This is a genomic window from Vibrio sp. B7, from assembly GCF_963888765.1.
Lineage (GTDB): Bacteria > Pseudomonadota > Gammaproteobacteria > Enterobacterales > Vibrionaceae > Vibrio > Vibrio anguillarum.
In genome coordinates, this window is sequence record NZ_CAWPKR010000038.1 from 1 (window position 1) to 115343 (window position 115343).

General features: G+C 44.0%; 101 protein-coding genes, 1 tRNA gene and 5 pseudogenes (1 of these 107 running past the window's edge). 49 read left to right on the top strand and 58 right to left on the bottom strand.

Features of this window, described 5'->3' with window-relative positions; genetic code table 11:
* Window positions 1–123: 123 nt before the first annotated feature.
* Together AACV32_RS14950 and AACV32_RS14955 are read right to left on the bottom strand one after the other, a co-directional pair.
* A pseudogene (locus tag AACV32_RS14950) lies at window positions 124–498 on the bottom strand (helix-turn-helix domain-containing protein); the annotation flags it as partial.
* Window positions 499–611: 113 nt separating this feature from the next.
* On the bottom strand, window positions 612–2972 hold the full coding sequence (locus AACV32_RS14955; protein WP_115339076.1) for a DNA polymerase II: 2361 nt from the start codon (window positions 2970–2972) through the stop codon (window positions 612–614).
* Between the two features lie 211 nt (window positions 2973–3183).
* Between AACV32_RS14955 and AACV32_RS14960 the strand changes: the two genes are divergently transcribed.
* On the top strand, window positions 3184–3483 hold the full coding sequence (locus tag AACV32_RS14960; RefSeq protein WP_110166868.1) for a hypothetical protein: 300 nt from the start codon (window positions 3184–3186) through the stop codon (window positions 3481–3483).
* Between the two features lie 640 nt (window positions 3484–4123).
* On the opposite strand, the gene AACV32_RS14965 is transcribed toward AACV32_RS14960, so the two are convergent.
* Complete coding sequence (locus AACV32_RS14965) at window positions 4124–5032, bottom strand: IS5 family transposase (protein WP_170895436.1); 909 nt, start codon at window positions 5030–5032, stop codon at window positions 4124–4126.
* An 80-nt stretch (window positions 5033–5112) separates the two neighbouring features.
* On the opposite strand from AACV32_RS14965, the pseudogene AACV32_RS14970 reads away from it, so the two are divergent.
* The 3 genes and pseudogenes from AACV32_RS14970 to AACV32_RS14980 all read left to right on the top strand — a co-directional run.
* A pseudogene (locus AACV32_RS14970) lies at window positions 5113–5670 on the top strand (DUF2913 family protein); the annotation flags it as partial.
* Between the two features lie 478 nt (window positions 5671–6148).
* A complete protein-coding gene (locus AACV32_RS14975) occupies window positions 6149–6622 on the top strand; it encodes an Hcp family type VI secretion system effector (protein ID WP_088732586.1) in 474 nt (157 codons plus the stop codon).
* Entirely contained in the window at window positions 6619–7395 is a 777-nt protein-coding gene (locus AACV32_RS14980; protein ID WP_088732587.1) for a DUF4225 domain-containing protein, read from the top strand. The genes AACV32_RS14975 and AACV32_RS14980 overlap by 4 nt, the downstream gene beginning before the upstream one ends.
* 408 nt (window positions 7396–7803) lie before the next feature.
* Here AACV32_RS14980 and AACV32_RS14985 read toward each other — a convergent pair.
* The 7 genes from AACV32_RS14985 to AACV32_RS15015 all read right to left on the bottom strand — a co-directional run bounded on the left by AACV32_RS14985 (window position 7804) and on the right by AACV32_RS15015 (window position 14577).
* A protein-coding gene (locus AACV32_RS14985) for an IS3 family transposase (protein ID WP_170895432.1) occupies window positions 7804–8954 on the bottom strand; the annotation gives its coding sequence in 2 pieces (ribosomal slippage) (window positions 7804–8711 and window positions 8711–8954; 1152 coding nt in all).
* Window positions 8955–9120: 166 nt separating this feature from the next.
* The gene (locus AACV32_RS14990) at window positions 9121–10008 is read right to left on the bottom strand and encodes a hypothetical protein (RefSeq protein ID WP_170895435.1); all 888 of its coding nucleotides are present in this window, start codon (window positions 10006–10008) and stop codon (window positions 9121–9123) included.
* 37 nt (window positions 10009–10045) lie between these two features.
* Window positions 10046–10426 (bottom strand): hypothetical protein, encoded by a 381-nt coding sequence (locus tag AACV32_RS14995; RefSeq protein WP_170895434.1) that lies wholly within the window; start codon window positions 10424–10426, stop codon window positions 10046–10048.
* Window positions 10427–10456: 30 nt separating this feature from the next.
* On the bottom strand, window positions 10457–10849 hold the full coding sequence (locus AACV32_RS15000; RefSeq protein WP_170895433.1) for a hypothetical protein: 393 nt from the start codon (window positions 10847–10849) through the stop codon (window positions 10457–10459).
* Between the two features lie 478 nt (window positions 10850–11327).
* A protein-coding gene (locus AACV32_RS15005) for an IS3 family transposase (protein ID WP_170895432.1) occupies window positions 11328–12478 on the bottom strand; the annotation gives its coding sequence in 2 pieces (ribosomal slippage) (window positions 11328–12235 and window positions 12235–12478; 1152 coding nt in all).
* 228 nt (window positions 12479–12706) lie between these two features.
* Window positions 12707–13543, bottom strand: a complete 837-nt coding sequence (locus AACV32_RS15010; protein ID WP_170895431.1) for a hypothetical protein — start codon at window positions 13541–13543, stop codon at window positions 12707–12709.
* 86 nt (window positions 13544–13629) lie between these two features.
* Window positions 13630–14577 (bottom strand): hypothetical protein, encoded by a 948-nt coding sequence (locus AACV32_RS15015; RefSeq protein WP_170895430.1) that lies wholly within the window; start codon window positions 14575–14577, stop codon window positions 13630–13632.
* A gap of 322 nt (window positions 14578–14899) precedes the next feature.
* Here AACV32_RS15015 and AACV32_RS15020 point away from each other — a divergent pair.
* From AACV32_RS15020 to tnpA (AACV32_RS15040), 5 genes and pseudogenes are all read left to right on the top strand, one after another.
* Window positions 14900–15031 (top strand): annotated as a pseudogene (locus AACV32_RS15020) (IS5/IS1182 family transposase); the annotation flags it as partial.
* 524 nt (window positions 15032–15555) lie between these two features.
* Window positions 15556–16779 (top strand): IS91 family transposase, encoded by a 1224-nt coding sequence (locus AACV32_RS15025; RefSeq protein WP_170895429.1) that lies wholly within the window; start codon window positions 15556–15558, stop codon window positions 16777–16779.
* 120 nt (window positions 16780–16899) lie between these two features.
* Window positions 16900–17508, top strand: coding sequence for a cytolethal distending toxin subunit B family protein (locus AACV32_RS15030; RefSeq protein WP_170895428.1), 609 nt, complete (start codon window positions 16900–16902; stop codon window positions 17506–17508).
* A gap of 122 nt (window positions 17509–17630) precedes the next feature.
* Window positions 17631–17786: pseudogene (locus tag AACV32_RS15035) on the top strand (transposase domain-containing protein); the annotation flags it as partial.
* Window positions 17787–17860: 74 nt separating this feature from the next.
* Entirely contained in the window at window positions 17861–18028 is a 168-nt protein-coding gene (gene tnpA / locus AACV32_RS15040; RefSeq protein ID WP_170895427.1) for an IS66 family insertion sequence element accessory protein TnpA, read from the top strand.
* A 367-nt stretch (window positions 18029–18395) separates the two neighbouring features.
* On the opposite strand, the gene AACV32_RS15045 is transcribed toward tnpA (AACV32_RS15040), so the two are convergent.
* Both AACV32_RS15045 and AACV32_RS15050 read right to left on the bottom strand, forming a co-directional pair.
* Window positions 18396–19598, bottom strand: a complete 1203-nt coding sequence (locus tag AACV32_RS15045; RefSeq protein ID WP_170895426.1) for an IS256 family transposase — start codon at window positions 19596–19598, stop codon at window positions 18396–18398.
* Window positions 19599–20016: 418 nt separating this feature from the next.
* Window positions 20017–20310, bottom strand: a complete 294-nt coding sequence (locus tag AACV32_RS15050) for a cyclic-phosphate processing receiver domain-containing protein (RefSeq protein ID WP_088732592.1) — start codon at window positions 20308–20310, stop codon at window positions 20017–20019.
* A 398-nt stretch (window positions 20311–20708) separates the two neighbouring features.
* Here AACV32_RS15050 and AACV32_RS15055 point away from each other — a divergent pair.
* Window positions 20709–22400: pseudogene (locus tag AACV32_RS15055) on the top strand (DNA polymerase II); the annotation flags it as partial.
* A 24-nt stretch (window positions 22401–22424) separates the two neighbouring features.
* On the opposite strand, the gene AACV32_RS15060 reads toward AACV32_RS15055, so the two are convergent.
* Window positions 22425–23192, bottom strand: a complete 768-nt coding sequence (locus tag AACV32_RS15060) for a nucleotidyltransferase (RefSeq protein ID WP_017050356.1) — start codon at window positions 23190–23192, stop codon at window positions 22425–22427.
* 134 nt (window positions 23193–23326) lie between these two features.
* Here AACV32_RS15060 and yeiP point away from each other — a divergent pair, with 134 nt between their 5' ends.
* Both yeiP and AACV32_RS15070 read left to right on the top strand, forming a co-directional pair.
* The gene (gene yeiP / locus AACV32_RS15065) at window positions 23327–23893 is read left to right on the top strand and encodes an elongation factor P-like protein YeiP (protein ID WP_013856610.1); all 567 of its coding nucleotides are present in this window, start codon (window positions 23327–23329) and stop codon (window positions 23891–23893) included.
* A gap of 2 nt (window positions 23894–23895) precedes the next feature.
* Window positions 23896–24216 carry an HI1450 family dsDNA-mimic protein gene (locus AACV32_RS15070; RefSeq protein ID WP_017050357.1) on the top strand — a complete coding sequence of 107 codons (321 nt, stop codon included), beginning with the start codon at window positions 23896–23898 and terminating at the stop codon, window positions 24214–24216.
* Between the two features lie 98 nt (window positions 24217–24314).
* Here AACV32_RS15070 and yqfB read toward each other — a convergent pair whose 3' ends face one another.
* Window positions 24315–24659, bottom strand: a complete 345-nt coding sequence (gene yqfB / locus AACV32_RS15075) for a N(4)-acetylcytidine aminohydrolase (RefSeq protein ID WP_010319023.1) — start codon at window positions 24657–24659, stop codon at window positions 24315–24317.
* A 229-nt stretch (window positions 24660–24888) separates the two neighbouring features.
* Between yqfB and hutC the strand changes: the two genes are divergently transcribed.
* The 6 genes from hutC to AACV32_RS15105 all read left to right on the top strand — a co-directional run bounded on the left by hutC (window position 24889) and on the right by AACV32_RS15105 (window position 32105).
* The gene (gene hutC / locus AACV32_RS15080; RefSeq protein ID WP_038172111.1) at window positions 24889–25602 is read left to right on the top strand and encodes a histidine utilization repressor; all 714 of its coding nucleotides are present in this window, start codon (window positions 24889–24891) and stop codon (window positions 25600–25602) included.
* Window positions 25603–25729: 127 nt separating this feature from the next.
* Window positions 25730–26944 (top strand): imidazolonepropionase, encoded by a 1215-nt coding sequence (gene hutI / locus AACV32_RS15085; RefSeq protein WP_026028673.1) that lies wholly within the window; start codon window positions 25730–25732, stop codon window positions 26942–26944.
* Window positions 26937–27950 carry a formimidoylglutamase gene (gene hutG / locus AACV32_RS15090; protein WP_170895425.1) on the top strand — a complete coding sequence of 338 codons (1014 nt, stop codon included), beginning with the start codon at window positions 26937–26939 and terminating at the stop codon, window positions 27948–27950. The genes hutI and hutG overlap by 8 nt, the downstream gene beginning before the upstream one ends.
* A 77-nt stretch (window positions 27951–28027) precedes the next feature.
* On the top strand, window positions 28028–29725 hold the full coding sequence (hutU, locus tag AACV32_RS15095; RefSeq protein WP_017050360.1) for a urocanate hydratase: 1698 nt from the start codon (window positions 28028–28030) through the stop codon (window positions 29723–29725).
* 12 nt (window positions 29726–29737) lie between these two features.
* Entirely contained in the window at window positions 29738–31270 is a 1533-nt protein-coding gene (gene hutH / locus AACV32_RS15100; protein WP_017048047.1) for a histidine ammonia-lyase, read from the top strand.
* Window positions 31271–31379: 109 nt separating this feature from the next.
* Window positions 31380–32105, top strand: coding sequence for a DUF3581 domain-containing protein (locus AACV32_RS15105; protein WP_026027168.1), 726 nt, complete (start codon window positions 31380–31382; stop codon window positions 32103–32105).
* Between the two features lie 141 nt (window positions 32106–32246).
* Here AACV32_RS15105 and AACV32_RS15110 read toward each other — a convergent pair whose 3' ends face one another.
* On the bottom strand, window positions 32247–32738 hold the full coding sequence (locus AACV32_RS15110; RefSeq protein WP_013856601.1) for a methyltransferase family protein: 492 nt from the start codon (window positions 32736–32738) through the stop codon (window positions 32247–32249).
* Between the two features lie 50 nt (window positions 32739–32788).
* On the bottom strand, window positions 32789–35824 hold the full coding sequence (gene ydiJ / locus AACV32_RS15115) for a D-2-hydroxyglutarate dehydrogenase YdiJ (protein WP_170895424.1): 3036 nt from the start codon (window positions 35822–35824) through the stop codon (window positions 32789–32791).
* A gap of 275 nt (window positions 35825–36099) precedes the next feature.
* Between ydiJ and AACV32_RS15120 the strand changes: the two genes are divergently transcribed.
* The 5 genes from AACV32_RS15120 (at window position 36100) to AACV32_RS15140 (ending at window position 39766) form a co-directional block, all read left to right on the top strand.
* Window positions 36100–36789, top strand: coding sequence for a DUF3334 family protein (locus AACV32_RS15120; RefSeq protein WP_026028133.1), 690 nt, complete (start codon window positions 36100–36102; stop codon window positions 36787–36789).
* 127 nt (window positions 36790–36916) lie between these two features.
* The gene (locus tag AACV32_RS15125; RefSeq protein WP_017042255.1) at window positions 36917–37600 is read left to right on the top strand and encodes a DUF2786 domain-containing protein; all 684 of its coding nucleotides are present in this window, start codon (window positions 36917–36919) and stop codon (window positions 37598–37600) included.
* A 105-nt stretch (window positions 37601–37705) separates the two neighbouring features.
* Window positions 37706–38683 carry a J domain-containing protein gene (locus tag AACV32_RS15130; protein WP_170895440.1) on the top strand — a complete coding sequence of 326 codons (978 nt, stop codon included), beginning with the start codon at window positions 37706–37708 and terminating at the stop codon, window positions 38681–38683.
* 172 nt (window positions 38684–38855) lie between these two features.
* Window positions 38856–39038 (top strand): hypothetical protein, encoded by a 183-nt coding sequence (locus tag AACV32_RS15135; protein WP_010319035.1) that lies wholly within the window; start codon window positions 38856–38858, stop codon window positions 39036–39038.
* A gap of 329 nt (window positions 39039–39367) precedes the next feature.
* A complete protein-coding gene (locus AACV32_RS15140; protein ID WP_017045220.1) occupies window positions 39368–39766 on the top strand; it encodes a hypothetical protein in 399 nt (132 codons plus the stop codon).
* Window positions 39767–39887: 121 nt separating this feature from the next.
* Here AACV32_RS15140 and fabV read toward each other — a convergent pair whose 3' ends face one another.
* The 3 genes from fabV to AACV32_RS15155 all read right to left on the bottom strand — a co-directional run bounded on the left by fabV (window position 39888) and on the right by AACV32_RS15155 (window position 44232).
* On the bottom strand, window positions 39888–41090 hold the full coding sequence (fabV, locus tag AACV32_RS15145) for an enoyl-ACP reductase FabV (RefSeq protein ID WP_170895423.1): 1203 nt from the start codon (window positions 41088–41090) through the stop codon (window positions 39888–39890).
* Between the two features lie 177 nt (window positions 41091–41267).
* Window positions 41268–43550, bottom strand: a complete 2283-nt coding sequence (locus AACV32_RS15150) for an acyl-CoA dehydrogenase (RefSeq protein WP_026028135.1) — start codon at window positions 43548–43550, stop codon at window positions 41268–41270.
* A gap of 55 nt (window positions 43551–43605) precedes the next feature.
* On the bottom strand, window positions 43606–44232 hold the full coding sequence (locus AACV32_RS15155) for a TetR/AcrR family transcriptional regulator (RefSeq protein WP_038198255.1): 627 nt from the start codon (window positions 44230–44232) through the stop codon (window positions 43606–43608).
* Window positions 44233–44679: 447 nt separating this feature from the next.
* Between AACV32_RS15155 and AACV32_RS15160 the strand changes: the two genes are divergently transcribed.
* Window positions 44680–45573: a pyridoxal-phosphate dependent enzyme gene (locus AACV32_RS15160; RefSeq protein WP_170895421.1), complete on the top strand. Its 894-nt coding sequence runs from the start codon at window positions 44680–44682 to the stop codon at window positions 45571–45573.
* Between the two features lie 29 nt (window positions 45574–45602).
* Window positions 45603–45857, top strand: a complete 255-nt coding sequence (locus tag AACV32_RS15165) for a DUF1496 domain-containing protein (RefSeq protein ID WP_010319042.1) — start codon at window positions 45603–45605, stop codon at window positions 45855–45857.
* Window positions 45858–45868: 11 nt separating this feature from the next.
* Here the strand turns inward: AACV32_RS15165 and AACV32_RS15170 are convergent, their stop codons facing one another.
* From AACV32_RS15170 to AACV32_RS15195, 6 genes are all read right to left on the bottom strand, one after another.
* Window positions 45869–47320: an NAD-dependent succinate-semialdehyde dehydrogenase gene (locus tag AACV32_RS15170; protein ID WP_373568412.1), complete on the bottom strand. Its 1452-nt coding sequence runs from the start codon at window positions 47318–47320 to the stop codon at window positions 45869–45871.
* 151 nt (window positions 47321–47471) lie between these two features.
* Entirely contained in the window at window positions 47472–48812 is a 1341-nt protein-coding gene (locus tag AACV32_RS15175) for a diguanylate cyclase domain-containing protein (RefSeq protein WP_017050369.1), read from the bottom strand.
* Window positions 48809–49843: an ABC transporter substrate-binding protein gene (locus AACV32_RS15180; protein ID WP_017050370.1), complete on the bottom strand. Its 1035-nt coding sequence runs from the start codon at window positions 49841–49843 to the stop codon at window positions 48809–48811. Before AACV32_RS15180 ends, AACV32_RS15175 begins: the two co-directional genes overlap by 4 nt.
* Before the next feature lie 189 nt (window positions 49844–50032).
* Window positions 50033–50120: transfer RNA gene (locus AACV32_RS15185), tRNA-Ser, on the bottom strand.
* A gap of 168 nt (window positions 50121–50288) precedes the next feature.
* Complete coding sequence (locus AACV32_RS15190; protein WP_017042265.1) at window positions 50289–50738, bottom strand: L-alanine exporter AlaE; 450 nt, start codon at window positions 50736–50738, stop codon at window positions 50289–50291.
* Window positions 50739–50975: 237 nt separating this feature from the next.
* Window positions 50976–53399 carry a hybrid sensor histidine kinase/response regulator gene (locus tag AACV32_RS15195; RefSeq protein WP_212752751.1) on the bottom strand — a complete coding sequence of 808 codons (2424 nt, stop codon included), beginning with the start codon at window positions 53397–53399 and terminating at the stop codon, window positions 50976–50978.
* Between the two features lie 161 nt (window positions 53400–53560).
* Here AACV32_RS15195 and AACV32_RS15200 point away from each other — a divergent pair, with 161 nt between their 5' ends.
* The gene (locus AACV32_RS15200) at window positions 53561–54142 is read left to right on the top strand and encodes a UPF0149 family protein (RefSeq protein WP_013856580.1); all 582 of its coding nucleotides are present in this window, start codon (window positions 53561–53563) and stop codon (window positions 54140–54142) included.
* A gap of 112 nt (window positions 54143–54254) precedes the next feature.
* On the opposite strand, the gene nadA is transcribed toward AACV32_RS15200, so the two are convergent.
* The 16 genes from nadA to cysS form a co-directional block, all read right to left on the bottom strand.
* Window positions 54255–55316: a quinolinate synthase NadA gene (gene nadA / locus AACV32_RS15205; RefSeq protein ID WP_026028138.1), complete on the bottom strand. Its 1062-nt coding sequence runs from the start codon at window positions 55314–55316 to the stop codon at window positions 54255–54257.
* Between the two features lie 134 nt (window positions 55317–55450).
* On the bottom strand, window positions 55451–56227 hold the full coding sequence (gene ybgF / locus AACV32_RS15210; RefSeq protein ID WP_019280925.1) for a tol-pal system protein YbgF: 777 nt from the start codon (window positions 56225–56227) through the stop codon (window positions 55451–55453).
* A 15-nt stretch (window positions 56228–56242) separates the two neighbouring features.
* Window positions 56243–56782 (bottom strand): peptidoglycan-associated lipoprotein Pal, encoded by a 540-nt coding sequence (gene pal, locus AACV32_RS15215; protein WP_013856577.1) that lies wholly within the window; start codon window positions 56780–56782, stop codon window positions 56243–56245.
* A 30-nt stretch (window positions 56783–56812) separates the two neighbouring features.
* Complete coding sequence (gene tolB, locus AACV32_RS15220; RefSeq protein WP_094146918.1) at window positions 56813–58150, bottom strand: Tol-Pal system beta propeller repeat protein TolB; 1338 nt, start codon at window positions 58148–58150, stop codon at window positions 56813–56815.
* A 27-nt stretch (window positions 58151–58177) separates the two neighbouring features.
* Window positions 58178–59248, bottom strand: coding sequence for a cell envelope integrity protein TolA (tolA, locus tag AACV32_RS15225; RefSeq protein ID WP_170895418.1), 1071 nt, complete (start codon window positions 59246–59248; stop codon window positions 58178–58180).
* Between the two features lie 12 nt (window positions 59249–59260).
* On the bottom strand, window positions 59261–59704 hold the full coding sequence (gene tolR / locus AACV32_RS15230; protein ID WP_170895417.1) for a protein TolR: 444 nt from the start codon (window positions 59702–59704) through the stop codon (window positions 59261–59263).
* A gap of 3 nt (window positions 59705–59707) precedes the next feature.
* Window positions 59708–60391 (bottom strand): protein TolQ, encoded by a 684-nt coding sequence (tolQ, locus tag AACV32_RS15235; protein ID WP_013856573.1) that lies wholly within the window; start codon window positions 60389–60391, stop codon window positions 59708–59710.
* Entirely contained in the window at window positions 60381–60800 is a 420-nt protein-coding gene (gene ybgC / locus AACV32_RS15240) for a tol-pal system-associated acyl-CoA thioesterase (RefSeq protein ID WP_017042272.1), read from the bottom strand. The genes tolQ and ybgC overlap by 11 nt, the downstream gene beginning before the upstream one ends.
* Window positions 60801–60979: 179 nt before the next feature.
* Complete coding sequence (ybgE, locus tag AACV32_RS15245) at window positions 60980–61282, bottom strand: cyd operon protein YbgE (RefSeq protein WP_013856571.1); 303 nt, start codon at window positions 61280–61282, stop codon at window positions 60980–60982.
* Window positions 61275–61382 carry a cytochrome bd-I oxidase subunit CydX gene (gene cydX / locus AACV32_RS15250; RefSeq protein ID WP_000270284.1) on the bottom strand — a complete coding sequence of 36 codons (108 nt, stop codon included), beginning with the start codon at window positions 61380–61382 and terminating at the stop codon, window positions 61275–61277. The genes ybgE and cydX overlap by 8 nt, the downstream gene beginning before the upstream one ends.
* 11 nt (window positions 61383–61393) lie before the next feature.
* Entirely contained in the window at window positions 61394–62530 is a 1137-nt protein-coding gene (gene cydB / locus AACV32_RS15255; RefSeq protein ID WP_013856570.1) for a cytochrome d ubiquinol oxidase subunit II, read from the bottom strand.
* A 17-nt stretch (window positions 62531–62547) separates the two neighbouring features.
* Window positions 62548–64134 (bottom strand): cytochrome ubiquinol oxidase subunit I, encoded by a 1587-nt coding sequence (cydA, locus tag AACV32_RS15260; protein ID WP_029189795.1) that lies wholly within the window; start codon window positions 64132–64134, stop codon window positions 62548–62550.
* 472 nt (window positions 64135–64606) lie between these two features.
* Entirely contained in the window at window positions 64607–65611 is a 1005-nt protein-coding gene (gene ruvB, locus AACV32_RS15265) for a Holliday junction branch migration DNA helicase RuvB (protein WP_017042275.1), read from the bottom strand.
* Window positions 65608–66228, bottom strand: coding sequence for a Holliday junction branch migration protein RuvA (gene ruvA / locus AACV32_RS15270; RefSeq protein WP_013856566.1), 621 nt, complete (start codon window positions 66226–66228; stop codon window positions 65608–65610). Before ruvA ends, ruvB begins: the two co-directional genes overlap by 4 nt.
* A 100-nt stretch (window positions 66229–66328) precedes the next feature.
* On the bottom strand, window positions 66329–66850 hold the full coding sequence (ruvC, locus tag AACV32_RS15275; protein ID WP_013856565.1) for a crossover junction endodeoxyribonuclease RuvC: 522 nt from the start codon (window positions 66848–66850) through the stop codon (window positions 66329–66331).
* An 81-nt stretch (window positions 66851–66931) separates the two neighbouring features.
* Entirely contained in the window at window positions 66932–68314 is a 1383-nt protein-coding gene (cysS, locus tag AACV32_RS15280; RefSeq protein ID WP_017045202.1) for a cysteine--tRNA ligase, read from the bottom strand.
* A 179-nt stretch (window positions 68315–68493) separates the two neighbouring features.
* On the opposite strand from cysS, the gene AACV32_RS15285 reads away from it, so the two are divergent.
* From AACV32_RS15285 to AACV32_RS15300, 4 genes are all read left to right on the top strand, one after another.
* Window positions 68494–68988: a peptidylprolyl isomerase gene (locus AACV32_RS15285; protein ID WP_010319203.1), complete on the top strand. Its 495-nt coding sequence runs from the start codon at window positions 68494–68496 to the stop codon at window positions 68986–68988.
* A 36-nt stretch (window positions 68989–69024) separates the two neighbouring features.
* On the top strand, window positions 69025–69759 hold the full coding sequence (gene lpxH, locus AACV32_RS15290) for a UDP-2,3-diacylglucosamine diphosphatase (protein WP_170895416.1): 735 nt from the start codon (window positions 69025–69027) through the stop codon (window positions 69757–69759).
* A 97-nt stretch (window positions 69760–69856) separates the two neighbouring features.
* Entirely contained in the window at window positions 69857–71071 is a 1215-nt protein-coding gene (locus AACV32_RS15295) for an EAL and HDOD domain-containing protein (protein ID WP_017045200.1), read from the top strand.
* A gap of 67 nt (window positions 71072–71138) precedes the next feature.
* Window positions 71139–71606 carry a YchJ family metal-binding protein gene (locus tag AACV32_RS15300; RefSeq protein ID WP_038220156.1) on the top strand — a complete coding sequence of 156 codons (468 nt, stop codon included), beginning with the start codon at window positions 71139–71141 and terminating at the stop codon, window positions 71604–71606.
* Window positions 71607–71672: 66 nt separating this feature from the next.
* Here the strand turns inward: AACV32_RS15300 and AACV32_RS15305 are convergent, their stop codons facing one another.
* Window positions 71673–72317: a DUF2057 family protein gene (locus tag AACV32_RS15305; protein ID WP_170895415.1), complete on the bottom strand. Its 645-nt coding sequence runs from the start codon at window positions 72315–72317 to the stop codon at window positions 71673–71675.
* A gap of 71 nt (window positions 72318–72388) precedes the next feature.
* The gene (locus AACV32_RS15310) at window positions 72389–73411 is read right to left on the bottom strand and encodes a porin (RefSeq protein WP_094165356.1); all 1023 of its coding nucleotides are present in this window, start codon (window positions 73409–73411) and stop codon (window positions 72389–72391) included.
* A 512-nt stretch (window positions 73412–73923) separates the two neighbouring features.
* On the opposite strand from AACV32_RS15310, the gene dinG reads away from it, so the two are divergent.
* From dinG to rsmS, 4 genes are read left to right on the top strand one after another with little or no spacing between them, the layout of a single operon-like run.
* Complete coding sequence (gene dinG / locus AACV32_RS15315) at window positions 73924–75999, top strand: ATP-dependent DNA helicase DinG (protein WP_170895414.1); 2076 nt, start codon at window positions 73924–73926, stop codon at window positions 75997–75999.
* Between the two features lie 53 nt (window positions 76000–76052).
* Window positions 76053–76832, top strand: a complete 780-nt coding sequence (locus tag AACV32_RS15320; protein WP_010319210.1) for a sulfite exporter TauE/SafE family protein — start codon at window positions 76053–76055, stop codon at window positions 76830–76832.
* Complete coding sequence (priC, locus tag AACV32_RS15325) at window positions 76829–77377, top strand: primosomal replication protein PriC (RefSeq protein ID WP_170895413.1); 549 nt, start codon at window positions 76829–76831, stop codon at window positions 77375–77377. Before AACV32_RS15320 ends, priC begins: the two co-directional genes overlap by 4 nt.
* 1 nt (window position 77378) lies before the next feature.
* Window positions 77379–77549, top strand: coding sequence for a pleiotropic regulatory protein RsmS (gene rsmS / locus AACV32_RS15330; protein ID WP_013856554.1), 171 nt, complete (start codon window positions 77379–77381; stop codon window positions 77547–77549).
* Between the two features lie 33 nt (window positions 77550–77582).
* Here the strand turns inward: rsmS and AACV32_RS15335 are convergent, their stop codons facing one another.
* The gene (locus tag AACV32_RS15335) at window positions 77583–79700 is read right to left on the bottom strand and encodes a methyl-accepting chemotaxis protein (RefSeq protein ID WP_017050380.1); all 2118 of its coding nucleotides are present in this window, start codon (window positions 79698–79700) and stop codon (window positions 77583–77585) included.
* A gap of 225 nt (window positions 79701–79925) precedes the next feature.
* Here AACV32_RS15335 and xthA point away from each other — a divergent pair, with 225 nt between their 5' ends.
* Complete coding sequence (gene xthA / locus AACV32_RS15340; RefSeq protein ID WP_094164439.1) at window positions 79926–80735, top strand: exodeoxyribonuclease III; 810 nt, start codon at window positions 79926–79928, stop codon at window positions 80733–80735.
* 109 nt (window positions 80736–80844) lie between these two features.
* Here the strand turns inward: xthA and AACV32_RS15345 are convergent, their stop codons facing one another.
* From AACV32_RS15345 to AACV32_RS15360, 4 genes are all read right to left on the bottom strand, one after another.
* Window positions 80845–81522: an ABC transporter permease gene (locus tag AACV32_RS15345; RefSeq protein WP_019282050.1), complete on the bottom strand. Its 678-nt coding sequence runs from the start codon at window positions 81520–81522 to the stop codon at window positions 80845–80847.
* A gap of 2 nt (window positions 81523–81524) precedes the next feature.
* Complete coding sequence (locus tag AACV32_RS15350) at window positions 81525–82265, bottom strand: ABC transporter permease (protein ID WP_013856550.1); 741 nt, start codon at window positions 82263–82265, stop codon at window positions 81525–81527.
* A gap of 207 nt (window positions 82266–82472) precedes the next feature.
* Window positions 82473–83249, bottom strand: coding sequence for an ABC transporter substrate-binding protein (locus AACV32_RS15355; protein ID WP_026028680.1), 777 nt, complete (start codon window positions 83247–83249; stop codon window positions 82473–82475).
* A 104-nt stretch (window positions 83250–83353) separates the two neighbouring features.
* Complete coding sequence (locus AACV32_RS15360; protein WP_013856548.1) at window positions 83354–84124, bottom strand: ABC transporter ATP-binding protein; 771 nt, start codon at window positions 84122–84124, stop codon at window positions 83354–83356.
* Window positions 84125–84738: 614 nt separating this feature from the next.
* Here AACV32_RS15360 and AACV32_RS15365 point away from each other — a divergent pair.
* The 3 genes from AACV32_RS15365 (at window position 84739) to AACV32_RS15375 (ending at window position 90012) form a co-directional block, all read left to right on the top strand.
* The gene (locus tag AACV32_RS15365; RefSeq protein ID WP_017042289.1) at window positions 84739–86280 is read left to right on the top strand and encodes a DUF3360 family protein; all 1542 of its coding nucleotides are present in this window, start codon (window positions 84739–84741) and stop codon (window positions 86278–86280) included.
* A gap of 268 nt (window positions 86281–86548) precedes the next feature.
* Complete coding sequence (gene pflB, locus AACV32_RS15370) at window positions 86549–88825, top strand: formate C-acetyltransferase (RefSeq protein ID WP_017050385.1); 2277 nt, start codon at window positions 86549–86551, stop codon at window positions 88823–88825.
* Window positions 88826–89025: 200 nt separating this feature from the next.
* Window positions 89026–90012, top strand: a complete 987-nt coding sequence (locus tag AACV32_RS15375; RefSeq protein WP_170895412.1) for a lipid A deacylase LpxR family protein — start codon at window positions 89026–89028, stop codon at window positions 90010–90012.
* 17 nt (window positions 90013–90029) lie between these two features.
* On the opposite strand, the gene AACV32_RS15380 is transcribed toward AACV32_RS15375, so the two are convergent.
* Window positions 90030–91907 (bottom strand): methyl-accepting chemotaxis protein, encoded by a 1878-nt coding sequence (locus AACV32_RS15380; protein WP_017048071.1) that lies wholly within the window; start codon window positions 91905–91907, stop codon window positions 90030–90032.
* A gap of 201 nt (window positions 91908–92108) precedes the next feature.
* On the opposite strand from AACV32_RS15380, the gene pflA reads away from it, so the two are divergent.
* The 3 genes from pflA (at window position 92109) to AACV32_RS15395 (ending at window position 94203) form a co-directional block, all read left to right on the top strand.
* Complete coding sequence (gene pflA / locus AACV32_RS15385; RefSeq protein WP_013856543.1) at window positions 92109–92849, top strand: pyruvate formate lyase 1-activating protein; 741 nt, start codon at window positions 92109–92111, stop codon at window positions 92847–92849.
* 64 nt (window positions 92850–92913) lie between these two features.
* Window positions 92914–93579 (top strand): energy-coupling factor ABC transporter permease, encoded by a 666-nt coding sequence (locus AACV32_RS15390; protein ID WP_170888758.1) that lies wholly within the window; start codon window positions 92914–92916, stop codon window positions 93577–93579.
* 123 nt (window positions 93580–93702) lie between these two features.
* The gene (locus tag AACV32_RS15395) at window positions 93703–94203 is read left to right on the top strand and encodes a YfbU family protein (RefSeq protein ID WP_013856541.1); all 501 of its coding nucleotides are present in this window, start codon (window positions 93703–93705) and stop codon (window positions 94201–94203) included.
* Window positions 94204–94304: 101 nt separating this feature from the next.
* Here the strand turns inward: AACV32_RS15395 and tnpA (AACV32_RS15400) are convergent, their stop codons facing one another.
* Window positions 94305–94742 carry an IS200/IS605 family transposase gene (gene tnpA / locus AACV32_RS15400; protein WP_026028341.1) on the bottom strand — a complete coding sequence of 146 codons (438 nt, stop codon included), beginning with the start codon at window positions 94740–94742 and terminating at the stop codon, window positions 94305–94307.
* 374 nt (window positions 94743–95116) lie between these two features.
* Here tnpA (AACV32_RS15400) and AACV32_RS15405 point away from each other — a divergent pair, with 374 nt between their 5' ends.
* The 4 genes from AACV32_RS15405 to AACV32_RS15420 all read left to right on the top strand — a co-directional run bounded on the left by AACV32_RS15405 (window position 95117) and on the right by AACV32_RS15420 (window position 100641).
* Window positions 95117–97051, top strand: a complete 1935-nt coding sequence (locus AACV32_RS15405; RefSeq protein ID WP_013856540.1) for a PrkA family serine protein kinase — start codon at window positions 95117–95119, stop codon at window positions 97049–97051.
* 82 nt (window positions 97052–97133) lie between these two features.
* Window positions 97134–98405, top strand: coding sequence for a YeaH/YhbH family protein (locus AACV32_RS15410; RefSeq protein ID WP_170895411.1), 1272 nt, complete (start codon window positions 97134–97136; stop codon window positions 98403–98405).
* Window positions 98406–98417: 12 nt separating this feature from the next.
* Window positions 98418–99956: a SpoVR family protein gene (locus AACV32_RS15415; RefSeq protein WP_013856538.1), complete on the top strand. Its 1539-nt coding sequence runs from the start codon at window positions 98418–98420 to the stop codon at window positions 99954–99956.
* Between the two features lie 166 nt (window positions 99957–100122).
* Window positions 100123–100641, top strand: coding sequence for a cytochrome b (locus tag AACV32_RS15420; protein ID WP_017045183.1), 519 nt, complete (start codon window positions 100123–100125; stop codon window positions 100639–100641).
* A gap of 42 nt (window positions 100642–100683) precedes the next feature.
* Here the strand turns inward: AACV32_RS15420 and kdsB are convergent, their stop codons facing one another.
* Genes kdsB through AACV32_RS15445 form a run of 5 tightly spaced genes read right to left on the bottom strand, consistent with a single transcriptional unit; the run spans window position 100684 to window position 106643 of the window.
* Complete coding sequence (gene kdsB, locus AACV32_RS15425) at window positions 100684–101436, bottom strand: 3-deoxy-manno-octulosonate cytidylyltransferase (protein WP_170895410.1); 753 nt, start codon at window positions 101434–101436, stop codon at window positions 100684–100686.
* The gene (locus AACV32_RS15430; RefSeq protein ID WP_013856535.1) at window positions 101436–101615 is read right to left on the bottom strand and encodes a Trm112 family protein; all 180 of its coding nucleotides are present in this window, start codon (window positions 101613–101615) and stop codon (window positions 101436–101438) included. The genes kdsB and AACV32_RS15430 overlap by 1 nt, the downstream gene beginning before the upstream one ends.
* On the bottom strand, window positions 101596–102615 hold the full coding sequence (gene lpxK / locus AACV32_RS15435) for a tetraacyldisaccharide 4'-kinase (protein WP_170895409.1): 1020 nt from the start codon (window positions 102613–102615) through the stop codon (window positions 101596–101598). The genes AACV32_RS15430 and lpxK overlap by 20 nt, the downstream gene beginning before the upstream one ends.
* A 3-nt stretch (window positions 102616–102618) precedes the next feature.
* On the bottom strand, window positions 102619–104367 hold the full coding sequence (gene msbA / locus AACV32_RS15440) for a lipid A ABC transporter ATP-binding protein/permease MsbA (RefSeq protein WP_013856533.1): 1749 nt from the start codon (window positions 104365–104367) through the stop codon (window positions 102619–102621).
* A 32-nt stretch (window positions 104368–104399) separates the two neighbouring features.
* The gene (locus AACV32_RS15445) at window positions 104400–106643 is read right to left on the bottom strand and encodes a DNA internalization-related competence protein ComEC/Rec2 (protein ID WP_249339517.1); all 2244 of its coding nucleotides are present in this window, start codon (window positions 106641–106643) and stop codon (window positions 104400–104402) included.
* A gap of 6 nt (window positions 106644–106649) precedes the next feature.
* Here AACV32_RS15445 and AACV32_RS15450 point away from each other — a divergent pair, with 6 nt between their 5' ends.
* The gene (locus AACV32_RS15450) at window positions 106650–107159 is read left to right on the top strand and encodes a DUF2062 domain-containing protein (protein WP_010319231.1); all 510 of its coding nucleotides are present in this window, start codon (window positions 106650–106652) and stop codon (window positions 107157–107159) included.
* Window positions 107160–107297: 138 nt separating this feature from the next.
* Here the strand turns inward: AACV32_RS15450 and lolE are convergent, their stop codons facing one another.
* From lolE to lolC, 3 genes are read right to left on the bottom strand one after another with little or no spacing between them, the layout of a single operon-like run.
* Window positions 107298–108542, bottom strand: a complete 1245-nt coding sequence (gene lolE, locus AACV32_RS15455) for a lipoprotein-releasing ABC transporter permease subunit LolE (protein ID WP_013856531.1) — start codon at window positions 108540–108542, stop codon at window positions 107298–107300.
* Window positions 108543–109229, bottom strand: a complete 687-nt coding sequence (gene lolD, locus AACV32_RS15460; RefSeq protein ID WP_017042302.1) for a lipoprotein-releasing ABC transporter ATP-binding protein LolD — start codon at window positions 109227–109229, stop codon at window positions 108543–108545.
* Window positions 109222–110430 (bottom strand): lipoprotein-releasing ABC transporter permease subunit LolC, encoded by a 1209-nt coding sequence (lolC, locus tag AACV32_RS15465; protein WP_170895408.1) that lies wholly within the window; start codon window positions 110428–110430, stop codon window positions 109222–109224. Before lolC ends, lolD begins: the two co-directional genes overlap by 8 nt.
* Window positions 110431–110595: 165 nt before the next feature.
* Between lolC and AACV32_RS15470 the strand changes: the two genes are divergently transcribed.
* The 3 genes in view from AACV32_RS15470 to AACV32_RS15480 are tightly spaced (at most 28 nt apart) and all read left to right on the top strand, a layout consistent with a single transcriptional unit that may run on beyond the window.
* Complete coding sequence (locus AACV32_RS15470) at window positions 110596–111165, top strand: hypothetical protein (RefSeq protein ID WP_017048079.1); 570 nt, start codon at window positions 110596–110598, stop codon at window positions 111163–111165.
* Window positions 111166–111173: 8 nt separating this feature from the next.
* Window positions 111174–114635 carry a transcription-repair coupling factor gene (gene mfd / locus AACV32_RS15475; protein WP_170895407.1) on the top strand — a complete coding sequence of 1154 codons (3462 nt, stop codon included), beginning with the start codon at window positions 111174–111176 and terminating at the stop codon, window positions 114633–114635.
* Window positions 114636–114663: 28 nt separating this feature from the next.
* A protein-coding gene (locus AACV32_RS15480) for a peptidoglycan binding protein CsiV (protein WP_047687968.1) crosses the window boundary here: on the top strand, window positions 114664–115343 show its 5' portion. The gene runs 91 nt beyond the window's last position; only the first 680 of its 771 coding nucleotides appear in the window; the start codon lies at window positions 114664–114666; its stop codon lies beyond the right edge, outside the window.

Consider the following 115343-nt stretch of genomic DNA (forward strand, 5'->3'; position numbering starts at 1 on the left):
TTCCGAACGCTGATTTCGGAGTTCGCTTAAAAGTGTTCGGATAATCGCGGAATGTACGTTCGGATTAAACCGAAATAGGTGTTCGGGTCATACCGAAATGGCTGTTCGGAATGCTCCGAAATACGCAATAAGGCGCTTTTTGAAGTTTTCTAAGTCATTACGAAGCCAGATTGAGCGAACGCCACTTGGAGAGATAAAGACACCGAGTTTACGTAGCTCGTTGCTTGTTCTCACTTGCCCGTGAGCAGGGAAATCGATGGCGTATTTGATAACGGCCTGTTCAGTTTCACTATCGACTCGGTTCTTCATGTTTGGTGTTCTGCGGCTCCGATTAATCAGAGCATCGATACCACCAGTTTCAACCAACTCCTGATAACGATAGAAGGTGTCTCTTGAAACGCCCATAACCTTACAGGCTCTAGAGACATTGCCAAGTTCTTCTGCAAGATTGAGAAGGCCAGCTTTGTGTTTAATGAGTGGATTGCTAGTATGAAGCATGAGAGTTACCTCTTATTGTTTTTGATTACGGTTTAAGCACCTTTAATCAAAGTGGGTAACTCTCTTCTTTTCAAATTGAAGTGTCAGATCTAGTCTGAACTAATACATTTGACTTAAAACAGCCCTAATTGGGGTCCGCTTAGTTGCTTAAAGTCGTACCCTACGAAAGGTAAGATTGCTTCTGCAACCGGCTTTATCTGTTTTTCGATGTAGTGTTGATAGTCAATCGCACTTTCCAAATACTCTTTAGGCTCTGGGCCACTGACTGTCATTAAATACTCAATATACCCACGGTTTTGGTACTGCAACGGTCGTCCTAGGCGGGCGTTTTTCTCATCAGCTATACGCGCAGCTCGAACCTGTGGGGGAATATTCTTCTCGTATTCGTGGAGTCGTCGGTGCAATCGCTTTCGATAAATCAACATATTATCAAACTCACCAGCTTCGATTTGTTCAACCGTATTTTTCACGTAATCAGATGGGTCTTGGTCATGAAATACCATCATATAAAGTCTTTGCTGAAATTCTTGAGCCAGTTGTGTCCAGTCAGACCGTGCACTCTCAAGACCTTTGAATACAATTTTCTCATCGTTGTCTTTACTCACCAGACCTGCATAGCGTTTCTTCGAACCAGTTTCTGATCCACGAATGGTTGGCATCAAAAACTTGCGGTAGTGGGTTTCATATTCTAGATCCAAGAAAGAGTCGATCCCGAAACGTTGTTTTAGCTCTTGTTTCCACCAAGCATTTATGTACTTCACAAGTTTCTTGCCAATCTCATCAGCTTGTTGCTCTGAATAAGCACTATTAAGCGCAACAAAAGTCGAGTCTGTATCACCATAGATAACTTGATAACCTTGCTCCTCTACCAATTGTTTGGTGGTTTTCATGATTTCATGTCCACGCATTGTGATACTAGAAGCCAGACGTGTATCGAAGAAACGACACCCGGAAGAACCCAGCACACCATAAAACGAGTTCATAATGATTTTTAAGGCTTGAGAAAAGGCAAGATCATTGTTTTTTTTTGCTAGATCGCGCGCTTGCCAAATATCTTGAACCATCTTGGGTAGGACGTGTTTTTCTCGATGGAATTGTCCACCACGGAACCCTTCAATTGCTCTATCCAGCGTATTACCCGTTGGCAATCGTAGTCCTTCTATAAGCCCAAGAGGATCTATAAGATATGAGCGAATGATCGCCGGATAAAGGCTCTTGTAGTCAAGAACAAGGACCGAATCATAGAGACCTGGGAGTGAGTCCATCACATAGCCACCAGGGGAAGCTATCCAGTCTTCAGAGTGCATGTTGGGTGCGACATAACCAGCACGATGCAGTTGGGGCAGGTAAAGGTTAGTGAAGGCCGCAACCGAACCACCTACGCGATCTAGCTCAAGCCCGGTTAGGCATGAGCGTTCAATGGCAAAATCTAATAGATGGGTTTTATCGAAGATTCGATTAACCAAAACGCAGTCTTGCAAGTTATATCTAGCCAAAGAGGGCTTATCCGATCGGAACATCTGATTGATCTCTTCCATTCGGTCATGGACGCTGTGAATGATTTTACCTTCACCTAACAACTCTTGTGATACGGACTCAAGCGACCAAGAGCGGAAATGGTAAGTCGCTGTCTTGAGCATATCAATGCCATCAATCACTACTCGCCCTGGAATCGAAATAAAACCTTGCTGGTTATTACCTGAGCGAAAGAATGCACTGCGACTATTACGACCGATGGCGAGTGGGACTTTATTCAACTGAGCGCGCTTATTCAATAAGCGAAAATCGAAATCGATAATATTCCATCCTACGATGACATCAGGATCGAATTGTTGAAACCACTGATTGAGAGTTAGTAGGAGGGCTTTTTCATCGGAGACCCATTGGATCGGTGTTTCCGCTGGCTCTGGTTGGCCAATCAGAATCACTCGGCTATCTCGCTCGCAATCAAGACCAATAGAATATAGCGCTCCTTTTTCCGAGCATTCAATATCGAGTGATACCACACACAAACTTGGCTTGAACTGGCTAGGACGACACTTGGCCTTCGTTATATAGAAATGATTACGACGTGCGAGTTGATGACCAGTAAACTCGATACTGCCTTTAATGAATCGCTCCATCAAATAACGGTCAGCGAGACGAATATCGCTTTCATAAGCGACAACGTCATTTTGTTTTAGTAGAGTTATTGCCGTATTAGCATCTTCAATAGTAACAAAGTAGCAAGCTACTACATTGTAATTCCGGAACGTCTTGAGTGGTAGAGATTTGAGTTCAAATTTAAGCCCTCGGCTAATGAGCAATGCTCTAGCATTCTTGGCATTGCTGACATCAATGAAAAAAGTTGGTCGCTCACCCTCAATATCCAGCAGTACAGGCCCTTGAGGGGTTGATACCCAAAGTTCGATAACGGTTTTGTTACCTCTGTCTCTTGCTTGTCGGGTTAAAACAAACCCCTGATTGATGTTCAATCGACTTCCTAAATTTTTGTGCTACAAACCACTATCTTAATGATGGTATCAAAAATCGTTGATAGAAAGATATATTGTTTAGAGACAAAGAGGATATGCTGACGCTGCAAATATACAAACTAATTTCAGCCTCATTAAATGACTTAGAACGAAAACTCATTCACACTTTGTTCGTTCGGGTAAATATTTCCATTGTATGTCAGGAGTTAATATGTTCTATGTCGGTGTTTGTCACTATTACGCAACTGGTGAAGGAGTCAAAATTTATGTCGCTAGCGGTAGTGAAGAATCAATCCGTAAAGCTATTCCAGAATACTTTCACCAAAGGCTCACTCTTTTAACCCCATCTGAATGGCTAAAAGCTTCAATTGGAGAGAGTAAATACCATCAATCGGATGTAAAAGTTCTTAAGACCTATTTACCAGTATTATGGAAACAAATTGAGGAAAGAGCCTTAGGAAGAGGATGCCAACTTAATTTTTTTATGGAGTACCATTTTAACTATGCCTAACTATCTATGCTTTTTTTATATCCGAAAACTATCGCTAATACAGGGGTCGATTAAGGCTCCTTTTGTCAGTGTGACTCCACCTGACACGAATCGCTCCCTAAACGTGTTTAGATAATCGTGAAGCCTATCAATTAACTACCGAGGAATTCATCTTTCTAGTAAAAAGCATATAAAATATGAATGAGTTAGTAAATAAACCTTTATTAAGAATGGATTGTAGGTATTGTAAGTTTTTATACATATAAAAAATCAACATATAAAAGCCGACATTTATATTGGCTTCCTCTTTAGATATGAACCGTATCGTTGGTACTGATAGTTTGGGTAAATCGTATAACCAGCAACATACTTATGAGCTGATAGCTTTAATTGAACAGATGAGTTAACCAAGAAGTTAACTCAGTTTGGACAAAAATCCGTTTCAGAAAATATAACATTAGCGATTCTTGAATAACGAAATGTATGGAAAATCGCTTCCTGAGTCATTATTGTGATTGATAAAGCACAGCAAGCCCCCGATTATATTAATAATCGAACCACAACATTATCTTGGCTATGCAAATCAAACGAGACTTTGACTACTACCGGCGTTGTTGATCAAATCAGCTTGAAAATCAACGACGCCATATATGACTAGCTATCAGTTTCTGACAGGCATACCTAGTCCTATGACTTTGTTTATGGCTTTGACATTCGCCATGATTTCGCCCACTTGAGCGTTATAACATCTCATACTCAATGTACCGCTAGTCAGTCCTTTATATCGGGACATTGCCGTCTCAGATATTGAGCGATAGTGATAACCAGACTCGGCTTTCCATTTCGTTATTGACCCATTTTTCAGAGCTGTTACTGCTCCGTTTCTGGGATGGCCATCTTCCCAAAGTGCTGCATTCTTTCGAGGCGGTATCAGCGTGATACAACCCTTCTTTTTCAGAGTATCATGGCAATTTTTGGTGTCATATGCTCCATCGGCAGATACGGCTGTGACCTTTCTGCGTAGCGGGTTGAGCAACGTAGGTAGTACTTCACTATCGCCCACATTGACAAGGCTGACTTCCGCACTTATCGCTTCGTGAGTGTCTACATCAACAGCTAAGTGCAGCTTACGCCATGTTCTGCGCTTTTCTGCACCATGCTTTTTCACTTTCCATTCACCCTCACCAAAGACTTTGAGGCCAGTCGAGTCAATGACAATATGGCGAATAGCCCCTCTAGATTTATTGCGATATTTGACTTGAACTGTCTTTGAACGTTTACTGATACAGGTGTAGTCAGGAGATGTCAGCGGAACATCCAATAGCTCGAAAATCGAGTCGATAAAGCCTTGAAGTGCACGCAATGGCAGAGAGAAGATGCCCTTAATCATCAAAGCAGTTTCAATCGCTGTATCAGAGTACTGGAATCCTCTACCACGCTTACCATGGTGGGTTTTGCATTGCCATGCATCAATGGCTGAGTCATCTATCCAGAATGTAACCAAACCACGTTTGCACAAAGCCTTATTGTACTCCGCCCAGTTAGTTATCTTCTTTTTCGCTTTACCCATGTCACCACCGTTCCAATCCTCTCAAAGGATCAGATCACAGGATTTGGAAAAGGTTCAACTGATTTAGGCAACAACGCCACTACTACCACAACCTACACAATGTCATTACTCACGCCTTACTTCACTTGTTATGTAAAGTGTCAGCATCTCCCCGCTTTGTGCCAGTCGCAACGCGCAATGAAATCTTGATAAAATACCTCAAGCCTAAGCTCAACGATAAGTCTTTAACAAATATTAAAAAAGACATCAAACTGATGCTCAGCGTTGCGAGAAAAAAAGGCGGGAACCTAGAAATGAAACTGCATCAACTCAGCACTGAATCGAATCAAACGAAACTCGTCGGGGCTGAAAAGCTCTATAACCTACTCGTCCACCTTCATGATGAAGAAGGTATTGAGTCTCGGCTGTTTGAAGAAGGTAGCGAAGCGGAGCCTGGCATTCTTTACATGTTAGAAGAGCAAGTCGAACACAGTTTTGACCAAGAACATAACCAAGTGACACCGTTATCGATGCTTATCCAGCTAGAGCGTGCACCAGAGCTCATAAATTCGATTAACGCTCACGGTCTGTTCCTTACCGAAATGAAAGAGTGGAACGCAGAGTTACATCAAGCCCATATTTTAGTGCACCCTATTTAAAACATGACGGCGACGATAACTGTCATATGACACTTCACCAGAAGGTGATACGAGAGTTAATAGAGCGCATCAAAATACGATGGCCGTGGTTTTCTTGCTGGTTTTGGATAAAAACGCGTCAGTGGTTTTTCTAATTTAGTAAATTATCGATAACTGTAGTTATCACAAGCGTGCTGTATCAAGTTCTTCCCTTAAACTTAGGTCACCAGTTGTATCCAATCTTTGAGTCATTAAAACGAAATTCTATCTTCAAAAATACACGCCACTACTCCTTGAGATAAATTGAATTATCTAAGGTCAAATAGAAGTAGCAGAGTTTGACAAACCCAAGGGAGCAAGTCGCAGCATGCGCTTACCATTTTTCTTGCCATGCACATACATTGTGACCTTATGTCAAAATCTAATGTGCATATCTTATCTTTTCAGGTAATTAAAGATACAATATGAGCACTGCACCATAGACAATAACAGGCATAACATGGCTCACACGGCATATCTCTCAGTTATCGGTAAAAAACAAGGTTGTATATCCCTTGGTTGCAACACGAAAGACTCTATAGGAAATAAGGCTCAAGTATCGCATTCAAATGAAATCACCGTTCTGGCGTGTAACTTCACCTTAAACAAACACGGCGGACCTGCCGAAGTCGTCATTACCAAACCCATTGATAAAGCCTCTCCACTTCTTGGTAATGCCTTTTCTAAACAAGAGCATTTACAGTGCACAATCAATTTCTTTCGTACTAATGAGCAAGGCTATAACGAAAACTTCTATACTATTGAGTTGGTTGACGCCTTAATTACCACCCTGTCTTTTGACCAACCTAACGTACTTAACTCTGGCGATGAAGATATGTCAGAAACCCTTCACCTCTCTTACCGAGACATCACTTGGAAACATAAAATAGCTGGCACTGAAGGTTATGAAACGTGGGAAAGAGACTTAGAATGAGAAACCAGACTGCGCCGGACACATGGGACATTCGAGAAGTCGAAAAGGCAGGAAAAGGACTCACTATGCAAGCCGTCACGCTGTCACACCGCTATATTTCGAATGGTGGGCTAAAGATGCAGTTTGTTCGTGACGTTGATCGTTTTGAACAATGCCTTGTTAACGACTTTAAGAACGGTAAAAAAAACAAAGAAACGGTATTCAAAGAACTTCGAAAAGAAAGACAAAACCTGATGGACCAAGGTGCCATAATCACCCAAAAAGGGATAGGTGTTATATCTGGGGTGATGCAGGTCGCAGCTGGCGCGGGGATCTGTTACTACTCTGCGGCTTATCTTTGTTCAATTGGTGCTTCACTGATGGCTCATGGCACAAATAACATGTATGAAAATGGCAAATACTTTTGGGATGGCGATGAGAATGCCACGGGGCTAGTTCGAGAAAGTTATCAGAATATTGCGGAATTTTTCGGCTACTCAAAATCTTATGGGGACATCGCTTACTATGGCGCCGATTTAGCCATGTCAGCTTATGGATTAGTGGCCAAAACCACCACAGCTAAAAATGCCGCAGAGGCGTATCAAATTGCCTCCAAACCTAACCTAAAGCCAATGCTATGGACAAGAACCCCAAAAGCCAAGCAGTTTAAGTTATTTAGGTACAGCTCAGAGGACTACTTAAGGGGATATCAAGCAATGAGTAAATCCGCATTAGGTGTCGAAATGGGAGCAGACTATTACAACATCGATGCCATAAAGGATTCGAGCAATTGAAAGAAGTTCTATTTTTTTTGTTTACACTGATACTGCTAATTATCTTAAAGCGGATTTCTTATTGCTCATTTAGAAATTCTTTATACATTTTCACTTACGTCGTTCTTGTAATTGGATTCGTTGCCGGTAATTATTATTCTATTTTCATGAATGGAACACTATTAATGGGCACACTACCAAGCATATCATTCAAACAAAATGAATTAATCCGGTGGTTTAGCATTGTCGTGTGTTTATATTTAGGGCTATTAATCCCCAAAAGAGGGTGATATGCATAATTTCGGCCATTCAAAATATTATAAGGGTATAGCTTACTATGGCACAGATTTAGCCATGTAGCTTATGAATTAGTGACCAAAATTTCTGTATGAAACCGTTTGATCTGCTCCAGCCAGACTGGACACTTCATTAAGCGACATTTTGCTGTTCAAAGTTAACTGGGCTTAGATACCCAAGAGCACTGTGCCTTCTCGTCCGATTATAATCAACCTCTATGTACTCGAAGACCGTTTGGCGCATCTCATCTCTGGTCATTATTGGTTCGTATTGAATCGCTTCCACTTTCATCGAATGGAAGAAGCTCTCAACACAGGCATTGTCCCAGCAGTTTCCTTTCCTGCTCATACTTTGTTTTAGATTATAAGCAGTTATGAGGTCTCGATAATCTTTCGAGCAATACTGGCTACCACGATCACTATGAACAATAACTTCCTCTGGAAAGCCTCGACGGAACAGAGCCATTGATAATGCATCGCAGACCAGTGTTGCCGTCATCCTCGTATCCATCGACCAACCGATTACTTGTCGTGAGTAAAGGTCAATTATCACAGCCAAATACAGCCAGCCTTCGCTTGTGGCAAGATACGTGATATCTCCCGCCCATTTCTGATTCGGGGCCGTTGCATTAAAGTCCTGAGCTAGCAAGTTTGGAGCTACAGGCATCTTATGCTTGCTGTCCGTTGTACACTTAAACTTGCGTGCCGCTTTCGGCGTCAAATCCTGACGCTTCATGCTGGCTGCAATGGTTTTAACATTATGGCTATCACCGTTCTCAGACAGTTCTTTCTGGATGCGCCTTGAACCATCTCGACCCTTACTGTTGTCAAAAGCATCTTTAACCTTTGCATCAAACTCTTGGCGAGTTGCTTCGCGTTGAATAGCCTTATGGCGATGTTTAATCCAATAATAAAACCCACTTCGAGAAACCCTGAACACCTTAACCATGCGAATAACACTGAAGTACAGCAGGTGTTCGAGCATGAATTCATAGCAATCTACTTTAGATTCTTCGCGAAGTAGGTGGCGGCCTTTTTTACGATATCTAGCTCTTCTGCTTGTTCTGCCAACTGCCTTTTGAGTTTGGCTACTTCAGCGGCTAGCTCTAGTTCTCGTTGACTGGTTGTGGTGTCTTTCTTGGCAGTCTTGCGCCAAGCGTAGATCTGAGATTCATGTAAGGAGAGCTGTCTGGCTGCCGCAGCGACTCCCACTTTCTCTGCTAGCTTCAGAGTTTCGGCTTTAAATTCAGGAGAATGGATAATACGTTTCTTCTTGTTTGTCATGATTCACCTCGTTAGTGATTGTACTCACTTAACTCAGTGTCCAAAACTGCTGGTGCAGATCACCAACACTTTGTCCTCACATCGGGACTTCCTAAGAAAGACGCCTGCAAATTGCTGGCGTCAATAAAAGTATATATTTAAGTTGATTTAAAGCATTGAGGTTTTTTTACAATTCGTCATGGCCTGTTAACCTGGTCGGAAAAGCACTGATATATAAATAATTTATTAGTGATGGTTGTATGTCAACGCACTCTTCAGACAGGGAGTCATTTTCCTCTTGTGGTATGGCTTTTAAAGATACGCTGGGTTTTTTGATATTATATTCCCCATTTTTTAACTCCCAATGTTCACTTTGCAACGAGTAAATGCTTTGTCTTTTAGATACGGTGGTTAAATCAGCAGATATCGAATTTAGTAAGCTTGTATCATTGGTTTGTAAGAATTTCACCATATTCATATATGCACGTAACAATCTATTGTATGTGTCCTCTCCTACGATAGTTCTTGCATTAAGCTCAAAATCGTCACCAGGATCATCAGATCGACTCCTTGGGCCAATGAATAAATTCCCGGGAAGCCATATATAAAATTGTTCAAAAGTATCGAAGCCAAGTGCGTGGTTACTTCCGCTTGCACGTGCAAGACCAAAAGCTTGGGCTTGAGCTAGGTTGCCAGCATCAACCAAGTCATTTCCCAATAAGCCACAGTCGACGCCATTGCTTCCAGCATAAAAACTAAGGCTATTTGAAAATGAATTAAAAAAACCGCTTAAATTAGGTAGCCGATGGAGTTCTGCTACGCGATTATAAAATCTACTTAATGTCAGTCTTGGGATAATATGATGGCGTGAAACGGATACTGTATAGCCCGGTCCAACGCCTGCTTCGGTTAAGCTTGGATTGTAATTATTTAGTTGTTGATATGGGACACCGGGTCTGTCACCCATATTAAGCACGAAATCTCCTTTAAGTTCCTCTAGTGGATTATCATTTGGATTAGCAAATCCAACCCCTGTGTATATCATTAGCATGAAGCAAAAGATGTTTTTTTTCAAAGCAATCACCTTTGAAAGTTGGTGTAAGTAATAACTTTTAGTATATGTTTATTGAGTCAATCGATGGTTTGTCTTTACAATAGCCATTGGTTGTCAATCCTATCACCGGGTACTTAAAAATCATTGCCGTTTTTAGCATGTTATACATTGCCATTCCTTTTTGCCCGTCATCTAAGTTCATTTTATAATGAACATAAGAATGGCCACTAGAATTCATGCCAAGAGCGGTATTATTTTCATACTCAAAGCGAATACAATTTCCACCGTCTGGACATTCACTACCACTTGATTCAACAAAGCCCACTTCAATTGCAGTTATGTTTGCATCAGCCAAGCACAATTCTGCTGCAAATACACTAGCAGAGGGAGGCGAAATGGATAATAGAACAAAGGCAATATATTTTACATTGATTTTCATTTTTTTCCTTAATGAAATGAAGAGTAAATATTAATTCGAGTATAATTTTATTGAATCAATAGACGGGGTCTTTGATTTACAATTATTGATATTGGACGCAGCCTCAAACCTATACCCCATGATCTTTGCAGTTTTTAACATATCATACATTGCCATTCCCTTTTGACCATCGTTTAAGTTCATATTGTACAACACATAAGAATAGCCACTACGGTCCATGTCAGGAGCGGTATTGTTTTCATATTCAAATCTGATGCAGTTCCCATTATCTGGACATTCGTAACCACTTGATTCAATAAAACCTATTTCAACAGCCGTTACTTTTGCGTCTTGCATACACATCTGCTTTGATAATGCACTAGTAGAGAAAATTGAAAATGAGATTGGAAGTAAAAATAGAGCAGTTTTTTTATTAATTAACATAGTTTTACCATATAATTGATAATGTGGATATTATTTATAAATTAAAAGCATATAATATAATAATGATTAGATTTAATGTATTGAACATCTCCTATCGATTGAACTTTGCATGTTTTGAAGGCCATTGTTTATGATATTTATATAGAAAACCTTAATGCGTTATTTACATTATTTATTCCAAAGACAGCAATATAAATAGTGTGGATTTTAAGCAAAGTCACAATAAAAATTGTATGGAAGGTTATATTAGGTTAATAAATGGAATTGGTCTCAAAGTTTATGGTGAAGGTGAATGAAAAGGCTTTGTTGCGTAACAGTGATTTCACAAAGAACCTAAATACGACAGAGTTGAATTGATGAGAGGGTAGCTTATGAATCCCCATTACTGGCAACGCCAAATTGAAGACATTGCTGATCGAGCGAGCAAGGACAGTGGCACATCGTATGATGATCTGCTCCAGCCAGACTGGACACTTCATTAAGCGACATTTTGCTGTTCAAAGTTAACTGGGCTTAGATACCCAAGAGCACTGTGCCTTCTCGTCCGATTATAATCAACCTCTATGTACTCGAAGACCGTTTGGCGCATCTCATCTCTGGTCATTATTGGTTCGTATTGAATCGCTTCCACTTTCATCGAATGGAAGAAGCTCTCAACACAGGCATTGTCCCAGCAGTTTCCTTTCCTGCTCATACTTTGTTTTAGATTATAAGCAGTTATGAGGTCTCGATAATCTTTCGAGCAATACTGGCTACCACGATCACTATGAACAATAACTTCCTCTGGAAAGCCTCGACGGAACAGAGCCATTGATAATGCATCGCAGACCAGTGTTGCCGTCATCCTCGTATCCATCGACCAACCGATTACTTGTCGTGAGTAAAGGTCAATTATCACAGCCAAATACAGCCAGCCTTCGCTTGTGGCAAGATACGTGATATCTCCCGCCCATTTCTGATTCGGGGCCGTTGCATTAAAGTCCTGAGCTAGCAAGTTTGGAGCTACAGGCATCTTATGCTTGCTGTCCGTTGTACACTTAAACTTGCGTGCCGCTTTCGGCGTCAAATCCTGACGCTTCATGCTGGCTGCAATGGTTTTAACATTATGGCTATCACCGTTCTCAGACAGTTCTTTCTGGATGCGCCTTGAACCATCTCGACCCTTACTGTTGTCAAAAGCATCTTTAACCTTTGCATCAAACTCTTGGCGAGTTGCTTCGCGTTGAATAGCCTTATGGCGATGTTTAATCCAATAATAAAACCCACTTCGAGAAACCCTGAACACCTTAACCATGCGAATAACACTGAAGTACAGCAGGTGTTCGAGCATGAATTCATAGCAATCTACTTTAGATTCTTCGCGAAGTAGGTGGCGGCCTTTTTTACGATATCTAGCTCTTCTGCTTGTTCTGCCAACTGCCTTTTGAGTTTGGCTACTTCAGCGGCTAGCTCTAGTTCTCGTTGACTGGTTGTGGTGTCTTTCTTGGCAGTCTTGCGCCAAGCGTAGATCTGAGATTCATGTAAGGAGAGCTGTCTGGCTGCCGCAGCGACTCCCACTTTCTCTGCTAGCTTCAGAGTTTCGGCTTTAAATTCAGGAGAATGGATAATACGTTTCTTCTTGTTTGTCATGATTCACCTCGTTAGTGATTGTACTCACTTAACTCAGTGTCCAAAACTGCTGGTGCAGATCACTCGATGGTTAGGATTGAAAATCCTAACCATCGAGCAAAAAATCACATAACGCGCCCCCAAAAATGGCAGTTCATCTCGGAAGTTGCGCCGGTTGTGGTCGCGGCGATCATGTTGTTGCCGGGTTCACTGAAAATATCAGGTTATTCGAGGTGCCCCCCTATTTCTCTATAACAAATGCACCTTTAGCATGCTTTTATATTCATTATTATTATAGTCTACACCCTGCATTTTTCTTACCTCCGTAAACATGTGACACTCATACTTAAGTCCTTCGGCCTCTGTATTTAACGAGATCAAAAATGCGTTATCTTTAAATATCCATTCATAAGTTATCGTTCCAGGAATATTATAATACTCCATAAAATCTATTTTCTCCGTACTATACAATAAACCCGCATTGTTTATATTCGATATTACCTTGGACAAACCGACCCGACCCGAATTAGTCTTACGATCCCACTCAACGGAGAATAATAAGTGCATAGTAACTATCCGCAGTGAATGATACGGGGTAGTAATTCTGTCGTTTGGCAACAATATGAAATCCAACGAGTAGCTCTTCAGCTCTTGATTAGGCGGAACTTCTACCATGAAATCTGACGGTACCCAATCTACCACGTAGGTGCCTTTTTCCCCAGGTTCAATAAGCGGCGTGGCTTGCAGAGTGCCCCACCCAGGACCTGATGGTGTATGGTCGTTTTTTACCTGCCGTAATCCAGCACGATTCAATAACCAAGTGTGATTTGAATCGTTCTGAAGTTCTATGGTGAGTCGCGGCTCTTCTTTTTTCATGGCCGACAATTGAGTTCCTGAGAGATCAAACGACTTTGCCATCAAATCAAAAATTGTCTTCGCAATGGTTATTTCTTTCGGCGGAGTACTATCTACCGACCCATTGCTAAAACTTTCGTTTTGATTCAGTTTCTGGACATAGCTTCTGTATGATTCATCCCCTTTCTCGTGCAACAACTCGTGCAACAAATAACTATTTTTCAGCTCCATATTTCCTCCCGTTTAATACATGTTTACATATAGTTGGTTCCTGTCGCGCAGGGCGATGGGGCGCTTTTCGCACTGTGCTTCAGCCTCTATTTTCTAATAATATCTTCAGTGATTTCATGCACCTGCACTTCAATTACACTTCCATTCATTGTAATTGAATTACTGGAACTTTGTTTCGTTACTGGTGATATTAATAACGCGTACATCTTTTGAAAAAGATAAAATGGAGTCCCGCCTTGCACCATGGCGTCGCCATCCCATCCTCCGCCCACAACAGGTGAAATGAAAAATAATTCAGGACATAAGGATCCTGCCAAATATTTATAATCTGAAAAACCCTTTGGAACATCAGGCTTAGTTTTATTGTCGTCATTATATGAATAAAACTCTGCTCCCGTTGAAGTATTCGGTGAATCTAATAAAGCATCTATCGATGATACACAGGCTCCATAAGTTTTTTTTCCATCGTAATCAAAATTCATCAATCGCCAAGACAAAAATATATCCCGTAACGGCACCACTGCTCCAATTGACGAATCCCCCTTTCGAGCCAAATTTATCCTAAGTATATTTACCAAAAAAGAATCAGATAAAAATGGGGTGTCTTTGGAAATCGGAACTAGTGTATTTCCATTTACAGGCACTAGAGTTGAAGGAGATACATCCATCTCATATGTATGGCTTTTTACTCCCGACACGAAAAATGCTTGCGTAGTTTTATTTACTATATTAACATAGACTAAATTTTCTTTTTCCAAAAGACCTAACGCTGACTTGGTAAAATTGTATGCCGAAGTAATGAGCCCCATGCCGAGTGCTAATAATTCCAATTGAGGAGTAAGGTTTGGTGAAGATGTCAAGCTGGAAGTTGGAAAGCGTTTTCTGTTTATGGCTTGCACGAAAGTTATAAACGCATCTGCATCTATTTGAGTAGTTGGGTCCGATTCTATTTGGTCTTGAGTGGAGTATAATTTCGACAATTCTGCCTTAATAATTGCCACCTTACCGTTGTGTACTACCTTACCTAATCTCATAATCAGCCTCCTAAAAAAATAACGTCGTTAAATTAAATTATTTCATACAGCTCAAAGTAAATACTCATGGAAATTTGTTCTCGTAATCGCCAAAAAGGTTTGCAGTTTAGGCATCAAAGGTTTCGTGGCTCCAAGTCACAAAGTTACGCCACCGATGCTTGGCTTCAGCCTTTTCTATAGGGCACCTCGAAAAACCTAGACGAGCCCACCTGCTGTTAAAATTACGTTGTCCAGAACCTTGCCGAGCTTGAGCCCGATGAAACAGCGCAACGTCATCAAGAACGACCTGTTCGCCGCCGATCATCACCCCCAGAAGCTCGACCGGCTGGGCGAACCGCTCTCCGTGATCGAGCAGATGGGCGGCAAGTTAATCCGCACGATTGGCCAAGCGCGAGCGACCTGCTTCAACCTGAAGCGATTGGTATTTCTCCGCAAGGCGGGAATCCAAGCCTTCTGGTGCTCGAACTCGCCTGGATTGCCGGGTTCACTGAAAATCTCTGGCTATTCGAGGTACCCTATAAACATAGCCCAAGTCATGGGTTTTACAAGGCGCTTTTGCATAAATCCTGGAGGAGGTATTATGAGCCATAAACTCACCTTCGCCGACAGTGAATTCAGCAAGGCACCGGCCTTGTTGCACAATTCCGAAGCAGTGCGTGCGGACTTTCTCTAAGCGCCGGTTTAGCTCAGTTGACCTGCTGCCGTACAGGCATGCCAAGCCCGGTCATCCTGTTGATGGCCTTCACCCACGCGAACGTAGCGCCCCTGCGGGGCGAGCACGGCAGCACAGCTGCCTCAACCGCCTTTAAGATCCAGCCTCACATCAACGCCGGCGCCGCCTGAGTGCATCAAGACCCTCGCGGTGGGACATGTCCCACTGCCGCGTTGACACCCGCATAAAATGAGCACGCCTGTGGCGTGAGCCGGCTGGCGCCGACGCCCTTTTCCTGCCCGATAACGCCCTGTAGACTCTGCCCCATGTATATTCAGCGACCCGCAAAGCTGCTATTCCAGCACGATGATGGCTGGAGCCGCTATCTCGACAAACACGGCAACGCCCTCAGCGACTGGACCAAACTCGCCGTCGAGCGCATGCTCGCCTGCGGCACCTGCGCCATGGGCGTGCGCCGCTACTGCTGCACCTCACCTAACTGCACCCATTCCCGCTTTTTCTGCCAGAGCTGCAAGTCCAAGGCCTGCAGCAGCTGTGGCCTCAAGGCCACCGAGCAGTGGATCGCCGAGCAGCAGCACATCCTGCCCGACTGCGACTGGCAACATATCACCTTCACCATGCCGCACCTGCTGTGGCCGTTCTTCAACAACAACTGGCCGCTGCTCAACGACCTGTTCCGCTGCGCCACCCGCGCCATGCTCCGCTGGGCACGCCGACAGGGTATCGAAGTCGGTATCTTCTGCGCGCTCCACACCTACGGCCGGCAGCTCAATCAGCATCCACATATCCACGTTTCCGTTACCCGCGGCGGCCTCGACGTCAAACACCACGTCTGGCGACAGCTGTTCTTTAAAAAGAAAGAGGTAGAAGCCATCTGGCGCAACGCCGTCGTTCACCTGCTGCGCGACAACTATGCGCGCATTAATCCCGGCGCCCTGCCGGGTCTCGGCCACATCCGTAACGAGGACCGGTGGCACCGCTACCTGCATGCACAATACCGGCGTTGCTGGAAAGTGCACTTTGCCAAAAAGACTCGTGGCGCCTGGCGCAGCGTGAAATACCTGGGTCGTTATTTGAAGCGTCCGCCGGTGGCCGCTTCTCAGCTGCGCCACTACCGCGGCGGTGCCGTGGTCCATCAGTATTACGACCACCGTACGCAGCAGCACAAACGGCAGAAAATCAGTCAGGAGGAGATGCTGCAACGTTACGTCAGCCATATTCCGGCGCGGCATTTTAAAATGGTGCGTTACTACGGTTTTCTGGCCAACCGCAAACGCGGTTCACTGCTGCCAAAGGTCTACGAAGCGCTGGAGATGACGGTACGGGAGAAACCGAAGCGGCCCGGGTTCGCAGTACTGATGAAGAGCTTCCTCGGTACCGACCCTTACCAGTGCATCCTGTGCAAAGGTCGGTTGCGCTTTGCCGGCGCCGTGGCAGGTGAGCACGCCACAAAAATGCTTTCTGACAGGCTGCAGCGGATGGCGAAAAAACGATGGCTTCAGACCCCTTCTCTGGACAAGTGCGCCTGAAAAACAGGTTTTAGATTAAAAACACATCAAAACGGGTATTTTTGCACATAAATCATCGCTATGCAGCACCATCAGCGGATATAGATCGCTACCGTTCATGGTCAGTCGCTCTCAAAAGATATGATCCAATCTCCTAACCATCAAGAATTTGAATGGAATTTGGGTACTCAAACACGGCCTAATATGCGATATATTTATTATGCGCAATGGGATGTGGGCGCTGGTAGAGTAAATCCTGCTATTGTGACAGATAGACCCGCTGATGAAATAGTTGCTTTGCAGAATCCAGTTATCCAAAACGGCAGACCTGTTTTGGGTGTGGGGTTTAATCGAGCAGCAGTGGCGGGGCGAGATTTTTTCTTTACTTTACATGCTTCGGCAACGGGAGGGGGAGATGCTCGGTCCTTACTTGAATCAATACACAACCACTTTGGAGCGCTTGGAGATAGAAACTCTCAATGGATGGTTATGGGGGACTATAATCAAGATCCTACGGTGTTGCAGCGGAGAATTGATACTAACTCAGCTCTTGCAAGCAATGTTTCTATTGTGACTCAACAACAACGTGCTCCTACTCAACTCAGTGGTGGTAATTTGGATTATTCTGTTCTGGGGCAGTATGACTATCAGGGCCCTTTGTCGGGGCTGTTGGTGGCGTCAATGTTCATTGCACAGCTGCATGGAACCATTAACTCAGACCATGTCCCTGTTAAGTTTTTCCCCAAGTAGCATTTGCTTTTTTAATCAGGCCCGCTTCGGCGTAATGCCGATCAGTTAAGCAAAAAATGATCGGTTGAACGATCCTTAAAGGGTGTCAAAATCCGAGTGTTTCTGCACACTCGGATTTTTTTATGTTCTTAAGACAAGCCCTCGACCGAATACATCAATTCTCTGCTGACCAACTCAATGGTCTATCCGATCTCCTTTGCCCTGAACTCATTAATCAATGTCTTGAGGACACTGGCGTCGCGACGCTTCGTAAGCGTCGACTTCCCATGGAACTAATGTAAGCGTCGATTTAACCCCACCTACTAATATTTCCGCATGCTCGGCATAGTGACTCCATAACTAAGGAGTCACCATGCACCCATCCAATAAACCTCAGTTCTGGGCTGAAATCATTGAACAGCAGAGCCAAAGTGGGTTATCCATTGTCGCGTTCTGCAAAGCAAATCAATTGACGGAACATACTTTTTATTACTGGCGTAAAAAACTTTACGGCGGGGGTCAAGTACTACTTTTTCGCTAGGGTCAAGACAACGAAGCGATATTCAAAATACTATACAGATTGATATGCACTCAGGATATTGCTTAAAGGCTAATATTGGATCATGGAGATGTTTTCGTTTCGTGATAATGATAAGACTTGAGAGCACAGTCGAAGATTAGATAACTTTTGGTAGCACAAAAACGGATTAATAAGATGTGTATGAGTTTTTACTCTATGTGATAAAGGGGCAAAAGTGTGTTGAGCTGAGTCAGCTCTGAGCTTGGGCAATAAACAATATAATCGCTAATAAAACAGCAGATAGATTATAGAAATGACTGTCACAGGTAAAAATATACACAAAGTTAAAAATCGAGGGCGTTCAGAATTCTGTGTCAGCTAATTTTGGCTAAATATCTAAGACGTCATCCAAGCGACCTTCAAAATGAATCGCCAGTTGAGACAATGTCATATTCCAATTCTGTATTGGCATTGTCCATTTCTTAGAAGCATCCAATATCCCAGCATACAGTAGCTTAAGCAAGCTATTTTCATTTGGGAACCCACCCTTAGTTTTGGTCAGTTTACGGAATTGGCGATGTACGGCTTCAATAGCATTTGTCGTGTAAATAGCCTTTCGGACGTATTCTGGATATTTAAAGTAAACCGATAAATTTGCCCATTTGTTCCGCCAGGAACGAATCACTATTGGGTATTGCTGTCCCCATTTGGCTTCCAAACGATCCAACTCCATCTCGGCCGCTTCTTTGCTGACAGCCCGATAGACTGGCTTCAAGTCGGCCATAAACGCCTTCTGATGCTTAGAGGCAACATATTTCATAGAGTTACGGATTTGGTGAATGATGCATTGCTGAACTTCTGTATCAGGATAGATGGTTGCTATCGCTTCTGGGAAGCCTGTTAGCCCATCTACGCAGGCGATCAAGATATCTTCAACGCCGCGGTTATACAGATCTGTTAGCACGGAGAGCCAGTAATTAGCGCCTTCCGACTCTGACAGATAAAGACCGAGTAGCTCCTTTTTCCCCTCAACATCTAAGCCCAATATTGTGTATATCGCTTTGCTAACGTAGCGTCCGTCTTCTTTGATTTTATAGTGGATGGCATCAAGCCAGACAAAGGGATAAAGTGCATCGAGCGGACGTTGCTGCCACTCCTTCAGCTCAGGTATCAAACGGTCGGTAACACCTGTGATGGTGGCCTCAGAGACATCAATGCCATACATATCTTCTACGTGACCACGGATATCACGGTAGCTCATACCGAGCGAGAACATGGATAGGATCTTACGGTCGATCTCATCGGTCAATTTAGTCTGGTTCTTCTTAACTAACTGGGGTTCAAATGTTCCAGAGCGGTCGCGTGGGGTATCCAGTTCAAACGTGCCGACAGAAGACTTAATCGTTTTCTTGCTTGAGCCGTTCTTACGGTTAGGTTGCTCATCACCTTCAAGGTGCTGTTCGAGTTCTGCTTTCAAAGCAGCTTCTGTGATTTGTTTAATGAGCGGAGTTAAGAAGCCATCTTTACCTGTCAGGTCTTGGCCTGACTGAAGGGCTTTAATAGCTTGTTCTAGATCGAAGTCTTTGTTCATGTGTCATTCCTGTTTTGTATATCATACTGAAATGACACAGATTTCTAAACACTACCTAAAAATCTAAGCTCCTTGGTCGATTGCCTTACCTCAGAAATATCCTGCTTGATCTCACTTTCATTGCTGCTACTGCCTTTGGCAAGGTTATTCATGACTAGCACCTTTTTTCAGTAATTTATTCTTACTCATCACATGCACCTAAGGTTCGAAATTTAGATTAGAAGTATTATAGCAAAACTAGTGGTTTAATCCTTCAGATAAGACCCTGCTGGCACGTAAAGGGGCATTTTCGTGTTTGAAAGGTGGTAATCACAAAGGCGGTAACGAGAGTTGTTGGCCGCCAGTTTGGTATGATCCTTTATTACTAAGGATGAGACTTATTACTCTCCTACACAAATGAGAGGGGACTCTTATTGCGCTAACGCCCCACTTTTGAATTTATGTTCTGGATACCAAGTTCCATTTTCATTCTTGCTGATGAGTTTGCAGAATGCACTTTCATGATTGGAGGTACAAATCCACGCGTAATAACGGCCTCTTCAATCCATAAAACCACGTCATATCCAGTGCCATGATCATCATCTCCAAGGTCGTGATCTAAGCTAATCTCAGTTACATTACCGCTTTTAAGCAACTCGATCACTTCTTCAGGCCAATAAGATCTAACCCAACCTTCCGGTGTATCTCTTTCATCATCTAAATATACTTTCATGTAATACCCGTAATTTATAATTGCGACAACACTTTTTGTATCGCTAGGACAAAACCATTTTTAAATAGTGGGCGACCATGTACATCTTTAACAGCACCGTACTTTGATACTGTCCAACCTCTTTGCGCCATCTTAACTTCTTGGTTAACTCATTTGGTCAGACTATAACCCTCTTCAACAAAATGCTCTGTAGTGCAAGCCAAACTCAGGTCAACAAATTTTTAAGCCTTATTTCCTTGTACTTAACTGAAGTAGCAATTAGCATACTCTAATTTAGTCAACGTTGACTCCTTTTTATCAGGGATATTATTTCCCGATTATCGCAGCTAACACAATGTAAATTAAAGTGATTAACTCGATAAGACACTCAAAAGTCAACAAATTTTTCTACTGATAAAAATGTGATTGATTTTGATTTTCGCTTACTCCATAAAAGAGCCGAGTGGCATAAGTTAAAACTTGCGATTGGCCGTGGCAAACAGCACAGTTTTTTTCGTAGTTCAAACCAGAGTCAGCAAGGGTTTATTACCATTCCCGGGCGAGTAGTGTTGGATGGAATTGATACATTAAAAACAGCCACTTACCAATTTCGTTCTTGGTCATTGGAATCAGTATCAAGGGAGCTATTAGGCGAAGGAAAAGCGATTCACAACGCCCATGATCGGATGGATGAAATCAACCGTATGTTTAAAAAAGACAAACCTTCACTGGCGAAATACAACCTGCAAGATTGTGTGTTAGTGAATAAAATCTTTGAACATACCCATTTGCTGGATTTCGCCATTGAACGTTCCCGTCTCACGGGTGTGGAGCTAGATCGCGTCGGCGGTTCTGTCGCCGCCTTTACCAATCTCTACTTACCTCAATTGCATCGCGCGGGTTACATTGCACCTAACTTACACTCCGAAAATTGGGTCGCAAGCCCCGGAGGCTATGTGATGGACTCCATCCCTAACCTCTACGACTCTGTATTACTTCTTGATTTTAAAAGCTTATATCCCTCGATCATTCGTTCATTTTTAATTGACCCACTTGGCTTGATTGAAGGGCTAAAAATTCCACTTGGTAAAGAGGATAACCAAGCAGTAACGGGATTTCGTGGTGGTCAATTTCACCGCACCAAACATTTTCTTCCAGAAATGATCGAGAAATTATGGGCTGCGCGTGATGTGGCGAAAAAGAACAATAACAAAGCCTTTTCACAAGCGATAAAAATCATCATGAACTCTTTCTACGGGGTGCTTGGATCGTCAGGTTGTCGTTTTTTTGATACTCGCTTGGCGTCCAGTATTACCATGCGCGGACACGAGATCATGAAGCAAACTAAAAAGTTAATTGAGGCGCAAGGCTATCAAGTGATTTATGGTGATACCGACTCAACCTTTGTCTCTTTAGGTGGTCAATATTCACAGCAGCAAGCGGATCGCGTAGGAAAACAACTGGTTGAACACATCAATCAATGGTGGACGACCCACTTGCGTGAAGAGTACCGATTGGAATCGATGCTGGAATTGGAATACGAAACCCACTACCGAAAGTTTCTGATGCCAACCATCCGAGGTTCAGAAACAGGGTCAAAAAAACGCTATGCGGGATTGATCGGTGAAGGCGAAAACGAGCGATTAATTTTTAAAGGGCTTGAGAGTGCAAGAACGGACTGGACTCCGCTCGCACAACGCTTTCAGCACCAACTTTATTCGATGATTTTTAATGGTGAAGACCCTGCGGCGTTTATTCGTGAAATCGTTGAGCAAACTCAAACCGGTCAACTCGACCATGAGCTCGTGTACCAAAAACGGTTGCGTCGCAAGCTGCATGAATACCAAAAAAACGTACCGCCACAAGTAAGAGCTGCGCGACTTGCTGATACGATAAACCAGCAGTTAGGCCGACCATTACAATATCAAAATCGAGGTCGTATCGAATACCTCATCACACTGAATGGCCCCGAGCCTAAAGAATATTTAAAAAGTCCTATCGATTATCAGCACTATATCGATAAACAATTGCAGCCAGTCGCAGAAGCCATTTTGCCTTTTGTTGGCTTGAATTTCGAACAGCTCAGCCAGCCACAACTTGGGTTATTTTAAGAAGTACGACGATCTAGCCAGCGGTTAACCAATCCGAAACTCTGTTTTTTGATACTGCTTTGCAAGCCATTGCCCATAACTGTCTAGAATTCCAATCACTGAGCGTTTGGCGATCACTCGTCCAGAGAGCAAAATACCCAATCTCTCAATGTCGATTTTTTTCTCCGGATGATAACGTAAAAACTGCTGCCCGCATTCGATAGGATCATCAAACCAATTTTTGTCACGATACATAATCAAAGAATAACTGGCGCGCAGTAATTTCTTGGCAATGGCTACTTGCGCCTTGCTCTGTTCACTTTCAGAGCTGGTTTTTGCAATTTTATCACGATAAAAAAAGACCCAATCTGCGATGTCCATATTCCAGTGTTTGGCTATTTCCCAACTGGGTTCGAAATCGCCAAAGCATTCCGCCAGATCATCACCCAAGATGCAAACGCAGCAATGGCGCAACATAAATCCCCACGTAAAAATGCTCTCTAAAGTGGCTACCTCGCTCACGAGTGCAGTTTTGATCGAGACTTCGGTGATATGTGGGAAACTTTTCTGAAATCGCCATTTTATCGTATTCAGCAGAGTTGCTCGTTGCTCGGAGAAATCACGGTGCGTGATCAACACTACATCCAAATTGGAGCGCCCATAACGCGCAGTTCTGCGCGCCACACTGCCATAAAGGTAAAGACTATGTAGATTGTCACCTAACCCGGCACGCAGAAACTTGATGAGATCATCGATAGCCGCTTGATATTCAGCCTGAAAGGGTTGTTTTGGGTCAATAACCGATAAATACATAGCAAAAAGCGTTAGTTAATTTAAGAAAAAGTACACGCGGTCATGTTCTACTATGCAAAGCAATCAATCAAGATATTCCTTTTCGAAAACGGCAAGGTATAATGCGCCGAAACTAAGTATGAAGGAAAAATTCCATGCCAAAGGCGAATGAATTAAAAAAAGGGTTTGCTATTATTTCTGGTGGCAAGACGCTATTGATCAAAGACATCGAAGTGACCACTCCTGGTGGCCGCGGTGGTTCTAAAATCTACAAACTACGTTGTACTGATTTGAACACTGGCGCTCGCGTTGATGAGCGTTTAAAAGCCGATGACTTTGTCGACACCGTTGACATGAACCGCCGTGCGGTTTCGTTTTCTTATGTTGATGGTGATGAGTACATCTTCATGGATAACGAAGATTACACTCAATTTACGTTTAAACAGGCGGATATCGAAGATGAGCTACTGTTCATCACTGAAGAAATCCAAGGTATGTATGTGGTTGTCGTTGACGGTGTTGCGGTAGCACTAGATGTCCCTTCATCTGTTGAGCTTGTGATTGAAGAGACTGATCCTTCCATCAAAGGTGCTTCAGCTTCTGCGCGTTCAAAACCAGCACGTTTAAGCACTGGCCTTGTTGTGCAGGTTCCTGAATATGTCGCAACTGGCGACCGTATTATTATCAACACCGCTGAACGCAAATACATGAGCAGAGCATAATAATGTCTGATTTGATTTCTTACGACGATGCCATTGATGCGGCTTACGACATCTTTCTTGAAATGGCACCCGATAATCTAGAACCTGTTGATGTCATCCTGTTTACAGCACAATTTGAAGACCGTGGCGCGGCTGAACTGGTTGACGTTGGTGATGATTGGGTTCAACACGTGGGTTTTGACGTCGATAAGGAAGCTTACGCGGAAGTATTGATCGGTCTTGTCAATGAAGAGGACGACGTACTAGACGATGTGTTTGCAAGAATGCTCGTCAGCCGCGACCCAAACCAAAAGTTCTGCCACATTCTGTGGAAGCGTGACTAACCTCATTACTGTTGCTGCGTTTTATAATGAAATCGTCGTGACACTGTCTTGAGGCAAACAGCAATAACGCCAATCGTGATTGATTGGCGTTATTATTTTTAAGCGTGATCTTTTTCCAGAGCTTTTTCTTCAACCAGTTGATAGTGAATGACATACAACTGTTCAATATTGGGATAAATGTCTTGAATCACCTCTTTCAGTGTCGTGAGTGACATATTTTCTTGCTCTGCATGGTAGTGGCTTAATTCGCTAAATAGGATCGGTTCAACCTTATTGATTAACAAGCGGCAGAACTTTCGTCCCTCTTCCAACGTACTCACCTCGACAATAGAGCCAACTTGGTAGTGCTTTTCGCTCTCATCACGAATGGTGATCACTTTCTTTTTCGCCAAAATATCCGCTTCAAAACGAGCGAAAAAAGTCATTTCTGTTGGAGCTGTCATCGCATTTTCTCTTTATTATTTAAACCACAAGTTACTATTTACAACACAGGTTACTATTTACAACACAAGTTACGGCGCCATCTTACCGTGACACTGACCCTTTGTCGTCGATAGCTGCTTCACCAATTCACAGTTTTGGCCGATGATGATCGCAAAGCCTTATCTAAATATTGCATTTCCCAGCGACTTCGTTAATTATTTGTATATTCAAATAAAACTCATCATGCCCATGTCAAGCTCACCACTTTATAGACAAATAAAACAATTTATTTTAGATAACATTGAATCCGGACACTGGCCTGTCGGCCAACGCATAAGCACCGAGCTAGAACTGACTGAGCAATTTAATGTGAGTCGGATGACGGTGAATAAAGCGATACGGGATCTGGTAGCTGATGGAAAACTGCAACGCCGACCAAGGCTAGGTACTTTTGTTTGCGCTGTAGAAGACAAAGCGGAATCACCGCTACTTGATATTCGTAATATTGCTGACGAGGTCGCTAGCCGAGGGAAGCAATATCGCAGTAAAGTCTTAAAGCAACTTGCGTTAACAGCAGATGAAAGTGTCGCTATCAAACTCGGCGTCATGCTGGGGTCTTCTATTTTTTATAGTGAAATCATTCACTTTGCTAATGACACTCCGATACAACTGGAAGTGCGTTGGGTCAATAGCCGCTACGCGCCCCACTATCTTGAACAAAACTTCTCGTTCATGACGCCCAATCAATATCTTTCACAAAACTGCCCATTAAGTGCCATTGAGCACACTGTTGAAGCCATTATTGCCGAGCATCACATCAAACAATTGTTGCAGTTGGCCGTCAATGAACCCTGTTTACTACTTAATCGCCGTACCTGGAGTGGCGATAAGTTAGTCAGCTCTGCACTGCTTTATCACCCGGGCTCTAAATACAAATTAACCTCTAAAGTGATGCTCGACTAACGCTACACATTTCAACATTCGATCACACTTTTGCAACATTCATCTTGCACCGCGTGCGCTTTTGCCTTATTTATTTGTATATACATTTAAATCAGCAGCGTACTAAGCGATAACGGTGACAATAAAGATGGATCTAATACTGACCAACGCGCGTATCGTCAGCATGGAACAAGGAGAGCTTGGCTATCAACCTAGCTCTCCTAAAACTGTGGTGATAAAAGCGGGCAAAATTGACGCCAGCCTTGATAGCCACATTCCCATAGCTGCCACACCAGAACACAAAGTCATAGATTGCCAAGGCAAGCTTATCACTCCGGGGTTGATAGATTGCCATACTCACCTTATCTATGCCGGTAACCGCGCCAATGAGTTTGAAATGCGCTTGCAAGGTGTTCCCTACCCAGCGATCGCCAAGCAAGGCGGCGGTATTTTATCAACCGTCCACGCCACCCGCACAGCATCCATTGACCAATTGGTTGAGTTGGCACTACCAAGGTTAGAGGGGTTGCTGCGTTCCGGTGTCACATCCGTTGAGATCAAATCGGGCTACGGTTTAACGCTCCATGATGAGATAAAAATGCTCAAAGCGGCTAAGCACCTTGAGGATCATCGCCGCATTAAAGTCGTCACAACACTGCTCGCCGCTCACGCCATTCCACCAGAATATCAACACCGATCAGACGATTATGTTGAGCATATTTGTCAGGAAATCATCCCTCTGGTGGCCGAACAAAAACTCGCTTCGAGCGTCGATGTGTTTTGTGAATCGATTGGTTTTACGCTGGCACAAACAGAAAAAGTGTTCCAAGCCGCAATTGCGCATGGGCTGCAAGTGAAAGGTCATACCGAGCAATTATCAAACCTAGGGGGAAGCGCTTTAACCGCCCATTACCAAGGTTTGTCTGCCGATCATATAGAATATTTAGATGAGCAAGGTGTGTTTGCACTCGCCCGTTCCAATACCGTAGCAACCTTGCTGCCCGGTGCTTTTTATTTCTTACGTGAAACCCAACGCCCACCGATTGATTTACTGCGTCAGCATCATATTCCAATGGCCATCGCAAGTGATTTCAACCCCGGTACATCGCCGTTTGCTGACCTCACTCTTATTATGAATATGGCGTGCACACTGTTTGGCTTAACCCCTCAAGAAGCCTTACGAGGTGTGACTCAACATGCTGCGCAAGCGTTAGGTTTTGCTGATTCTCGCGGCAAAATTGCCACTGGCTACGATGCCGATCTCGCCATTTGGAATATTAGCCACCCAGCCGATTTAAGTTATCAAGTGGGCGTACCGCGTTTGCATGCACGCGTAGTTGACGGAGCATTGACCTATGAATAACCCTACCTTTAGCAACACTCAGCACAGCTTCGAGTGGCAAGGCCGTCACGATGCCGAAGATGGCGAGTTAGGTACACGCGTTCACCATCAAACTCAACGTTGCACCGTCAATACGCTACCCATTCAACAAAACCAAGATGAGAAAGCCATTGCCATTATCGGTTTTGAATGCGATGTAGGGGTGGCCCGCAATAAAGGGCGCATTGGCGCAAAACAGGCCCCCGATGCCATTCGCCAAGCGCTGGCCAACATGGCTTGGCATAAGCACTCTCGCTTTTTTGATCTGGGCAATATTCGCTGTATTGATGATGAACTTGAGCTGGCTCAGCAACAGTGCGCTGATGCGATTGCCCATACGCTTAAACAAACGCCCGTTATCGTACTGGGTGGCGGTCATGAAGTCGCTTGGGCCACGTTTCAAGGCGCAGCGCAATATCTGAGTCAACAAGCCATCAGCCAACCACGAATTGGGATCATCAATTTTGACGCACATTTCGATTTACGTGCTTTTGAGTCAGAGATCGCTTCGGTGCGACCTAGCTCCGGCACTCCCTTTAATCAAATTCATCAATGGTGCGAGCAAAATCAATGGCCATTTCATTACGCTTGCTTAGGTGTAAGCCGAGCAAGTAATACGACTGCACTGTTTCAACGAGCCGATGAACTGGGCGTTTGGTATATGCAAGATAATCAGTTTTCAGCACTGAGCCCGATTGATCATCTGCGTGAACTGCAACACTTCATTGACCAGTGTGACTATCTCTATTTGACGATTGACTTAGATGTCTTTCCAGCTGCAACGGCGCCGGGAGTCAGCGCCCCAGCGGCACGTGGCGTAAGTTATGAAGCGCTTGCCCCTTATTTTGACAAAATTTTCTACCACAAAAATAAGCTGTTAATTGCCGACATTGCCGAATACAACCCGCAATTTGACCAAGACAATCAAACTGCTCGTCTCGCGGCAAGGCTGTGTTGGGATATCGCCAATGCCATGACCGACGATTAATCGCTACACCTCACTTAACCCGATACTGGCACCATAACAACAATAGCGCCACATTGTGAAACACAAGGAGTCTCAACATGACGCAACCCCATACTCAAGAGCAACGTCTTGATACCACGCGCACCATTCGCGCCCCTCACGGTACAACACTTCGAGCCAAATCGTGGTTAACCGAAGCGCCACTGCGCATGCTCATGAACAATCTTGACCCAGACGTTGCAGAGCACCCACATGCACTTGTGGTGTATGGTGGCATTGGTCGCGCGGCGCGAAACTGGCCATGCTTTGATAAAATTGTTGAAGTGCTTGAACGCCTTGAAGAGGATCAAACACTTTTGGTTCAATCAGGCAAACCTGTCGGTGTTTTCCCGACGCACAAAAATGCACCACGTGTACTAATTGCCAACTCAAACCTTGTACCACATTGGGCCAACTGGGAGCACTTTAATGAGCTCGATAAGCAAGGCTTGATGATGTACGGTCAAATGACGGCTGGCTCATGGATCTACATCGGCTCACAAGGCATTGTACAAGGTACTTACGAAACCTTCGTCGCCATCGCTAAACAGCATTTTTCTGGTAGCGCAAAAGGCCGCTGGGTGTTGACTGGCGGCTTAGGTGGCATGGGCGGCGCTCAGCCATTAGCGGCAACCATGGCTGGGTTTTCCATGATTGCGGTCGAGTGTGATGAATCGCGCATCGACTACCGCTTACGCACTGGTTATGTCGATAAAAAAGCCACCAGCTTAGATGAAGCCTTGGCGATGATCGATAGCTCGGAGACACCGATTTCTGTCGGTTTGTTAGGTAATGCCGCTGATATTTTTCCACAGCTAGTTGAGCGTAATATCACCCCCGATGTGGTGACAGACCAAACCTCAGCCCATGACCCACTTAATGGTTATTTACCCTTAAATTGGAGCATGGAACACGCCGCTCAAATGCGCACTCAAGATGAAAGCCAGGTGGTCAAGGCGGCCAAAGCATCGATGGCGGTCCAAGTTCAAGCGATGTTAACGCTGCAAAAACGCGGCGCTGCCACACTCGACTACGGCAACAATATCCGCCAAATGGCTCTCGAAGAAGGAGTGGCAAACGCTTTTGACTTCCCAGGATTCGTACCAGCCTACATTCGCCCACTGTTTTGTGAGGGGATTGGACCTTTTCGCTGGGTCGCCCTGTCTGGCGATCCCGAAGACATTTATAAAACCGACCAAAAAGTGAAAGAGTTAATCCCTGATAACCCCCATCTACATAACTGGCTAGACATGGCGCGCGAACGCATTCAATTCCAAGGCCTACCAGCTCGCATCTGTTGGGTGGGTTTGAAAGATCGCGAACGTTTAGGCCAAGCCTTTAACGCGATGGTGAAAAGTGGCGAGTTAAAAGCGCCAGTCGTGATTGGTCGCGACCATTTAGATTCCGGCTCGGTAGCAAGCCCAAACCGTGAAACTGAAGGTATGCTAGATGGCTCAGACGCTGTTTCCGATTGGCCGCTGCTCAACGCACTGCTCAATACAGCCGGTGGCGCAACTTGGGTGTCACTCCACCACGGCGGTGGCGTAGGTATGGGCTTTTCTCAGCACTCTGGCATGGTGATCTGCTGCGATGGTTCAGATGACGCAGCACAACGTATTGCACGTGTTTTACATAACGACCCAGCCACAGGTGTCATGCGCCATGCTGATGCAGGTTATGACATTGCGAAACGCTGTGCTAAAGAACAAAAGCTCGACCTGCCAATGCTCAACCATGAACTCGCGCAACTGAAGTAAGGACAAAAACACATGTTAAATCTTGTTATTAAACCGGGCCAATTGAGCTTAAAAGCACTGCGTCAAGTAAGCCGAAAACCGGTCACCGTATCACTCGACTCCAGCGCGATAGCGGGTATTGAAGCAAGCACACAAGTCGTTGAACAAGTGATTGCCGAAAATCGTACTGTTTATGGTATCAACACGGGGTTTGGCCTACTTGCCAATACTAAAATTGCCCCTGAAGATTTAGAAACCTTGCAGCGCAGCATCGTGCTTTCACACGCTGCGGGCATTGGTAAATTCATGGCGGATGAAACCGTTCGCTTGATGATGGTACTCAAAATCAATAGCCTTTCCCGTGGATATTCCGGTATTCGGCTTGAGGTGATCAACGCCTTGATGGCGTTAGTTAATCACCAAGTCTACCCCTGTGTTCCGCAAAAGGGATCGGTTGGCGCATCGGGTGATTTAGCGCCTTTAGCACACATGAGTACGGTACTGCTCGGCGAAGGGCAAGCTCGCCACAACGGCGAAATTATCTCTGGACTGGACGCGTTGAAAATCGCAGGGCTAACTCCTATTACTTTAGCGCCAAAAGAGGGGCTCGCGCTACTCAATGGCACACAAGCCTCTACCGCATTTGCCCTAGAGGGGTTATTTGCCGCAGAAGACTTATTTGCCTCCGCCATTGTGTGTGGTTCAATGTCGGTCGAAGCGGCGCTGGGCAGTCGCCGCCCGTTTGATCCGCGCATTCATCGCGTTCGCGGCCATCGCGCGCAAATGGATGCCGCCAGCGCTTATCGCCATGTACTTGACAGCCGCAGCGAGATTGGTGAATCCCACACCGCATGTGAAAAAGTACAAGATCCGTATTCACTGCGTTGCCAACCACAAGTGATGGGCGCGTGCTTACAGCAAATTCGCAATTCGGCTGAAACGCTAGAAGTGGAAGCCAATGCCGTTTCCGACAACCCTCTGGTGTTTGCAGACGATGGCGACATCATCTCTGGCGGTAATTTCCATGCAGAGCCCGTCGCGATGGCTGCGGATAATTTGGCGCTAGCGATTGCCGAAATCGGCAGTTTGTCAGAACGACGCATGGCACTCTTGATTGACAGCGCGCTCAGCAAGCTTCCACCATTTTTAGTGGACAACGGTGGCGTTAACTCTGGCTTTATGATTGCGCAAGTGACGGCGGCAGCGCTAGCCAGTGAAAATAAAACGCTCGCCCATCCGGCTTCGGTTGACAGCTTACCCACTTCGGCCAACCAAGAAGATCACGTGTCGATGGCAACGTTTGCTGGTCGTCGTCTGCGTGATATGAGCGAAAACACGCGTGGTATTTTAGCGGTCGAGTATCTTTCTGCCGCGCAGGGGCTCGATTTCAGAGCGCCCAATAAATCCTCCGCATTAGTCGAAGAAGCAAAACAAATCCTGCGTAAAAAAGTTTCGTTTTACGATAAGGATCGCTACTTCTCGCCAGATATTGAACAAGCTAATACCTTGCTAGAGCTGGCGGTACATAACTCGCTCATGCCGGAAAATCTTCTCCCTAGCTTATAATGTTACGCTATTGAGCCTCGCTCTCTGTGAGGCTCTTTTTACTGATTGGACCATTCATCGAGTGGAGTTGACTTATAATCGCGTCAGTTTTGGCTATACAGCGTACATTATGTCTCTTACATCTTATTTCTCTCATCAAGATCAAAAATTCCAGTTCACTCGCCAACAAGCGAGTCACTTTGCTAAAAAAGTGGCGGGAGATTTCAACCCAATCCACGACGAAGACAGCAAGCGTTTCTGTGTTCCGGGCGATTTGCTCTTTGCAGTATTGCTGCAAAAAGAAGGCATTAGCCAAAAGATGCGTTTTGATTTTTCAGGCATGGTCAGCGATGGCATTGCACTGCACATTGAAAATAAGTGTATGAAAGAGAGCGCTCTTGTCGATACTGCCGGCAAAGAGTATCTACACATGAGCCGTGAAGGCCAAGTAAGCCACAACACCGCATTTATCGAACACGTTGTGACGAACTATGTGCAGTTTTCTGGTATGAACTTCCCGCACATCATGGTGCCATTGATGGAAGAAGCGCAAATGATGATTAACTGCCAGCGCCCATTAGTCATCTATGAAAGCATGGAAGTGGAATTTGAACGTTTAGACCTCACTTCACCTGAAGTTGAGTTTTCTGGTGCGACGTTTGATGTTGACGGTAAACGTGGCATTGTCACGCTTAACTTTGCCTTTAAAGAAAACGGTCAAATCGTAGGGAAAGGGGTAAAGCGCATGGTAGCTAGTGGCCTGAAACCTTATGACCAAGAAGCAGTCGATGACTTAGTTAATCGCTTCAATGAACGTAAAGAGATGTTTTTAGCTCAATTTTCAAAAGCAGCCTAACCGTATTCTTTTCACTATGGCTTGAGCTCTTTTGCTCATCATCTAGAACCATGTTTGTTGTCTAGAACCACGTTCGTTGTATAGATTGCCGCCCCGCTATTCTTGCGGGGCTTTTGATTTCGGATGCCTTACGACATTCAACTATATCCAGCGCCTGACACGCTGCTTGTAATCGACATACTCTTCGCCAAAACGCGCTTCCAGCACTCGCTCTTCTGGATAAATCTGAAAACGATTCATAAACCACACAAATAAAAATGCGACCACAAGGCTCAACCCATTGTGTTGCCAATAGGCCACGCCAAACAACAGAAAAAAGAGCCCCAGATACATCGGATTCCGCGAATAACGGTAGATACCGCTATCCACAATACACGATGTCGTTTCTGGTTTGGTTGGATTGACCGTAGTTTTCTTGCGACGAAATTCGTAAATCCCCAGTAAACCAACGATGCCAGATAAAACAAAGCAAATCGCAAAGACCACTCGAGGCAGAGGTAAAGCGAGGCTTGCAAACTCAAAACTGTATGAGATACGATGCATCAACAGTAGCGCCACAATAAATATCGCCACTGGGGGTATTTTCAGTTCAAATTTTTCCATGCTGCTCCACCTGACTGTGCTTCGCTCCAAACCAATATCGACAGTATAGTAAAAAGCCCAGTAAGGTCTGGGCTTAGGGTTTACAACAATGCCAGTAAAGCTTGTAACGGATGCTTTGGTTTTACCTGTTCAAATCGTTTCACTTGACTACGGCAGGAATACCCTGTGATCAAGCAACGCTCTTTGGGCAGTTTTTCTAAACTTGGCTTCCAGCTTAAACCATAAATATCTTTCGACATCTCCAGCTTATCCTGTTCGTGGCCAAAGGTTCCAGCCATGCCACAACAACCAACTGGCACCGTTTTTAACTGAGAACCAAAATGGCTAAATATCGCGCCCCACTCTTTTTCTGCATTCGGTAGTTTGGTCTTTTCCGTGCAATGAGCAAACAGATACCAAGGCGCGTCACTGTGGTTTTGGTGATGGTTAAATTCCGACAAACGTGGCAACAGCCACTCATGAACGGTCAACACATCAAACTCACCGCGCTTATCGCCAAGAATTTCGTTGTACTCATCGCGGTAGCAAAGCACTAACGCTGGATCGACACCGACCATTGGAATATTGAGATCAGCCACTTGTGACAAAAACGCAGCGGTGTTTTTCGCAGTGGTTGTGAATTGCTTTAAAAATCCTTTGATATGCTGCGCTTTACCATTGGGTTTGAATGGCAACAGTATCGGATTTTTGCCTAATTTGATCAGCAATTGTACGAAATCTTCAACCACCTCAGCATCATAATAACTGGTGAATGGGTCTTGAACGATAATCACATGTTCAGCGCGATCTTGCTGTGACAGACCAGCGAGACGCTGCATATCAAATTTCACCACCTGGCCTGCGACACGCTTTGCCAACGTCGGTACCGAAAGCAAGGGTGCATCAACGTAGCCAACGGTTGAAGCGGTGAGGCTTTGTACCCATTTCTGAGCCAACACCCCGTTCACCACTTGCGGAGCCTTTGCCATGACCGGTAAAAGCGTTTCAATATTCGCGACGAGATAATCCTTAGCCGGACGCTGATAACGTGAGTAGTAGATATTTAAAAAACGAGAGCGAAAACTCGGCACATCCACTTTGATTGGACATTGGCTGGCACACGCTTTACACGCCAAGCAGCCGTTCATCGCTTCATACACTTCATGTGAAAAATCGTACTCACGCGATTTATTGAAAGAGTTACGCACGCGATCAATCATAGTTTTGATGGTTGGGTTTGACTCCAACACTTGCTTCTCTAGGTCAAGAATATCCACACCCTGCTCGGTAAGTTGGCGTAACCATTCACGCACCAAACCGGCACGGCCTTTCGGTGAGTGACGACGATCCGCCGTGACTTTCATCGACGGGCACATCGGCGAACTGGTGTCATAGTTAAAGCATAAACCGTTACCATTACACTCCATCGCCTGCTTGAAACTGTCACGGACCTTCACATCGATTTGACGATCAAAATAGCCGCGTTTGGTGTCCGTGACTTTGACCAATTCAAAATTGGTCTCAAGTGGCGTACATATTTTGCCGGGGTTCATTTTATTGTGCGGGTCAAAGGCGGCTTTAACGCGTCGTAATTCAGTAAATAGCTCCTCACCAAAAAACGCGGGGCCATATTCGGAGCGATAACCTTTGCCATGTTCGCCCCACATTAAACCGCCATATTTTGCCACCAGCTTGACCACCTCATCAGACACTTCATGCATCAGAAGCTCTTGCTGTGGGTCACACAAATCCAAAGCAGGACGCACATGCAACACGCCCGCATCCACGTGACCAAACATGCCATAACTGAGATTTTTACTATCCAACAAGGTACGGAATTCGCTAATAAAATCAGCCAAGTGTTGAGGAGGAACACAAGTATCTTCAGCAAAAGCAACAGGTTTAGCCTTGCCTTTGGCCGCCCCTAATAACCCCACCGCTTTTTTGCGCATGTTGTAAATCAGGTTAATGCTCGCCAAATCACTGCACACTTGATAGCCAATGATGCCCGCTTGTTCTTGCTCAAGCATCTGATCAAGACGCTGCGTCAATGAAGCGACCTGCGCGGCGACCTCTTGCTCGCTTTGGCCTGCGTATTCGACCATGTTGATGCCTTGCATCTCTTTGCCCGGAACATCCGCTAATAACTCGCTGACGCTATGCCAAACAATATCTTGCTTAGCTAGATTTAATACTTTGGAATCGACGGTTTCAACCGATAACGCATTGGCCGCTACCATTAAAGGGGCATTACGCAATGCCGAATCAAAGCTGTTGTACTTCACATTGACTAAGGTGCGAGCTTGGGGGATAGGCGTCAGATTCAAGGTTGCTTCTGTGATGAAGACCAAAGAGCCTTCTGCGCCACAAAGTACCCGAGTGAGATTAAAGTGATCACCTTCTTCATCAAGCGCATTTTTAAGATCGTAGCCCGTCAGAAAGCGGTTAAGAGGTGGAAATTTCGCCACAATTTGTTCGCGCTTTTCACGGCATACCGCTTCGGTCACTTGCAAAGCATTCACAGCAAAAGTACCACTTTCAGGCAAGCCTAATGAGAGATCCGATTCAAGTACCGAGCCATCGGCAAAAACGGCTTGCAGAGACAAGACATGATCCGACGTTTTGCCATATTTTAAAGAGCCCTGCCCTGACGCATCGGTATTGATCATGCCACCAAGTGTGGCTCGGTTACTGGTCGAAAGATCCGGTGAGAAAAAATAACCTAATGGTCTGACCGCATCATTTAATTGGTCTTTCACCACGCCAGCTTGTACTCTTACCCAACCTTCATCAGCATTAATTTCAAGCACTTGGTTCATGTGACGAGATAAATCAACCACAATACCTTTGGTTAACGACTGGCCATTGGTACCAGTGCCACCACCGCGCGGTGAAAAAGTGACTCTCTCAAACTCTGGTTTTGAGCTAATCTTACCAATAAGTGCTACGTCATGAGTTGATTTGGGATGCACAACGGCTTGAGGCAATTGCTGATAGACACTGTTGTCAGTCGCAACAGCAAGTCGGCTAGAGTATTGTGATTCGATATCGCCGCTAAACCCCTCGTTTTCGAGTTGTTGTAAAAAGCTCAAAACGACGGGATCGACGTCCGTTTGGTGATGAAGTCTTGGTAACATTTGCTTCCTGCCCCTACTGCGCTGATCCAATCAGCTGTGGGTTAATGGTTATTTTGATATTAATCTTTGAATTTCGTCACTTTACAACATTTAAAAAGGTGATCAAATCAGAATCTCAATGCAAGAATGAATCTCTCTAAAAAGTCATCAGTACGACATTTTTCCTGTACACAACATTTTAGCTATATATAGTTAATTAACGCTTTATGCTTTATATATTGATATAGAGAGTTAAATACCGCTTTTAAACTGCAATGCACATTACGGATATCAGAATGAAAAAAAACAAGATTGTTACCACTGAAGATATTTTGCTTAAGCTTTGTCAATCAGTGTCAGGAGTGCTCAGTTCTGCAACGGCGACCAACATTGCTTACTCAGCGATGGTACAAAAAATCAACAAAACGTCACTAAAGCCAGATTTCGGCTGTTTCGTTTTGTTTGATGGTGGCTTCTCTGGGCTCGTTGTTATCAACTTTACGGCCAAGGCTGCGCTGGAAATTTACACCAGTTATATGCGCAACATGGGAATGCCAGAAGAAGAGCTGGCCGTGCTGCACACTTCTGACGAGGTGGGCGATGTACTGGGCGAATTGATGAATCAACTCGTAGGCGACTTCACAAATAAAATCCGCAAAGAACTGCAAACCAACATTACCCAAAACCAACCGAAGATGCTGTCACTCAACAAACAGGTAATTTTGTCGGTGGATACTAATTTAGATCGTCCACAAGCACGCCGAGTTACCTTCTCGACAGAAAGTAATAATATTTTCTATCTTGAACTGGCAATGGATAAAACCGAATTCATCCAACTTGAAGAGTTTGAAGTTCAAGAAGATGAAAGCCCTGATTCAATTTTAGAAGCGACTCAGCAAAAACTGTCTGCCAAAGCAAAAAATGACAAGCAAAACAACAGTGATGATGATTTGACTACAGACCTATTGGATGAACTTGGTATTTAAACCACCAACCTCCTCTCGACTCGCTGCCTGATTTTGGGCAGCGATTCTCCACTTCGCTTTCACTTCCCGCATAAAACCGCTAAAATGTCGGACTTTTCTGAAGTTGTAGAATTGTATTTGCGAATTAATGGATAAACAGAAAGCTCTAAAGAAGATCGCTAAATGTCTTGAACTTGGTAATTCCGCGAATGTGAATGAAGCGGCCAATGCCATCAAGATGGCGCATAGCCTGATGCTGAAGTATGGGCTTGATAAAGATGACATCGAATTTATCAAGATGGGCAAAACCCAATCAACCCATTTACTACCCGCATCCATCACCTCATCACTACTGCGAGTGATCCGCGGTATCAATACTAAGTTTGGTGTAGAAGCGGTGCTACTCAATCATAAAGGACTCAAACGTGTTGAGTTTATTGGTGAGGCCGATCGCGCTATTTTTGCCGCATTCGCTTTTGATATCATTTACCGAGAAATGAACGAGCACACAGGCCAATTTCGAAATAGTTTCGCGGGCAGTGGCACTTCCAGCATGGAAGTCACACGGCGCGTCAATTCATTCGTTTCGGGTTGGATTGAAGGGGCATTAGAGAAGCTTCCAGTGATCACCGCCGATGATGAATCCAATAACAAAATCAATAATTACATTGATAAAGAGTTTCAAAATATTGACCGTGAAACCTTCAAGCAGCAGCTGCGTGATGCCATGAAAAATATTACCGCGGATTACGAAACTGGGTTAAAAAAAGGCCGTAAAGTATCTGTAAACCGACCGATTGATGGCGCACCTGCTCCAAAACGTCTTAGATAACCATTAATGCGCTATTCTGCTCTGTGCATTCGATAGAAATGCGCTACTATTTGAACAGAAATTAGCCCCACAAAACATGGTGAAAATTTGAGAGTTGTCCTTAGTTTGTGCCTGTTTTTCTCCTCATTAGTACTGGCTTCTCCTGTTGCTGAGCTAACTGCCCAAGCTCAGCAACAAAACTCAAATGCACAATATCAATTGGCGCTGGCTTATCAGCAAGGGGACAAAGTTGCTGTTAACCTAAACAATGCATTTTATTGGTTTCAGCAAGCGGCGCAGAATGGACACCCCTTAGCCAAATCTAGGCTAGCCAATCTCTATTTAAAGGGACAAGGAACCCCAAAAGACATCCCTCAAGCTCTATTTTGGCTGACAGACTTAGCCACTAGCGGCGATGTGAATGCTCAATTACAACTCGCTAGAACGTACGAAACACTCCCTTCGCCACCCTCAGCGTTAGAATTGTCAGAAATGTGGTATCGCATTACGGCAAGTAAGAGTAGCCAAGCCGAAGAGGGTTATGCCCGTGTATTGCAAGAAAAATTCAATCAACAACGTGCAAAACAAGTCTCCTCCATCAGCCAATTAGACAGCGCTTTTGACAGCAGCGATGAAGCTGACATGGTGGTCAGCACTACACCCGTTGATCGCAACTCGACAAGCTCTATCATGACGGATTACTTATCTCTATTGTTGCTGATCTTACTCCTTTTGATGCTTATCTATCTTTTCCGCTTCTGGAGACGAAAACGCAAGACTCAACAACACGATAAAAATAGTCAACACCAGCAAGAAATCGAATCGCAGGCCTTTATGATCAAGCAGCAAAAAAGGCAGCTTGAAAGCTTATTCAAAGAGATCAAAAGACTGCAAAACAATCATGTGGCTCAATCTCAGGATCAAAAATTACTATTAGCCTGCGCATTATTTGGCTTTAAACCCAGTGAACTTCCCGATGAAAAAAGCATCAAGCTTCGCTACAAGCAACTGTGCAAAATATACCACCCAGATCTTCAAGGCTCACAAGAAGAAATGAAACGACTCAATGGTGCGTTAAAAGTTATCCTGCCTCACGTTAAGTAAATGTTATTTTTAATGCGAAATATTACCGCTCGCGATTAAAACACTCGCTAAAGATAGACAACGCAATCGATCTCCATCTCACTTAAAGTAACAAATAGTTAACTTAATTCTCTTTTATATGGGATAATACGCCGCGAAAATTACACCTAAATCTTCTAGGTGGGGAGAAAACATGTTTACGATTGAAGGTATTTGCGATTGGTGTAAACAACCAAAGCTATTAATAAAACACGAATATATTGATGGGAAATCGCATCACTCATGTGAAAGTTGCAATGAGTTTGCGCGCATGGATGTCAGGCAGTTTAATATTGCAGAGCAAGCATTTCGAGATCGACAGTCACTGTCACATTAGGCATCAATAGCTATACATGAAAAAGCGCCAACACGGCGCTTTTTTACTGCCTATTTTAAAAGCACACCCATTTCAGCGACTATGATAACTTATCTAATTAGTGACGAGACACTGTTACTAGGATACTTACATTGATCACAAAACAGACAACAGCGCTTTATCTTTGAACAATTTGATTGTTTGCTAAAAATATTTATTAATCAATAAATTAAAACAAAATCTAACGAATTCAAGCTTGGTTATGCTGATAAATTCAGCAAAAAAAACTTGATCAGTATCTACAACTCAAATACTGTATACACATACAGCATGTATGAAAGGACAGTGTTATGCTTCAAGTAAATTTCGCTTCTCAACTATCAGCTCAGTACCCTTTGGCTAATGCCCATCGCTCAGTAAATACGATTGAACAAGCCATGATGTCAAAGCTTGCTAAGCTATCCCAGCACCAACAGCAGTGGATCTTATTCACCTCTGAATGTCCTCGACCACAGTATGAACAGTTTGCTTCTTTCAATATACATTGCGACAGAGTGATCCACATGAAACCCTCTCAAACGTTATCGGAATTAGAGATTGTGATTAAAGCTATCCGCTCCGGAAATGCCAGTGCGATAATCGCGTCAAATACTATTGAGCCTATCAACCAACACCTACTCAAGCAATTAGCGGCCGAGCACCACTGTGATGTGTTTTTTGTTGCAGGGAAACAGCAACCGTTCCATTGATCGAGAAAATGCTGTTGAGGGTGAATAATGCTGTATTACCCTCCATAACAGCAAAGGCCTAGCATTGTGGCTAGACCTTTGAGATTAGAACATCTTATTGTGTCACTGTGACATCAATAGATTAGATATCAATTACATCGAATACCACTTCAGTATCGACATCGGCTTCGTAATCAACGCCATCAACACCAAAACCGAATAACTTCAAGAATTCTTCTTTGTATTCAACGTAATCCGTCAGCTCTTTCAGGTTTTCAGTAGTGATCTGTGGCCAAAGCTCACGGCAATGCTTTTGAATATCTTCACGCAGTTCCCAGTCATCCAGACGCAGACGATTTTGCTCATCTACTTCCGGCGCACTACCGTCTTCTTTATAAAGACGTTGGCTAAACATGCGATAGATCTGTTCAATACATCCTTCATGTACACCTTGCTCACGCATTTTCTTAAACACCATTGCGATGTAAAGAGGCATAACAGGAATAGCTGAACTGGCTTGAGTAACAACCGATTTAAGAACGGCCACATTAGCCGTACCGCCTAATACAGAAAGCTGTTCATTCAGTGCCGATGCGGCGCGGTCTAAATCCATCTTCGCTTTACCTAGCGCACCATCCCAATAGATTGGCCAAGTTAGCTCAGTACCGATATAGCTATAAGCCACGGTTTTACACCCTTGAGCCAATACGCCAGCTTCAGCAAGTGCATGGATCCACAGCTCCCAATCTTGACCACCCATAACCGTTACCGTGTCTGCAATTTCCTGCTCAGTTGCAGGTTCAACACTGGCTTCAATGATGATGTCTTTATTGGTATCAACCGCTGTCGCGGTGTATGTTTGGCCAATCGGTTTTAATGATGAGCGAATCAGTTCGCCAGTTTCAGGTAATTTACGCACTGGTGAAGCAAGCGAGTAAACCACCATATCAATTTGACCTAAGTCTTGTTTGATTAGCTCGATCGCTTTCTGTTTTGCTTGGTGAGAAAATGCATCACCATTTAGGCTTTTAGCATACAAACCCGCCTCGTGAGCAAGCTTGTCAAACGCGGCTGCGTTATAAAAACCGGCGGTGCCTGGTTTTTTGTCCGTGCCCGGTTTTTCAAAGAAAACACCGATGGTCGCAGCACCTCCACCAAAAGCGGCGGTAATACGAGACGAAAGGCCGTAGCCACTGGATGAGCCTACAACAAGTACACGTTTCGGTGCATTTTTGATAGGGCCTTGTGCTTTGGTGTAAGCAATTTGTTCTTTTACATTAGCTTCACAACCCACAGGGTGCGTTGTCGTACAGATAAATCCACGAATTTTAGGTTTGATGATCATATTCAACTTCCTTCAAAAATCTCCGCTAGGATAAAAGTTTCGCTCGAAGATCTCACCCTATTTCTTTAAAAACAGGCAGAAATTGCAAGTGGTTGGATCTCTCGTGGCTCAAAAAATCAGGGCACCCGACTAGGATACCCTGATATATGGTCACACTTTTAGTAACGATATTCGCGACTAAGCAACATGATTAAGCTTTGGCTTTCCCGGCTTATTGGTCATCACCTCGCTCAAGTCATGGCTAAAGTGATCAACTTGAATCGCTTTATAACGCAGTTTGTCTGCGGCCAAAATTTGGTCTACTTCAGTTTGAGTCAACACATTTTCGCTTAAGGCTTGAGCCAATCGCTCAGTCAGGGCACCTTTACGCGCAATTTTACCCTCTTTGGCTGCGCGGAACAGCTTGCGCTCAAGTGCACTGATACCATACATCGCCAAAAACGCTTTTTCCATCAAGCCAACGCTATCGTCTTCCTCTGGCCCAATGTAGCAAAGATGAGTGAGACGATCTCGATGTGCTCCAGGAGTCATTAAGCTTTCCGCCAGTTTGACCGACAGCTCATCGCTAGGTTTGTCATAATGATTGCCCAAAGGGAAGACCAACACCTTAAGTAAGCGCCCAACCACTTTGTTGGGGAAGTTGCTGTACGCCTCTTGCAAAGATTTAGCCGCGTGGTACAAACAATATTGCACCGCGTAGTGCACGTAATCTAAATCGGTTTGTTGGCGGCCTTCATCTTCATACTTTTTCAAGGTCGCTGAAGCCATGTACAGATAACTCAAACCATCACCTAAACGCGCTGAGATCATCTCTTTACGTTTAAGATCGCCACCTAACGTCAACATAGCGAAATCGGCACTCACGGCAAGTGCTCGGCTAATGCGCGTTAACTGTTGGTAATACGCTTTTGTTGGGCCGCTCATTTGCGCTTTGACAAAGCGCGAACCCGTTAATGCAGCACCGAGTGCCCCAAAAGTATTTTTGGTCGCGTGGCTAATGTGCTTAAACAACAGCTTATCGAAATCTTTCGCGCCTTGCTCTGTATCAGGATTAGCCGCCGCTTCCATCTCTTTCAAAACATAAGGATGACAACGAGTGGCACCTTGGCCAAAGATCATCAAATTGCGAGTTAGGATATTGGCCCCTTCAACCGTTATTGCGACCGGGATACCGAGATAATGTGTTCCGAGGTAGTTCATTGGCCCATCTTGAATCGCTCGACCAGAGTGAATATCCATCGAATCATTTAAAATTGTGCGCGCAATTTCTGTCATATGATATTTGGCAATGGCAGTCACTATGCCCGGCTTTTCTTTCAAATCGAGCGAGGTTGTGGTTAAGGTTCGTGTCGCTTCAAGCAAATAAGTTAAGCCACCGATACGGCCCAATGCTTCAGCTACCCCTTCAAATTTACCAATCGACATGCCAAATTGCTTGCGCACATAAGCGTATGCACCTGTCGTGCGCGAAGTTAAGTGACCAATCGCCGTACCAAGTGCGGGCAATGAAATACCACGCCCTGCCGACAAACATTCCACCAGCATGCGCCAGCCTTTACCCGCATAGTCAGCACCACCGATGAGCCAATCCATCGGGATGAAAACATCTTGACCACGCGTTGGGCCGTTCATAAACGCAAGGCCGAGTGGATCATGTCGCTCGCCAATTTCCACGCCTTTGTGATTAGCAGGGATCAGCGCGCAGGTAATACCGATATCGAGCTTATCGCCTAGAAGTTTTTCAGGATCACTGAGTTTGAAAGCTAGGCCTAGCACAGTTGCAACCGGAGCCAGCGTGATATAACGCTTATTCCAACTGAGTTTAATCCCAAGGACTTCTTTGCCCTCGTGCTTGCCGTAACACACCACGCCTTGATCAGGAATGCCGCCAGCATCGGAGCCTGCTTCTGGCCCGGTCAGCGCAAAACAAGGGATATCCGTACCGTCAGCTAAGCGAGGAAGCCAGTAGTCTTTCTGTTGTTGTGTACCGTAGTGAGAGAGGAGCTCTCCCGGGCCAAGCGAGTTTGGCACCATCACTGTAACAGCGGTACTGATACTGCGCGTCGCAATCCGTGACACTATGGTGGAGTTGGCGAGTGCGGAAAATTCACGACCACCGTAGGCCTTTGAAATAATCAAAGAGAAAAAACGCTCTTTACGCAGAAACGTCCACACTTCCGCTGGCAAGTCGCGATCTTCTTTCACGATTTTATGGTCATCTAACATGGACAGCAGCGTTTCCAACTCATTATCAATGAAAGATTGCTCTTCATCTGACAAGGTTGGTTTTGGGTAATGATGCAGCTTGGTAAAGTCTGGACGACCTGAAAACAGTTCACCATCCCACCAAACGCTGCCCGCTTCCATCGCCTCTTTTTCTGTCTCCGATAACGGAGGCAAAACTTGCTTAAACAGTTTAAAGGCGGGGTCGCTTATCCATTTTCTTCGTAGAGAGCTCATGATCAGATCCTTTTGTTCGCTTGGATTGTTACTTCTTATAATAGATTTAATTGGGTTAATCAGCCGCAACGCCGGCGGCTAAATAAGGAATAAGTAAGTCGACGACGGCTTTGGCATCCACTTGGTTGCCAAAATCACTTTCGGCAATCTCAGCCAATGCTTGGCTTGACGCCATGGTAAAAACACACGTGCCTAGCGTGAAGTGCAAACGCCAGAATAGAGTTTCAGGCGTCAGTTTTGGGTTCGCCTTCATCACTGACTGAGTAAACAGTGACAATACATCGTTGTAGCGTGTGGTGATAAACCAACGCAAATGACCTTGCACATCGGTATAGCCGCGACCAATCAACAACATAAAACGGCTGGTACCATTGGGCCTAACATCATTCAACGCACGTAATGGTGTACGCAATGACTCAAACACTTCCGACATTTGATATTCATCTTGGGAATTTAACTCCTGCAGCGCTTGTTGAACGGCTGGCATAAATGCTTCTAAATAACGATTCAACACTGCACGCACTAACGTTTTCTTATCACCAAAATGGTAGTTAACCGAGGCTAGATTTACTCCAGCTTTGCTGGTGATAGCTCGTAACGATGTATCGTTGAAGCCATGTTCAGCAAACAATCCCTCTGCAACATCTAGGATTTTTTCTTTGGTACTACTTCTTGGTGCCATTTCAATCACTCGTATCAAACAGGTGTTTGAAATATACTATCGACACAATTGATTAACAAGCAATTAACATCACATTTTTACGAAATGATCGGAGCTGAAGAGTAAAATAGAAGTAAGCTAATGAAAGATAAATATTTTAAAAATAAATTGAAAAAAATGGCTTTAAGATGGAACTGATTGTGAAATGCTCAGTCTCAATAAGTGTAGTTAGCAGAGCATTAAGAATTTTACAGGCCGTCAAATTTTTCTTCTTACTGTAACTACCGATATGCTGCTTTTTCTTATTAACTCCTATGTTTATTTGTATCCGCCCAGCGCCTTTTGCTCTGGGCTTTTTTTTGCCGCATGAGAGGCAAAGCAGTAACTGACGAGCGATAAAATCGGCCAACACTGCAATTTTTACTCAGGTCAGTATATACTACGGCCCTTTTCTGCTCGAAAATCATCATGAAACTGTCTGACACCCCCATAACGCAACATACTTTTTCCAATAACCGCTTCTATTTAAAACGTGATGATCAACTTCACAGCCATTTTTCCGGAAATAAAGCGCGTAAGTTCATGGCGTTATTGGATAGCGATCTCCCCGGCATCAACACTTTAATCAGCTATGGTTCGGCGCAATCGAATGCTCTCTATTCTCTGGCAGCTCTTGCGCGCATTAAAGGGTGGAAATTTGAGTTTTATGTAGACCACATTCCAACGTGGTTACAACAAAGGCCGATTGGCAACTATCGTGGTGCACTCGATTTAGGAGCGCACATCATCGAAGTTAGCCCCATCAATATAATGCCCCCCGAGCAGTATATTGATACGATCCGCCAGCCTGATGCTTCATGCTTAGTCGTACCGGAAGGCGGTCGCTCAAAGGTGGCCGAAACGGGCATTAAGCAGTTGGCTCTAGAAATTCTCAACTGGATGAGAATGGAGACAAAAACGCAATTCGTCGTTGCGTTGCCCTCCGGGACAGGAACCACTGCGATCTACCTGCAAAAATATCTAAAACCGCACGATATTGAGGTTCTGACCTGTGCTTGTGTAGGGGGAAATGACTACCTCATCCAACAATTTGACGAGCTTGAAGAGCGCCAGTACCCTACGATTATATCTACAGAGAAAAAGCATCACTTTGGACGATTGTACGAAGCCGATTATCGGATGTGGCAAAATCTACTTGAGCAGACTCATGTGGAATTTGATCTGTTGTATGATCCTATGATGTGGCAATGTTTGTTACCTTGGATGGAAGCTCATCCAGAAAAAACGGTGATTTATATTCATCAAGGTGGGTTACTGGGTAATGAAAGTATGCTGCCCCGCTATCAGCGGCAATTTGATTAACTACCTCACTATAAATTAGGAGATACACCATGCTGAAGTACTGTGTTTGGTTATTATTGATTGCTCCTAGCTTTGGCTACACGAAAGTAATCAATACCGCTTCGCTACCGGTTGTGGTGGCTACAGAAGGTAAAGCTTTGCAACGTGTTTGCTATTATAAGGACCAAGCTTATTCTATCGGTGCAGTGATTCAAGTCGGTGAGCTGTATATGATCTGCCAAGAGGCCAATGATTTTGAAACCAATGGCCCCTTAAGATGGGTGTTACTGACTCAACAAAAATAGTGAGAGGAGGATTAGTTTAAGCCTCCCATTAGGGTGTATTTCACTTCCAAATATTCGTCTAACCCCTGCTTTGCTCCCTCGCGGCCAAGACCTGACTCTTTGATGCCACCAAACGGTGCGACTGTAGTTGATATCAAACCTTCGTTAATACCAACAATGCCGACTTCCAGTGTCTCACTCAATCGCCAAGCCCGAGCCAATGACTGCGTATAGCAGTATGCAGCTAATCCAGAATCCGTGTGGTTTGCACGTTCAATCACTTCCTCTTCGTGAGAGAAACGGAACAAAGGTGCAAGTGGGCCAAAGGTTTCTTCTTGAGCCACCAACATCTCTTCTGTCATCTCAGTTAATACGTGAGGCTCAAACAAACGGCTACCGGCTTGAGGCAGAGTGCCATATTGCACTAAAGCGCCTTGCGCGGTGGCATCCGCAATATGTAATTTGACTTTAGCCACCGCCGCATCATTGATTAAAGGCCCCATTGTTACGCCCGATTCCAACCCATTTCCCACAATCAGCTTGCTGACTTTATCAACCAATTTTTTAACAAATTTATCGTACACGCCCTCTTGCACATAGATTCGATTGGCACAGACACAAGTTTGACCAGCGTTACGAAACTTCGCCACCATCACACCCTCTACGGCGGCATTAATGTCGGCATCATCAAACACAATAAAAGGGGCATTACCACCCAGCTCGAGCGACAACTTTTTGATGTTGTGCGCGCACTGTGCCATTAATATTTTCCCCACTCCTGTTGAGCCAGTAAATGAGAGTTTCCGTACCACTTTGCTGCTGGTTAATTGTTGCCCGATTGCGATTGCCTCTCCGGTCACCACTTGCAATAAGCCAGCGGGAAGCCCAGCACGATGCGCCAATTCTACCAAAGCAAGAGCCGTAAAAGGCGTATCTGGTGCTGGTTTGAGTACCACTGCGCACCCAGCCGCAATCGCTGGAGCACATTTACGAGTCACCATAGCCGCAGGGAAATTCCAAGGCGTGATCGCAGCAACCACACCAATAGGTTCTTTCGATACCAGTATTCTTGCATCCGATTTATGACTCGGAACAAGCTCACCATAAGCTCGTTTTGCCTCTTCGGCATACCATTCGACAAAGCTGGCAGCATAGCTGATCTCGCCTTTCGCTTCCGCTAAAGGTTTGCCTTGCTCGTTGGTTAAAATCAGTGCCAGATCATCGCTGTGTTCAACAATCAATTCATACCAAGCTCTAAGCACTCTCGCTTTATCCGCCGCTGGCTGTTTTTTCCACAGTTTCTGCGCAAGCTCTGCACCCTCAATCGCTTGTTGGACTTGCGCACTATCTAGCTGCGGAACCGTTCCAATCAGAGTGCCGTCATAAGGGTTGTAAACGGTTGAGGTGAGCGAGTTGGATGCACAAACCCATTGACCATTGAGATAACATTGTTGTTTAAAAAGTTGAGGATCACGAAGCTGCATGACGATGCTCCTAGCGATAATATGGGGGGAGAAGCACAGGGTAAAAGGAAACTGAGTCAGGTTCAATTGATAAACGGTATTATTCAGGGATTGCGACTATCTACTCATGAATCAGCCTCGACCCAGCCGCTTCCTATGCAGAAAAATGGCGTTAACTCACCACGTCTTCCACTGTAAAAACTCCCCTTAAGGGATCAATGTTTTGGCAATAAGTGTTACCAACCACCTCTTTCGCTTGATACATCGCCTCATCAGCTAAGGCCATTAAATGGTGCATACTATTGGTTTGTAAGGGGAAGTAGCTGATACCGACACTAACACCAACGGTTAGGCTTTGCCCTTCAAACTCAATGGGCAGCCCTAAGCATTTGATGATTTGTTTGACTTTCTCTGCGACAAAGTCGTACTCATCAATCAGATCGAGGCACACTACAAATTCATCACCGCCAAGCCTTGCCGCAAAATCAGATTGGCGGATACTGGCCTCTAAGCGAATCGCGATTTGCTTTAAAATTTCATCTCCCGCGCAGTGGCCTTGAGTGTCGTTGATGGTTTTGAAATTGTCCAAATCAATGAAAAGCAGCGCTAACTTCACCTTGGTCCTATTGGCTTTAACGATGGCGTTATCCAACAACTTTTCAAACGCTCGCCGATTAAGTAACCCCGTCAACGAATCATGTTCAGATAGAAACTGAAGCTGATCTTTTTGGATTTTTAACTCTGAGGTTTGTCGCTCAACCTCTAATTGCAATTCATCTTTTGTCACGGTTGTCGTTTTTAGTGAGACCTTCATATGGTTAAAAAAGTCAGCCAAAGCTACAAATTCAATATCCAGATTAACTGGTTCAATCTTGCTTTCAAGGTCACCATACGTCAAAGCTAGGATACCTTGTTTAATTGACGCAAACCCTCTTTTGAAACGTTTCAAAATCAACCACGCAATGCCACTCACTAAGATTGAAAAAAATAATATTTTCAGTGCACTCAACATCAAGGTCATTTGTTGACTCTCAATGCTTTTTGCTAAGACTGATTTTTGTAAGTAAAACAACTCTTCAGTCATATTTTGCACGAGCATATTGTAACGTGAATGTAGCAGCCCTTTCGCACTAATTAAAGAGTTAATTTTTTCTTCATGGTATTGATTAGTAAGCTTTTTTTCTTGTTTCAGTAAGACAGAAAGGCTAGAGTTCATGCGTTGTAAGTTTTCAATATGTTTGCCCATCATCTTATGATTAAGCAGTCTCTTGGAGAGGCTTTGCTGAGCAATATCAACCTGGTCCAAACTTGATACATCAGAATACTGCAGGAAAATCCAAAGTTGGCTACGCAACAAATCCACACTCAATTGGATCTGCATAATATCTTCTAGATCTTTTTTTGTTTGCTCTTGTTCTTTAAGTAAGCCCCACAGAGAAAAAGTGATCAAAAGGATTAGAAATGCCGTGGATGCGAACAATAATGTCAATTTACGCACAATCGAACTGATCATTTTATCGATACCTTAGTACGTAGCACTTCCTCGATCGACTTGGAAGCAAGTACTGTCCGAAAATCCGGCTTGTCGCCCGTAACCATACCAGCCTCAATCGCCCATCTTGCTTGAAGCTGTAAATTAGATAAAAGTGCATTACCTAACGACAAACGAAATACATAATCATTCCAAGACCACTCGAGTTGGGGTAACGGAATATTTAAGGCCTGTGCAATCACCTCTCTCGATTGTTCAGGATTGAGGTTAATCCATTCATTAGCCTCTTTTAATGCACGTAATATTGCCACTATCTCGTCATGCGCCTCTTCGACGGTTGCTTTCATCGAAAGTAAATTAAACGACAAATGATAAATACCAGATAGCCCAAGGTTCAATACATCGGATGGTGCAGAGGTTTCAGTTTTATAACCGTAAGGTTCCCAAACAGAAATAGCATCAACTTGTGAGGAGAATAAAGAGTCATTTAGCGCTTCTGGTGGTAAATAGACTTTTTCAACAGCCATCTCTTTCAGGTCACTGGCAATCAACAATGAATCAAAGTAAAACTCACTGGCACTCGCCTTAACGATGCCTACTTTTTTACCTTCCAAATCACTCAGGTTAACAATGCCTAATCGCTCTAACGTGAGCAGCTTTAAATCGTTATCTGACTCAACAAAACTGGTTAATAGTGCAAAATCATTACGCTGGAAAAGCTTAAACATAACCACCGACTCAGAGGCAGTCGCATAGTCTACATTCCCACTAAACAAAGCTTGAGAACAGGCCACACCTCCAGAACAGGGCACTAGTTCGACATTCACCCCTTGTTGTTCAAAAAAACCCAAACTTTCGGCAATAATAAAGGAGGAAGAGAGTGGCGTTTGCGAAACCGCTATTCTTACTGCTTTACGCTCTTCAACACGGCTAGCATCATAAAAATGACCAAGTTGCCTATTAAAAATAGCAATAGTGACTACCAATACAACAATAGCCACTGCAACTTTATGAAATGTCTGAGCTTTGTGCTTTTTCGTAACCATAGCCAATAAGTGAAATTAGTTTTATATATGACAGTTTAGCTCTGAATTGGAATTATTTTTGAGTGAATGGCTATTTAATAACTTTTTAGCAGGGGATGCATTGAGATTGTTTAGATTAAACAGTGAGTTAAGCTTGAGTTAACATGGTATTTTACGCACAAAAAAACCGTAGACGATCGTCTACGGTTTAGAATATGGCGGTGAGCAAGAGATTCGAACTCTCGATACGTTGCCGTATACACACTTTCCAGGCGTGCTCCTTAAGCCACTCGGACAACTCACCAAATTATATTGTGGTTAGCGCATTTGGCTAACGAGGCGCTAATTTAATGATTCTATAGGATTAGGTCAAGCCAAAATAATAAAAAAGCCCACCACTTTGGTTCGTTTGACTACTTATTGACTTATTTGATGAAATTCAATACAAGCCTTTCTTCAGTGAGTGTCACGGTTAGGCGCTACGATGATAACCAGGGACACGGAACCAACGGCGGCACATATCTAAAAAATAGCCATAGAGAACGCCCATTCCACACGACACAATGGCATTGCTTGATACTGCGGTTATGATCTGCTCTGTAGATGCGCCTACAGCCCATAGAATGGCGGCATAGACCGGAGATTGAAATAGAACGTAAGCAACCAAATCCGAGACATTCTTCATTAAGCCAGTCTCAGACCATTGACGTCCCTGGCGCAGAATAAAGTCACGAAATACGCCATAAGGCCATGCTATTGCGATATTAACTGGGATAGACAGTGTACGTGATGCTAGCGACTGTTCGAAGGTCATTCCAGAGATGAAAATTTCAATGATCATGCCTGATATAAAACAAAAAACAACCATTGCAAATGTGTCCGCCGCAGCATGACGAATACAAAATGGGCCACGAGCTTTCATTACTTCCCTCTACACAATAGATATAACTATTAAATATGCCAATCAGCAATACAGATACCTAGAAAATAACAACAAGCTAGATAATGAGGGAATTAGAACACATATTCTGTAGATTTAGTGACCAATTTTAATTAACTTAGGTAAATTTATAACCAATTTTGAATCGGAAACTAGAATCTAACGCTATTCTTTAAATTCCTGTTACAACGCATTCTTACTAAATCTCAAAATGGTTATTTAATTACAAAAATCGGAAAGCAATACCGTTAGCAAATCGACTTGCTGCTGTGTAGGTAACTGGTGTTTTTCTAAGCTTGTTTGGGTATCGATTAGCACTTGATGAATATGAGTATTTTCAATCTCCGGCAACTGCTGTATCAAACGTTGAATCATGGCTAATGCAAGTTCTATGTTTTGATCTTCCACGGCCATATAAAACGTCACCAATGATTCCTCGGCTGAGCCTATCTTTAGCGGCATAGAGGACTCTGGATGATATTGATACAGTTTTTCGACAAATTGGAAAAGAGCATCATCTAATTCATTGTCATCAATGGGTTTGGTGACAATATAATCAGCGCCGGCCGACAACATTCGCTCACGAGTTTCTTTGAAAACATCAGCAGTACAACCAAAAATGAGCACATTACGTTGCTCCCCAACTAAGATCCGAATCGCAGACACCGCTTCTACGCCATCCATTACGGGCATATGGTTATCCATCAATATCAGGTCATAATTCCCGCCAACAACCGCTTGAATTGCCAATTCACCATTCTCAACACAATCGCATGTAAACCCTTTATTCTTCATAAAGGTTTCGATGATGATAGAGTTGGTCCGGTTATCTTCCACAATGAGAGCTTTCAGTCCTTGGTAATTAAGCTTGCGACGTGGCTTGACTTCAATGGTCCCGGGCGTCGTTGTTTCTATCGCTAGCATAACGTGAAAACTGGTACCAATTCCTAACTCACTGGTTACCGTGACTGTCCCATCCATTAGCTCTACAATTTGTTTTACAATCGCTAAGCCCAACCCCGTTCCACCAAAACGCCTTGTCGTCGATGATTCAGCTTGTTCAAATGGGCGGAATATTTTTTCCTGAGCCTCTTTTGCTATACCTATCCCCGAATCCCGTATCCGAATAGAAAGATACCGTTTATCTTCCATCTGCTGCTCTTTTAGAGTCACTTCGACAAAGCCGTGAGAGGTAAACTTGACCGCATTATTAAGTAAGTTAAACAGAATCTGTCTCAATCGTGCTTTATCTGAGTAATACCAGCGATCGTGAACAATATCGCTGTAAATCCTAAACTGCAGTCCTTTTTCATTGCATAAGGTATGGTAAACACTGTTAATACTACCAATCAGTAAATCCAAGGGGAAACGGGTGTTATCAAGTTCTAATCGCCCTTGTTCAATCTTGGAGAAATCGAGAATTTCGTTAAGCAGCACCATCATGTGCTCGCCAGACTCATACAGACTATTAAGGTGTTGCCTCTGTTCTGGGGAAAGCTCTGTTTTCAATAAGATTTGCGCGGTTCCTAAAACACCATTCATTGGAGTTCTGATTTCGTGTGACAGAGTTGCTAAGAAAGCACTTTTGGCTTGAGTGGAAGCTTGAGCTTTCACTTTTTCCGCTTCAAGATAAACGGTTTTTTGGTTAAATGAATCGATAAGCTGGCGGATCTCATCTTGGCTTCGATACGGCATATCGATAATACCGCCTTGTTTAGAATCACTCACTTTTTTGGCTATGATGGTAATCGGTTTGATCACATATTGATTGATCAAGTAATAACCGATCATAACGCAAACTAAAAGGATTGGAATGATACTCCGTTCGACATTCATCACCAGATCAAACACTTCGTCATTCACTAACCGATGGGCATTAATAACATCAACTCGCCATTCAAAATCACCAAAACCGAAATGACTTACGTTAGCTTCTTCACGTATTATAAAATTATGTTCAGTGATCAGGGAGCCCCCCGAATCACTTAAGGATACGCCAAGGTTATAAAGCTCCGCTTGACTGGCAATAAATGTGGCTAACCCCGCCAATGACAGATCGACTGTTGCTACTCCAGCAAATTCACCGTTAACGTAATAGGGCGATGAAGCCGTGATCATCTGAACGTGCGTATAGGCATCGACATAGACTTCTGACCATACCACACTACCGACAGGCTTCTCTTTTGCTGCGTTGTACCACACTTCGTTATCGTAACCATGCGCTTCTTGATTGTTCCAAGAATGCAATTTGTCGACTTGACCGTCAGCGGCTCGATTATAAAACAGGCTACTGTATCGCTGCGATGCATTAATACTGTAGGGTTTCGGCCATAGCCCACCACTGACGACAACATCATCAAGTATAGTGAACAGCGAAGAGAGCATTCTGTCTTGCTCAGCTTGGTTGGTTGCAGCTTGCCCAAGGCTGACAATGCTTTGGAGCACACCAATAGAACGGTTGAGAGGTTCGCGAATTTGGGCTGATAACACTTCTGCACGAAGATCTAAATTCTGTTTTAATTCAGCTCGTAGTGGCGCTTCGACAATCCAATAAGTGACGGTACCTGTGATCGCAATAAAAAAGCAGAGATAAAAAGAAAGGGCGATAATGCTCTTCTTCTTCAATGAAATAGGTGCTCTCATAAATCCTTTCAATTTTTTCTTTTGTGCAAATTATAGTGAATAATCTTAGCGAGCAATATGTTGATTGTTGTAAAACCTCACTAAAGCCAACAAATTATCAGCAAAATTCGCACATTGTATCGCTTTAACGTTAAAATGGCTGCAAATACACTCGGCAACTGATGGGATCTGCTGTGAATTTACAAGAACTCCTTACCCAACCCGAACTAGAAGATAAATTGCTTAATGAGGCCAAAACTCAAGGTTTTGTCGCATCCATGGCGTCAGCGCCTAACTTGCTCCCGCCAGAGGAATGGCTCCCTTTTCTATGGGGGGGAGAAGAGATCGCGCCATTTAGCGAAGGCAAACAGCTAGAAACCTATTTCCAACTGATCGTTGAAATGTGGAATGACTATCGCCCTGCTTTGCTCGAAAATCAATGGAGCTGGCCTGCAGGTTGCTCACTCGATGAACAAGAAATAGTGACTGAACATGTCCGTGATTTTTGTGAAGGTTTTCTTCAAGGTTGGCAACTTACGCGTGATGATTGGGAAACGTTAATGCCTGAAGATAGCCAAGATAATGCGCTACTTGGGGGCGTGCTCCTTTCGCTGAGTATGCTTTATGATCCGGAGACGTCCTTAGCAACACTTTCCCAACAAGGTATGCAAGGACTCGACCAGTTTGAAGAAATCTATCAGGCCATACCGGTGATGTTGTGTGGCTTAACGCAGCGCGGCGCTCAGTTGGCACTAGAGCAATAACTTTGTTTTTGAATAGTTTTATTTTCGAATAACGTTAATTTCAAATCAATTTGCTTGCGATAAAAAAGGCTCTGAATAAGAGCCTTTTTTCATCCACTACCACCGAAAGGAATTAGGCATTCCCTTTGACTTGCAAATTTAACTGTTCAGCAAAATCCAACATACGGTTTAATGGGATGAGTGATTTCACTCTCACGGCTTCATCGACGAAAATTTCGTGATCTTTACCGCCTTCCATAAGAGCTGACTCAATCGCTCGAAGACCATTCATCGCCATCCAAGGACAATGCGCGCAGCTTCGGCATGTTGCCCCTGCTCCTGCCGTCGGTGCTTCAATCAATTCTTTCTCAGGGACTAACTGCTGCATCTTAAAAAAGATGCCTTTATCGGTCGCCACAATCATTTTCTGTTGAGGTAAGGATTTTGCTGCCTTAATCAACTGGCTTGTAGAGCCTACAGCATCCGCAAGTTCTACCACACTGGCTGGTGATTCTGGATGCACAAGGATGGCTGCATCAGGATACAGTGCTTTCATCTTACGCAATGCATCGGCAGAGAACTCGTCGTGTACTACGCATTCACCTTGCCAGAGCAACATCTTTGCGCCCGTTTTTTTCTCGATGTATGAGCCTAAATGGCGATCTGGCCCCCAAATTATGGGTTTATCTTCCGCATCTAAGTGCTCAACAATATCAAGTGCAATGCTCGATGTAACCACCCAATCGGCACGAGCTTTGACCGCCGCCGATGTGTTTGCATACACAACAACGGTATGATCTGGGTGTGCATCACAAAATTCTGTGAATTTATCGGCAGGACACCCCAGATCCAAGGAGCATTCTGCTTTTAAGGTTGGCATTAAAATGCGTTTTTCAGGGGTTAAGATTTTTGCTGATTCGCCCATAAATCGCACACCAGCGATGATCAATGTACTGGCAGGATGGCGATTACCAAACTTGGCCATCTCTAATGAATCACCAACAAAACCGCCGGTTTCTTCAGCGAGAGCTTGAATTTCAGGATCGGTATAGTAATGCGCAATTAATACTGCATCTTTTTCTTTTAAGAGTTGTTTGATACTTGCTGTATAGGCTTGTTTTTGCTCAACCGTCAGTGGAATGGGCTTTGGCGGAAATGGATAAATAGTTTCAATCGTATCTAATATGTGGCTCATTGCTCTTGCTCTACGCAACTTCCAAGAATCCGAGCATTGTACACCGCACCTAACGAAGGATCAAAAGCGATTCATAAAATAGTGCCGTCGAAGAAAGAGGCCACAAGGCCTCTTTTTATTAACTCAAATTGTTATCAATTCAAATTCTCTTTAGCAACCTTGGCAGACGCACTTGTAGGGTATTCATCCACAACTTGCTGATAATACTTATTTGCTTGCGCAGTATTATTATTGCGCTTGGCAATGTCACCTAACTTAACCAGCGCATCAGCACGTTTATTGGAGTCACTGTAAGTGAGCACGGCGGCAAAACTTTGTGTCGCTTCTTTATCCTGCTTTTTCGCAAAATAGAGCTGCCCTAACCAGTAATGGGCATTAGACGCAAAATTAGAATCTGGATAATCTTTTTGAAACTGTTGAAACGCTGCAATAGCACCACTGTAATCCCTTTTCTTCAGGATTAAATCAACCGCATTCTGATAGGCAGTTTGTTCATCAACATTGCTGCTAAACGTTCCTGCAATATCAGTGTCCGTTGTCGGCTGTGACGAACTTGCGGTTGTATTCTTCATTTCGCCACGTACGCGATCTAACTCGATAAAGAGTTCACGCTGACGCTGCAACATTTGCTGCATATCGTAGCTATTACGCTCTAACTGGCCACGTAGTTCGCTGATTTCAAGTGCCATATCATCGAGCTGCTGCTGCATTTTGAGTTGAACGCTATTACGGTTTTCAAGCAGACGTTCAAGACGTTGTACATTAGATTCAGATGATGATTGTTGAGCACGAGATGTGCTTGCTGAAGAGCTATTGCTAAGATCGGATACTGGAGCTGGTGCAGCGAGTACTTGACCCGCTGCACTTGCCAGTAACGTAAGCGTTACAATTCGCTTTAAGTTACTGAACATGAGGCGATTCCTCGATTAGTATACGAGAACCGCGCGGCGGTTCTTCGCATACACTTCTTCAGATTGACCAAGAAGAAGTGGCTTCTCTTCGCCATAGCTAACGATCGAGATTTGGTCAGCTTGTACACCTAGCGCTTGTAGATATTTCGCTACAGCTTGTGCACGACGCTCACCTAGCGCGATGTTATATTCAGGCGTACCACGTTCGTCAGCATGGCCTTCGATGGTAACTTTCATTGCTGAATTTTTGCTTAGGTAAGCTGCGTGTGCAGCAAGCATATCTTCGTAATCACCAGCAATTGTCGCGTTATCAAATGCGAAATAAATGGTTTGAGTTTCACGAAGAGCTTGTTCCTTTAGCTCTTGTTCAGAGAGTTGGCCATTCGCATCAATTGGAGAAACTACGGTTGTATCAACGCTGTTTGCTGAACCTGAAGTAGACTGGTTAGTTTGAGTACCAGAAGCGTTTGTCGCTTCATCGCTTGAACTACATGCAGTTACTGCAAGTACTGGTAGCGCAATCAGTAGCCCTTTAAGAACTTTATTAAGTTGCATTTTTTTTCCTTACTTTTTGATACTTACTTGCTATAAAAACGGAGACCACGCAGGAGCCCTAACGCGACCATTTGTTGCCGGTAATCTAGCTTTGAAACGCCCATCTATAGACACCATCGAAAGTACATTCGCTTTGTTATAAATAGAACTGTATATGACCATACCACCATTGGGTGCAATACTTGGAGACTCATCGAGCAAAGTCTTTGTTAGAATTTGCACTGAACCAGTTTCCAAATCTTGTTTCGCCAGATTAAAACCCGAATTACTTCGGTTTACCATGACAAGGAATCGACCATCAGGCGTTATTTGTCCACCTAAATTCTGGCTGCCTTGCCATGTCAGACGATTGGTAGAACCGTCTGATAAATTTACTTGATATATCTGTGGTTTACCACCCCGATCCGAAGTAAATATTAGCGATTTACCATCAGGATGCCAGAACGGTTCTGTATTATTTGATCTGCCACTCGTTATTTGTTTCAGCTTCTTGGTTGCCAAGTCCAGAGTATAAACCTGTAAGCTGCCCGTTTTAGACAACACCAAGGCGAGAGTTTTCCCATCTGGCGAGAACCTTGGTGCCCCATTATGACGTGGGTACGAGGTCATTTTCTCTCTTTCGCCAGTATAAATATTCATGATGAATATTTCCGCTTGGCCGTTTTGGAAGCTCACATACGCCAGTTGCTTACCATCAGGTGACCAAGTCGGTGACATCAAAGGCTGTTTTGAACGAAGTACTAAACGTTCATTGTAACCGTCATAGTCAGCAACCCTTAGTTGGTAAGGATATTGTTCATCGTCGTTGACCACCACGTAGGCAATACGAGTGAGAAACGCACCCTTATCACCCGTGAGTTCTTGATAGACCAAATCTGAAATTCGATGCGCATACTCACGCATTCGGTTTGCTGGTACGGTGGCAACTTTATTGAATAAAACATGATCTTTAGAAAGCACCAACTGTCCATCGTTACTTAATGCTTTGCTTTGGCCTTGTGTCAGTTGACCACGCACTACATCTACCAATTGGTAGTTGATGACATAGTTACCTTCTGCATTTTGCGTAATGCTACCAGTGAGCAAAGCATCAACACCAATACTGGTCCAAGCATCAAACTTCACATCGGTTTCATTGTAAGGCGTTTGTGGCATTTTGCTGGTCGCAATCGGGCTGAATTTACCACTACGTTGCAAATCTGACGCGATCACCGCAGAGACATCCTGCGGTAATTTTGTTTTGCCTTCCCACTTAAACGGTACGATAGCAATCGGCCTTGCTGAATTAATGCCGTCGGTGATCACAAGCTCCAATGCGGCGTTGGCGAGCTGTACACTACTTGCGATGACAAGTAAGCATCCTAACATCAATCGCTTTAACACAAGCTTTTCCTTTTAATTTGGTTCTACAGTTAAATTAATGTTTTTCAATTGATTGACTACATCAAGATCATCTTTGGGCAGCGGAAACGTCCCCACCTGCGCCACAGCACGTTTTGTCGCCGCGCATAACCTTGAGTCACCATCAATAATGCTTAGATTACCGACTATTGCTCCAGTTCCCGTTGGAATGAGCCGTAGGTTCACTTTGCACTGTTTACTTTTAAAACTGTCTTCAATCAGCAAATTTTGTTGAATGAGCTGCGTATAGATTGCTCCATACCGCTGAGCTTCGTTCATTACAAATTGGGAACGAGCTGAGCTATTTTGCTCTGCTTCTGTTTCTAACCCAGAAAAAATGTTATTCAGCGCCGCTTCTTGTTCTTTGCGTTCACGCTCCAATCTCTCTAGACGTGCTTTCTCTTTTTTTGCATTTTCGGCCGCTTTCTTCGCCTCTTGTTCTTTGGCTATTCGCTCTTTCTCGGCTCGCTCTGCTGCTTCTCGCTCTTTACGAGCTTTCTCTTTAGCTTGTTCTGCCTCTTTTTCACGGGCAATGCGTTCTTTTTCCGCTTTCGCAATTTCAGCCTCTTTAGCGATGCGCTCCTGTTCTGCTTTTTTTACCGCTTCTTCTTTTATCTTACGTTCCGTTTCCGCTTTTACCGCTCGCTCTCTTTCTTTACGAGCTCGTTCTTCTGCCACTTTACGCTCTTGTTCTTTTTCGGCACGTTGCTTTTCAGCTTCTCTGGCCGCTTTCGCTTCCTGAGCTTGTTGTTCTTTTAGTTGGCGAATATTCTCTTCTTCCGCCTTGCGGTTTTTTTCCAACTGCTCACTTTCGCGGCGTAACTTATCCAGCCGATCCTGCTCTTTTTTGGCAGCGGCTTCACGCTGGTTACGAATTTGCTGGGCCTGTTTTTGTACCAATTGTGGATCAATCACCACAGCTTGAACCATCTGCCCTGCAGGCTCGGGCTTAGTTAGGCTAAAATCCGAACCCCATAACAAAGCAATGATCAACACTATATGCAAAACAGCCGAGATAATGATGGGCTTTTTGTAATCGCTTTTTTTGGATTTATGATCTTTCATGAACAGTACAAACTATCCTTTAATTTCGGTTAGCAGACCTACTTTTGAAATGCCCGCACGATTCAATTCATCCAGAACCAGTATCACTTCTGCATAAGGCGTTGCAGCATCACCGCCAACCGCAACCGGTGAATCCGGTTTCAACGACAATTCAGCTTTGACTCTAATGATGACATCTTGCAGCGAAAGACCCCGCTCGACTTCATCATTATTTACGCTCAACCCGAGACGACCTTCTTTATCTATTTCCACGATGATAAAACTACTATCACTATCACCTTTCAGCTCAGCCGCTGACTTTGAAGTGGTTGTTTTAGGAAGCTCGACGTCAACGCCTTGAGTGACAAACGGCGATGTCACCATAAAAATAATCAGCAACACGAGCATAACGTCGATATAAGGGACAACGTTAATCTCAGCTGTCAACTTGCGCTTTTTACGCTGGTAACCCACCATCGTCTATTCCCTACCAGCCATCGCTTGGCGGTGAAGAATGCTATGAAATTCTTCAGAAAAGGTGGCGTAATTATGCTCTAACTTGCTGACTTTATTGCTCAACCTGTTGTAAGCCATCACCGCAGGAATAGCCGCAAATAAACCCATGGCGGTCGCAATCAGCGCCTCTGCAATACCAGGAGCCACCATTGCTAACGTCGCTTGCTTCACCGCACCTAACGCAATAAATGAGTGCATGATTCCCCATACCGTACCAAATAATCCAATGTATGGGCTGATAGAACCCACGGTCGCTAGAAATGGCAGACTGGTCTCTAACTCGTCCACTTCCCTTGCGACAGCAACTCGCATCGCACGTCCCGTCCCTTCCATTATGAAATCGGGTGAAGTGGCGTTAGTCTTGCGTAAACGTGCAAATTCGGTAAAGCCAGAGTAAAAAATCTCTTCTGTACCCAAAAGTTCATCTTTACGCTTTTTGACATCTTGATAAATAACAGATAAGTCAGTACCAGACCAAAATTTGTCTTCGAAAGCATCAGCGTTCTTTTCTGCTTGGGAAAGGACTTTACTACGTTTGATGATCATCGCCCACGAAACGATAGACATCCCCAAAAGGATTAGCATCACCATCTTGACCAATAAGCTGGCTTGCAAAAACAGATCGAGAATTGAGATATCAGCAGTCACTATGGGTTAACTCCAAAATTATTGATTGAGGCATCGCTTTTGGCCTCATGTTCTGATTGTCGATGCATGCTACCTTAACTATTGCTTTACACAATACTTTACCTTCAGGATTGACGAGCTCTTGACAGAAGATCAGTGAGGCTTTTTTCAATGCCGAAATCACAGTATTTATCGTCAGCATATCGTCTAAACGTGCAGCTTGTAGAAAATCGATGTCAACGTGCCTGACCACAAAACCAATGTTCTGCTGCAAAAGCGTCTGCTGAGACACTCCAACTGCGCGTAACATTTCAGTTCGGGCTCGTTCAAAGAATTTAAGATAGTTTGAGTGATAGACGACACCACCAGCATCCGTATCTTCATAGTAAATCGTTACAGGCCAATGAAAGGCTGAGGCTGTATTTTGCACAAAGGTTCCAACACATATACAGATTTAGGCGGATACTATAACGCAACTCATTGACGTTAGTACAAGCATTGAGTGGACTTTTACAAAACTTGAAACAAAAAATTAGTGCTGTCTCAAAGAGGCAGCACTAATGTGGGTCGTTAATCAACCTTCGACAGGTTATTCATACACAGTAAATATCAAACTAGTCGAATAATCGTTAGGTAAATTAAGATCGATAATGAAATGTAGGGGCTAAACAATAATTGCCAAAACCATTTGCGTGGTCTAAAGCCAACACCAAAAACCATACTTGCACACAGCGCCCATATCATGAGTGGTGAAATAACCGCGTTAAAACCACCAATGCTCTGAGAATACAGCTCGGGATCCCACATAATCATGGCGATATGATAAAAACCAAGCAAGAGCGATAAGACTCTGAGCAGAGTCTTATCAACCAGTTTATGGTACTCAGTGACTTGCATTGCAAGTTTACTCACTGTCTTTGTCCATCATTTCAGAATGCTCTAACCAAAGAGCGTTGATGATGCCAAATGCACAAGCTAAAAGCACACCTAGAATCCATGCGAAATACCACATATCTATGCTCCTTAGTAAAGTGAGTTTTTGTTTTCTTCAATAAACTTGCTATCAAGACGACCAAACATCTTGTAGTAAGTCCAAGTGGTGTAACCAAGAATGATAGGTACCATTACAAAAGCGACCACTGTCATTAAGTTCAACGTCAATTCACTCGATGTTGAGTCCCACATGGTCAAGCTATTACTTGGTACTAAGCTTGAAGGCATGATAAATGGGAACATCGCAAAACCAGCGGTGAAAATCACACCCGCATTGGCTAAGCTAGAAGCCAAGAATGCGAGACCACCTTTTTCAAAACGCGACGCCAACACAGCAAGTAGTGGCATGGCAACACCCAAAGCTGGCGCTATCCATAGTAATGGGTAAGCGTTGAAATTAGCCATCCACGCCCCCGCCTCACGTATCACTTCTTTATTGAGTGGGTTTGATGCGGCATGTGTATCAATGACGCTGGTAATCACGTAACCATCGATGTTTTGGATCCAAAACCCTGCAGCGACGAAAGTAACAGCAACCAACAAGCCCATTAGTTGAGCGACGCCACGAGCGCGTGCATGCAGCTCATCGGTGGTTTTCATCTGTAGCCAAGCGGCACCTTGTAAAATAATCATAAACAAGCTGACTAAGCCACAAAGCAGAGCAAATGGGTTCAACAGACCAAAAAATGAACCGTGATACGTTGGCATCATGAAATCACTGAGTTGGAATGGCACGCCTTGTAGTAAGTTGCCAAAGGCAACACCAAAGATGACTGGTGGTACAAAGCCACTAATTGAAATACAGATATCCCAAGTATTACGCCACTTTGGATCTTCAATTTTTGAACGGTAATCCAAACCAATCGGACGAAGCCATAATGCAGCCAATGTAACAATCATAGCCAAATAAAATCCGGAAAATGATGTCGCATAGACTAACGGCCAAGCCGCAAACAGTGCACCACCTGCCGTGATAAGCCAAACTTGGTTACCATCCCAGTGTGGAGCAATAGAGTTGATCATGACACGACGCTCACTGTCATTCTTACCAATGACGGGAACAAGAGCACCAACGCCCATGTCAAAACCATCCGTGATTGCAAAACCAACCAGCAGTACGCCGATCAGCACCCACCAAATTAGTCGCAAGATTTCGTAATCAAACATTATTCTATCTCCCTGCCTTATGCTTCGACTTGACGGCTAACTTTGTCTTCAACAGAGTTTGCGTTTTGCTCAAAGTGATAACGACCAGTTTTCAGGCTGCTAGGCCCTTTACGAGCAAATTTAACCATCAGGTAAACTTCAGCAATCAAGAACACTGTGTACAGTGCAAGAATCGCAAACAATGAGGTCCATAATTCGCCCAGAGTTAGCGCAGAAGCAGCAACATTGGTCGGCAATATTTCACCAACAGCCCATGGTTGACGGCCATATTCAGCAACAAACCAACCCGCTTCAATTGCAATCCACGGTAGAGGAATACTGAACAAGGCGGCTTTAAGTACCCATTGTTTTTGCTCAATTTTCTGACGACAAGTTTGAATAAATGCTGCACCAAAGACAAATAGCATCACAAAACCAACACCGACCATCAGACGGAATGACCAAAATAGTGGCCATACGGTTGGAATTGAATCATCGGCGGCGGCTTGAATTTGCTCTTCCGTTGCATCGCTCACTTTATCGGTATAACGTTTTAGCAATAAGCCGTAGCCCAAATCGCCTTTCACTTCTTCAAAAGCGGCAATGTTTGCTGGCGATTTTTCGCCTGCACGTAATTTCTCTAACAGTTCATAGGCATACATACCGTTACGAATTCGGTCAACGTGTTGATCGCGTAGATCGCGTAACCCTGTGACTTCGGTATCCAGTGAACGTGTAGCGATAATACCCATCACGTACGGAATTTTTACTGCATAATCGGTGTGCATGGCGTCTTGGTTAGGCAAACCAAACAGTGTAAATGCAGCCGGTGCAGGTTCCGTGTGCCACTCAGCTTCAATCGCAGCCAGCTTCACCTTTTGAACTTCACCCACTTCATATCCTGATTCATCACCAAGCACAATCACGGACAAAATAGCGGCCATGCCGAATGATGCAGCGATAGCGAATGAGCGGCGTGCAAACGCAACGTCTCGACCTTTCAGCAAGTAATATGAACTAATACCAAGAATGAACATCGCGCCAGTGGTGTAACCAGAAGCTACGGTATGCACAAATTTCACTTGAGCGACAGGGTTGAAAACGACTTCAGCAAAGCTAACCATTTCCATACGCATAGTTTCAAAATTGAATTCTGCGCCAACTGGGTTTTGCATCCAACCATTCGCAATCAAGATCCAAAGTGCCGAGAAATTGGACCCCAAAGCAACCAACCAAGTCACGCCCAAGTGCTGGCGTTTTGATAGTCTATCCCAACCAAAGAAGAACAAACCGACAAAGGTTGATTCTAAAAAGAAGGCTACAAGTGCTTCAATCGCAAGAGGGGCGCCAAAAATGTCACCTACATAGTGGGAATAGTATGACCAGTTTGTACCGAACTGGAACTCCATAGTGAGGCCAGTGGCCACCCCAAGGGCAAAGTTAATACCAAAAAGCTTACCCCAGAACTTTGTCATGTCCTTATAGATTTGCTTATCAGTCATTACATACAAAGATTCCATGATGGCTAAAAGAAAAGCCATACCTAGAGTCAATGGAACGAACAGGAAGTGATACATCGCTGTCAGTGCAAACTGCAACCGCGATAGATCAACGACGTCAATCATGGTAACTCCTTTGTGCCGGCTGAATGACACTTTTGACATGCTGAACGGGTTAAAATTCCTCAAAATTCATCAGTGATATAACCTCATCAAATGTTGAAAAATATCAGAATTTTGTTGCAAGCATGTACCGTTATGGTTAGTTAATTGTTAAGCATCAGCTAATATAGCTGGGACTAATACTACTTCTAAATGCAGGTTGTTTCAAAAGATTTATGGGAGAAAAAAGCCTTGATTTACATCAATTTTCACGCGGCAAATCTGAACAAAAAAAGAACAAAATGATCCACATCAAAGGAAGAATGAAATTGTTGTGAGTATTTAGTGAAAGGGATAGAAATTAATACAACGAATCACACAGAGAGTTAACAATACACTTCACATCATTAACTCTTTAGTGGTAAAGAAATTATCATAAATAAGATGTAGTTCACACTTTGTGCTTACCACCTAAAAATGATGATGAGGTGTAAACTTATTTTTCAATTCCGAAGTGAAGATAGGCGCGATCGGTCGCCATTCGTCCTCTTGGTGTCCGTTGTAAATAACCTTGTTGGATAAGAAAGGGTTCTAACACATCTTCAATGGTATCTTTTTCTTCGCCGATTGCAGCGGCTAGGTTATCGAGACCAACAGGGCCACCGCCAAATTTGTCCATAATCGCTAGTAATAGCTTTCTATCCATATAGTCGAAACCTTGGCTATCAACATCCAACATGTTTAACGCTTTATCTGCAGTCTCTATACATATGTGCCCGTTGCCTTTCACTTCAGCGTAATCTCGAACTCGGCGCAATAAACGGTTGGCAATCCGAGGCGTTCCCCTTGCTCTCCTAGCCACTTCAAGTGCACCATCCGCTTCCATCGACAATCCTAAACAGTCCGCGCTTCTTTGCACTATGTACTGTAGATCATCAATTTTGTAATACTCAAGGCGCTGTACAATACCAAAGCGATCACGCAAGGGTGAGGTTAACGAGCCAGCGCGAGTTGTTGCCCCAATCAACGTAAAAGGGGGTAAATCGATTTTAATGGACCGAGCGGCTGGACCTTCGCCAATCATTATATCGAGCTGGTAATCTTCCATTGCGGGATAAAGAATTTCTTCAACCACCGGACTTAAGCGATGAATTTCGTCAATAAAAAGAACGTCGTTCTCTTCAAGGTTAGTCAGTAATGCCGCCAAATCTCCTGCTTTTTCCAATACCGGACCAGAAGTTGTGCGGATATTCACTTCCATCTCATTGGCAACGATATTGGCTAATGTTGTTTTCCCAAGCCCTGGAGGGCCAAAAATCAGGAGATGGTCGAGTGGTTCGCTGCGCATTTGTGCCGCTTTAATGAAGATTTCCATTTGATTGCGTACATGATCTTGGCCACGATAATCCGCTAATTTTTTGGGACGAATCGCGCGATCAATAATATCTTCATCTTTAAAAATAGGACTATCAGGGGCAATTAAGCGATCAGCTTCAATCATACCATTGCTCTCAAGGCTTCTTTAATCAGCGCTTCGCTGGTCATGTCAGCCTTCATTACTTGTGCCACTACTTTAGAAGCTTGTTGAGGCTTATAACCCAAAGAAAGTAACGCACTGATCGCTTCTTCTTCTGCATTGCTCGTGAGCGCTTCCAAGGAATTGTTATCGACTGGCGCAGCGTCAGTAGCGGGAGTGAAGAGGTCACCGGCTCCCCAACCTTTCAGCCTATCTTTCATCTCAACAACCAAACGTTCAGCGGTTTTTTTTCCCACTCCAGGAAGCTTCACTAATGTGGAGATATCTTCACGCTCAACGCATGAAACAAATTGACCGGCCGTCATTCCGGACAAAATACCCAAGCCTAATTTTGGCCCTACGCCATTCGCTTTAATCACTTCACGAAATAAAGCTCGCTCTTTTACCGTGTTGAAACCATATAAAAGCTGCGCATCTTCTCGGACCACAAAATGGGTATAAATGACCGCTTCTTCGCCCAATTTAGGGAGTTCATAGAAGCAACTCATTGGCATTTGGACTTCATAACCAATGCCAGCGACTTCAATCAATAGCTCTGGAGGTTGCTTTTCAATCAGAATGCCGCGAAGACGTCCAATCACAGGAAATTCCTTAGAGAAATGAGGTTATTTGACTCGGATGATAATAAATAACTGGATGTATAGCCAGTAGAAAAATACCACCTCGCTCGAGATCGGTTTTTCAGCGATATCGGCCTTTTTTAGCACTGCTTGCCCGCCCAGCTAACGCAATCAAGGTTTTATTGGTATTCGCATGACAAATTGCCACACCCAGAGCATCAGCGGCATCCGCTTGTGGCTTAGCCGATAATTTGAGCATTTGCTGGACCATATGTTGCACCTGCGCTTTATCAGCACTACCCGTACCAACTACAGATTGTTTAACCAGTCGAGCGGCATATTCATAGACTGGAAGATCCGCATTCACTGCCGCCACAATAGCACTGCCCCTTGCTTGCCCGAGTTTGAGTGCTGAGTCCGCATTCTTTGCCATAAATACTTGCTCGATGGCAAAAACATCAGGCTGAAACTGTGTGATGATTTCCGTCACGCCAGCGTAAATTTGCTTGAGCCGCCCAGGTAACTCTTTTTCGGATGTACGAATACATCCACTACCAAGATAGTACAAATATCGTCCATGCTGCCTGATCACACCATAACCTGTGATTCGCGAACCGGGATCTATACCTAAAATAATTGACATGAAAACCTTAATCGTGGACGAAAAACAAAATGGGCTTAACCAATAAAGTTCAAGCCCATCATCGACAAGTTAACTGCCTGATTATTTACGACGCCAAGTAGTCCCACTTGGGCCATCTTCTAAAATGATGCCGAGTTCGTTCAACTTATCGCGTGCCACGTCAGCATTAGCCCAATCTTTTGCTGCACGTGAGTCATTACGCAGTTTGATCAAAGCTTCAATCTCAGCCACTTGTTCGTCGCCATTAGTGCCTCCTTTAAGAAACACTTCTGGATCTTGATGCAAAATGCCAATCACATCGGCAAGCTCACGCATAAGTGCGCCAAGAGCGCTGGCTTGCTGAAGATTTTCTGTCTTCAACTTGTTGATATCACGTGCCATATCAAACAATACGGAATAAGCCTCTGGCGTATTAAAGTCATCATTCATCGCTATCGTAAAGCGGCTGACATACTCTTCACCGCCCGCAACTGCTACGGTTAAATCCAACCCTCTCAACGCTGTGTATAGACGCTCTAGCGAGGCACGCGCTTGTTTTAGGTTATCTTCGCTGTAATTTAATTGGCTACGATAATGGCCCGACATCAAGAAATAGCGCACCGTTTCCGCATCATAGTGAGCAAGTACATCGCGGATTGTGAAAAAATTCCCTAATGATTTAGACATTTTTTCTCTATCCACCATCACCATGCCACTGTGCATCCATGTGTTCACATAGGGAGTGTCATGTGCGCAGCATGATTGAGCAATTTCATTTTCATGGTGAGGAAACTGCAAATCAGAGCCTCCACCATGAATATCAAAGTGGTTACCCAAAATCGCTGAATTCATCGCCGAACATTCGATGTGCCAGCCTGGGCGTCCTTCTCCCCATGGGGATTCCCAAGTGGGCTCGCCCGGCTTCGACATTTTCCACAACACAAAATCAAGTGGGCTACGCTTAGCAAGATCAACATCAACACGAGCGCCCGCTTGAAGCTGATCGAGATCTTGTTTGGATAACTTGCCGTACTCGTCAAATTTGCTGACTTCAAACATCACATCACCATTAGAAGCAACGTAAGCAAAACCGCGTTCAATCAGTCGTTGCACCAAGCCTATGATTTCTTGGATATAAGCGGTTGCACGAGGCTCGACATCTGGACGTTTCATATTCAATGCATCGAAATCTGCATGCATGTCTGCGATTAAGCGCTCGGTTAGCGAATCGCAAGATTCACCATTTTCGGCAGCACGTTTAATGATTTTGTCATCAATATCAGTGATGTTACGCACAAATGTAAGGTCATAGCCTAAGTAGCGCAAGTAGCGAGAAATCACATCAAAAGAAACGAAGGTGCGACCATGGCCAATATGACAGAGATCATAAATGGTGACTCCACAGACATACATACCCACTTTGTTGGCATGAATTGGTTTGAATTCTTCTTTTTGTCTAGTGATTGAGTTATATATTTTCAGCATGATCTCTATCTAATAACTGTTTGAACTAAAATGGCTTCACAGTATAACAACTCTAGCCTAGCTTGGTCATCCTTATTCTCTCGCAATAATACGGCCCCTAAAGACATTTGTTGATTTGAATGTGTCCAAAGTTCAGTTAAAATCCGGGCCTCAACGAAAAATAGATAAAGGTAACTATCATGATCATCCTTCACACGAATTTTGGTGATATTAAAATTCAACTTAATGAAGAAAAAGCACCAGAAACAAGCGCAAACTTTCTACAGTACTGCCGTGACGGTTTTTACGATAACACTCTGTTCCACCGCGTTATCGATGGATTCATGATTCAAGGCGGCGGCATGACCTCTGGCCTAAAAGAAAAAACAACTCGCGCAACGATTAAAAACGAAGCCAACAATGGCCTAAGCAATAAGATCGGTACTCTTGCCATGGCGCGCACTATGGATCCACACTCTGCAAGTTCTCAGTTTTTCATCAACGTGAACAACAACACATTCCTAGATTTTCGTTCAGAAAGCCGAGATGGCTGGGGCTACTGCGTGTTCGCTGAAGTGATCGAAGGTATGGATATTGTGAACAAAATAAAAGCCGTGAGCACAGGCTCTATGGGCATGCATCAAGATGTTCCACTAGAAGAAGTGTTCATTTCTGGCACAACCATCGAAGAGTAACGGTAAAAGGAGCGCTATGCGCTCCTTATTTTTATTATGCATACACTATTTATTTCTGATTTACACCTAAGCCCTTCTCGACCAGATATCACCGAGTGTTTTATCCGTTTCATGCGCGAAGAAGCCATTCATGCCGATGCACTGTACGTGCTTGGCGATCTTTTCGAATTTTGGATAGGTGACGATGATAATTCACCTTTCGCCAACCAAATAAAATCGGAATTTAAACAACTGACTCGCGAAGGGGTTCCTTGCTATTTTACTCAAGGAAACCGCGACTTCTTGCTTGGCAAACGATTTGCGAAAGAAACCGGAATCACTCTTCTCCAAGAAGAACAAGTAATTGACCTTTACGGAAAAAAAGCCGTGGTGTTGCATGGTGATACACTCTGTATTGACGATATAAAGTATCAAGCCTATCGAAAGAAGGTTCACCAGCCTTGGCTACAATGGGTATTTAATCGGCTGCCATTTTTTGTAAAGGTTCGTATTGTGGGTAAAGTACAGTCGGGCATCCATAATGATAAGCAAATGAAATCTATGGATATTATGGATGTCACACAAAGTGAAGTGGATAGAGTTCTGACCCAGTATAGGGTCGATTTAATAATTCATGGCCATACCCATCGACCAGAGATTCATCACAGAAATCAACTTCATGGCACCGCAACGCGAATTGTTTTAGGTGACTGGTACACTCAAGGCTCAGTCTTAGTCTATGCTAATGATGGTTACGAACTGCAAACTCGGCCATTTAGTTCTAAAAACTGATGCCAAGTCGCACTCTGATACTATTAATTGTTCGTATCAAAAGCTAAGCTATAATAAGTAATATCAATGATATCAATAATTAGATAAGAGTCTTGCCTTGAAATACTCCTATATCGCCAGACAGCCTATACTAGATCGTGACCGAAAAACTATCGGCTACGAGCTGCTATTTCGAGACGGCCCTAAGAACACCTTTCCAGATATAGACCCAGACTTAGCAACGAGCCGGTTACTCTCTGATCATTTTTTATCCACTCATTACAATACGCTGGGTAAGCATTTAGGGTTTGTCAATTTTCCTTATCAAAGCCTGATTAACCTCGTGCCTACGCTTTTTCCTGCGCAAAATTTGGTCGTTGAGGTATTGGAAGATTGCAAACCAACTTTAGAGTTATTAGAAGCAATTAAAAAGATGGCGAAGCTTGGTTACCGAATTGCGCTTGATGACTTTGTACCCAGTTCAGGCTGGCTCGTCTTCTTCCCCTATGTGTCAATTATCAAATTTGACATCCGTGTTGTTTCCCTTGAAAAAGCCGCTCACTTTATTCAAAAACTTGGCGCAACGAAAATTGAGTTCCTTGCTGAAAAAGTAGAAACTTATGAAGAGTTTAAGCAAGCTAAAAAGGCGGGCTTTACCTATTTTCAAGGCTACTTTTTTAGCAAACCAGAGATGTTACAGCGCAAAGCGTTAGAGCCCGCATTTCTTACTGTGGTACAACTGTTCAAAGAAATAGCCAAATCTAACCTAGATTACAAAGCCATTGAGGAGCTTGTCGCCACCGACCTGACCCTATCTTATAAACTGTTAACCTTTGTTAACTCATCCGCGACAGTCAGTTCAAAGATCCATTCATTTAAACAAGCGCTGATTTATCTCGGTGAACAACGATTGAGAAAGTTCATCTCCTTGGTTGCGATTGCTTCGACGCAAGAATCTAAACCGGATTATTTGTATGGCTTATCCATTCAAAGGGCAAGATATTGCGAGCTGATTGGTGTGAAAGCAAAAATGAACGTCGAACCCGGTTCGGCCTTCCTGACAGGAATGTTTTCGCTACTCGATAGCCTACTTGATCAACCTTTAGAAAGTATCATGGAAGAGATGCCTATCGACGAATACGTTAAACTTGCACTAATAGAGGGGAAAGGAGAATTAGGTCTGGTACTTGAATTAACTCGAGCTTATGAACAGGCTGACTGGCAAAAGGTTGAGAAAATTGCTCATGCGTTAAATATCGAAGAGCCCGTGGTGAAAGAGTGTTACAACGAAGCTGTGAAATGGACAGCCGATTTACTGGGTGTCCACTCCTGAGTAGACATCGAGTTTAGATCTCCTTAAACTTCCCCGTCTTATATGAATGGGCAATTTGAGAGGATTTATGAGCCAATGCTATTGTGGTAGCCATTTAGATTACCAACACTGTTGTGAACCAATCCACAGTGATTCAGCTTTAGCCATCTATCCAGAACAACTGATGAGAGCCCGCTATAGTGCCCATGTTCTGGGCTTGGTTGATTTCGTCATCAATACCTATCATCCGAGTTGCAATGCACCACAGCAACGCGACATGATTGAAGAATCAATCAACAGTCAATGGTGTGGGCTAGACGTCATCTCCGCAAGTATCCGCAACAACGAAAATGAAGGCTTCGTTCATTTCAAAGCCTATTATAAGTACGATCAAGAGCAATTTTGTCTGCAAGAACGTTCACGATTTATACGAGAAGATGGTATCTGGTTCTACATTGACGGTGAATTTCCACAGGAGAACACACCAACGAAGCTAGGACGAAATGACCCATGCCACTGCGGTAGCGGCAAGAAATTTAAGAAATGTTGTGGGTAAGAGATTCAAAGTCACACACAGCTATGTGACTTTGGATCCTGGAATTATGGTGTAGTACGGAACAACCTATTCAGTATAAATACCTTGCACAACCCAATCCAAAAACTCTCGTCTTTCTTCTTTTGAAGCTTTACTAAACCAAATTTTTAGCTGTAAGGCCGCTTCCGATTCAGTATATTTTGTCGATTGAGCTGAAGTGCCCAACGATTTTAATTCGTCGGTCAAATGATGAAACTTTCCAGATTCAAAAATGACACCCTCTTTGCGATTTTGCTTAATCGTCAAAGAACGAATATCTGAATAAGGCATCAGCGAACCATTTTCTGGCTCAAGGCGATATTGTTTACTATCTGTGACTTCGACTCCGTTTTTCTTCAAAACAAAAATCGGCTCACTCTTAAACTGCTTCTCCTGAATAACTTCGTATCGACCCGAAACAAGCTCCACAGATAGCTTATCTCCAGCTTTAATCTCTGTTCGAATGACATAAGGGAGAGACGAGAAATACTCTGGCTTAGCCACTTTCTTTAAGCGACCAGCAAAGGTGAGAACCAGTTGGTTTTCACCATCAATAAATATTGGTTTTTCTTCATCCGTGAATAGCGCTTCATTCAGCACTTCCAAAGTAATGCCTCTTTGCAAATCAAGCGATTGAGATAATGAAGAAAAACTCACTAACATCAATAAACTTACAATAACGTTCTTTACCATTTTCTTTTACAGCTCCTATATGAAAAAAGCCAACGCTAAGCGTCGGCTTTTAGTTCATCAAATTACTCGAATTAGAATGTGTAGTAAACACCTAGAGTAATATCTTCGTAATCATTACCCGCCCAAGCTTTCTTAGCTTCAGCTGTTTCGTATTCAACGAACACTAGTACGTTACTAGAAACGGCATAGTCAACACCTACAACCAAATCAGTCACTTGCGCATCAATAGTAGTTTTTTGGCTTACATTAGCAAAAGATACGGCTTTATCGAAATCAGCGAATGCATAAGTAGTGTATAGGCGTAACGCATCAATTTGGTAAGATGCTGCTAGGTTCCATACATCACCTTCCACTGCGCCAGAAGTTGAACTAACAGACGCGACATCTGCAGCACCAAGAGAGCTTAGACCTTCAGTACTTAGATAAGTTGCCGCGAAGAAGAAACCAGCAACATCAACAGAAGCAGATACACCGAATGAACTTGCATCGTAGTCTTTTGCCACTTCACTGCTGTTGAATGAAGCACCAACAGAGAACATGTCCATCGCGTAGTTAGCTGATAGGCCGTAAGAGTTATCTAGTTTGTCAGTGCTATTAGTATACACATCCGCAACCAAGGTTAGGCCACCAACAGGAGTCACTTTCAGTGCAAGACCTTCTGTTTTGCTTTCGTAAGGGCGATCTAGACCGATGTAGTTACCTTCGTTAGCAATATCGGTTTTTTGAATTGCATCAAAAGATTCTGCGAAATCACCAGTTTCACCAACAGCCACACCCCAGATATCGCCTTTCACACCGACATATAGGTCGTCGACTACTACCCCAGCAGAACCGTCACCTTCAAATTCAAAAGAACCAAAAGTGGTTAGGCCATTAGAAAGCTTATGAGAAGCATCTAGCTGGATTTTCGCCCAAGTAGAGAAATCTGCAGAGTTTTTAGTTTTAGCATAATCTTTGCTTGTTTCTTTTTGAATTAAGTAAGCATCAATTTCGCCTTTAAGGCCAACTGAAGTGCTGTCGTTAGAGTAAATTTCTGCTGCGTTAACTGAGCTTGCTGCCGCAAGCACTGCTAGTGCTAATAGAGTCTTTTTCATAATTAATCCACTGCCTTTTCTTATGTATGGGAATTCCTTATCCGGTTCCCTTTGTTTTTGCTGGCAACTTCCAAATTTAAACTCGGTTCGTTGCCGCCATTAAATCTCAAGGATTAGATTGCAAAAGATTATCCTGCATGTCAAATATCCTAAAAAACAAAAAAAATAAAGGTAAAAATAATTAAAAACATATAGTTACATGATATTTTCATAAAATTACGGGCGACTTCCAAGCAAAAACATCACTCAATCTAAAAACTAACAATCATGAAACATCAGAATTAAACACCAGTAAAATTTAGTTTGGCAAGATTAAATAGATATTGAGGTCATCATTTAACCGAATAGGTAGTTTTATATTTTTCACAATGAGAATTAAACATAAGTTCCTGAAGGTTCAGTTTTTTTTTGTGAACAAGATCTAGATTTGATCTAAAAGCATACGATTTCGTGAACTGCGTATCCTTTAGTGAACTGTGCTAGACTTGGCACTCTGCTATTTAGGTCTGTGTATGCTTACAACAAAAATCCAAAAATCCATTCGGGATAGTTATCAAAACCTGCAATTTCAGCTCGAAAACTTCATTCCTCGTCGAGGACAAAATTATCTTGTTGCTGAGATTGCAAAAACATTGTGTGGTTCATATCACAAATCCAACCGAATCTTGATTGCTGAAGCAGGTACAGGAATAGGGAAATCACTCTCCTATTTAATGGCAGCGGTTCCTGTTGCAGTGTTGAATAATAGAAAGGTTGTTGTTTCAACAGCCACAGTGGCACTTCAAGAACAGCTGATCAGCAAAGATTTGCCTTTATTTAGACGCATCACTGATCGTCAATTCTCTTTTATCCTTGCCAAAGGACGTCAACGATACTGTTGCACCGAAAAACTCGCGGCTGCGTGTGGGGTAGATGGATCACAAATTGCTCTGTTCGAATCAAAGCCACAAAAAAAAGACGTTGAATTATTCACCACCATGTATGAAAAACTGGCTCAAGGAAAATGGAACGGTGATCGCGACTCGTGGCCAAAAGCGATTAAAGATGAGTTATGGCAACTGATTGTTAGTGATAAGCATAGTTGTAATGGTAGCTTTGCTGGCCACAGAGATTGTCCTTTTCAAAAGGCGCGTTCAGAACTGGATAAAGCCGATGTCATTATTGCCAACCATAGCTTGGTCATGGCGGATGCTGACCTTGGCGGTGGTGTCATTCTGCCTGAGCCCGAAAACACCATTTACATTTTTGATGAAGCACACCACTTACCTCATGTAGCACGAGATCACGCTTCAGCGTCAGCAAGCTTGAAAGGCGCAGCTAGTTGGTTAGAAAAACTCAATCAATCCGTAACCAAGTTTTCAAGCTTAGCCGAAGAAAAACGAGTGGCACGTTTTCGTAACGAACTGCAAGATACACTGCAACAACTTATCCCAAGCTTGAGCCAACTGACAAAGCAGTTTGTACCCGAACAATTTGAAGAAAAGCGATACCGTTTTGAGCATGGCGAACTGCCACAATGGCTTGAAGAAGAGTCTAAAACCCTGAAGCGGCTCTCTCAAAAAGCCAATCAATCCGTCGCTAAAATTGCGGACTTGATTGCTGAACGAGTTAAGGAAGGCGAACTCGCCGCTCGGTTGGCAGAACCAGCACTGACTGAATTAGGCTTTTATATTCAGCGTTTAGAGAACCTTGCCCAAGTATGGTTGCTGATGGCGGAGCCCAAGCGAGAAAAAGGAGCCCCTTTGGCACGTTGGCTTGAAATTCACCCTGAACGTGAAGGTGATTTCATTGTTAACGTTTCACCGCTAGAAATTGGTTGGCAACTTGATCAACAGATCTGGAGCCGCTGCATAGGCGCAATCTTAGTCTCCGCGACGATGCGAGCTCTTAACTCGTTCAGCTACTTTTGCTCGCAAGCAGGGATCAGTGAAAAGGCAGAAGATGGAACACGTTTCCTAGCACTCGCTTCACCGTTTGATTATCAAAATCAGGCCGAGTTACTCATTCCAGCAATGCGTTTTGAACCGCAAGCGAAAGAGTATACTGATTATCTGGTAGAGCGGCTCGCTGAGTTTATTCAGCCAAACAAAGCTAATTTAGTGCTATTTGCTTCTTACTGGCAAATGCGCGAAGTGGCTGAAAAAATATCAACAGATTTTGTTAAACGAGGCTGGGCGCTGCAAGTCCAAGGTGAAATATCACGCACAGAAATTCTAAATAAACATAAAATGCTAGTGCAGTGTGGTAAAACGAGCGTAATGTTTGGCACCAGTAGCTTTTCGGAAGGGCTAGACTTACCAGGAGAACTTTTGGAGAATCTGGTGATCACAAAAATTCCGTTTGCCGTACCAACCTCTCCAGTTGAGCAAGCTCACGCCGAATACATAGAGAAGCGAGGCGGAAACTCTTTTATTCAGATAACCGTTCCTGAAGCCAGCAAAAAGCTGATCCAAGCCGTCGGGAGATTGCTGCGCAAAGAGCGTGATTCTGGTAGAGTCGTGATTCTCGATCGCCGAATCGTTTCAAAACGCTACGGAAAATCATTATTGGACTCGCTTCCTCCATTTAAAAGAACAATAGAATATTAGCTAGGGCTTAACACTACGCCCTTTCATCTCATTACTCAGGGCCGATTTTATTCATGGAATTTGTTGAGCCAACCACTTTGATTGTGTTGGCGCTTGTTGCTTTTATTGCTGGCTTTATCGATGCAGTCGCTGGCGGCGGTGGCATGCTTACTGTACCCGCGTTATTATCGATCGGTCTTCCGCCGCACATCGCACTAGGAACGAATAAGCTAGCGGCAACATTTGCCTCATCAACTGCCGCATTAACCTACTATCAGAAGAAGTTGTTTCAACCAAGTTGCTGGGTCAGAGCTTTCATTGCCACCTTAATTGGCGCAACCATAGGTACTTTTGCTGTCGATGCGATCAGCACCGATTGGCTACAAAAAGTGCTGCCGCTCATTATTCTAGCTGCCGCTATCTATACGATATGGCATAAAACACCACATGCACACCAGAATGTCAGCCCGCCTCCCTGCCCTGTACTTCACAAAAAGCAGTATGCGCAAGGCTTGATACTTGGATTTTATGACGGGCTGGCAGGGCCGGGGACTGGCGCATTTTGGACAGTCAGTTCGATGGCGTTATACCGACTCAACATTTTATTGGCCTCTGGCCTTGCTAAAGCGATGAATTTTACCAGTAATGTAACGTCATTGGTTACCTTTGCCATTTTGGGGCATATTGACTGGGTGCTGGGACTGACTATGGGAGTTTGTTTGATGGCTGGAGCTTTTGTTGGCGCACATTCAGCGATTCGTTTCGGCGCTAAATTTATTCGTCCGGTGTTTGTGAGTGTGGTCAGTGTGCTTGCAATCAAGCTGACTTATGATGCGTGGTTTGCAGGCTTATGAACCATTTTTCTCAATTAAAGTCCTTAATTGAAGAGTTGAAACAACAAGCCGCCAGTGTTGACCGAACTCGTGGTGAACACCATCAGGCTCTATTTGATGAGCGCCTGTTCCACTGTAAAGCGCACTTATTAATCCCTTGTGTTATGGAAGCAAAAGCGACCTTTGACTCCATCATGCGCGAACAAGAGAGCCAACGGCTAACCAGTCAACGAGCTCAATATCTAACCGATCGACTGCTTGCACAAATTGCGGCAATCCAACGCGAAATATCGACAGTATCGATCAGAAAAAGTGAGCCCAAGCATCGCAGCTATTATCGCAAACCGATCAATGCGTTATATCAAGAGCTGGCCCAGCACCAAGAATGGGAGCGGAGGCTGATGGATATGGTGAGAGAAAAAGAACTCGGACTCAAGCAAACTTCTACTGTTAGTCAGCAGCAAGCACAAAAAGCGTTATTGACCGTAGAGCAGCGGCTCAAGCGTTGCCAAGAAGCTAAGGCTAAGATCGAAAAACAAATTACGTTCAGGGAGAAAAACCAATAACATGAATGATCCTACTGTACCGCTAGACGGTGCGTCTGAAGAGATAAAGCTCGCTGTCGATCTCATCTATTTATTAGAAACCAATCAGATTGAACCACACACCGCACTTGAAGCGCTGAAAATCGTACAGCAGGATTTATTGCGTAAACTGGATGATACTGCGAGAGAGTAAGAAGCAAACATCTACTTCTTACTCTTTCAGCCGTTAGACTTTAAATTGTCCAACCAACTGTTGCTGCTTAGCCGAGAGTTGACTTATCTGAGCACCAACCGATTCTGATTCACCGACCAGTGTCAATATCTGCGCGCTAAGATCACGAATATTGGATAGGTTGAGGTTGACTTCACCAGAGACGGCTTGCTGTTCTTGGGCCGCTTTTACAATCTGGCTATTCATATCGTTAATTGCTGAGATGGATTCAAACACTATTTCTAATTCAGCAACGGCCTTTTGAACTTGCATCGCAGTTCCATTTGCTAACGCGTTTCCTTGCTGGATCACCTCAACTACGCCCTCAGTACCTTGTTGGACTTTTTCTATCACTTTGCGTATTTCACCCACAGAGTTCTGAGTCCGCTGGGCCAAATTACGTACCTCATCGGCGACAACAGCAAACCCTCGCCCTTGATCTCCGGCCCGAGCCGCTTCTATAGCCGCATTTAATGCGAGCAAATTGGTTTGCTGTGAAATTCCCTCAATGACCGTTAAAATTTCTGTAATATTGATATTGTTTTGAGCCAACTCTTCAACAACAGGCACCGCATCACTCATTCGCACCACCAGCTTATGCATCTCAGCTTCAGAGGCACGGATGACATCCTGCCCAGTCAGTGCGGAGTGATTAGCTTGCGAAGCGGCTTGCACCGCAGCCTCGGCATTTTGCACAACGAGACTTGCTGTTTGTGTCATTTCTTCAGAGGCAGTCGCCACCATATCCATCTCTTTAAATTGAGACTCACTACGGCTACGCGTTTGTACGGCAGACTGCCGTGCCTGTTCAGTCGTTTGAGCTACTTGGTTCGCACTTTCTACGATCTGCTGAATAATAGCCTGTAATTTGTCTAAAAACTGGTTAAAGCCGCGTGCCAAATCACCGATTTCATCATGACTACTGATGACAAGCCGCTGAGTTAAATCCCCTTCGCCAGAAGCAATATCTTGTAACCGCTCCACGACCGCTCGGATAGGTTTCACAATTTGGGTTGCAGCTAACGCAATGATTGCGAGCCCTAAAAAGACTAGCAATGCGCCGACTAATAGCTCCGCTCTAACGCCATTCTCTACCTGTTGAGTAATGATCTGATCCAGTTGATTGGCATCAGCTAGCACACTCGATGTCGGCATTTCAAAAACCACGCCCCAAGTCTGGTTCGCCACCTGAATAGGAGCAAAGACAGACAACCACTGCCGATCTGAATTCCATTGAGAATGGACTTTACCCTCGGCTAGAAGATTGGCGATCTCCTTTGTAGTCAAGACTGAATCAGCCAGTGGCGCGCCTAAGGTTAATTCACGCTCATCAGTCGCAATAAGCGTGTTATTTAAGCTGACAATAAAGACCTTACCATTACCGCCAAATAGACTTTGATCTGAACTCAGTGCAATCGCTACCAGTGGGCTAAGTTTTAAATCGATGCCAAAAAAGCCAATCGCAACGCCATCAATCAAAATGGGCACAGAGAGAGAAGAAGTAAGAAACGTTTCATTGTCTTGAATCACAATTTTAGGCGATGAGATACATGCACTAGCGGTTGTTAACGGGCAGGCGAAACGCTCACTGTTTCCTTCATCCTTCAATGCCACTTCGCTTAATACATTTGCCACAACATTTTCACCATTGGAGGACGTTATCCAGTATGCAGCGAATCGACCTATTTCATTTGAGCCTACATAGTCAGCATTCTGGTAGTTGTCATCCTCGCTATCGAGCAAATTTGGCTTAAAGACGAGATAAGCCCCCTGAACATTGGGATAATTGACTACCGTCTTGCGAACCATTTCATCTAAAGATGTCCTTAACGCTTCGCTTTCACCAAAATTTTCTTCGGTATTTGATTTGAAAAACAAGGCCGTATCAGCAAGCATTTGAGCCCGATACATGGCTTCACTGAGATATTCAGATACTTCGGTGGCATTGAGCAGCGCCCGAGTTTCTAATAACTGCTGCGATTTATTGATCACAGAATCTGAACTTTGTTGTTTTATTGCTTGTTGGTTATTCACTGCGTTATAAACAGAGAAACCAATGAGAGACAATGACGTAATTAGCAGGCAAAGGCCGGCTAAAAGGGTTATTTTCCATTGAACCGAAAGTGTTCGCATACTACATCCTTATGCTGCGCTAATAGGGTTTTCAGACGAAATGGTGACGACTTTAATTAGAGCATATTGACTTGAGAGATCAATCGTAAGTTTACATAAATGTTAATAAAAATATCCTTTCTGACTATTCAAAAAATTTACGTATTACAATTGATTCGCTTTTCGTCTTGTCCTTGCGCCTTGAAATGGTAACATCTTGCGCACAACTCATCTTAAGGATCCCTTATGAAAGTCATCAGTTTTAACATCAACGGGTTGAGAGCTCGCCTTCATCAACTGCAAGCGATTATTGATAAGCATCAACCTGATGTCATTGGACTTCAAGAAATCAAAGTACACGATGACGCTTTTCCTCTTGAGGATGTTAAAGCCATGGGCTACCACGTCTATTTCCATGGTCAAAAAGCGCATTATGGCGTCGCCATGTTGTGTAAGAAGGAACCCATTTCAGTACAGAAAGGCTTTCCTAGCGATAATGAAGATCATCAAAAACGCATGATTATGGCCACTTTTGAAGATGACAACGGCCAAAAAACAACCATACTCAACGGCTATTTTCCTCAAGGGGAGAATATTTCCCATGAAACAAAATACCCCTATAAGCGTCAGTTTTATAAAGATCTAATGGGTTACTTAACGACACATCATTCCCCTGACGAACAAATAATTGTGATGGGAGACATTAACATCAGCCCTATCGACTTGGATATTGGGATTGGTGAAGCCAATAGAAAACGCTGGTTGCAAACGGGAAAATGCTCTTTCCAACCTGAAGAGCGCGAATGGTTACAAACTTTAATGGACTGGGGTTTTGTTGACACATTCCGTCAGTTAAATCCGGATGTAAATGATCAATTTTCGTGGTTTGATTATCGCTCACGCGGCTTTGATGATAACCGTGGGCTACGAATCGACGTCATTTTAGCGACCCCGAACCTAGCAAAAAAATGCCAAGAGGCCGGCATCGACTATGAACTTCGAGGAATAGAAAAACCTTCTGATCACGCGCCAATTTGGTCCAGTTTTTCTTTGTAGGAACAGAAAGTCACGTGCCAATAAGAAGCGCGCATTCAGCGCGCTTCTTATTTTAATCTATGCCTTGATTATAGAAACAAACTCGGTACAACATGCTACTCGCAGCCCTTCAGCTTAATGGGCGCAAATAAGCTAAGAAGCGTTTTTCAGCCTGTTTGAAGCAGAACAAAATAATGAAGGTCAAGCCCATATAGAACAAACCTGCGGTTAAAAATGACTCGAATGGAGCATAATAACGAGAGTTCACTAAACGCGCAGCTCCCGTTAAATCCATAATGGTAACAATACCAGCAACCGCCGAACCGTGAAGCATGAAGATAACTTCATTACTATAAGCGGGCAGTGCACGCCTTAACGCACTCGGTAGAATAATTCGTCGATACGTTTTCCAAGTACTCATTCCGTATGCCTTCGCCGCTTCAACTTCGCCTTTCGGCAAACCATTGATCGCACCGCGAATAATTTCAGCCGTGTAGGCGGACGTATTGAGAACAAAAGCAACCAACGCGCAAAACCAAGCGTTTTCCCACAAGGTATCTTTCACCGGGAAAAATTGATCCATTCCATAGTAGATGAGATAAAGCTGGACCAATAACGGTGTACCACGAAAAAAGTAGGTATAAGTCCATGCTGGAGTACGAATAAAATAGTTGTGGCTATTTCTAGCAATCGCTAAGGGGATGGCAAGGCTCAAACCGATGATTAACGACAAACCCACCAGCCAAACCGTTGTCCACAGCCCACTAAAATAAATTGGTAGGCTTTGAGCAATAAGGGAAAAATCCATATTTACCTCGTGTGAATGCTGAACTTGCGCTCAACCAATTTGAGAAGACCGGTTGATACACTGGTAAAGAAAAGGAAGATCACTGAGACAGCCATATAAAAGGTGAATGGCATTTTTGTCGAACCCGCCGCGAGTGAGCTGACTCTGACCATATCTTCTAATCCAATAATGGAAACAAGTGCAGTCGTTTTGAGCAATACCAACCAGTTGTTACCAAACCCTGGCAATGCATGACGAACCATTTGAGGAAGCAAAATGCGTCTAAATGCTAAGGTAGAACTCATACCATACGCTTTCGCCGCTTCCATCTCTCCTTTATCAACAGCCATAATAGCGCCACGAAAGGTTTCAGCCATATAGGCACCGAAAATGAAACCTATGGTTAGTATCCCAGCAATGAAAGGGCTAACATCAATATAATCGGGGAGATAAGCGGTCCATTCATGGCTCGGGTCACTTGCCATAAACCAATTGTTTAGCCATTCGTTGATTGAATAAAGGCTATTATTCAACAATATTTGACCGCCAAAGAAAATAAGCATCATTAACACAAGGTCTGGAATACCGCGAATGATGGTCGTATAAAGAGTGGCAATGGCTCTTGCCCAACGGTAAGGTGCAAGCTTGGCTAGCGCACCTAGCATGCCAAGTAACATGGCAAGTAATAAAGAGAGCACGGCAACTTCAATGGTCAGCACCGCTCCCTTCAAAATTGAGGCTTCATATCCGTGTAGGTCCAACATAATTCATCCCTAGTCCCTGGAGAATTTAACGGCTGGGTACTTCTGGAACTAGGATCCAGCCGTTAAGAATCAATGGATTCCCATCATAATTGAGAAGGTGGAGTCACTGAGCTAACCAGCCCTAATGACAGAGTGATCGATAAACATATTCATATGCTCGGCTCACTCTCACCTTCTAATTATATGGGTAAGATATGATGTTACAGCTTATTCACCGTATACATCGTAATTAAAGTATTTGGTCGCAATTTCTTGGTAAATCCCTTGTTGACGAAGAGATTTAATCGCCATATCAAGTTTTTGAGTGAGATCTTTGTCTTGTTTACGAACCGCAATACCAAAACCATCGCCAAACCATTTCGGATCGGTTAATGATGGGCCGACGAACTCATACGCTTCGCCGCCCGCTTTGTTAAGCACACCCTCTTCCAATGCAGAGGCATCACCCAATACTGCCGCAATACGACCATTGGCTAGGTCAAGATAGGCTTCATCAAATGAACCATAACGGACAATTTCAACTGCATCGCCATAATTATCAGTAAGATACTTATCGTGCGTTGTTGCACGTTGTACACCAATTTTCACCCCTTTTAGACCTTCTTTAGAAAAATCCAACGTAGCTCCCTTCTTGGCGATAAATTTATTGGGAATTAATGCGTACTTACCAGTGAAATCGACTTTTTTCTTGCGCTCGTCGGTAATCGACATAGCTGCAATAATCGCGTCATATTTACGTGCAAGCAGTGATGGGATAATGCCATCCCAGTCTTGTGGAACGATTTTACATTCCACTTTCATCTCCTTGCACAACGCATTGGCCATATCAACATCAAAGCCTTTGAGAGATCCATCAGCCTCTGTCCAGCTAAAAGGAGGATAAGCCCCTTCTATACCAAAACGAACCGTCTTCCATTCTTTCGCTTGGGCCATACCAGTCATTGCACTAGCAGCAACGGCTGCAACTAATAACCACTTTTTCATTTCCATACTCCTGTGATTGAGGTCTTACTTATTTATCATGCTATGTTTATGTTGGTTTTGCTTAATATTTATGCCGTGGCGAATACCACAACATAATGAACACATTAATAAATAGAGGATATAAATTGTTTTAACCGTTCAGATTTAGGTTGGGTGAACAGGATGGCTGGATCTCCTTGCTCTTCCACTAAACCTTGGTGCAAGAACATCACATGGTTTGAAACATCGCGAGCAAAGGCCATTTCATGAGTCACTACCAGCATAGTACGGCCTTCTTCTGCCAAGTCTCTCATAACACCCAACACTTCACCCACCAATTCAGGATCAAGTGCAGAAGTGGGCTCATCAAACAGCATGACTTCTGGCTCCACGGCCAACGCTCTAGCAATCGCCGCACGTTGTTGTTGCCCACCAGAAAGGTGACCAGGATAATAGTCTTTACGTTCATACAGGCCGACTTTTTTTAGCAGCACCTCAGCACTCTCGATGGCTCGTGCTTTCGGTACTCCTAACACATGAATTGGTGCTTCAATAACGTTTTCTAACACCGTCATGTGCGACCAAAGGTTAAATCCCTGAAATACCATAGCAAGGCGTGAGCGAATTCGTTGCACCTGCTTTTCACTCACAGGTGAAGCTTCACCTTGCCGATTTTTTTTCATTTGAATGAGTTCACCATTGACCCAAATATCACCAGAGGTTGGTGTTTCAAGTAAATTGATGCATCTAAGAAAGGTACTTTTTCCCGAGCCAGAAGAACCAATAATGGAGATCACATCACCCTTACGAGCTTCTAGCGAGATTCCTTTTAGTACTTCGTTTTGACCAAAGGTTTTGTGCAGCTCTTTAATATTCAGCGCCGGTACATCAGTCATGCGCTTAACTCCCTGTATTTGCTACTGCAGAGTATTCCAACTCCCATTTTTGATACAAACTAGCATTCACACCGAAAACATGCAACAAATTATTAACCTGGAAAATAAGGATATTTAGTTATTTTATCTGATTAAAAATTCACATTTTAGCCAATACTTCTCCATATGGCGCATATAAATGGCACATCAAGCAATTAACAGTTAACTCATTTTGTTAACATTTACTTAAAGATAGACAACCTATTTATGTATAAAGTACACCTAGATTCATAGGATATTTAAGGTCATTAATATCATTGAAACTCTTTTACAAACATCACAATGTGAAAACTTATTTCAAGCAAGTAACGGCTCAACCCCCCGTTTTCATTAGGCTGCTGTAGTTTTCTTTCACATTTATTCTTAAAGTGATCAAGATCAATCACCCTAAAGGATAAGCAAGCTAAACTCGCGAGCAAAGATAAGGTTGTATAAATGACCACACTCTCTTTTTTAGTTGTTGTTATGCAAGCACATATGAGATGTGCTACATATTCAATTAAAAACATTACCGCTTCTTCGCGGATTACTAGGATTCAGTACGAATTACTAACTTTTAAAAATATGAGGAATCTATGCCAGACGTAGTCAACAATGAGCGCTCAGAAATCGAGACGAAAAGCTATAAAGAGCTGCATCGTCCAGCATCTGAGTTTGCAAGCCGTTCAGATTACCTAGACCACGAACTGCAAATCATGAAGCCCCGTCGCTTTGGTTTGAACTTACCTGGTCGTGACTTCCGTTTTGAACTTGAAGATTTTGTACCAGCCATCGCGGGCACAATCGGCATCATCGCCATGTACTCAGCGGTAATGATGTCTTGGGCTGATGGCCTAACCCAAGCATGGGATCACATTCATCTAGGTAAAGACTTCGCGATTGAAGTTGCACGTGTAGAGATGTTATTTCCTGCCCTCTTCTTCTGTGTTATTGCCTCTGGTTTCTTAAACCCAAAAGCCAACTTAGCTGGCAACCATGGCCCAATGATCCCTCTTATCGGCTCAATCGCATTAGCCGGTGCACACCCTTTGGCATTGGCAATTTTGCTTGGCGTTTTTGGTCTTCTCTTAAGTTACTTTAAAGGAGGCTCGAAACTGGTCAATCTAACCTCCGAGGGAACCGCAGGCGGGTTGCTTATCTTCCTCGGCTTTACCGGAACAATGAGCCAAATTGGTTCTATCCAAACTTGGGCTACCAGTTTGCAATCGGCCGATGTCGCCGCAGGCAGCTTAGGTTACGTTGGCCTAGTGGTTTTAGGTGTCAATATTGTGCTGTATGCATTTCTTGCAAAAATCAACATGCGTTGGTTAGCAATTCCTGTCTGTGCAATGACAGGGCTTGCGATTGCGCTTTTATTTGGTACTGGCTTTGATCTTCAATTTGAAACTCAAATGGGCTTACCTAACCTTAACCCTGTTTACTGGTGGGGCTCAACCACTGAAGGTTGGATGCTTGGTTTGCCAACAGTAGAACACTTTATCGCCTCATTGCCCTTTGCTATTTTGGCCGTTGCGATGTGGTCACCAGATTTCCTTGGTCACCGAATTTTCCAAGAATTGAACTATCCGAAGAGAACTGAAAAAGTACTGATGGATGTTGATGACACAATGACCATGTGTTCAATTCGTCAAATGGTAGGTACAGCACTTGGTGGTGGTAATATCACATCGTCATGGGGAACGTATATGATCCCAGCGGCGATTGCTAAACGTCCAATTCCTGGTGGTGCCATCATCTTAGGTTTATTGGTCATGACTATTGCTATCCTTGGCTTCCCAATGGACGTAGCGGTTTGGCCTCCAGTGATGCGTATTGCTTTATTAGTAGGGGTATTTCTTCCTTTACTAGAAGCGGGTATGCAAATGGTAAGAAACACAAAAGATTCACAAGCAGCGGGCATTTGTATCTTTGGTAGCGCTGTGGTGAACCCTGTTCTAGCGTGGGCATTGACCATGCTACTCGATAACAATGGCCTAATTGGCGACAAAGAACGTGCATCAAAGCTGTCTTTTATCGACAAAATCATCATTCCAGGTGGTGTGCTGATCATCTGTTTAATTGCTATGCTTGCGGTTGGTATGCTTGAAAACCAATACGGTTTAAAAGCTTGGCTATAATGAGCTTGGACTAATACGAATTTGGGTAGTGCTCGCACTACCCAAACTTTATTTGAAAAATTTAACTTTTATTGATTTAGTTTAAGGTTTGCAAAAAAATTTTAGTCTAATCTTGCATTCAAGGCTTAAAAGCACAATATCTATATTCAGATAATTGAATAGTGTGAATATAGATATTGTATTAATAGAGTGTACTGCTCCTTTCGAGGATAACTGGCTCAACGGTGAAGACGGTACGTGTTTTTTCTACTAAAAAGGTAGGTATGTCATGGCAGAGCAATTTGCTAAAGCTTGGGAAAGTTTTGTTGCAGGTGAGTGGCAAAACGAAGTTAACGTTCGTGATTTTATTCAAAAGAACTATACGCCGTATGAAGGTGACGAATCTTTCCTAGTTTCTGAAGGTACTGAAGCGACAAACAAGCTTTGGGCTAAAGTAATGGAAGGTATCAAACAGGAAAACGCGACTAAGGCCCCTGTCGATTTCGATACTGACGTTATTTCTACCATCACTGCTCACGATGCAGGCTACATCGAAAAAGATCTTGAAACTATCGTTGGTCTACAAACTGAGAAACCACTTAAGCGCGCTATCATCCCTAACGGTGGTGTGCGTATGGTTGAAGGTTCTTGCAAAGCATACGGTAGAACTCTTGACCCTATGATTTCAAAAATCTACTCAGAATACCGTAAAACTCACAACGCTGGCGTTTTCGATATCTACACTCCTGATATTCTAGCGTGTCGTAAGTCTGGTGTTCTGACGGGCCTTCCTGATGCTTATGGTCGTGGCCGTATCATTGGTGACTACCGTCGCGTAGCACTTTACGGTATTGATTTCCTAATGAAGGATAAGCTTGCTCAATTCACTTCTCTACAAGAGCGTTTTGAGAACGGCGAAGATCTAACGGCAACGATGCAACTTCGTGAAGAAATTGCAGAGCAACACCGCGCACTTGGCCAAATGAAAAAAATGGCTGAAAAATACGGTTTTGACATCTCTCGCCCAGCAGAAACTGCACAAGAAGCTATCCAGTGGACTTACTTCGGCTACCTAGCTGCTGTTAAATCACAAAACGGTGCGGCAATGTCGCTAGGTCGTACTTCGACTTTCCTAGATATCTTCATCCAACGTGATCTAGAAGCGGGTAAAATCACTGAAGTACAAGCTCAAGAAATGATCGACCACTTCGTAATGAAGCTGCGTATGGTTCGTTTCCTACGTACTCCTGAATACGATGAACTATTCTCTGGCGACCCAATTTGGGCAACAGAATCAATGGGTGGTATGGGTCTTGATGGTCGTACACTCGTTACGCGTTCTAACTTCCGTTTCCTAAACAGCCTATACACTATGGGTCCTTCTCCAGAGCCAAACATCACTGTACTTTGGTCTGAGCAGCTACCTGACGGCTTTAAACGTTTCTGTGCAAAAGTATCTATCGATACTTCATCTATCCAGTACGAAAACGATGATTTAATGCGTCCAGACATGAACTCTGACGACTATGCTATCGCATGTTGTGTATCGCCAATGGTTGTAGGTAAACAAATGCAGTTCTTCGGAGCGCGTGCAAACCTTGCTAAAACCATGCTTTACACCATCAACGGTGGTATTGATGAGAAGTTGAAAATCCAAGTTGGCCCTAAAATGGACAAGATCGCAGGTGAGTATCTTGACTATGACGAACTATGGGCAAAAATGGACCACTTCATGGATTGGTTGGCGAAGCAATATGTGACCGCACTAAACAGCATTCACTACATGCACGACAAATACAGCTATGAAGCCGCGCTAATGGCACTGCATGATCGTGACGTTAAACGTACGATGGCATGTGGTATTGCTGGCCTGTCTGTTGCTGCTGACTCTCTATCAGCAATCAAATACGCAAAAGTTAAGCCAATTCGTGACGAAGATGGCCTAGCGATCGATTTCGAAATCGAAGGTGATTATCCTAAATTTGGTAACAATGACGCCCGCGTTGATGACATCGCATGCCAACTTGTTTCTACGTTTATGGGCAAAATCCGTAAACTTAAGATGTACCGTGATGCAATTCCAACTCAGTCTATCCTGACTATCACTTCAAACGTGGTATATGGTAAGAAAACAGGTAACACACCTGATGGTCGCCGTGCTGGTATGCCTTTCGCACCGGGTGCAAACCCAATGCATGGCCGTGACGAAAAAGGTGCAGTAGCATCATTGACTTCAGTAGCGAAACTACCGTTTGCTGATGCGCAAGATGGTATTTCTTATACTTTCTCTATCGTTCCAAATGCGTTAGGCAAAGAAGAAGCAAGTCAACGTTCAAACCTTGCTGGTCTGATGGATGGTTACTTCCACCATGAAGCAGGCATTGAGGGTGGCCAACACCTAAACGTGAACGTGCTTAATCGCGAAACTTTAGAAGATGCGGTTAAACACCCTGAGAAATACCCTCAGCTGACCATTCGTGTATCTGGCTATGCTGTGCGTTTTAACTCACTGACTGCTGAACAACAAGCTGACGTTATTGCACGTACTTTCACTGAATCTCTATAATTTCAGTTAAATTACTAGCAAAATAGTTAAGCCCTGCTCGATGAGTGGGGCTTTTTTATACTCAGAAATCAAAAATGCGTAATGCATCGACCACAAATGTTACGCTTACCACATTTATTTTGATTCAATTGCCTATTTATCAACTGAATAGCGCATCTTTCCTATATGATTAGGGTTTGTCTATACTCTGCAGTGTTCGTATGAAGCTATTTCACATTCTTCCATTGACGTTACTCAGTGCTTCTGCGCTGGCCTCTCAACACGCAACGGTTGCTTTTAACCTCGATAACGATGGCGTATTTGGCGTAGATCGCGACTACACCAATGGTTTATTTTTAAGCTACACCTCAGGGGCGATTGCTCCATATTGGTGGGCTAAATCACTTAGCCTTTCGGTTTGGGGAGCGGCCCCATTGGACAAATGGGAAATCAGCATTGGCCACAAAATGTGGACTCCTTCGGAGATTTCTCTCACCAAACCAGAGCCGAATGAACGACCTTACGCTGGGTATTTACACACCGAGCTTAACTATATTAGTTTGCATCCCCAACAAGCCACGCGGGCAAATTTAACCATTGGAACCACCGGAGATGCTGCGCTTTCTGAGAAAGCGCAAAAGTTAGTGCACAGCATCACTAAATCTGACGAACCCAATGGCTGGGCCTACCAAGTAGAGGAAAAAATCGTCGGCAGCGTGGGTTATCTGTCTCACTTTAATCTGGCACGATACCGCAGCTATGCAGGAACTGACGTTGAGCTTTCCAACGTTTCAGAGGTCAATGTAGGTAACTTTCGCAGTGATCTCTCCACAGGTTTTATGATGCGTTGGGGGACCGATCTTGCGGGTAACTTTGGCAGTGCTCAAATCAGTGCAGAAAACCCTTTCTCGGCAGGGATGATTGGTGCCTCGGATACTGGATGGTTTCTATTCGGAGGTGTAGAAGGACGCTATCGCTTCAATGACATTACCATCGAAGGAGATAGGCCTTTAAACGGATTGGATCACCCATCTGAATATTACCAAGTTAACTTGGAAAATCTTCAGGCGACCGCCGTAGTTGGTGCGGCTTGGTATATTCAACAAGTCGGTGCGAGTTTAACGTTCACCGCAAACACACCTGAGTATAAGGAAGACAAAAACTCCATTCACGGTGTCGGTAATATTTCTCTTTTTGCTTTTTTCTAACGTTTAGCAAACTGAAATTATATGGTGAAACTTTGGCAGTCTACACTTAGGCTGCTAGAGCGTTTATCCACAATCTGGCTGGTTGCTCTTAACTGTTCATTGTTCTCTTCCAAGGCTTTCATGGCTCGAGATATTTGTATCATATTATCTGCCATTGAATGGCTAGTGGTCGCCAAATCTCGAATCGATGCAAAAATGGCTTCTGTTTTATTCGCCGCTTCATCTGCTTTTTTGATAATTTGCGCGATGGCCTGTATCGCCTCATTACCTTTCTCTTGCCCACTCTGCATAGACTGCTCAGATTGCGCAATATAAGTGATTACTTCCGCACTTTCCTTTTGCATAGTATCAATAGTGCCGGAAATTTCGGCCACGGCATTGACCGTTCTTACTGCTAAACTTCGAACTTCATCAGCGACAACAGCAAAGCCACGACCTTGCTCTCCCGCTCTCGCCGCTTCAATTGCGGCATTGAGTGCCAATAAGTTAGTCTGCTCGGCAATACCATTAATGATGTCCATCACCGAGTCTACTTTTGCAGAAGCTTGTTCAAGTTGATGAATGTGGCCTGCGGCCGAACTTAGGATTTTACCAACCTCAACCAGTGACGTAATAGCAACGGAAATCACTTTTCCTCCCTCTTCTGCGCTTTGCATAGAAGATTTGCTGAGTTCCGCAACAAACTCCAATGAGTTAGAGACTTCTTGGGTCGTCACGCTGACCTCTTCTGTGGCCGATGCCAATAATTGCGTTTGTCCCAAAACATCAGATTGATTTGTCACCAAAGTGTCTAATCCAACATTCAGTGATGCGGCATCACCAGACAAGGCTTCACTGCTTTTCTGCACACCACTCACCAATTTCCCTAAATTTTCACAGCTTTGGTTAATGGCCAATGCCAGTTGATTGAATTCGTCCTTTTCGTTATTCGTCATCGGCATACGGCGTGACAAATCGCCACGCGAGATATTGTTCAACACGTGAATAGTTTGCGACAAAGAACGAGAAAGAGAAAAACTAAAGGTAAGGAAAATAGCAATGGTCAATATGGCAAGTAACGCACAGGCCGCCAATACAGACCACTGTGTTTGCGATGCGGTCGTTTTTGCGGCCAACTGATATTGCTCACTCAACGCGGAAAGCTTGGTTGAAATATCTTGAATCACCGACTTAACTTGCGCCTCTGTATCGCCTCTTTGTTTCTCCATCACTTGCAATTGCTGAGACAGTTCACTCACACGTAAAAAAGCCTGTTTAAATTGTTGTATCTCTTTTTCATACAGATCCAACATCGAATAAGAATCAGACATATTGACGAAACTGGCCATAGCACGATTAAACAGTTTTAAGTTTTGCTCCGTGGGTTCTAATAAATAATTTTGCTGCGCCTTAACCATGGCTTGAAAATCCGAGTTGATTGTAACCATCCCCGTCTCATCTATCTTTTTCTCTATCGTGGTGGCCAACGTTTTCAGCTCACCCAGCTTACCTTCGTTAACGTTGAAACCCACCTCTGATTTCACTTGCAACCAAGGACGCAAAAATTGGTCAAATTGTTTGGCCGCCTTGAGCAACACTTCCCCTTCTTGAGCAAAATTGGTCTTTTGCAGGAAAGCAACATTAGCATTCACCTCTCCCATCAACTGATCCAATTTATTCAAAATCGAGTTGACCTGATTGCCTTGCATGTTGTTTAGCTCTGATGCAAGCGACAACAAATTTGCTTGAGTAGTAAATATCGCCACAGAACCGGATGCCACTTCGCCACTGGAGCGATACTGTTCATCCATTCCCATCAAGCTCTTTGCGGTATAAATCCCTAAACCTAAAAAACCAACACAAAGGATAACTAAAAATAGACTGATTTTTTGCTTTTGAGAAAACTGTACATCCATGAACTATTCCTTATTTAAACCCTATCGCATTCAACGAGTTCTTATTTCTATACAGTGTAGTCAATGTGCAGAATTTCATGGCATTCATTTTGAGCCACAACATATGGTTTAGGATATGCGGCGGCAATTGCACATTAACCCTACTTAATCCCTACCATTTGTAATAAAATAACGGGCAAATAACCTATTCGAGATGAACTGATGTCAACAACTGGTCGTATTCATTCTTTTGAGTCTTGTGGCACGGTAGATGGCCCTGGAATTCGCTTCATTGTTTTTATGCAAGGCTGCCTAATGCGTTGTATGTATTGTCATAATCGTGACACATGGGACACCCATGAAGGCAAGGAAGTGACTGTTGAAGAAATCATTACCGAAGCAAAATCTTATCGCCATTTTATGAAAGCCTCTGGCGGCGGAATTACCTGTTCAGGCGGTGAAGCTATGCTTCAACCTGAATTTGTTCGTGATTTATTCCGCGCAGCGCAAGCTGAGGGCATTCACACCTGCTTAGATACCAACGGTTATATTCGCAAACACACAGACGTGATTGATGAAGTACTCGATGCCACTGATTTAGTGATGTTAGACATCAAACACATGAAAGATGAGATCCACCATGATTTTATTGGTGTGTCGAATAAGCGAACCTTAGATTTCGCGCGCTACTTACACACCATAGGTAAAAAAACGTGGATCCGTTATGTGATTGTTCCTGGCTACACTGATGACGAAGAAGCGGCTCATATGCTTGGTGATTTTATTAAAGATATGGATAACATCGAAAAAGTAGAGCTGCTGCCTTATCACAAATTGGGCGCTCATAAATGGGAAGCAATGGGGCTAGAATACCCATTAGAAGGTGTGAATCCGCCGTCAAAAGAGACCATGGACAAAATCGTTGGGATCTTAGCTCAGTATCACTCAAACATAAAATATTGATTGCTTGATTTAATAACCATAAAAATGCCAGCATAATGCTGGCATTTTTATAGAGAGGCTAGCCATGCAGCTGGAACAACTTGCGGTGCTATTGCTCCTGCTACTTGTTGGGTTAACGACCCTTCGCGATTTTAAATACTCATTTTGGACAAAGTTTAAGGCCGAGAAATCCTTTCAGCATCTCACCTATTTTGCCTCTTTTGCACTTTTTCTTTTGTGGTTAGCTCAAGCCGGAGTGACCGAAGGATTGCCTATCCATTTTCTCGGTTTAACAACCCTCACGATGATGTTTGGCTGGCGTTGCGCATTTGTTATAACTATTCCTGTTACATTTGCACTGGCGGTGGTCGGTAAACTGACCTTCTTTAACATCCCCGAATACTTACTACTATCATCGCTACTGCCAATCCTAGTTAGTTATGCTTTGTTTGCTTTGAGTTATCATTATCTACCGCGCAATATTTTTGTGTTTATTTTTGTGGCTGGTTTTTTAAATGGCGGCCTGACGGGTAGCCTGCATTTGGCCATTAACACCGCTTATCAATTGCTTCTTGGGCAACATGACTGGCAAGTCATCCGCGATAATTACCTAATTTTTGTTCCTTTACTCGCTTTCCCAGAAGGGCTGCTCAATGGTATGGCGTTAGCGATACTATCCGTATTTAAGCCAGAATGGTTGCGTGTCTTTTCCGACAAAGATTATATCTATAACCACTTACACAAAAAGTAACAAGAATTGCACACATTTTATGCTTTCCATATTAAATCCGTGTTGAGATCATGTTTCATTGTCGATAATTGCTGTTAACCTTATGCCATCAAATAGAACATAAAATTTAGTGAGGCTACCTTCATGGAAATGACCAACGCTCAACGACTGATTCTATCTAATCAGTATTTTTTGATGTCACAGATGGATCCCAACAACGCCAAAAAATACAAGCGGTTACAAACCATTGTAGAACGTGGTTATGAACTGCAAATGCGAGAACTCAACAAAGAATTTGGCTGCTTGACCGAAGCGGAGTGCCGCGAAGTGATCGACATCATGGAGATGTATCACGCTATGCAAGAATCACACAAAATGCTCTCCGATGCAGAAAGCAAAAATGTGGATCAGCGCCGCCTGCACTTTTTAGGGTTTGATATCGCTAAAGAGTCACAACGCGTTCATTACGTGCGTTTCTTGGTTGAGTCTGAAGGGCTTTACCCACAATTTGATAAAGCTGATCACCACTTCAACAGCCAAATGCCAATGTCAGATAAATATCGTCGCATGTTAACGGCTTGGCGTAATTGTCCTCGCCAATACCATTTGTCAACCGCAGAATTTACACAAATTTTTAATGCCTAAATTTTAATACCTAGCAAGGTAGGCTGACGAAAGGTAAAAATCCGCCTTCTTAGAAGGCGGCTTTGGTTTACAGCCCCCTGAAAGGGGGCATCCTCGCGCTGTTAGTTCATCTTCAACTCTAACTGCGCCTCATATTCTTGATCTTTCTTGTCTTGGTGTCTGACGTACCGTCTGATGATTTCTTCATTTACGCCAACCGTATCGACAAAGTAACCTCTTGCCCAAAAATGATTCCCCCAGAGCTTCTTTCTTATATGGGGGAATTTGTTAAACAACCGAATTGCCGAACGTCCTTTCAACACTCCCATCAACGTTGAGATAGAAACTTTTGGTGGAACTATCACAACCAGATGAACATGATCCGGCTGAACATTTAGTTCCAATACCTCACAATCTTTCATATTGCATAAAATATAGATTGAGCGATAAAGCTCCTTACCTACATTCCCTTTCAGGATCTTGAATCTGTATTTCGGCGTCCAAACTATGTGGTATTTACAACGCCAATGGACATGTGATGAACTTCTGTAGTCGCCCATGTTTTTTGTTTCCTCTTACTTGTGGTGAATAAGAGGTTTACTTCTAACATGGGCACTTCTGCGGGCAATAGCCCCAAGGTTCAATCACCACCGCCCAAGGCGGTGGTTTAGCGGTGACAATGAAAAGACGCAGACACTGCGTCTTTTTTACATTCCCCCTCGCAGTTATTAACTCCAACACCAACTTATCCCTCGAACTCTTGATATTCACACACTAAATAGTTCAACCTGCTCGACGTTATTACTGTCACGAAATTTAAATAAACACATAATTGTTAAGCAAAATTGTCAAACTCGGACTAGTCTTAAATTGTTATTAATTTGTGTTTTTAAGCGGTGTTGTCAGTTAGACAGTTTTCAGAGGGGAATTCACTATGAGTATTTTTGACCACTTTCAGGCACGCTATGAAGCCGCCAAGGATGAAGAGCTATCACTGCAAGAGTTTTTAGCTCTGTGTAAAGAAGATAAAAGTGCTTATGCCAATGCAGCAGAGCGGCTGTTAATGGCGATTGGTGAGCCTGAGCTGATAGACACAGCAAAACACCCCCGATTGAGTCGCATTTTCTCTAACCGGGTGATTTCTCGTTATAAAACTTTTGAGGATTTCTATGGCATGGAAGAAGCCATAGAACAGATTGTTTCCTACCTCAAACACGCTGCCCAAGGTTTAGAAGAAAGAAAACAAATTCTCTATCTACTCGGTCCAGTTGGTGGCGGTAAATCTTCACTGGCGGAGAAACTCAAAGCTTTAATGCAACAAATGCCTATTTATGTTTTGTCTGCAAATGGCGTTCGTAGCCCAGTCAATGACCACCCATTTTGTCTGTTTGATGTGGTTGAAGATGGCGAAATCCTCAAGCAGGAATATGGGATAGAAAAACGCTATTTACGCTCAATTACATCACCTTGGGCGGCCAAACGCTTACACGAGTTTGGTGGCGATATTTCCAAATTCAAAGTCGTCAAAGTACGACCTTCAATTCTCGATCAAATTGCCGTCGCAAAAACAGAACCCGGTGATGAAAACAACCAAGACATTTCGTCACTGGTTGGGAAAGTGGATATTCGAAAACTCGAGCATTTCTCGCAAGATGACCCCGATGCATATAGCTATTCCGGTGCACTCTGTAAAGCCAACCAAGGGTTAATGGAGTTTGTTGAGATGTTCAAAGCGCCAATTAAGGTGCTTCACCCACTCTTAACCGCCACGCAAGAAGGAAACTTCAACGGAACAGAAGGGTTATCCGCCCTACCCTTTGATGGCATGATTTTAGCGCACTCAAACGAATCAGAGTGGCAGACATTCCGTAACAACAAAAACAACGAAGCGTTTTTGGACCGGGTTTATATCGTTAAAGTCCCTTACTGTTTACGCGTCTCGGAAGAAGTGAAAATTTACCAAAAACTGCTTGAACACAGTGAACTATCCAAAGCGCCATGCTCACCAAGCACACTAGAATTACTTGGTCAATTTAGTATCCTCTCGCGCCTAAAAGTGCCGGAAAACTCGTCACTATTCTCCAAAATGCGCGTCTACGATGGTGAAACGCTAAAAGATACCGATCCAAAAGCAAAAAGCTATCAAGAGTATCGTGACTACGCAGGTGTTGACGAAGGTATGTCCGGTTTATCGACTCGCTTTGCCTTTAAAATACTGTCGCGCGTATTCAACTTTGACCAAACGGAAGTTGCGGCTAACCCCGTTCATCTGTTCTATGTCATCGAACAGCAAGTTGAACGCGAGCAGTTCCCTCAAGAAATCGCTGAACGATATATGGAGTTTTTAAAAGGCTACTTAGTGCCTCGTTATGTCGAGTTCATTGGTAAAGAGATTCAAACGGCTTATTTGGAATCTTATTCTGAATACGGTCAAAATATTTTTGACCGCTACGTTACTTATGCTGATTTCTGGATCCAAGACCAAGAGTATCGTGATCCTGAAACTGGCCAACTTTTCGATCGTTCATCGCTCAATAACGAGTTAGAAAAAATCGAGAAAACAGCAGGCATTAGTAACCCGAAAGATTTCCGAAATGAAATCGTCAATTTTGTACTGCGTGCGAAAGCGCACAACAATGGACAAAATCCGGTTTGGACCAGTTACGAAAAACTGCGTACCGTCATTGAGAAAAAAATGTTCTCAAATACCGAAGAGCTACTTCCTGTTATCTCTTTTAATGCCAAAACCTCATCTGATGATCAGAAAAAACACGACGATTTTGTCGCTCGTATGATGGAGAAAGGTTATACAGAAAAACAAGTAAGGCTGTTGTCTGAGTGGTATTTACGCGTCCGTAAATCTTCTTAACTTCAAGCAAACCAAAACCTGTACATGCGTTAGCCATACGAACAATGGCTAACGTAAAGGTGACGTTTTCAAGGGGATACTCATGGCGCAATTTATCGATAGAAGATTGAACGGTAAAAACAAAAGCGCGGTCAATAGACAACGCTTTTTACGCCGTCATAAAGAGCAGATCAAAGAATCTGTTGCAGACGCAGTGAATCGTCGCTCCATCACCAACACCGAGTCTGGCGAAGATGTGTCGATCCCAAATCACGACATCAAAGAACCCGTGTTTCATCAAGGAAAAGGCGGCCTAAAAGAACGAGTTCACCCGGGTAATGACCAGTTTGTTACTGGTGATAAAATTGAGAGACCTAAAGGTGGCGGACAAGGCAATGGTTCAGGACAAGGTGATGCGAGTGCTGATGGCGAAGGCCAAGATGAATTTATTTTCCAAATCTCTAAAGATGAATATCTTGATCTACTGTTTGAAGATCTGGAATTGCCTAATCTAGAAAAAAATCAAATCAATAAGATTACAGAATGGAAAACTCATCGCGCAGGTTTCAAAACGGCAGGTGTACCGTCGAACATTGCTGTAGTTCGCTCTTTGCAACAATCACTAGCTCGCCGCACCGCAATGACAGCGGGAAAACGTCGTTTAATGGGGGAATTAGAAGAAGAGTTACTGCGCATTCAAAATAGAGAGCCCGCTCAAGTATTAGAAGAGAAGCGACTTAAACAAGAAATCGAAGCGTTGCGTAAAAAAATTGAAAGTGTGCCGTTTATTGATACGTTTGACCTGCGTTTCAAAAACTTTGAAAAGCGCCCCATTCCATCGAGCCAAGCTGTTATGTTCTGCTTAATGGATGTGTCGGGTTCAATGGATCAAGCGACTAAAGATATTGCCAAACGTTTTTACGTGTTGCTGTATCTATTTTTAACTCGCACTTATGAAAATGTCGAAGTGGTGTTTATTCGTCACCATACGCAAGCCAAAGAGGTGGATGAGCACGAGTTCTTCTACTCTCAAGAGACCGGCGGCACGATTGTTTCTAGCGCACTGAAATTAATGCATGAAATCATTGAACAACGCTACCCTCTCGGCGAATGGAATATCTACGCAGCTCAAGCATCCGATGGTGATAACTGGGCTGATGATTCGCCTCGTTGTAAAGAACTCCTCACCAATAAGCTTCTGCCATATTGCCAGTATTACGCTTATATTGAAATCACTCGTCGCTCACACCAAACCTTGTGGCACGAGTACGAAAAATTACAACCCTCATTTGGCAATTTTGCGATTAAAAACATTCGCACCGTGGATGACATATTCCCTGTATTTAGGGAGCTATTCCAAAAGGAAACAGCTTAGGGAGGCATACTAATGACAACAAAAGCGAAAGGCACTTCAAAACGCAAGAGCAAATTGTTACCAGACGGACCTGACTGGACGTTTGAGCTTTTGGAGAAATACCATACTGAAATACGCCGGGTAGCTGAGTTTTATCGTCTCGATACTTACCCTAATCAAATTGAAGTTATTACCTCCGAGCAGATGATGGATGCCTACTCCAGCATTGGCATGCCGATTAATTACAGCCACTGGTCATTTGGCAAAAAATTTATTCAAACGGAACAAGGTTACAAACATGGCCAAATGGGGCTCGCGTATGAGATCGTGATTAACTCAGACCCATGCATTGCCTATTTGATGGAAGAAAACACCGTCACCATGCAAGCCTTAGTGATGGCGCACGCTTGCTATGGACACAACTCGTTTTTCAAAGGCAACTACCTTTTCCAAACTTGGACGGATGCGAGCTCTATCATTGACTATCTCTTGTTTGCCAAAAACTACATTTCAGAATGCGAAGAAAAATATGGCGTACCCGAAGTCGAATCGCTGCTCGACTCATGCCATGCGTTAATGAATTATGGTGTTGACCGCTATAAACGACCTGAAAAAATATCGATAGCAGAAGAAAAAGCACGTCAAGAAGAGCGCGAAGCTTATCTACAATCACAAGTTAATGAACTGTGGCGCACCGTGCCCAAAGCAAAAACCAAAGAAGAAGATCTTAAAGTTCGTTTTCCAAGTGAGCCACAAGAAAACATTCTTTATTTCATTGAGAAACATGCGCCACTGCTTGAGCCATGGCAACGGGAGATCGTTCGTATTGTGAGGAAAATAAGCCAATATTTTTACCCACAAAAACAGACGCAAGTGATGAATGAAGGCTGGGCCACATTCTGGCACTACACTATCTTGAATCACCTTTATGATGAAGGTTTTGTTTCTGAGAAATTCATTCTTGAGTTTCTACACAGCCACACCAGTGTCGTCGCACAACCTTCTTACAACAGCCCCTATTTTAGTGGCATCAATCCATATGCACTTGGCTTTGCTATGTTCCGAGATATTAAACGTATTTGTGAAGAGCCAACCGATGAAGACAGGGAATGGTTTCCTGAGCTTGCTGGCACAGAATGGTTAGATGCGCTTCATTTTGCTATGCACAACTTTAAGGACGAGAGCTTCATTAGCCAGTATCTTTCACCTAAAGTAATGCGCGATTTCAAGCTGTTTGCCATTGTGGATGACGATCGCAAGAATTTTATTGAAGTTAGTGCCATTCACGATGATATTGGCTATCACGCCATCCGTGAAAAGCTTGCGGCACAGTACAATCTCAGTAATTTAGAACCGAATATTCAAGTTTATAACGTGGATGTACGTGGTGATCGTTCACTGACGCTTCAACACGTTCCACACGATAGAATTCCTTTAGATCAAAGCTGTCATGAGGTACTAAAACACCTTTACCGTTTATGGGGGTTTGATGTCATTTTAGAGGAAGTCAAAGAGAGTGGCCGACGTGAAATTTTAGCGACTTGCCCACCACACGGCGAACGTGACACATAAGAACAAGTCGTTACCTTAAATATCGACTTCATAATGCGCGACCTCATTCGTTGCGCATTTTTTATTAAAAAAATATTTGTAATACATCCTTACAGCTTTGTTCACATTTCATTCATTAAATATTTGCTTAAATAAAATCACTAATATTTATAAGGGTATTTGACTAATGAAGCACAACAAAATCATCATCGCTATACACTGGGTTATAGCATTACTGTTCGTATTGCTGTTTTTAAGCGATTCATTTCGTTCATTCTCCGATAAAGGTAGCGAAATGCGAGTGTTATGGCTGAACTTACATGCATGGTTTGGAGTCGCTGTTTTTGGATTATCGATGATTCGTTTAGCCGTAAAACTAAGCACAACAGCACCAGCGCCAGTGTATGAAAGTGACCTTATGCAGAAGCTGCTATATGGAGCGCATGCTGCCCTTTACCTCCTTACATTGCTTGTTCCAATCAGTGGTTATCTTCGTTTTGCAGGAAAAGGTCGGACATTAACTCTGGCAGGCGATGCTATTCCCTCATTGATAGGTAAGAGTGATTGGCTTTATAACATAGGGAAAACTTTACACGGCGAAGTAATGCAGGTGATTGTATTGACTGTTATCGGTGGTCATATCGCAGCGGCTCTTTATCATCACTTCATCGTAAAAGATCAGGTCATGGCACGCATAAAACCGTAATTAACTCGGTGATAAAAAGGAGCATAATTGCTCCTTTTTTAGCTAACGTTGGCTTACTATCGCTCTCACTAACTCTAAATCTTCTGGTGTATCTACCCCTGCAGGTGGTGCTTCTTTAGCAACGGCAACGTGAATTTTTTCACCATACCACAGTACTCGAAGCTGCTCTAAACACTCCATTTTCTCAAGTACACTGGGTTGCCAGTTGATATAAGTATTGATGAAACCAGCCCGATAAGCGTAAATACCAATATGACGTAGCAATGGCTGAATCACCGTTTGACCACCAGCTGCAAAATTGTCTCTATCCCAAGGAATTGTCGCACGGCTGAAATACAGCGCGTAACCCTCTTGATCTGTTACCACTTTAACCGCGTTAGGGTTAAACACTTCAGCTTGATCAGTAATTTCAACCGCTAAAGTCGCCATCGGCGCGCTACTGTTGGCTAAATTGTTAGCGACCTGCTTGATGATGCTCGGTGGAATGAGTGGCTCGTCACCTTGTACGTTAACAATAATGTGGTGATCGGCAATGCCCATTAATTTCACCACTTCGGCTAAACGCTCAGTACCGGACTCGTGATGTGATGATGTCATACAAACATTGCCACCAAACGCATGGACAGCCGCTTCAACACGAGCATCATCAGTAGCAATAACGACCTGCTCAGCTCCCGATTGTAACGCTTGCTCATAAACCCACTGAATCATGGGTTTACCGCCGATATCGGCCAAAGGTTTGCCAGGTAAGCGAGTTGACTGATAACGAGCAGGGATAACAACGGTGAAAGCCATTATCGTCCCTCATCCATCGTCATGCTGCGCGCTTCTGGCTCAAGCAACACAGGAATCCCTTCTTTTATTGGGTAGGCCAAACGATCTAACTTACAAATAAGCTCTTGATTTTCTTTATCATAAGTCAACTTACTTTTACATACAGGGCAAGCTACAATTTCAAGCAGACGGTGATCCATATGACTCCATTACCTCTTTTATTTTGTCCAAAATACGCCTTTCATCTGGCGAACTAAATTGCGCAGAAACGGGAAGATACCACCAGTTTTCTTGTGCAAAGGCCGCACATTTCACTGCGTCTTTTTCTGTCATGATGACGTTTGCTCCATGTTGCGCAAGCGCCTCTAATTCTGAATATTGATACTCTCGGTGATCCGCAAAACCTTGGGTCAATACCGTCTTTGCACCTAAAGCTTCTAATGTATTGAAAAAGCGCGTGGGATAACCAATGCCAGCAAAAGCCACTAATGCAGCTAACTGGCTCACTGGCGCTTGCTGACCTGTCACTAAGTTAACGGCTAAGCTAGGTGAAAGGTGCATAGCCAATTCGCCATATTGAGCTTGACCGCCATTAGTCACAATAAAATCAACTTCCGCTAACCGAGAGAGTGGCTCTCTTAACGGACCTAAAGGCATGAACTGCTCATTACCGAAGCGACGAACGCCGTCCACGACTGCAAATTCGAGATCACGCTCCAATGCATAGTGCTGAAGGCCATCGTCAGTGATGATCACATCAACACCCAACGGAAGCAGGGCTTGCACTGCTTGTGAGCGCTTTGGTGCAACAGCAACCGGAGCACCCGTGCGCTGGTGAATCAATTTAGGTTCGTCACCGCAGTGAGTGGTTGGCGTGTCACTTTGCAGCACTAATGGATAAATCGGAGCTTTACCACCATACCCACGCGAAACAACTCCTGGTTTGAAACCTTGTTCTTGTAAAGCTTCCACTAACCATACAACCAACGGTGTTTTACCATTACCACCCGCCGTAATATTACCCACCACCACCACAGGAACGGGAGCCTTATAGCGCTCTTTTTTGTTCGCTTGGAATGCTCGCTTACGTGCTTGACTGACCAACAGAAACAAGACACTCAGTGGCCACAACAGTGGCCACAACAGTGGCCACAACAAAAAACACGCTGGGTGATGTCCGAACCAGATTTTTTCAATCACTGATTAGTCACCAAATTGAATTCGATGTAGTTGGGCATACGCCCCATCTTGTGCAATTAACTGAGCATGATGACCACGTTCGATAATTTCACCCTCATCGACCACTAGAATTTCATCGGCTTCTTCAATCGTCGACAAGCGGTGCGCAATGACCAATACCGTTTTATTCTTTTGTAGCTCTTCAAGTGCTGATTGAATCGCTCTCTCAGATTCTGTATCCAACGCAGAAGTCGCCTCATCTAGGATAAGTACGGGTGCATCACGTAATAACGCTCGTGCAATCGCTACTCGTTGACGTTGACCACCCGATAAACTGGCTCCATTCTCACCAATCATGGTATCCAAGCCATCAGGCATGTTATTGATAAACTCCATGGCATGAGCAAGCCTAGCCGCGTGCTCAATTTGCTCACGCGTATACTCATTTTCTGCCGCGTAAGCAATATTATTGGCAATGGTATCGTTGAAGAGGTGAACATTTTGCGAAACCAGCGCAAAGTGGGTGCGCAAGTTCTTCAGTTTATAATCGCGAATATCATGATCATCTAGATAGATAGCACCTGAATCGACATCATAAAAACGAGTCAAGAGGCTCGCGATAGTACTTTTCCCTGAGCCGGAACGCCCAACAAGCGCGACCGTTTTACCTTGAGGAATCTCAAAGCTCACATGAGACAGCGCTGGTTTTTCTTTACCTTGATAAGTAAAGGTCACATCCTGAACTCTAACGTCACCACGTACTTTTTCGGCTTCAAACTGGCCAGTGTCGCGCTCGGTTTCTAAATCAATCAGCTCAAATAATGTTTGGCTGGCCGCCATACCACGTTGGAAATCGGAGGTAACACTCGTTAACGCTTTCAGTGGTCGCATCAAGCCAAACATTGCCGAGAACACCACCGTAAAAGTACCTGGTGTTAATTCGGCACGGATAGAATCAACGCTGGCTAAAAACAGCACAGTGACAAGTGCTAAAGAAGCAATCATTTGAATAATAGGGTCAGCAGTGGACTGCGCCGCAACCAGCTTCATTGTTTGTTGACGCATTTGATTGCTGACATGGTCAAAACGTTTACGCTCTACGTCTTGTCCACCATAGCTCAGTACGACTTTGTGCCCTTTTAGCATCTGCTCTGCTGAAGAGGTCACATCACCCATGGTGGTCTGCATCCCTTTTGATATCTTGCGAAAACGTTTAGAGACAATGCCAATCCCCATCGCAACCACTGGCGCAACCACGATTAATACCAAAGATAACTGCCAGCTATTCCAAAACATCAAGGTCAATAGGCCGATGATACTCGCACCTTCGCGAACAATGCTGACCAATGCACGACTGGTCGCCCCAGCCACTTGCTCTGAATCATAGGTGATACGTGATAATAGACCACCCGTTGATTCTCTATCAAAAAAACTGACAGGCATGTGCATGAATTGATTGAAGATTTTTCGACGCATCAACATCACAACATTGCCAGAAACCCAGCTCAAGCAGTACGAGGAGACAAAGCCACTTAAACCACGTAGCGCCATCATCCCCAAAATAATAAAAGGCAGCACTCGCAAAAAATCGGATTCCGCATTACCAAATCCTTCATCTAGAAGAGGCTTAAGTAATGACACCATATAGGTGTCAGAGACCGCATTGATAATCAATGCGACAACCGCAACTGCTAGGCCAGATTTATATAGGCGGATATAAGTCCACAGGCGTTTGAAGGTTTGCCAAGTGGTTTCGTCAGTATTGAGTGACATAGAAATGCTTTGTTTTTAAGAAAATATTGCGCTCATTCTACCTCGTTACGGAGCATCTGCCTATACCAAGCCTGAGAGTGAGAGATACGCAAGCTGCTAACTTGATAATTCTGCATGCCAAAAATAACGCTAATTTGCCCTGCTTCACCCGTATCCAACCAGTTTGCTCCATGTTGTTGGTAGCGTTGAACAACCTGTGCGGAAGGTAATTGCCAGCGTCCGCCTTTGGCGAGCGAGGCAATAGCGACCTCAGGATTCACCTTACTAATCAAAGCAACAGTAGAAGATGTCCTACTACCGTGGTGTGGTACAAGCAGGATATGACTTTGTAAGGATCGCTCTGTTCGCGCAAGTAACCACTCACTCATAGCATCCACATCCCCGGGTAAAAGCACTGAAAAACCGGTATTTTGGTCAAAGATTCGAATCACGCAAGAGTGAGGATTGTAAGCCCGCGCTACAGTTTTTGGTGGCCAGATAACATCAAAAGAGAGTTGTTGCCACTGCCATTGTTCGCCAGCAATACAAGGTTGGTAACCCGCTATCGTTTGACTAGCACGTTTCCATTTGGGCTGCCAAACACGCTCAACTTCCGCTCTTCCACCTGCATGGTCGTTATCCAAGTGACTCAAAATCAACCCGTCTAATTGCGTAGCTCCCCGTTTGTTTAACACGGGGGCAACTGTTGCCTGGATGTGATCACCGCCTTGCCAACTTGCACCAGTATCATAAAGCACGTAGCGTCCTTCTTTTTCGATCAACACCGCCAACCCATGCCCAACATCTAACACATCAATCCGCCAACCTGTTTTTATCGGAATGGTGAGCCAAGAAACCATCACAATGAGGCTGTAAACCGCAAGTGCAAAACGCGAGATCAACGGTGAAAACACAAACAGCAACAGAGCACTGCTCAACAGAGCCAAAACAGCCCCAGAAATAGGAAACCAACTGAGGCTTGAATAATGTATTGACCAATCAACTGGAATGAGTAATTTGGCCACCCAATGCCACACCATAGGTGCGCCATCAAAAGTCAAAACCGTACACACTAAAGCCACAAAGATCGCCGGAACCACCACAAAACTGAACCAAGGAATAAACACTAAGTTATAGAGCGCCGCACTGGTACTGACTCCACCGAAAAAATAAGCAGTTACCGGAAGCATACACAGCACTAACCCAATCTGCATCGTCAATAAACGCCATAAAAAAAATCGCTGAGTTTGAGGTAGAGAAAGTTGGTAGAACACCACTGAGACAGCAATAAAGGACATCCAAAAGCTACTGGATAACGCAGCAAAAGGATCGATAAGCAGCACCGCCGATAACGTCATAAGCAGTCGCTGCAACGTATTGATACGGACATTGAGGACAATCATCGCCACATTGAGCAAACACATGATGAGCGCGCGTTGAGTGGGCAAGGTAAAGCCAGCCAACCAAGCATAGCCTAGTGCGCACAAGCTTCCTACGACGAATGGCGACCACCCCATGCGATGATGCAAACGCATCAATACGAGCCCAAGGCTATAACCAAAACCAAACGCGATGCCAATGTGCAGACCAGAAATGGCGACCAAATGAATCAGCCCACTGTCTCGTAATGCTTGCCACTGTGCCGTTGAAATATCACTGCGCTCACCAAACGTAAGCGCCATTAAAATACCAAGATTGGGATCATCAGCGAGCCAGGTTTTGATCTTCTGGTACCATTGTGCTCGCCATTCTGGTAATGATTCAATGCGATAAGACTGTCCATTATTAACCGTTGCACGAGCCACAATACCTTGGCTCAAAGAGTACGCCTCTGCATCAAACCCGGTCTCATTTAACCGACCAAAGATAGGTTTTACTGTGATGGAGAATTCAGCCACGTCACCATACTTCAACGGTAAAGGAGCAATTAATCGCACCTTGGGCCGCAAAAAAATGCCTAAGGTTTGACCATTGATTGATCGAATCGAAATTGTTCCTTCATAACCATGAGTAATTTGTCTAAAAAAGCTGTTAACCTGCCCGTTTATGGTAATATTCGAACCTGTCTGAAAAATAGTGTTGGACTGCTCACGTAATAAGTTCCCGCTGATCACAATGACCACTAAAGCCATTGTTACTCCTGAGAGAAAGCGCAGTTTTCTATAACCGACAGAGAGTATAAGAATGGCGAATAGAGGCATACTCCATTTCCAATCTGGCATCCAAGGCCAATAAGAAGCAGAAATGGCGGTTAGCGAAAACGAAGCTAGGGTCCAGTAATTAGATAAGAGAGTCATGTCACGATGCCAAGAAAGTTCATCAAACGTTTTATGCCTAACCATGAAGTGATTAAGCGTCAGAAGGCATTAAAAATTTTTGGCAATGTGCTGTACAACCCCAATTTATGGTGTTTGAACCGCCGCTCAGCAGCGGGCGCCTTCGCCGTAGGTTTGTTCATGGCTTTTGTTCCACTTCCGAGTCAAATGATCATGTCCGCTGGCCTTGCCATTATGTGCGGCGTCAATTTACCGCTCTCTGTAGCCTTGGTCTGGATTAGCAACCCCATCACCATGCCAGTGCTGTTCTACTTCGCCTACAAGCTTGGCGCATGGGTAATGCAAACACCACCACAACCATTTCACTTTGAACTCTCTTGGCATTTTATCATGCAACAAATGAGTACCATTGGTCCGCCATTCCTTTTGGGTTGCATGATGTGCGGAGTGATCTCCGCCATAATCGGCTACTTCGGCATTCACGGTTTATGGCGCTATTCTGTCGTAAGAAGCTGGCAAAAGCGCCAAGCGAGATAAAAGCTTCAAGAGATTGAGACTGGCTATACAACTGAGCATGTAAAACGATGTCGCATGATGTTGAAAAAGGACCAAATGGTCCTTTTTGTTTGCTAAAAATAGCTCAATGCTGATGAACGAAAAGAATCCGAGTTGAGATTATTTAGCGCTAAGCACAGACGCCGGATTCAGTTGACTGGCCCTAGAGGCCGGATACCAAGTAGCTAATAGGCTCAACACAATCGCCGTCGAAGAGACAAGCACCACATCCGATAGGTTCACTTGTGATGGCAAAAAGTCGACAAAATAGATATCACCAGACAAAAACTGATGGCCGACTAACCGTTCTAATCCTTTGATTAACGCTGTTAAATTCCACGCAATCAACACACCTAACACGCCACCTATCACACTGCCTAATACACCAGAGAAAACACCCTGCCAGACAAAAATTCGTTTTACTAATCCATCGGTCGCGCCCATAGTGCGCAAAATGGCGATTTCAGCCGCACGATCTTTGACCGCCATCATAAGTGTTGAAACGATGTTGAAGCTCGCCACACCAATCACCAGCACCATCACCAAATACATAATGGTTCTGACCAGCTGAATATCACGGTACAAAAAGCCAAATTTTTGCTGCCAACTGCGTAGATAGACGTATTGATCAAGCGTATTGCCGACCTCTCTTACAATTTGAGTTGCATTTAATACCTCTGAGACCTTGATAGCAACGCCCGTCACTCGCTCTCCTAATTTGGCGTAAGCTTGTGCATCTGCCAATGGCACTAATGCAAGGCTGTGGTCAATTTGGCCATTGAGCTCCAAAAGCCCTGAGACCTTGACGCGCACGCGCTTTGGCGCTTGAACTTTAGCGCTCTCATTCGCAGAGGGGATCATCAAAGTGACATAGTCACCGACTGCCGCGCCCAATTTATCCGCCACTCCTTTGCCTAAAATGACCTGTTGCTGACCTGCGACAAAACCTTGCCATGCATCGGAAGAGACAAATTGAGATAAACGCGACACGGCGCGCTCCATTTGCGGATCAATTCCGCGCACCTCAATCGCTTTCAGTTGCGCGCCTTTCTCTGCCAGCGCCGTCAATTTTACATAAGGAGCGGCCGCTTCCACTTTTGGATGCTGCACGGCTTGCTTGACTAATGACGACCAGTTTGCGATGGGTTGTTGAACCCCTTCAAACTCTCCGTGTGCAATGACAGATAACACGCGATTCTGCAGCTCTCTCTCAAAACCATTCATCGCCGACAAGCCCACGATGATCACCGCAACGCCCACGGCGATACCGATAATGGAAGAGAGCGAGATAAACGACACCATTTTATTACGCTGCTTTGCCAGACTAAAACGCCGACCAATCACTAAAGAGAGCGAGGTGAACATCTACGGTGCCTCCACATTAATCAGCAAACCATCTTGCATGTGCATCTGTCTGTCCATTTTTTCAGCAAGTTCGCTATCATGCGTTACCACTAAAAATGCCGTGCCAAACTCTTGATTCATTTGACGCATCAAATCATAAATCGCTAGCGCCGTTTTGTGATCAAGGTTGCCCGTAGGCTCATCGGCTAACACCAAATCGGGTTGATTGACAAGCGCTCGCGCAATCGCTACCCGTTGCCGCTCTCCACCAGAGAGCTCAGAAGGTCGATGAGATAAACGATGTCCCAACCCCACTTTTTCTAACAATGCTTGCGCGGCCTGTTTAGCACGCGATACTTTTTGGCCACCAATAAGCAACGGCATGGCCACATTCTCAAGAGCGGTGAAATCGGCTAATAAATGGTGGAACTGGTACACAAAACCCAAATGTTGATTGCGAATGTTCGCTTGTTTATTGGAGCTTAAGCTCGATAAATCCTGACCTAGAAACGACACTGAACCTTCGGTTGCCTCATCTAGTGCACCCAGAATGTGTAATAACGTACTTTTCCCAGATCCAGAAGTCCCAATAATTGAGACTAACTCCCCCGCTTGAATGCCAAAACTGACGCCTTTTAGCACTTGAGTCCGTAGCTCCCCTTCTTGGTAGGTTTTGCATACGTTATGGCATTGTAAAAGGTTATTCATATCTTAAAGCCTCGGCAGGTTTTACGGATGACGCGCGGTAGGAAGGAAACAGTGTCGCGAATAAGCTGAGCGTGATGGCCGCTATCACCACCAACATAATTTGCATGGGGTTAATCACTACGGGCAGCGTTCCCCCCACAGAGAACAGCGCAACCCCCATGCTTTCTAATAATCCATTGAGGTTATCCGCCAGCAATACGCCTAACACACCACCGACAAGCGAACCAATCACTCCACTACTCGCGCCTTGAACCATAAAAATGGCCAGTACTTGTTGATCTGTCATGCCTTGCGTTTTCAAAATCGCGACCTCAGCTTGTTTTTCCATCACCACCATGATCAACGCGGAAATGATATTGAAAGCCGCCACGCCAACAATCAACCCAAGCATCAAACCCATCATATTTTTTTCCATGCGAACAGCTTGGAACAACTCGCCACGCTGATCTCGCCAGTCACTCCATTGCCATCCCTCAGGTAAAGGTGCGCTAGCTAGGTCTGCAACCACAAAAGGATCATCAAAAAAGAGCCGCCATCCCGACACAGTATTTGATGGTAAACGAAGCAATCGCGCTGCATCTTTGATGTGCGTCAGCATCAGCTGTCCATCCACATCAGACCCCGTATTGAAGATGCCTGCGACTGTAAAATTACGCTGCGCAGGAATACGACCTAAGGGGGTAAATTGGCTAGCTGAAGTGACCATCAAACGCACTTTATCGCCAATTGTCACGTTGAGCGCCCGCGCCAATGAATGGCCAAGGAAGAGTTGATATTCGCCCGGCTTGAGCGCACTCACTTGACCCGCAATCAAGTGCGCCGCAATCGGATCATGTTGATTCGGTTCAATTCCCATCAACAAACCTGCGGCCAGTTGCGATGAGCTTTGAACAACCGCTTCACTGCGTACAATCGGTTCAGCCGCTCTGGCGCTAGAGAGCTGGCTAATGAATTGAGGCACATCTTGCGTGAGCAAAGTGCGATCGCCATTTTGCGAAACTACAGCCTGAGGCAACACACCTAAAATTCTATTTTTGAGCTGGGATTCAAAACCATTCATGACCGAAAGCACCGTCACCAGTGACATCACGCCAATGGTTATCCCCGCCGTAGACATATAAGAGACAAATCGACTGAATCTATCACCGGATCGCCCACGTAAATAACGCAAGCCGATGAACGCCGAAATAGGATGAAACATAAGAAAAACCGCCTAAAAGTGATGCTCAGTACTGTAACGAGAAACGGTGGAAGGTTGTAGCTTTAATTTGCCAAAAATCGGTTAAATAGACTCGATAACAAGGACATACCTTGATTAGTTCGCCGGTATGACGATAATCAACAAAGCGATGAGAAGGATGCCTTTATGACCGAGCAAGAATTTTTTACGGTTCACTATGGACTGACAACCAATATTGAACTTTTAGACAGCACATTTATGCTACCTTCCCAATCAATATTTGAAGCGGAGATTCCTGCCCCATTTATTGTGGCCAGTGAGTTTAGCCAGTTGGATGCACTCACCGAAAGTGCACGACTAGAACTGAAAAATAGTGATTTCAAGCACGTCGTTCAGTTACTTGATACTCAAAATTCGAAACTGAATTTGTTGCTGACCTTTATGTTATCACAGCAAGATGAGCCACATTCACGCTTCATCACCAGCACATTTGGCGCCAGTCGCTTCTCTCTTCGTTATCCAAACGCACTAGAGATTGGTACCCAAGCCCGCTGTAAACTGTTTTTGGACCACCCTGCAGCCGCTATTTATTGCTATAGTTCGGTGATTGATTGCCAAGCGGACGAGCAACACTATCTCATCACGATGAAATACGATTTACTGCGAGATACTGACCAAGATCTCTTGATTAAAGCCGCACTGTACCAGCAGCAAAAATTGCTGCGTCAACGCTCTTTAGACCGAAATAAACCATAAGCGTTCTCATGACTACACACTCTTTACTGACTCTGATTAAACCTGCTGGCGCGGGCGACAAAAAACACATTGGTAACCTACGTGGTGCAAGCCTTGCGTTGGCAATTGCAGAGCTGGCCAACCAGCATAATAGCCACACTTTACTGGCTGTACCTGATCCTCAAACCGCCTTAAAGCTGCAGCACGAAATTGAGCAGTTTAGTGACGCCGAAGTGGCGCTGTTTCCTGATTGGGAAACTTTGCCTTATGATAGTTTTTCGCCTCATCAAGAGATCATTTCTGATCGCATCGCGCGCCTGTATCAATTACCGAGCTTGAAAACAGGCATTACCATTGTGCCAGTGAGCACCATATTGCAGCGTCAGACGCCGCGAGAATTTCTGCTACAGCATACCCTGATGTTTAAAACTGGCGATCAGTTTTCCTTAGATAAACTGCGTCTTCAGCTGGAAAAATCGGGCTATCGTCATGTTGATCAAGTGTTTGGCCCAGGCGAGTACGCCAGCCGAGGTTCGATTCTTGATTTATTTCCAATGGGCAGCAGCGATCCTTATCGCATTGATTTTTTTGATGATGAAATCGACACCATACGCACCTTCGATCCTGAGAATCAACGCTCAATTGAAGAGATCAGTGAGATACGCTTGCTACCTGCTCATGAATTTCCCACCACAGAAAGTGCGATTGAAGATTTTCGCACCCGCTGGCGTCAACGATTTGAAGCGCGTCGTGAACCAGAATCTGTCTATATGCAAGTCTCAAAGGGGATTTGGCCAGCCGGTATTGAATACTGGCAACCGCTATTTTTTGAACACACCGAAACCTTGTTTGATTATATCGCGCCAGAAAGCCAACTAATTGTCGTAGGAAATATCGAAACAGCGATTGACCAGTTTTTAACCGACGTCGAATATCGTTACCAGCAGCGTAAAGTTGACCCTCTTCGCCCGTTACTGCCGCCTCATGAATTGTGGCTTAAAAAAGATGAGCTTTTCAGTCTTTTCAAAAACGTGGCTCAGCTCCAACTCAGTGTAGAACCGATTTCAGAAAAGCAAGGGCGGATCAATTTAACGGTCAGTGCATTACCCGACTTGGCGGTCATGCATCAAAATAAAGAGCCTTTAGCCGCCATCCGGCAATTTAGTGAAAGTTTCACTGGGAAAATCATTTTTTCCGTCGAATCAGAAGGCCGTCGCGAAGCATTACTAGAGCTATTGCAACGCGTAAAACTGCGCCCTATCGAAAAAGAAACCTTCCAGCAAGCGTGCCAAGCAAAAGAAAAACAATGTCTCGTATTAGGGGCATCTGAGCACGGCTTTATCGATAACAATGCCAACTTAGCGTTCATCTGCGAAAGTGATTTACTCGGTGACCGTGTCATTCTTCGCCGTAAGAAAGACCGTAAAGTCACCAATAGTGACGCTGTCATTCGTAACTTAGCCGAACTCAAACCAGGACAACCCGTTGTTCATATTGATCATGGTATCGGCCGTTATCTCGGGTTACAGACGCTTGAAGCGGGTGGCATGATGACCGAATACGTCACCCTTGAGTATCAAAACGAAGCCAAACTTTATGTCCCTGTCGCTTCATTGAATCTCATTAGTCGTTACTCTGGCGGCGCGGAAGAAAGTGCACCATTGCATAAACTCGGGGGTGAAGCATGGACCAAGGCACGACGAAAAGCGGCCGAAAAAATCCGTGATGTTGCTGCGGAACTGCTGGATGTTTACGCCAAACGAGAGCTCAAACCAGGCTATAAGTTCGCTCTGGATCGTGGCCAATACGCGACCTTTAAAGCAGGTTTCCCATTTGAAGAAACCGATGATCAAAATACAGCTATCAACGCCGTGCTATCGGACATGTGTCAGAAAAAAGCGATGGACCGATTAGTGTGTGGTGACGTTGGATTTGGCAAAACAGAAGTCGCCATGCGCGCCGCCTTTGTTTGCACCGACAACAATAAACAAGTGGCCGTATTAGTGCCGACAACCTTACTCGCGCAGCAGCATTTTGAAAACTTTCGAGACCGATTTGCTAACCTGCCGATCCGTGTCGAAGTTTTATCACGCTTCAAATCAGCGAAAGAGCAAAAGCAGATACTACAAGATGTCGCCGACGGCAAAGTCGACATTTTGGTTGGCACGCATAAACTGCTTTCCAGCGAGCTAAAATTTAGCGATCTTGGTCTTTTGATCGTTGATGAAGAACACCGTTTTGGCGTTCGCCAAAAAGAAAAAGTGAAAGCGATGCGTGCTGATGTGGATATTCTCACGCTAACGGCAACGCCGATTCCGCGCACGTTAAACATGGCGATGAGCGGAATGCGCGATCTATCGATTATCGCCACACCACCCGCACGACGATTAGCCATCAAAACCTTTGTACGCCAACATGATGACAATACGATTCGAGAGGCCGTATTACGTGAAATCATGCGCGGTGGACAGGTTTATTTTCTACATAACCAAGTAGAAACTATCGACAAAGTGGCTGCCGATTTAGAAAAGCTGGTCCCTGAAGCTCGAATTACCGTCGCCCATGGACAAATGCGTGAACGTGAGCTGGAAAAAGTGATGAACGACTTTTATCACCAACGATTCAATGTATTGGTTTGCACAACCATCATTGAAACCGGGATTGATGTCCCAACCGCGAACACCATCATTATGGACCGAGCAGATAACCTTGGCTTAGCGCAGCTACACCAACTTCGTGGCCGAGTAGGACGTTCTCACCATCAAGCTTATGCTTACTTACTCACTCCACATCCTAAAGCCATCACTAAAGATGCCGTGAAACGTTTAGAAGCGATTGCATCTCTTGAAGATCTTGGAGCCGGTTTTACTCTAGCAACGCACGATTTAGAAATCCGTGGAGCGGGTGAATTATTGGGCGATGAACAGAGCGGTCAGATCCAATCAATTGGTTTTACTCTCTATATGGAGATGCTAGAGCAAGCGGTTGAAGCATTAAAAAATGGCAGAGAACCTTCTCTTGACGATTTGCTTCGTGAACAAACCGAAGTGGAAATGCGTTTGCCAGCGCTATTACCCGATGATTACATTCCTGATGTAAATACTCGCCTCTCCATGTATAAACAGATAGCGAGTGTCGCTAGCCGAGATGAACTCGCCGAGCTCAAAGTCGAGTTGATTGATCGCTTTGGTAAATTACCTGATGCTGCAAATAACTTACTCGGCGTTGCTGAAGTCAAAATTGATGCTGCACGTATAAAAGTGAAGAAAATCGAAGCGCATGAAAAAGGCGGCTACATTGAGTTCTATCCAGATGCTGACATTAATCCCGTCTTTTTGGTTAGACTTCTGCAATCACAACCGAAAAAATTTGCAATGGAAGGGCCAACTAAGTTTAAGTTTGCTGTACCATTAGCTGATAGACGTGAACGAATTCAATTTGTGTCGAGTATGCTCAGCGAATTCCAACAAAACCTGATGCCTAGAGCATAAATTACGCACAAAAAATGATGGAGCCATAATGAAAAAACTGATCCCACTCCTACTTTTGCTTATTTCGATGCCAAGTCTGGCACAACGGCAATTTGACATAGAAGTGATCATTTTTAAGCGTGCAATTGATGCAGAGAAGCTCAGTGAGTCGTGGCCTAACTCATTGCCTGAAATCAATATTCAACGCGCGGGCAGTTTTAGTGACTTAAACTATCGCCAAGAAAAAGGCGTGAAAATGCTGCCTTTTTCCGACTACCAACTAAACGACCAAGCACAAAAACTGAAAAACCACGCCGGCTTTGAAGTGCTATTGCATACGGCTTGGCGTCAAGGCGATCAAGGCAGAGCTTCCGCGCCGATTTTCCATATTCAGGCGGGTAAAGATTACTCCGCTAAATTCAATACTGACGGCAGTGAAAAAGTAGCCGTACTAGAAGAATCGCCAGTAAACGGTGTGCTAGAACAAAACATCGCGAGTCCCCTTTACGAACTCGACGGTAAATTACAAATCTATGTGCAGCACTATCTTTATGCTGAAACTACACTCGACCTTAAAGCCCCGAGTGTGCGAGAAATCATGCTCCAAAGTAAACCATTGGAGTTAGATATTACACCTGAAGAGCAAAATGCCGAGGTTCAACTGGGGAACCTAGAAGCTATCTCCCCAACAGTGGAAAAGGAAGAGTTTTTAAAGAGCTATCGGATGGA

Excerpts from the sequence above, each read along its gene's own strand:
- tnpA (WP_170895427.1), top strand. The coding sequence starts at position 17,861 with ATGCACCCATCCAATAAACCTCAGTTCTGGGCTGAAATCATTGAACAG.
- AACV32_RS14975 (WP_088732586.1), top strand. The coding sequence starts at position 6,149 with ATGGCTCACACGGCATATCTCTCAGTTATCGGTAAAAAACAAGGTTGT.
- AACV32_RS15125 (WP_017042255.1), top strand. The coding sequence starts at position 36,917 with ATGGATAAACAGAAAGCTCTAAAGAAGATCGCTAAATGTCTTGAACTT.
- nadA (WP_026028138.1), bottom strand. The coding sequence starts at position 55,316 with ATGAGCCACATATTAGATACGATTGAAACTATTTATCCATTTCCGCCA.
- AACV32_RS15135 (WP_010319035.1), top strand. The coding sequence starts at position 38,856 with ATGTTTACGATTGAAGGTATTTGCGATTGGTGTAAACAACCAAAGCTA.
- AACV32_RS15395 (WP_013856541.1), top strand. The coding sequence starts at position 93,703 with ATGGAAATGACCAACGCTCAACGACTGATTCTATCTAATCAGTATTTT.
- AACV32_RS15405 (WP_013856540.1), top strand. The coding sequence starts at position 95,117 with ATGAGTATTTTTGACCACTTTCAGGCACGCTATGAAGCCGCCAAGGAT.
- AACV32_RS15380 (WP_017048071.1), bottom strand. The coding sequence starts at position 91,907 with ATGGATGTACAGTTTTCTCAAAAGCAAAAAATCAGTCTATTTTTAGTT.
- hutC (WP_038172111.1), top strand. The coding sequence starts at position 24,889 with ATGTCAAGCTCACCACTTTATAGACAAATAAAACAATTTATTTTAGAT.
- AACV32_RS15365 (WP_017042289.1), top strand. The coding sequence starts at position 84,739 with ATGCCAGACGTAGTCAACAATGAGCGCTCAGAAATCGAGACGAAAAGC.
- cysS (WP_017045202.1), bottom strand. The coding sequence starts at position 68,314 with ATGCTGAAAATATATAACTCAATCACTAGACAAAAAGAAGAATTCAAA.
- pal (WP_013856577.1), bottom strand. The coding sequence starts at position 56,782 with ATGCAACTTAATAAAGTTCTTAAAGGGCTACTGATTGCGCTACCAGTA.
- AACV32_RS15350 (WP_013856550.1), bottom strand. The coding sequence starts at position 82,265 with ATGTTGGACCTACACGGATATGAAGCCTCAATTTTGAAGGGAGCGGTG.
- hutG (WP_170895425.1), top strand. The coding sequence starts at position 26,937 with ATGAATAACCCTACCTTTAGCAACACTCAGCACAGCTTCGAGTGGCAA.
- AACV32_RS14995 (WP_170895434.1), bottom strand. The coding sequence starts at position 10,426 with ATGAAAATCAATGTAAAATATATTGCCTTTGTTCTATTATCCATTTCG.
- ybgF (WP_019280925.1), bottom strand. The coding sequence starts at position 56,227 with ATGTTCAGTAACTTAAAGCGAATTGTAACGCTTACGTTACTGGCAAGT.
- fabV (WP_170895423.1), bottom strand. The coding sequence starts at position 41,090 with ATGATCATCAAACCTAAAATTCGTGGATTTATCTGTACGACAACGCAC.
- AACV32_RS15390 (WP_170888758.1), top strand. The coding sequence starts at position 92,914 with ATGCAGCTGGAACAACTTGCGGTGCTATTGCTCCTGCTACTTGTTGGG.
- AACV32_RS15175 (WP_017050369.1), bottom strand. The coding sequence starts at position 48,812 with ATGATCAGTTCGATTGTGCGTAAATTGACATTATTGTTCGCATCCACG.
- tnpA (WP_026028341.1), bottom strand. The coding sequence starts at position 94,742 with ATGGGCGACTACAGAAGTTCATCACATGTCCATTGGCGTTGTAAATAC.
- dinG (WP_170895414.1), top strand. The coding sequence starts at position 73,924 with ATGCTTACAACAAAAATCCAAAAATCCATTCGGGATAGTTATCAAAAC.
- hutI (WP_026028673.1), top strand. The coding sequence starts at position 25,730 with ATGGATCTAATACTGACCAACGCGCGTATCGTCAGCATGGAACAAGGA.
- AACV32_RS14980 (WP_088732587.1), top strand. The coding sequence starts at position 6,619 with ATGAGAAACCAGACTGCGCCGGACACATGGGACATTCGAGAAGTCGAA.
- AACV32_RS15420 (WP_017045183.1), top strand. The coding sequence starts at position 100,123 with ATGAAGCACAACAAAATCATCATCGCTATACACTGGGTTATAGCATTA.
- lpxH (WP_170895416.1), top strand. The coding sequence starts at position 69,025 with ATGCATACACTATTTATTTCTGATTTACACCTAAGCCCTTCTCGACCA.
- AACV32_RS15190 (WP_017042265.1), bottom strand. The coding sequence starts at position 50,738 with ATGAAAGCTCGTGGCCCATTTTGTATTCGTCATGCTGCGGCGGACACA.
- tolB (WP_094146918.1), bottom strand. The coding sequence starts at position 58,150 with ATGTTAGGATGCTTACTTGTCATCGCAAGTAGTGTACAGCTCGCCAAC.
- AACV32_RS15305 (WP_170895415.1), bottom strand. The coding sequence starts at position 72,317 with ATGGTAAAGAACGTTATTGTAAGTTTATTGATGTTAGTGAGTTTTTCT.
- tolR (WP_170895417.1), bottom strand. The coding sequence starts at position 59,704 with ATGGTGGGTTACCAGCGTAAAAAGCGCAAGTTGACAGCTGAGATTAAC.
- AACV32_RS15150 (WP_026028135.1), bottom strand. The coding sequence starts at position 43,550 with ATGAGCTCTCTACGAAGAAAATGGATAAGCGACCCCGCCTTTAAACTG.
- AACV32_RS15030 (WP_170895428.1), top strand. The coding sequence starts at position 16,900 with ATGATCCAATCTCCTAACCATCAAGAATTTGAATGGAATTTGGGTACT.
- tolA (WP_170895418.1), bottom strand. The coding sequence starts at position 59,248 with ATGAAAGATCATAAATCCAAAAAAAGCGATTACAAAAAGCCCATCATT.
- yqfB (WP_010319023.1), bottom strand. The coding sequence starts at position 24,659 with ATGACAGCTCCAACAGAAATGACTTTTTTCGCTCGTTTTGAAGCGGAT.
- AACV32_RS15355 (WP_026028680.1), bottom strand. The coding sequence starts at position 83,249 with ATGAAAAAGTGGTTATTAGTTGCAGCCGTTGCTGCTAGTGCAATGACT.
- ydiJ (WP_170895424.1), bottom strand. The coding sequence starts at position 35,824 with ATGTTACCAAGACTTCATCACCAAACGGACGTCGATCCCGTCGTTTTG.
- cydX (WP_000270284.1), bottom strand. The coding sequence starts at position 61,382 with ATGTGGTATTTCGCATGGATTCTAGGTGTGCTTTTAGCTTGTGCATTT.
- priC (WP_170895413.1), top strand. The coding sequence starts at position 76,829 with ATGAACCATTTTTCTCAATTAAAGTCCTTAATTGAAGAGTTGAAACAA.
- AACV32_RS15360 (WP_013856548.1), bottom strand. The coding sequence starts at position 84,124 with ATGACTGATGTACCGGCGCTGAATATTAAAGAGCTGCACAAAACCTTT.
- pflA (WP_013856543.1), top strand. The coding sequence starts at position 92,109 with ATGTCAACAACTGGTCGTATTCATTCTTTTGAGTCTTGTGGCACGGTA.
- AACV32_RS15285 (WP_010319203.1), top strand. The coding sequence starts at position 68,494 with ATGATCATCCTTCACACGAATTTTGGTGATATTAAAATTCAACTTAAT.
- AACV32_RS15160 (WP_170895421.1), top strand. The coding sequence starts at position 44,680 with ATGAAACTGTCTGACACCCCCATAACGCAACATACTTTTTCCAATAAC.
- AACV32_RS15140 (WP_017045220.1), top strand. The coding sequence starts at position 39,368 with ATGCTTCAAGTAAATTTCGCTTCTCAACTATCAGCTCAGTACCCTTTG.
- lolE (WP_013856531.1), bottom strand. The coding sequence starts at position 108,542 with ATGTTCACCTCGCTCTCTTTAGTGATTGGTCGGCGTTTTAGTCTGGCA.
- AACV32_RS15375 (WP_170895412.1), top strand. The coding sequence starts at position 89,026 with ATGAAGCTATTTCACATTCTTCCATTGACGTTACTCAGTGCTTCTGCG.
- AACV32_RS15410 (WP_170895411.1), top strand. The coding sequence starts at position 97,134 with ATGGCGCAATTTATCGATAGAAGATTGAACGGTAAAAACAAAAGCGCG.
- msbA (WP_013856533.1), bottom strand. The coding sequence starts at position 104,367 with ATGTCACTCAATACTGACGAAACCACTTGGCAAACCTTCAAACGCCTG.
- AACV32_RS15320 (WP_010319210.1), top strand. The coding sequence starts at position 76,053 with ATGGAATTTGTTGAGCCAACCACTTTGATTGTGTTGGCGCTTGTTGCT.
- cydA (WP_029189795.1), bottom strand. The coding sequence starts at position 64,134 with ATGATTGACGTCGTTGATCTATCGCGGTTGCAGTTTGCACTGACAGCG.
- AACV32_RS15070 (WP_017050357.1), top strand. The coding sequence starts at position 23,896 with ATGTCTGATTTGATTTCTTACGACGATGCCATTGATGCGGCTTACGAC.
- AACV32_RS15445 (WP_249339517.1), bottom strand. The coding sequence starts at position 106,643 with ATGACTCTCTTATCTAATTACTGGACCCTAGCTTCGTTTTCGCTAACC.
- kdsB (WP_170895410.1), bottom strand. The coding sequence starts at position 101,436 with ATGGCTTTCACCGTTGTTATCCCTGCTCGTTATCAGTCAACTCGCTTA.
- lolD (WP_017042302.1), bottom strand. The coding sequence starts at position 109,229 with ATGAATAACCTTTTACAATGCCATAACGTATGCAAAACCTACCAAGAA.
- AACV32_RS14960 (WP_110166868.1), top strand. The coding sequence starts at position 3,184 with ATGTTCTATGTCGGTGTTTGTCACTATTACGCAACTGGTGAAGGAGTC.
- ruvC (WP_013856565.1), bottom strand. The coding sequence starts at position 66,850 with ATGTCAATTATTTTAGGTATAGATCCCGGTTCGCGAATCACAGGTTAT.
- AACV32_RS15050 (WP_088732592.1), bottom strand. The coding sequence starts at position 20,310 with ATGAAAGTATATTTAGATGATGAAAGAGATACACCGGAAGGTTGGGTT.
- AACV32_RS15105 (WP_026027168.1), top strand. The coding sequence starts at position 31,380 with ATGTCTCTTACATCTTATTTCTCTCATCAAGATCAAAAATTCCAGTTC.
- AACV32_RS15120 (WP_026028133.1), top strand. The coding sequence starts at position 36,100 with ATGAAAAAAAACAAGATTGTTACCACTGAAGATATTTTGCTTAAGCTT.
- lolC (WP_170895408.1), bottom strand. The coding sequence starts at position 110,430 with ATGTTTCATCCTATTTCGGCGTTCATCGGCTTGCGTTATTTACGTGGG.
- yeiP (WP_013856610.1), top strand. The coding sequence starts at position 23,327 with ATGCCAAAGGCGAATGAATTAAAAAAAGGGTTTGCTATTATTTCTGGT.
- AACV32_RS15450 (WP_010319231.1), top strand. The coding sequence starts at position 106,650 with ATGCCAAGAAAGTTCATCAAACGTTTTATGCCTAACCATGAAGTGATT.
- hutU (WP_017050360.1), top strand. The coding sequence starts at position 28,028 with ATGACGCAACCCCATACTCAAGAGCAACGTCTTGATACCACGCGCACC.
- AACV32_RS15310 (WP_094165356.1), bottom strand. The coding sequence starts at position 73,411 with ATGAAAAAGACTCTATTAGCACTAGCAGTGCTTGCGGCAGCAAGCTCA.
- cydB (WP_013856570.1), bottom strand. The coding sequence starts at position 62,530 with ATGTTTGATTACGAAATCTTGCGACTAATTTGGTGGGTGCTGATCGGC.
- AACV32_RS15415 (WP_013856538.1), top strand. The coding sequence starts at position 98,418 with ATGACAACAAAAGCGAAAGGCACTTCAAAACGCAAGAGCAAATTGTTA.
- AACV32_RS15430 (WP_013856535.1), bottom strand. The coding sequence starts at position 101,615 with ATGGATCACCGTCTGCTTGAAATTGTAGCTTGCCCTGTATGTAAAAGT.
- AACV32_RS15025 (WP_170895429.1), top strand. The coding sequence starts at position 15,556 with ATGTATATTCAGCGACCCGCAAAGCTGCTATTCCAGCACGATGATGGC.
- hutH (WP_017048047.1), top strand. The coding sequence starts at position 29,738 with ATGTTAAATCTTGTTATTAAACCGGGCCAATTGAGCTTAAAAGCACTG.
- AACV32_RS15300 (WP_038220156.1), top strand. The coding sequence starts at position 71,139 with ATGAGCCAATGCTATTGTGGTAGCCATTTAGATTACCAACACTGTTGT.
- AACV32_RS15170 (WP_373568412.1), bottom strand. The coding sequence starts at position 47,320 with ATGCAGCTTCGTGATCCTCAACTTTTTAAACAACAATGTTATCTCAAT.
- AACV32_RS15060 (WP_017050356.1), bottom strand. The coding sequence starts at position 23,192 with ATGTATTTATCGGTTATTGACCCAAAACAACCCTTTCAGGCTGAATAT.
- ruvB (WP_017042275.1), bottom strand. The coding sequence starts at position 65,611 with ATGATTGAAGCTGATCGCTTAATTGCCCCTGATAGTCCTATTTTTAAA.
- AACV32_RS15045 (WP_170895426.1), bottom strand. The coding sequence starts at position 19,598 with ATGAACAAAGACTTCGATCTAGAACAAGCTATTAAAGCCCTTCAGTCA.
- AACV32_RS15010 (WP_170895431.1), bottom strand. The coding sequence starts at position 13,543 with ATGGAGCTGAAAAATAGTTATTTGTTGCACGAGTTGTTGCACGAGAAA.
- AACV32_RS15195 (WP_212752751.1), bottom strand. The coding sequence starts at position 53,399 with ATGAGAGCACCTATTTCATTGAAGAAGAAGAGCATTATCGCCCTTTCT.
- mfd (WP_170895407.1), top strand. The coding sequence starts at position 111,174 with ATGACTACACACTCTTTACTGACTCTGATTAAACCTGCTGGCGCGGGC.
- AACV32_RS15015 (WP_170895430.1), bottom strand. The coding sequence starts at position 14,577 with ATGAGATTAGGTAAGGTAGTACACAACGGTAAGGTGGCAATTATTAAG.
- pflB (WP_017050385.1), top strand. The coding sequence starts at position 86,549 with ATGGCAGAGCAATTTGCTAAAGCTTGGGAAAGTTTTGTTGCAGGTGAG.
- AACV32_RS15335 (WP_017050380.1), bottom strand. The coding sequence starts at position 79,700 with ATGCGAACACTTTCGGTTCAATGGAAAATAACCCTTTTAGCCGGCCTT.
- AACV32_RS15000 (WP_170895433.1), bottom strand. The coding sequence starts at position 10,849 with ATGTTAATTAATAAAAAAACTGCTCTATTTTTACTTCCAATCTCATTT.
- AACV32_RS15165 (WP_010319042.1), top strand. The coding sequence starts at position 45,603 with ATGCTGAAGTACTGTGTTTGGTTATTATTGATTGCTCCTAGCTTTGGC.
- AACV32_RS15345 (WP_019282050.1), bottom strand. The coding sequence starts at position 81,522 with ATGGATTTTTCCCTTATTGCTCAAAGCCTACCAATTTATTTTAGTGGG.
- AACV32_RS15470 (WP_017048079.1), top strand. The coding sequence starts at position 110,596 with ATGACCGAGCAAGAATTTTTTACGGTTCACTATGGACTGACAACCAAT.
- AACV32_RS15155 (WP_038198255.1), bottom strand. The coding sequence starts at position 44,232 with ATGGCACCAAGAAGTAGTACCAAAGAAAAAATCCTAGATGTTGCAGAG.
- AACV32_RS14965 (WP_170895436.1), bottom strand. The coding sequence starts at position 5,032 with ATGGGTAAAGCGAAAAAGAAGATAACTAACTGGGCGGAGTACAATAAG.
- rsmS (WP_013856554.1), top strand. The coding sequence starts at position 77,379 with ATGAATGATCCTACTGTACCGCTAGACGGTGCGTCTGAAGAGATAAAG.
- AACV32_RS15200 (WP_013856580.1), top strand. The coding sequence starts at position 53,561 with ATGGGATCTGCTGTGAATTTACAAGAACTCCTTACCCAACCCGAACTA.
- xthA (WP_094164439.1), top strand. The coding sequence starts at position 79,926 with ATGAAAGTCATCAGTTTTAACATCAACGGGTTGAGAGCTCGCCTTCAT.